Annotated in this window: 103 protein-coding genes (1 of these 103 running past the window's edge); 55 read left to right on the top strand and 48 right to left on the bottom strand. The window is 71.5% G+C overall.

What is annotated here, in order from left to right; genetic code table 11:
- Positions 1-15 precede the first annotated feature (15 nt).
- The 3 genes from EDD27_RS13640 to EDD27_RS13630 all read right to left on the bottom strand — a co-directional run bounded on the left by EDD27_RS13640 (position 16) and on the right by EDD27_RS13630 (position 2,121).
- Positions 16-687 carry a hypothetical protein gene (locus EDD27_RS13640; RefSeq protein WP_127932772.1) on the bottom strand — a complete coding sequence of 224 codons (672 nt, stop codon included), beginning with the start codon at positions 685-687 and terminating at the stop codon, positions 16-18.
- Between the two features lie 75 nt (positions 688-762).
- Positions 763-1,527, bottom strand: a complete 765-nt coding sequence (locus tag EDD27_RS13635) for an alpha/beta fold hydrolase (RefSeq protein ID WP_127932771.1) — start codon at positions 1,525-1,527, stop codon at positions 763-765.
- A 78-nt stretch (positions 1,528-1,605) separates the two neighbouring features.
- The gene (locus EDD27_RS13630) at positions 1,606-2,121 is read right to left on the bottom strand and encodes an XdhC family protein (RefSeq protein ID WP_127932770.1); all 516 of its coding nucleotides are present in this window, start codon (positions 2,119-2,121) and stop codon (positions 1,606-1,608) included.
- A gap of 282 nt (positions 2,122-2,403) precedes the next feature.
- On the opposite strand from EDD27_RS13630, the gene EDD27_RS13625 reads away from it, so the two are divergent.
- Positions 2,404-3,534, top strand: a complete 1,131-nt coding sequence (locus tag EDD27_RS13625) for a glycoside hydrolase family 53 protein (RefSeq protein WP_206641388.1) — start codon at positions 2,404-2,406, stop codon at positions 3,532-3,534.
- 186 nt (positions 3,535-3,720) lie between these two features.
- On the opposite strand, the gene EDD27_RS13620 is transcribed toward EDD27_RS13625, so the two are convergent.
- Genes EDD27_RS13620 through EDD27_RS13605 form a run of 4 tightly spaced genes read right to left on the bottom strand, consistent with a single transcriptional unit; the run spans position 3,721 to position 7,531 of the window.
- Entirely contained in the window at positions 3,721-4,731 is a 1,011-nt protein-coding gene (locus EDD27_RS13620; protein WP_206641387.1) for a LacI family DNA-binding transcriptional regulator, read from the bottom strand.
- A 31-nt stretch (positions 4,732-4,762) separates the two neighbouring features.
- Entirely contained in the window at positions 4,763-5,575 is an 813-nt protein-coding gene (locus EDD27_RS13615; protein ID WP_127932768.1) for an ATP-binding cassette domain-containing protein, read from the bottom strand.
- Complete coding sequence (locus EDD27_RS13610; RefSeq protein ID WP_206641386.1) at positions 5,572-6,534, bottom strand: ABC transporter permease; 963 nt, start codon at positions 6,532-6,534, stop codon at positions 5,572-5,574. The genes EDD27_RS13615 and EDD27_RS13610 overlap by 4 nt, the downstream gene beginning before the upstream one ends.
- A 10-nt stretch (positions 6,535-6,544) precedes the next feature.
- Positions 6,545-7,531 (bottom strand): sugar ABC transporter substrate-binding protein, encoded by a 987-nt coding sequence (locus EDD27_RS13605; RefSeq protein ID WP_127932766.1) that lies wholly within the window; start codon positions 7,529-7,531, stop codon positions 6,545-6,547.
- A 149-nt stretch (positions 7,532-7,680) separates the two neighbouring features.
- Here EDD27_RS13605 and EDD27_RS13600 point away from each other — a divergent pair, with 149 nt between their 5' ends.
- Positions 7,681-8,616 (top strand): carbohydrate kinase family protein, encoded by a 936-nt coding sequence (locus EDD27_RS13600; RefSeq protein WP_127932765.1) that lies wholly within the window; start codon positions 7,681-7,683, stop codon positions 8,614-8,616.
- A 308-nt stretch (positions 8,617-8,924) separates the two neighbouring features.
- Here the strand turns inward: EDD27_RS13600 and EDD27_RS13595 are convergent, their stop codons facing one another.
- Positions 8,925-9,611 (bottom strand): alpha/beta fold hydrolase, encoded by a 687-nt coding sequence (locus EDD27_RS13595; protein ID WP_127932764.1) that lies wholly within the window; start codon positions 9,609-9,611, stop codon positions 8,925-8,927.
- Positions 9,612-9,738: 127 nt separating this feature from the next.
- On the opposite strand from EDD27_RS13595, the gene EDD27_RS13590 reads away from it, so the two are divergent.
- The gene (locus tag EDD27_RS13590; RefSeq protein WP_127932763.1) at positions 9,739-10,731 is read left to right on the top strand and encodes a helix-turn-helix transcriptional regulator; all 993 of its coding nucleotides are present in this window, start codon (positions 9,739-9,741) and stop codon (positions 10,729-10,731) included.
- Between the two features lie 182 nt (positions 10,732-10,913).
- On the opposite strand, the gene EDD27_RS13585 is transcribed toward EDD27_RS13590, so the two are convergent.
- Genes EDD27_RS13585 through EDD27_RS13570 form a run of 4 tightly spaced genes read right to left on the bottom strand, consistent with a single transcriptional unit; the run spans position 10,914 to position 19,160 of the window.
- On the bottom strand, positions 10,914-12,098 hold the full coding sequence (locus EDD27_RS13585; RefSeq protein ID WP_127932762.1) for a TIGR02679 family protein: 1,185 nt from the start codon (positions 12,096-12,098) through the stop codon (positions 10,914-10,916).
- A complete protein-coding gene (locus tag EDD27_RS13580; protein ID WP_127932761.1) occupies positions 12,095-16,423 on the bottom strand; it encodes a TIGR02680 family protein in 4,329 nt (1,442 codons plus the stop codon). Before EDD27_RS13580 ends, EDD27_RS13585 begins: the two co-directional genes overlap by 4 nt.
- A complete protein-coding gene (locus tag EDD27_RS13575) occupies positions 16,420-17,619 on the bottom strand; it encodes a TIGR02678 family protein (RefSeq protein ID WP_127932760.1) in 1,200 nt (399 codons plus the stop codon). Before EDD27_RS13575 ends, EDD27_RS13580 begins: the two co-directional genes overlap by 4 nt.
- Entirely contained in the window at positions 17,616-19,160 is a 1,545-nt protein-coding gene (locus EDD27_RS13570; protein WP_206641385.1) for a TIGR02677 family protein, read from the bottom strand. The genes EDD27_RS13575 and EDD27_RS13570 overlap by 4 nt, the downstream gene beginning before the upstream one ends.
- A gap of 142 nt (positions 19,161-19,302) precedes the next feature.
- Between EDD27_RS13570 and EDD27_RS13565 the strand changes: the two genes are divergently transcribed.
- From EDD27_RS13565 to EDD27_RS13530, 8 genes are all read left to right on the top strand, one after another.
- Complete coding sequence (locus EDD27_RS13565) at positions 19,303-19,722, top strand: SRPBCC family protein (RefSeq protein ID WP_127932759.1); 420 nt, start codon at positions 19,303-19,305, stop codon at positions 19,720-19,722.
- A gap of 119 nt (positions 19,723-19,841) precedes the next feature.
- A complete protein-coding gene (locus EDD27_RS13560) occupies positions 19,842-20,900 on the top strand; it encodes an SRPBCC domain-containing protein (RefSeq protein WP_127932758.1) in 1,059 nt (352 codons plus the stop codon).
- 153 nt (positions 20,901-21,053) lie between these two features.
- Entirely contained in the window at positions 21,054-23,774 is a 2,721-nt protein-coding gene (locus EDD27_RS13555) for a Na+/H+ antiporter subunit A (protein WP_241564015.1), read from the top strand.
- The gene (locus EDD27_RS13550; RefSeq protein WP_127932757.1) at positions 23,771-24,583 is read left to right on the top strand and encodes a Na(+)/H(+) antiporter subunit C; all 813 of its coding nucleotides are present in this window, start codon (positions 23,771-23,773) and stop codon (positions 24,581-24,583) included. Before EDD27_RS13555 ends, EDD27_RS13550 begins: the two co-directional genes overlap by 4 nt.
- The gene (locus tag EDD27_RS13545; RefSeq protein WP_127932756.1) at positions 24,583-26,133 is read left to right on the top strand and encodes a Na+/H+ antiporter subunit D; all 1,551 of its coding nucleotides are present in this window, start codon (positions 24,583-24,585) and stop codon (positions 26,131-26,133) included. The genes EDD27_RS13550 and EDD27_RS13545 overlap by 1 nt, the downstream gene beginning before the upstream one ends.
- On the top strand, positions 26,130-26,633 hold the full coding sequence (locus EDD27_RS13540) for a Na+/H+ antiporter subunit E (RefSeq protein WP_127932755.1): 504 nt from the start codon (positions 26,130-26,132) through the stop codon (positions 26,631-26,633). Before EDD27_RS13545 ends, EDD27_RS13540 begins: the two co-directional genes overlap by 4 nt.
- Positions 26,630-26,890 (top strand): MrpF/PhaF family protein, encoded by a 261-nt coding sequence (locus EDD27_RS13535; protein ID WP_127932754.1) that lies wholly within the window; start codon positions 26,630-26,632, stop codon positions 26,888-26,890. The genes EDD27_RS13540 and EDD27_RS13535 overlap by 4 nt, the downstream gene beginning before the upstream one ends.
- Positions 26,887-27,240 carry a cation:proton antiporter gene (locus EDD27_RS13530; protein WP_127932753.1) on the top strand — a complete coding sequence of 118 codons (354 nt, stop codon included), beginning with the start codon at positions 26,887-26,889 and terminating at the stop codon, positions 27,238-27,240. The genes EDD27_RS13535 and EDD27_RS13530 overlap by 4 nt, the downstream gene beginning before the upstream one ends.
- On the opposite strand, the gene EDD27_RS13525 is transcribed toward EDD27_RS13530, so the two are convergent.
- Genes EDD27_RS13525 through EDD27_RS13510 form a run of 4 tightly spaced genes read right to left on the bottom strand, consistent with a single transcriptional unit; the run spans position 27,162 to position 31,224 of the window.
- On the bottom strand, positions 27,162-27,689 hold the full coding sequence (locus EDD27_RS13525) for a DUF6328 family protein (RefSeq protein WP_241564014.1): 528 nt from the start codon (positions 27,687-27,689) through the stop codon (positions 27,162-27,164). The genes EDD27_RS13530 and EDD27_RS13525 overlap by 79 nt on opposite strands.
- Positions 27,690-27,740: 51 nt before the next feature.
- Positions 27,741-29,771: a xanthine dehydrogenase family protein molybdopterin-binding subunit gene (locus EDD27_RS13520; protein WP_127932752.1), complete on the bottom strand. Its 2,031-nt coding sequence runs from the start codon at positions 29,769-29,771 to the stop codon at positions 27,741-27,743.
- Positions 29,768-30,739 carry an FAD binding domain-containing protein gene (locus EDD27_RS13515; RefSeq protein WP_127932751.1) on the bottom strand — a complete coding sequence of 324 codons (972 nt, stop codon included), beginning with the start codon at positions 30,737-30,739 and terminating at the stop codon, positions 29,768-29,770. The genes EDD27_RS13520 and EDD27_RS13515 overlap by 4 nt, the downstream gene beginning before the upstream one ends.
- Positions 30,736-31,224, bottom strand: a complete 489-nt coding sequence (locus tag EDD27_RS13510) for a (2Fe-2S)-binding protein (protein ID WP_127932750.1) — start codon at positions 31,222-31,224, stop codon at positions 30,736-30,738. Before EDD27_RS13510 ends, EDD27_RS13515 begins: the two co-directional genes overlap by 4 nt.
- Positions 31,225-31,345: 121 nt before the next feature.
- On the opposite strand from EDD27_RS13510, the gene EDD27_RS13505 reads away from it, so the two are divergent.
- From EDD27_RS13505 to EDD27_RS13485, 5 genes are all read left to right on the top strand, one after another.
- On the top strand, positions 31,346-32,491 hold the full coding sequence (locus EDD27_RS13505; RefSeq protein ID WP_127932749.1) for an acetate/propionate family kinase: 1,146 nt from the start codon (positions 31,346-31,348) through the stop codon (positions 32,489-32,491).
- The gene (locus tag EDD27_RS13500) at positions 32,488-33,744 is read left to right on the top strand and encodes an erythromycin esterase family protein (protein ID WP_127932748.1); all 1,257 of its coding nucleotides are present in this window, start codon (positions 32,488-32,490) and stop codon (positions 33,742-33,744) included. The genes EDD27_RS13505 and EDD27_RS13500 overlap by 4 nt, the downstream gene beginning before the upstream one ends.
- 36 nt (positions 33,745-33,780) lie before the next feature.
- Entirely contained in the window at positions 33,781-35,913 is a 2,133-nt protein-coding gene (gene recD2 / locus EDD27_RS13495) for an SF1B family DNA helicase RecD2 (RefSeq protein WP_127932747.1), read from the top strand.
- Between the two features lie 11 nt (positions 35,914-35,924).
- A complete protein-coding gene (locus EDD27_RS13490) occupies positions 35,925-36,839 on the top strand; it encodes an ADP-ribosylglycohydrolase family protein (protein WP_206641384.1) in 915 nt (304 codons plus the stop codon).
- 234 nt (positions 36,840-37,073) lie between these two features.
- A complete protein-coding gene (locus EDD27_RS13485; RefSeq protein WP_338324641.1) occupies positions 37,074-37,799 on the top strand; it encodes an RNA 2'-phosphotransferase in 726 nt (241 codons plus the stop codon).
- On the opposite strand, the gene EDD27_RS13480 is transcribed toward EDD27_RS13485, so the two are convergent.
- A complete protein-coding gene (locus EDD27_RS13480) occupies positions 37,778-38,347 on the bottom strand; it encodes an NADAR family protein (RefSeq protein WP_127932745.1) in 570 nt (189 codons plus the stop codon). The two genes, EDD27_RS13485 and EDD27_RS13480, sit on opposite strands and share 22 nt — an antisense overlap.
- 21 nt (positions 38,348-38,368) lie before the next feature.
- Positions 38,369-39,325: a helix-turn-helix transcriptional regulator gene (locus tag EDD27_RS13475; RefSeq protein WP_127932744.1), complete on the bottom strand. Its 957-nt coding sequence runs from the start codon at positions 39,323-39,325 to the stop codon at positions 38,369-38,371.
- A gap of 63 nt (positions 39,326-39,388) precedes the next feature.
- Here EDD27_RS13475 and EDD27_RS13470 point away from each other — a divergent pair, with 63 nt between their 5' ends.
- The 5 genes from EDD27_RS13470 (at position 39,389) to EDD27_RS13450 (ending at position 43,994) form a co-directional block, all read left to right on the top strand.
- Positions 39,389-40,543, top strand: coding sequence for an epoxide hydrolase family protein (locus EDD27_RS13470; protein ID WP_127932743.1), 1,155 nt, complete (start codon positions 39,389-39,391; stop codon positions 40,541-40,543).
- Positions 40,544-40,741: 198 nt separating this feature from the next.
- A complete protein-coding gene (locus EDD27_RS13465; protein WP_127932742.1) occupies positions 40,742-42,091 on the top strand; it encodes a TrkH family potassium uptake protein in 1,350 nt (449 codons plus the stop codon).
- The gene (locus EDD27_RS13460; RefSeq protein ID WP_206641383.1) at positions 42,084-42,746 is read left to right on the top strand and encodes a potassium channel family protein; all 663 of its coding nucleotides are present in this window, start codon (positions 42,084-42,086) and stop codon (positions 42,744-42,746) included. The genes EDD27_RS13465 and EDD27_RS13460 overlap by 8 nt, the downstream gene beginning before the upstream one ends.
- Before the next feature lie 40 nt (positions 42,747-42,786).
- Positions 42,787-43,230 (top strand): CBS domain-containing protein, encoded by a 444-nt coding sequence (locus EDD27_RS13455; RefSeq protein ID WP_127932741.1) that lies wholly within the window; start codon positions 42,787-42,789, stop codon positions 43,228-43,230.
- A gap of 149 nt (positions 43,231-43,379) precedes the next feature.
- Positions 43,380-43,994, top strand: a complete 615-nt coding sequence (locus tag EDD27_RS13450) for a TetR/AcrR family transcriptional regulator (RefSeq protein ID WP_127932740.1) — start codon at positions 43,380-43,382, stop codon at positions 43,992-43,994.
- A 16-nt stretch (positions 43,995-44,010) separates the two neighbouring features.
- On the opposite strand, the gene EDD27_RS13445 is transcribed toward EDD27_RS13450, so the two are convergent.
- A complete protein-coding gene (locus EDD27_RS13445; RefSeq protein WP_127932739.1) occupies positions 44,011-44,445 on the bottom strand; it encodes an SAM-dependent methyltransferase in 435 nt (144 codons plus the stop codon).
- Positions 44,446-44,556: 111 nt separating this feature from the next.
- Between EDD27_RS13445 and EDD27_RS13440 the strand changes: the two genes are divergently transcribed.
- Positions 44,557-45,987 carry an MFS transporter gene (locus tag EDD27_RS13440; protein WP_241564013.1) on the top strand — a complete coding sequence of 477 codons (1,431 nt, stop codon included), beginning with the start codon at positions 44,557-44,559 and terminating at the stop codon, positions 45,985-45,987.
- 87 nt (positions 45,988-46,074) lie between these two features.
- Positions 46,075-46,842, top strand: coding sequence for a hypothetical protein (locus EDD27_RS13435; RefSeq protein ID WP_127932738.1), 768 nt, complete (start codon positions 46,075-46,077; stop codon positions 46,840-46,842).
- Here the strand turns inward: EDD27_RS13435 and EDD27_RS13430 are convergent.
- From EDD27_RS13430 to EDD27_RS13400, 7 genes are all read right to left on the bottom strand, one after another.
- The gene (locus EDD27_RS13430) at positions 46,836-47,468 is read right to left on the bottom strand and encodes an ABC transporter ATP-binding protein (RefSeq protein ID WP_127932737.1); all 633 of its coding nucleotides are present in this window, start codon (positions 47,466-47,468) and stop codon (positions 46,836-46,838) included. The two genes, EDD27_RS13435 and EDD27_RS13430, sit on opposite strands and share 7 nt — an antisense overlap.
- Positions 47,461-48,378 carry an ABC transporter ATP-binding protein gene (locus EDD27_RS13425; protein ID WP_241564012.1) on the bottom strand — a complete coding sequence of 306 codons (918 nt, stop codon included), beginning with the start codon at positions 48,376-48,378 and terminating at the stop codon, positions 47,461-47,463. Before EDD27_RS13425 ends, EDD27_RS13430 begins: the two co-directional genes overlap by 8 nt.
- Positions 48,375-49,256 (bottom strand): ABC transporter permease, encoded by an 882-nt coding sequence (locus EDD27_RS13420; protein ID WP_127932736.1) that lies wholly within the window; start codon positions 49,254-49,256, stop codon positions 48,375-48,377. The genes EDD27_RS13425 and EDD27_RS13420 overlap by 4 nt, the downstream gene beginning before the upstream one ends.
- A 19-nt stretch (positions 49,257-49,275) precedes the next feature.
- Positions 49,276-50,244: an ABC transporter permease gene (locus EDD27_RS13415; protein WP_241564011.1), complete on the bottom strand. Its 969-nt coding sequence runs from the start codon at positions 50,242-50,244 to the stop codon at positions 49,276-49,278.
- Between the two features lie 5 nt (positions 50,245-50,249).
- Entirely contained in the window at positions 50,250-51,794 is a 1,545-nt protein-coding gene (locus tag EDD27_RS13410; RefSeq protein WP_127932735.1) for an ABC transporter substrate-binding protein, read from the bottom strand.
- Between the two features lie 135 nt (positions 51,795-51,929).
- On the bottom strand, positions 51,930-52,883 hold the full coding sequence (locus tag EDD27_RS13405) for an alpha/beta hydrolase (RefSeq protein ID WP_127932734.1): 954 nt from the start codon (positions 52,881-52,883) through the stop codon (positions 51,930-51,932).
- 7 nt (positions 52,884-52,890) lie between these two features.
- Positions 52,891-53,634 carry a phytanoyl-CoA dioxygenase family protein gene (locus tag EDD27_RS13400; protein WP_127932733.1) on the bottom strand — a complete coding sequence of 248 codons (744 nt, stop codon included), beginning with the start codon at positions 53,632-53,634 and terminating at the stop codon, positions 52,891-52,893.
- Positions 53,635-53,800: 166 nt separating this feature from the next.
- Between EDD27_RS13400 and EDD27_RS13395 the strand changes: the two genes are divergently transcribed.
- Positions 53,801-54,775, top strand: coding sequence for an aldo/keto reductase (locus tag EDD27_RS13395; RefSeq protein ID WP_127932732.1), 975 nt, complete (start codon positions 53,801-53,803; stop codon positions 54,773-54,775).
- A gap of 109 nt (positions 54,776-54,884) precedes the next feature.
- Here the strand turns inward: EDD27_RS13395 and EDD27_RS13390 are convergent, their stop codons facing one another.
- On the bottom strand, positions 54,885-55,598 hold the full coding sequence (locus EDD27_RS13390) for an IclR family transcriptional regulator (protein WP_127932731.1): 714 nt from the start codon (positions 55,596-55,598) through the stop codon (positions 54,885-54,887).
- 91 nt (positions 55,599-55,689) lie between these two features.
- Between EDD27_RS13390 and EDD27_RS13385 the strand changes: the two genes are divergently transcribed.
- From EDD27_RS13385 to EDD27_RS13355, 6 genes are all read left to right on the top strand, one after another.
- Positions 55,690-56,829, top strand: a complete 1,140-nt coding sequence (locus EDD27_RS13385) for a pyridoxal-phosphate-dependent aminotransferase family protein (protein ID WP_127932730.1) — start codon at positions 55,690-55,692, stop codon at positions 56,827-56,829.
- On the top strand, positions 56,826-59,591 hold the full coding sequence (locus EDD27_RS13380; RefSeq protein ID WP_127932729.1) for an FAD-binding and (Fe-S)-binding domain-containing protein: 2,766 nt from the start codon (positions 56,826-56,828) through the stop codon (positions 59,589-59,591). The genes EDD27_RS13385 and EDD27_RS13380 overlap by 4 nt, the downstream gene beginning before the upstream one ends.
- 26 nt (positions 59,592-59,617) lie before the next feature.
- Positions 59,618-61,231, top strand: coding sequence for an SLC13 family permease (locus EDD27_RS13375; protein ID WP_127932728.1), 1,614 nt, complete (start codon positions 59,618-59,620; stop codon positions 61,229-61,231).
- 116 nt (positions 61,232-61,347) lie between these two features.
- Positions 61,348-62,385, top strand: coding sequence for a LacI family DNA-binding transcriptional regulator (locus tag EDD27_RS13370; protein ID WP_127932727.1), 1,038 nt, complete (start codon positions 61,348-61,350; stop codon positions 62,383-62,385).
- A 722-nt stretch (positions 62,386-63,107) separates the two neighbouring features.
- Positions 63,108-63,566 carry a nuclear transport factor 2 family protein gene (locus EDD27_RS13360; protein WP_127932726.1) on the top strand — a complete coding sequence of 153 codons (459 nt, stop codon included), beginning with the start codon at positions 63,108-63,110 and terminating at the stop codon, positions 63,564-63,566.
- Between the two features lie 137 nt (positions 63,567-63,703).
- Positions 63,704-64,939 carry an epoxide hydrolase family protein gene (locus EDD27_RS13355; RefSeq protein ID WP_127932725.1) on the top strand — a complete coding sequence of 412 codons (1,236 nt, stop codon included), beginning with the start codon at positions 63,704-63,706 and terminating at the stop codon, positions 64,937-64,939.
- A gap of 169 nt (positions 64,940-65,108) precedes the next feature.
- On the opposite strand, the gene EDD27_RS13350 is transcribed toward EDD27_RS13355, so the two are convergent.
- Together EDD27_RS13350 and EDD27_RS13345 are read right to left on the bottom strand one after the other, a co-directional pair.
- Positions 65,109-65,672 (bottom strand): hypothetical protein, encoded by a 564-nt coding sequence (locus EDD27_RS13350; RefSeq protein ID WP_127932724.1) that lies wholly within the window; start codon positions 65,670-65,672, stop codon positions 65,109-65,111.
- A gap of 12 nt (positions 65,673-65,684) precedes the next feature.
- Positions 65,685-66,902, bottom strand: coding sequence for a cation:proton antiporter (locus tag EDD27_RS13345; protein WP_127932723.1), 1,218 nt, complete (start codon positions 66,900-66,902; stop codon positions 65,685-65,687).
- A gap of 103 nt (positions 66,903-67,005) precedes the next feature.
- Between EDD27_RS13345 and EDD27_RS57715 the strand changes: the two genes are divergently transcribed.
- Together EDD27_RS57715 and EDD27_RS13340 are read left to right on the top strand one after the other, a co-directional pair.
- Positions 67,006-67,137, top strand: coding sequence for a hypothetical protein (locus EDD27_RS57715; protein ID WP_277750711.1), 132 nt, complete (start codon positions 67,006-67,008; stop codon positions 67,135-67,137).
- Positions 67,134-68,417, top strand: coding sequence for an ArsB/NhaD family transporter (locus tag EDD27_RS13340; protein ID WP_127932722.1), 1,284 nt, complete (start codon positions 67,134-67,136; stop codon positions 68,415-68,417). The genes EDD27_RS57715 and EDD27_RS13340 overlap by 4 nt, the downstream gene beginning before the upstream one ends.
- Here EDD27_RS13340 and EDD27_RS13335 read toward each other — a convergent pair.
- The 6 genes from EDD27_RS13335 to EDD27_RS57710 form a co-directional block, all read right to left on the bottom strand.
- A complete protein-coding gene (locus EDD27_RS13335; protein WP_127932721.1) occupies positions 68,405-69,004 on the bottom strand; it encodes a dihydrofolate reductase family protein in 600 nt (199 codons plus the stop codon). The genes EDD27_RS13340 and EDD27_RS13335 overlap by 13 nt on opposite strands.
- Before the next feature lie 45 nt (positions 69,005-69,049).
- A complete protein-coding gene (locus EDD27_RS13330) occupies positions 69,050-70,111 on the bottom strand; it encodes an aldo/keto reductase (RefSeq protein WP_127932720.1) in 1,062 nt (353 codons plus the stop codon).
- Positions 70,112-70,195: 84 nt separating this feature from the next.
- The gene (locus EDD27_RS13325; protein ID WP_127932719.1) at positions 70,196-72,106 is read right to left on the bottom strand and encodes an APC family permease; all 1,911 of its coding nucleotides are present in this window, start codon (positions 72,104-72,106) and stop codon (positions 70,196-70,198) included.
- A gap of 148 nt (positions 72,107-72,254) precedes the next feature.
- Positions 72,255-73,265: a slipin family protein gene (locus EDD27_RS13320; RefSeq protein ID WP_127932718.1), complete on the bottom strand. Its 1,011-nt coding sequence runs from the start codon at positions 73,263-73,265 to the stop codon at positions 72,255-72,257.
- 36 nt (positions 73,266-73,301) lie between these two features.
- Positions 73,302-73,658: an STAS domain-containing protein gene (locus EDD27_RS13315; RefSeq protein ID WP_127932717.1), complete on the bottom strand. Its 357-nt coding sequence runs from the start codon at positions 73,656-73,658 to the stop codon at positions 73,302-73,304.
- Positions 73,659-73,781, bottom strand: coding sequence for a hypothetical protein (locus tag EDD27_RS57710; protein ID WP_277750710.1), 123 nt, complete (start codon positions 73,779-73,781; stop codon positions 73,659-73,661).
- 129 nt (positions 73,782-73,910) lie between these two features.
- On the opposite strand from EDD27_RS57710, the gene EDD27_RS13310 reads away from it, so the two are divergent.
- The 11 genes from EDD27_RS13310 (at position 73,911) to EDD27_RS13265 (ending at position 87,142) form a co-directional block, all read left to right on the top strand.
- On the top strand, positions 73,911-74,327 hold the full coding sequence (locus EDD27_RS13310) for an SRPBCC family protein (RefSeq protein WP_127932716.1): 417 nt from the start codon (positions 73,911-73,913) through the stop codon (positions 74,325-74,327).
- Between the two features lie 114 nt (positions 74,328-74,441).
- Positions 74,442-74,576 carry a hypothetical protein gene (locus tag EDD27_RS57705; RefSeq protein ID WP_277750709.1) on the top strand — a complete coding sequence of 45 codons (135 nt, stop codon included), beginning with the start codon at positions 74,442-74,444 and terminating at the stop codon, positions 74,574-74,576.
- Positions 74,573-75,229, top strand: a complete 657-nt coding sequence (locus tag EDD27_RS13305) for a DsbA family oxidoreductase (protein ID WP_338324639.1) — start codon at positions 74,573-74,575, stop codon at positions 75,227-75,229. The genes EDD27_RS57705 and EDD27_RS13305 overlap by 4 nt, the downstream gene beginning before the upstream one ends.
- Before the next feature lie 176 nt (positions 75,230-75,405).
- A complete protein-coding gene (locus EDD27_RS13300) occupies positions 75,406-76,635 on the top strand; it encodes an alanine racemase (RefSeq protein WP_127932715.1) in 1,230 nt (409 codons plus the stop codon).
- A 55-nt stretch (positions 76,636-76,690) separates the two neighbouring features.
- A complete protein-coding gene (locus tag EDD27_RS13295) occupies positions 76,691-78,076 on the top strand; it encodes a diaminobutyrate--2-oxoglutarate transaminase (RefSeq protein ID WP_127932714.1) in 1,386 nt (461 codons plus the stop codon).
- A complete protein-coding gene (locus tag EDD27_RS13290) occupies positions 78,073-79,611 on the top strand; it encodes a pyridoxal phosphate-dependent decarboxylase family protein (protein ID WP_127932713.1) in 1,539 nt (512 codons plus the stop codon). The genes EDD27_RS13295 and EDD27_RS13290 overlap by 4 nt, the downstream gene beginning before the upstream one ends.
- Positions 79,608-81,461, top strand: a complete 1,854-nt coding sequence (locus EDD27_RS13285; protein WP_127932712.1) for an IucA/IucC family protein — start codon at positions 79,608-79,610, stop codon at positions 81,459-81,461. Before EDD27_RS13290 ends, EDD27_RS13285 begins: the two co-directional genes overlap by 4 nt.
- Positions 81,458-82,825, top strand: coding sequence for a lysine N(6)-hydroxylase/L-ornithine N(5)-oxygenase family protein (locus EDD27_RS13280; RefSeq protein ID WP_241564010.1), 1,368 nt, complete (start codon positions 81,458-81,460; stop codon positions 82,823-82,825). The genes EDD27_RS13285 and EDD27_RS13280 overlap by 4 nt, the downstream gene beginning before the upstream one ends.
- A complete protein-coding gene (locus EDD27_RS13275; RefSeq protein WP_127932710.1) occupies positions 82,822-84,024 on the top strand; it encodes an MFS transporter in 1,203 nt (400 codons plus the stop codon). Before EDD27_RS13280 ends, EDD27_RS13275 begins: the two co-directional genes overlap by 4 nt.
- Positions 84,021-85,790 carry an IucA/IucC family protein gene (locus EDD27_RS13270; protein WP_127932709.1) on the top strand — a complete coding sequence of 590 codons (1,770 nt, stop codon included), beginning with the start codon at positions 84,021-84,023 and terminating at the stop codon, positions 85,788-85,790. Before EDD27_RS13275 ends, EDD27_RS13270 begins: the two co-directional genes overlap by 4 nt.
- Positions 85,787-87,142, top strand: coding sequence for a glutamine synthetase family protein (locus EDD27_RS13265; RefSeq protein WP_127932708.1), 1,356 nt, complete (start codon positions 85,787-85,789; stop codon positions 87,140-87,142). Before EDD27_RS13270 ends, EDD27_RS13265 begins: the two co-directional genes overlap by 4 nt.
- A gap of 76 nt (positions 87,143-87,218) precedes the next feature.
- Here the strand turns inward: EDD27_RS13265 and EDD27_RS57700 are convergent, their stop codons facing one another.
- Positions 87,219-90,284, bottom strand: coding sequence for a rhamnogalacturonan lyase family protein (locus EDD27_RS57700; RefSeq protein ID WP_127932707.1), 3,066 nt, complete (start codon positions 90,282-90,284; stop codon positions 87,219-87,221).
- 92 nt (positions 90,285-90,376) lie between these two features.
- On the bottom strand, positions 90,377-91,744 hold the full coding sequence (locus EDD27_RS13255) for an NAD(P)/FAD-dependent oxidoreductase (RefSeq protein ID WP_206642348.1): 1,368 nt from the start codon (positions 91,742-91,744) through the stop codon (positions 90,377-90,379).
- Positions 91,745-91,807: 63 nt separating this feature from the next.
- Between EDD27_RS13255 and EDD27_RS13250 the strand changes: the two genes are divergently transcribed.
- A complete protein-coding gene (locus EDD27_RS13250; RefSeq protein ID WP_241564009.1) occupies positions 91,808-92,107 on the top strand; it encodes a cytochrome P450 in 300 nt (99 codons plus the stop codon).
- 7 nt (positions 92,108-92,114) lie between these two features.
- On the opposite strand, the gene EDD27_RS13245 is transcribed toward EDD27_RS13250, so the two are convergent.
- From EDD27_RS13245 to EDD27_RS13235, 4 genes are all read right to left on the bottom strand, one after another.
- Positions 92,115-94,043, bottom strand: a complete 1,929-nt coding sequence (locus EDD27_RS13245) for an aconitate hydratase (protein WP_127932706.1) — start codon at positions 94,041-94,043, stop codon at positions 92,115-92,117.
- Between the two features lie 66 nt (positions 94,044-94,109).
- Positions 94,110-94,232 (bottom strand): hypothetical protein, encoded by a 123-nt coding sequence (locus tag EDD27_RS57695; RefSeq protein WP_277750708.1) that lies wholly within the window; start codon positions 94,230-94,232, stop codon positions 94,110-94,112.
- Positions 94,229-94,633: a hypothetical protein gene (locus tag EDD27_RS13240; RefSeq protein WP_127932705.1), complete on the bottom strand. Its 405-nt coding sequence runs from the start codon at positions 94,631-94,633 to the stop codon at positions 94,229-94,231. Before EDD27_RS13240 ends, EDD27_RS57695 begins: the two co-directional genes overlap by 4 nt.
- 96 nt (positions 94,634-94,729) lie before the next feature.
- Positions 94,730-95,920 carry a cytochrome P450 gene (locus EDD27_RS13235; RefSeq protein ID WP_127932704.1) on the bottom strand — a complete coding sequence of 397 codons (1,191 nt, stop codon included), beginning with the start codon at positions 95,918-95,920 and terminating at the stop codon, positions 94,730-94,732.
- Positions 95,921-96,006: 86 nt separating this feature from the next.
- Between EDD27_RS13235 and EDD27_RS13230 the strand changes: the two genes are divergently transcribed.
- From EDD27_RS13230 to EDD27_RS13220, 3 genes are all read left to right on the top strand, one after another.
- Positions 96,007-96,600: a TetR/AcrR family transcriptional regulator gene (locus tag EDD27_RS13230; RefSeq protein ID WP_127932703.1), complete on the top strand. Its 594-nt coding sequence runs from the start codon at positions 96,007-96,009 to the stop codon at positions 96,598-96,600.
- A gap of 455 nt (positions 96,601-97,055) precedes the next feature.
- Positions 97,056-98,453, top strand: coding sequence for a hypothetical protein (locus EDD27_RS13225; RefSeq protein WP_127932702.1), 1,398 nt, complete (start codon positions 97,056-97,058; stop codon positions 98,451-98,453).
- Between the two features lie 478 nt (positions 98,454-98,931).
- Complete coding sequence (locus EDD27_RS13220; protein ID WP_127932701.1) at positions 98,932-99,351, top strand: DoxX family protein; 420 nt, start codon at positions 98,932-98,934, stop codon at positions 99,349-99,351.
- 21 nt (positions 99,352-99,372) lie between these two features.
- Here the strand turns inward: EDD27_RS13220 and EDD27_RS13215 are convergent, their stop codons facing one another.
- The 3 genes from EDD27_RS13215 to EDD27_RS13205 all read right to left on the bottom strand — a co-directional run bounded on the left by EDD27_RS13215 (position 99,373) and on the right by EDD27_RS13205 (position 101,614).
- Positions 99,373-99,522, bottom strand: a complete 150-nt coding sequence (locus EDD27_RS13215) for a hypothetical protein (protein WP_206641380.1) — start codon at positions 99,520-99,522, stop codon at positions 99,373-99,375.
- Between the two features lie 114 nt (positions 99,523-99,636).
- Positions 99,637-100,854 carry an MFS transporter gene (locus tag EDD27_RS13210; protein WP_127932699.1) on the bottom strand — a complete coding sequence of 406 codons (1,218 nt, stop codon included), beginning with the start codon at positions 100,852-100,854 and terminating at the stop codon, positions 99,637-99,639.
- A gap of 295 nt (positions 100,855-101,149) precedes the next feature.
- Entirely contained in the window at positions 101,150-101,614 is a 465-nt protein-coding gene (locus EDD27_RS13205; protein ID WP_127932698.1) for a MarR family winged helix-turn-helix transcriptional regulator, read from the bottom strand.
- Positions 101,615-101,666: 52 nt separating this feature from the next.
- On the opposite strand from EDD27_RS13205, the gene EDD27_RS13200 reads away from it, so the two are divergent.
- Complete coding sequence (locus EDD27_RS13200) at positions 101,667-102,539, top strand: alpha/beta fold hydrolase (protein ID WP_127932697.1); 873 nt, start codon at positions 101,667-101,669, stop codon at positions 102,537-102,539.
- 203 nt (positions 102,540-102,742) lie between these two features.
- On the opposite strand, the gene EDD27_RS13195 is transcribed toward EDD27_RS13200, so the two are convergent.
- From EDD27_RS13195 to EDD27_RS54135, 4 genes are all read right to left on the bottom strand, one after another.
- A complete protein-coding gene (locus EDD27_RS13195) occupies positions 102,743-103,402 on the bottom strand; it encodes a response regulator (RefSeq protein WP_127932696.1) in 660 nt (219 codons plus the stop codon).
- A complete protein-coding gene (locus EDD27_RS54140; RefSeq protein ID WP_164903603.1) occupies positions 103,399-104,535 on the bottom strand; it encodes a sensor histidine kinase in 1,137 nt (378 codons plus the stop codon). Before EDD27_RS54140 ends, EDD27_RS13195 begins: the two co-directional genes overlap by 4 nt.
- Before the next feature lie 7 nt (positions 104,536-104,542).
- A complete protein-coding gene (locus EDD27_RS13185; RefSeq protein WP_164903602.1) occupies positions 104,543-105,994 on the bottom strand; it encodes an alpha/beta fold hydrolase in 1,452 nt (483 codons plus the stop codon).
- A 113-nt stretch (positions 105,995-106,107) separates the two neighbouring features.
- A complete protein-coding gene (locus EDD27_RS54135; protein ID WP_164903601.1) occupies positions 106,108-106,284 on the bottom strand; it encodes a hypothetical protein in 177 nt (58 codons plus the stop codon).
- Positions 106,285-106,820: 536 nt separating this feature from the next.
- Here EDD27_RS54135 and EDD27_RS13180 point away from each other — a divergent pair.
- The 7 genes from EDD27_RS13180 to EDD27_RS13150 form a co-directional block, all read left to right on the top strand.
- On the top strand, positions 106,821-107,789 hold the full coding sequence (locus tag EDD27_RS13180; RefSeq protein ID WP_206642128.1) for a cytochrome P450: 969 nt from the start codon (positions 106,821-106,823) through the stop codon (positions 107,787-107,789).
- Positions 107,790-107,882: 93 nt separating this feature from the next.
- The gene (locus EDD27_RS13175) at positions 107,883-108,482 is read left to right on the top strand and encodes a TetR/AcrR family transcriptional regulator (protein WP_127932694.1); all 600 of its coding nucleotides are present in this window, start codon (positions 107,883-107,885) and stop codon (positions 108,480-108,482) included.
- A gap of 120 nt (positions 108,483-108,602) precedes the next feature.
- Positions 108,603-110,573 (top strand): hypothetical protein, encoded by a 1,971-nt coding sequence (locus tag EDD27_RS13170; RefSeq protein WP_127932693.1) that lies wholly within the window; start codon positions 108,603-108,605, stop codon positions 110,571-110,573.
- Positions 110,574-110,774: 201 nt separating this feature from the next.
- Positions 110,775-111,305: a hypothetical protein gene (locus EDD27_RS13165; RefSeq protein ID WP_127932692.1), complete on the top strand. Its 531-nt coding sequence runs from the start codon at positions 110,775-110,777 to the stop codon at positions 111,303-111,305.
- Entirely contained in the window at positions 111,305-112,243 is a 939-nt protein-coding gene (locus EDD27_RS13160) for a DUF4097 family beta strand repeat-containing protein (RefSeq protein WP_241564008.1), read from the top strand. Before EDD27_RS13165 ends, EDD27_RS13160 begins: the two co-directional genes overlap by 1 nt.
- Positions 112,244-112,259: 16 nt before the next feature.
- Positions 112,260-113,225 (top strand): ATP-binding cassette domain-containing protein, encoded by a 966-nt coding sequence (locus EDD27_RS13155; RefSeq protein WP_127932691.1) that lies wholly within the window; start codon positions 112,260-112,262, stop codon positions 113,223-113,225.
- On the top strand, positions 113,222-113,973 hold the 5' portion of the coding sequence (locus tag EDD27_RS13150) for an ABC transporter permease (RefSeq protein ID WP_127932690.1). The gene runs 52 nt beyond the window's last position; only the first 752 of its 804 coding nucleotides appear in the window; it begins with the start codon at positions 113,222-113,224; its stop codon lies beyond the right edge, outside the window. The genes EDD27_RS13155 and EDD27_RS13150 overlap by 4 nt, the downstream gene beginning before the upstream one ends.

Genomic DNA, 113,973 nt, shown 5'->3' with positions numbered 1-113,973 from the left:
CACCAGGTGCGCCCGTCAGCCACCCCCGGCACGCCGGCGCCTGACGAGAGCGAAGCCGACGGCCAGGGCGAGCACGACGACGGCCGAGCCCGCGGCGATCCACCCCCAGCCGAGGCCTCGCGCGGCCGCAGAAGTCCCGGTCCGTGCACCGCTGGATGCGCTCTCGGCGACCCTCACCGGAGCACCCAGGGCGGTAACCATCTCGGCGTCGACCGGTCCCGCCAGGCTCTCGTGACCGGGCGTCCGCTCATCACCGGGCCGCAGCGGCCCCGTACCCTGATCGATCGGTACGTTCCCCGCGCACAACGAAGAGGCCAGCGTGACGCCTGGCACCTTCTCGATCAGCTCCGAGGTGTCGGAGCGGGCGAAGACGAGGTAGCGCGTGCCTTGCTGGAACGGATACCCGCACGAGGCGGTGTCGACGTTGCTGGAGACCGTGAAGCCGGCGGCGGGCGCGCCTTTGTAGACGTTGTCGGCCCGGAAGGTGTACACGGCGGGCGTGGGCGGGCCCAGCCCTTGGGTTCCGTCCCGCCGCACCTCCACGACGGTGCCGGTGAACACCACCTCCGCGTGCTCCTTCGCCGCGGCCGGCGTCAGGTCCGCACAATCACAGGCGTGCGCCGCGGTGGACGTGACCACGACCACGGCGGCGACCAACGCGAACAACCCGAGCAACCGAAGAATCATGCCCGTACCACGTGCGGCCTCCCCCGGATGGTTCACCGCGGCGCCGCTCGATGGGCAGGGGTGGGTCAGAACGGCTCAACGGGCGGTGTGTGCCTCATGCAGGAAGTCGATCAGCACCGGGTTCAACGCGTCGGGGCGCTCCAGACTAGGGAGGTGGCCTGCCCAGGCAAGTTCGAGATGACGGGCGTCGGCGAGCTGATCCGACAGCTGAGCGGCGATCCACCGGAAGTCCGCCAGGTCGTGGCGGCCCGAGATCAGCAGGCTGGGGGCTGTGATGGCAGCGAGATCGGCCTCTCCGTTGATCGGCTCGACCTCTTCGACAGCGGCCAGTTGAACGTCGAACGCATGGCGCTGCATCTGGCGTGTCTTCTCCCGGGTCGCCTCGTCCGCGTGCGGCCCCAGCCAGGTGTGCACATTGAGTTCGGTGGCTCCGGCGATGTCACCGGCTTCGATCAGCGCGTCTTCGCGTTCGCCGAACGCCCTCAAGTCGGCACTGGGCTCGTGCCCTGCCCACGCGGCGGCGAGCAGCACCAGCGCGGTCACCCGCTGTGGCCACCGGGCCGCGATCTCCAATGCGACCTGGCCACCACCGGATGCCGCGACCAGCGCAGCCTGCTGGACCCCCAGCAGATCCATCAGATCGGTGACGTCCTGGGCATTGTCATAGGGCCGGTCCGGCATGGGAGTCTCGCCGAAGCCGCGCAGGTCGCAGCGCACCACGCGATAGCCGGCGTCGACCAGAGCCGGCACCTGCGGGTCCCACATCCGCCGGTCACAGACGGTGGAGTGCAGCAGGATCACCGTCGTGCCGCTCCCGGCCACGTCATGAGCAAGTGTCATGACGCCCCACCATAGAGATCCAGCTCGCCGGGCACATCCGAATTTCGCCGCGGGCGGCGGCGCTCGTGGTCGGTACGACTAGAACGTGAAGCCGCCGGGGCGGCCGTTGCGGTCGGCGATCAGGCCGGCCAGGGTGGCGAGCGCGATCTCGGGAGGGGTACGCGAGCCGATGTTCAGCCCGATGGGCCGGTGCACCCGGGCGATCTCCTCCGGTGGCACGCCGAGGTCGGTCAGTGCCTGCACGTGCGGACCGGTGTGGCGGGGACTGCCCATGATGCCGATCCACCGGGCCGGCGACTTGAGCAGGTCGCGAAGAACGGGGCCGATCTCCTCACGGTGATGATCGGTGAGCACGACATCGGCCGTGGCGTCGACGTAGTCGCCGATCTCGGTCACCGCCGTGAACCCACCGAGACGCCGCCCAGGGTCGGGCTCGAGAAGGATCGTGCGGAAGCCGAGCTCGGCGCCGAACCGCAGCAGGTGTTCGGCCACCGGGGAGGCGAAGACGGCGACCAGGGTCCGCTCCGCCTGCTCCACGGGAGCCTCGCTGTGGGCCACCTCACACGCCGGGTCTTCGTCATGGGCGTGGGTCATACCCGCAGTCTGACATGGACCGGCGCGTCCCGGGTTCGCCTGCGCGCGGAAACCCGGCAGCCACCTCCGCGAAACAAGGTCGAAAACTCTCTCTTCCCCCATGCCGGTTTCTTCTTTATCCTCATGCCCAGACAGTCTGTGAACGTTCACAGTCCGATGAAAGGTCGACTTCGCCCTCAAAGGCGCATTCTTCAGGCATGTCTTCGTCACACCCGTCCGTGAGCGTTCACACAAAGAGCGGATCAAGATCACCCCCACCATTTCTTGATCAAGGAGATCGGGATGGCCGTCTACCCCCTGAACCGCTTACGGAGGATCAGGGTCACGCTTCTGCTGACCCTGGCGATGCTCATCGCGTTCGTACCGGTGAACCCCACGCCCGCCTCGGCCGCCACGCTGACCATGCGCGGCGCCGACATCTCTTCGGTCCAGCGCAGCCTGGACCTCGGCGCCAGGTACTACAACGCCGCCGGCACGGCCGCCGACCCGCTGGACATCCTCACCGGCGTCGGTGTCAACTACGTCCGCCTGCGCATCTGGAACAACCCGGCCAGCGGCTACAACAACAAGGCCAAGGTCCTGGCGTACGCCAGAGCGGTCAAGGCCAGGGGCCTCGGCCTGATGATCGACTTCCACTATTCGGACACCTGGGCCGACCCCGGCAAGCAGTACAAGCCCGCGGCCTGGGCGAGCCACGGCATCAGCCAGCTCCAGACGGACGTCTACAACTACACCTACGACATCTGCACCAGCCTGAAGGCGCAGGGCACCACCCCGGACAGCGTGCAGATCGGCAACGAGATCAACACCGGGATGCTCTGGAACGACGGCAGGGTCGTCAACAACGACTTCACGAACCTGAGCCTGCTGCTGAAGGCCGGCTACAACGCGACCAAGGCCTGCAACAGCGGCACCCAGGTGATCATCCACACCGCGAACGCCAACAGCCTGGCCAACGCGCGCTGGTTCTACGACGGGATCCGCGCCAAGGGCGTGCCCTGGGACATCACCGCTCTGTCGTACTACTGCATGTGGCACGGCTCGCTGTCCACCCTGTCCACCGTCCTCAACGACGTGAGGACCCGCTACGGCAAGCCGGTCATCGTGGCCGAGACCGCCTACCCGTTCACCGCGGCGAACGCCGACGGCGAGGCGAACGTGGTGAACGGCTCGGCACCGTGCTCGGGCTACCCGGCGACGTGGCAGGGGCAGGCGAGCAACTTCACCGCCGTCCAGAACACCGCCCGCAACGCCGGGGCGATCGGGGTCTTCTACTGGGAGCCGACCTGGTACGCCATCTCCGGCAACGGGTGGGACCCGGCCAACATGAACGGCACCGGCAACCAGTGGGACAACATGGCCACCTTCAACTGGACCGGCGGGATCAACCCCAACATCAGGTGGAACCCCTAGGCCCTACGCCTCTTCAGGGCGGCGAAGCGGCGGCGATTCCTGCCTCCGCTACGCCGCCCGACGCGCGGCCCGGACTCCGCACTCGGGGAGGGCGAAGATCATGAAGGATCGCGCCCAGCACTGCGGCCGCGCGGCATCAGGCAGCGCTGTCCACGGATCTTCCGCTGACCGGCAGCGAGGGGCGACTTACCGGGATGCCGGGACTTCGCCGGAGCCGCGGATGAGGAGGCGGGTGGGCACCAGCGCGCGGCGGGCCTTGGACTTGTCGCCGTCCAGCCTGGACAGCATCAGCTCCGCCGCCGCCACCCCCATCCCCACCGGGTCCTGGGCCACCACCGTCAGGGGCGGGTCCAGGCATTCGGCCAGGGGCAGGTCGTCGAAGCCGACCAGGGCCACGTCCTTCCGGCCCGATCGGGACAGTGCCAGCACCGCTCCCATCGACGCCAGGTTGTTGCCGGCGAACAGGGCGGTCGGCGGGACCGGGAGGGACAGCAGGCGCAGCGCGGCGGCCTGGGCAGCCTCCTGGTCGTGGCCGGTCTCCACTAAGGCGCGGTCGAAGGGCAGGCCCGCGTGGTCGAGGGCGTCCCGGTAGCCCTGGAAACGTTCGCGGCGGGTGTAGAGGGTGGCGGGCAGGTCGCCGATGAAGCCGATCCGGCGGTGGCCGTGGGCGATCAGGTGGGCGACCCCGGCCCTGGCGCCCTCCCGGTTGGCGCTGACCACACAGTCCGCGGTCAGGCCGACGGCGGGGCGGTCGAGGAAGACGATGGGCAGGCCGGCGACACGTTCGGTGCGGAGATGGCGGTGGTCGCTGGTGGCCGAGGGCACGACCATGAGAGCGCTCACACGGCGGGCCAGGAACGTCGCGATCAGCGACTGCTCCAGGTCGGCCGTCTCGCTGGAGGAGCCGACGATGAGGGTGAGGCCGCGGGCGCGTACGACGCTCTCGATGCCGCCCGCGACCATGCCGAAGAACGGGTTGCCCATCTCGGGGATGACCAGGCCGATCGCGGCGTCCCGTGCGCCGACGCGCATGTTGCGGGCCATCAGGTTGGGCTGGTAGCCCAGTTTCCTGACGGCCTCCATGACACGTTCGCGGGTCTCGATCGCGACCGGGCCGTCGTCGTTGAGCACCCGCGAGACCGTCTTCGCCGTGACCCCGACCTCGCGGGCCACATCTGTCATCGTCGGACGCCGCATTTGAGCCATGCTAATGGCCGCCGATCATCCGTCAGGACAGACCGATCGCCTCAGCCGCGCCCTTGTCCGCCACCACGGCCTTGCCCTCCGACACCTGGAGCGCCCCGGTCATGATGGCCACCACCTCGGCCATGCTGTGGTCGCCCGGCTTGATCTGGGCGACCCTGCGGCCGAGGCGTTGGACGTGGATGCGGTCGGCGATCTCGAACACGTGCGGCATGTTGTGGCTGATCAGCACGACCGGCGTGCCGCCGTCGCGGACGCGCCTGATCATGTCGAGGACCTGGCCCGACTCCTTGACGCCGAGCGCCGCGGTGGGCTCGTCCATGACGACGACGTGGGTGGCCCACGCCACGGCCCTGGCCACGGCCACGCCCTGCCGCTGCCCGCCGGACAGCGACTCGACCGGCTGCGTGAGCGAACGCAGCCCGATCTTGAGGCTGGCCATGTGCTTGGCCGACTCCTCGCGCATGTGCTTCTTGTCGAGCATGCGGAAGACGCTGCCGAGGATGCCGGGCTTGCGCACTTCGCGGCCGAGGAACATGTTCGTGGCGATGTCGAGCGAGGCCGCCACCGCGAGGTCCTGGTAGACGGTCTCGATCCCGTGCCGGCGGGCGTCGATCGGGGATCGGAAGCGCACCGGCTTGCCGTCGAGAATGATCTCGCCGGAGTCGGGCTCCAGCGCGCCGGTCAGGGCCTTGATCAGGCTGGTCTTGCCGGCGCCGTTGTCGCCGATGACCGCGAGCACCTCGCCGGGCATCAGGTCGAAGTCGGCGCCGTCGAGCGCGGTCACGTGGCCGTACCTCTTGACCAGGTTGCGGGCCTGGAGCACCGGGGTGGTCATCGGTTCCTCCTGCGGGAGAGCTGGTCGACGGCGACGGCGAGGATCACCAGGACGCCGGTGATGAGCGTCTGGTAAATCGACGGTACGCCCATCAACTGCAGGCCGTTGCGGAACACCCCCACGATGAGGGCGCCCACGAGCGTGCCGATCACCAGGCCGCGCCCGCCGAACAGGCTCGTCCCGCCGAGCACGACCGCGGTGATGCTGTCGAGGTTGTCGGTCTGGCCGGCCTGCGGATCGCCCACGCCGGTACGGGAGACGAGCAGCAGCGCCGCGATTCCGTACACGAGACCGGCGAGGGTGTAGACGCCCACGGTCAGCCGCCGCGTCCTGATGCCGGTCAGACGGGCCACCTCGGGGCTGTTGCCGAGCGCGTACACGTGCCGGCCCCACGCCGTGGATCCCAGCAGGTACGCGAACAGCAGGAACAGCAGGATCGTCAGCAGCGACCCGTACGTGACGTTCGTCTGCCCGATCTGGAACGTCTGCCCCAGGAACGTCAGCAGCGGCGGCAGATCCGTGATCGTCTGCTCGTTGGAGTAGATGTGGGTGAGCGCGAAGACCACGTTCAGCATGCCGAGCGTCACGATGAACGGCGGCAGCGAGATCTTCATCACCAGCAGCCCGTTGACCAGCCCGAACCCGGCGCACACGGCGAGCCCGGCGGCCACCGCGAGCAGCGGCGGCAGGCCGCTGTCGACGGCCAGCTTGGTCATCACGATCCCGCCGAACGCCATGATCGCGCCGCAGGCCAGGTCGATGCCCGCAGTGAGGATGATCAGGGTCTGCCCGATGGCGAGCGTGCCGACCACCATGACCTGCTGGATGATCAGCGAGAAGTTGGAGCCGGTGAGGAACTGGGGGCTGTTCAGCGCGAAGAACAGGCTGGCCAGCACGAGCGCGATCGTGGGGCCCGCGACCGGAGTCGTGATCAGGCGGCGCGGCAGCGTCGCTTCCATGACGGCCATGTCAGCCCCAGCAGTTGGCCAGGCCGAAAGCCGTGTCCTTGGCCTCGACGCCGGTGACGGACTTGTCGGTGATCAGGGTGACGCCGGTGTCGGTGTAGCCGGAGGCCTTCTTGCCGGTCTTGGCGAAGTCGGCCACCGCCTTGACGCCGTCCTCGGCCATCTTGAGCGGGTACTGCTGGCTGGTGGCGGCGATCTGGCCCGACTGCACGGCCTTGACGCCGGTGCAGCCGCCGTCCACAGAGACGATCAGCACGTCCTTCTCGCGACCCTTGGCCTTCAACGCGGTGTACGCGCCCATCGCGGCGGGCTCGTTGATGGTGTAGACGAGGTTGATGTCAGGAGCCTTCTGCAGGCAGTTCTCCATCGCGGTCTGGCCCTTGGACTGGTCGCCCTGAGTGTCCTGGGAGCAGACGACGGACGGGTCGCCCGCCGGGACGCCGAACCCCTTGAGGAAGCCGTCGTGCCTGAGCTGGCCGACCGTGACGCCGGGCGCCAGGTCCAGCGTGGCGATCTTGGCGGGCTTTCCGGCCATGGCCGCCTTGGCGTACTGGCCGATCAGCTCGCCGGCCTTGAAGTTGTCGGTGGCGAACAGCGCGTCCGTGGCGTCCTGCGGATCGGTGGGCGTGTCGAGGGCGATCACCAGGACGCCGGCGTCGCGGGCCTTCTTGATCGCCGGGACGATGGCCTTGGTGTCGCTCGGCGTGATGAGGATGCCCTTCACGCCGGCGGCGACCATGTTCTCGATCGCCGTGATCTGAGAGGCATTGTCACCGTCGAACTTGCCCGCGGCGCTCATCAGCTCCAGGCCGTTGGCCTGGGCGGACTTCTGCGCGCCCTCCTTCATCTTGACGAAGAACGGGTTGGTCTCGGTCTTGGTGATCAGGCCGACCTTGGGGGTGGTGGTGGCGGTCTGGGTGCCGCCTCCGCCTCCGCAACCGGTGACGAGGAGGGCTGTGATGAGCAGACCGGCCGAAAGTCGTGCGTTCATGAACGGTTTCCTATCTGGGGGGATTCAATGTCAACGATGACATATGTCAACGTTGACATCCGCCGTGCTGTGATGATGGACTCCGAGCCGAGAAACGTCAATGCCCCCATGCCGTAACAAATCGGCAACGTGCTGGAAAGGCAGGCCCGATGATCGCTGTCCTGGGCGAATGCGTCGCCGACAGCTTCACCGAACGGCGTCCCGGAGACGCGGCTCCGGGTGAGCTGGCGCTGCGGGTGCTGCCCGGCGGCGGGCCCGCGAACACCGCCGTGGCGCTGGCCCGCCTCGGCACCCCCACGCGGTTCCTCGGCCGGATCTCGGGCGACGTCTTCGGCAGGCTGTTCCGCGCGCACCTCGCCTCCTCGGGCGTCGACCTGTCGGCATCCGTGGACGCCGAGGAGCCCAGCACGCTCGCCGTCGCCGCGCTGGACACAGGAGGGCAGGCCGAATACACCTTCTACGCAGAGGGCACCGCCGACTGGCAGTGGACGCCGTACGAACTGGACCCCTCCATGCTCGGCGCGGCCACGTGCCTGCACACCGGCTCGCTCGCCCTGGCGAGGGAGCCCGGGCGGGCGGCGATCGAGGAATTCGCGCGGCTCACCGCCGAGCACGCCACGATCTCCCTCGATCCGAACGTCCGCCCTACCCTCGCCTCCCTGGACGACTACCAGGTGACCCGGTGGTGCGAGTGGGCCGACATCCTCAAGCTCAGCGACGACGACCTGGAGTTCCTGGTACCGGGCGTGCCTCTGGCACGCGCCTGCGACGACTGGCACGCGGCCGGCGCCCGGCTCATCGTCATCACCAAGGGCGCGGCCGGCGCAGTGGTGTCCCTGGACGGCGAGCGCGCGACCGTCCCGGCTCCCAAGGTCCAGGTCGCGGACACGGTCGGCGCAGGTGACTCCTTCACGGCCGGCCTGCTGCACAGCCTCGACTCCAAGGGGCTGCTCGGTGGCCGTCTCAACGATCTCACCCTGGGTGCAGCGGTCGAGGCGGCAGAGTTCGGGGTGCGGGTGTCGGCGCTGACGTGCTCGGTTCCAGGCGCCAACCCGCCGTGGGCTGAGCAGCTCTCCGCCCTCTGAGAAGGTGTTCGGGCACGTCATCCAGGAACCTGCGGCGCTCAACGTCTCCGGGCTGCCGCCCGAACCGGCCGCACCGCGCCCTGCTCGGGCATGTCACCCGCGGCCGGCCGGCGAACCCGTCGGCATCGGGGCGGGTGCGGCGGCGCCCGAAGCGGCTTCCCGATGGCGCGAAGGAGTGAGCCTGCACATGATCCGCACCGGGAATGTCTTGCCAGTCACCGCCGGGTGCTGGGGCATCGAGCCGGCCTCGACACCCCGGTTTTCACAACCGTGACTCCCGGCGCGTGGCCAGGTCTATGGCAGCTGTGTCAGGCCTCTAGGGCCGCCACGGCCAGGAGCCGGGCGAGCTCGGCCGGCTGGGTGATCATTGGCCAGTGGCCCGAGTCGATGTCCACGAGGTCAAGGTGCTTGGCCTTGGCCAGCTCGGGCACGTCCCCGGCGGCTATCCACTCCTGAGCCTGGGTGGAGGTGAACTCGGGGCACACGACGAGGACGGGGACGTCGAACCGTCGCTCGTCCGTCAGGCGCACGATGCCCTGTGTCACGCCCGCGGGGACAGGGATCGCCGCGGACGCGAAATCCCGCCTGGCCTCCTCGCTGAGGTCGGCGGAGTCCGGCCCTTCGAAGGGACCCCAGCCGGGGAAGGGCATGAGGCCGTCCTCCGGCTCGAAGAAGTCGGCGTAGGGCTGCCCGTCGGCGGCCGGGAAGCCGCCGATGAGCGCGACCTTGGCGATCCGCCCAGGGCGCACGTCGGCGGCCAGCCAGGCCAGGGTGCAGGCGGCGGAATGCCCCACCACCATGGGCTTTCCTGACGCCGAGTCCACGGCGGCGAGCACGGCTGCTACCTGGTCGTCGAGAGTGGCCGAGGCGGATCCCTGACCCTGCCCGGGCAGGGTGATCGGCACGGGACGGTGGCCGGCCGCCTCGAGTCCGAGCACGACGTGGTCCCACGCGGACCCGTCGAGCCACAGCCCGGCGATGAGCAGGATATCCATGATCAGTTCTCTTTCTTCGGTACGTTCCGGCGAGATCTGGCCCGCGGAACTCGGTCAGGACGTCAGGCTAGGACCAATTCCGGACGTTCTACTTCCTGTTCATTCCGTCACCTCCTAAGGTGCTCGTGTGCCGACCGATCTCAGCCCCACCGCACGGGCGCTGCGCGCCATGGAGATCCTCCAGGCCCGCCCCGGCGTGACCGCCGGCGAGCTCGCCGCCTGTCTGGGTGTCACGGAGCGGGCCGCGCGCCGGTACGTCGGGATCCTGCGCGAGGCGGGCATCCCCGTCGAGTCGGCCCGCGGCCCCTATGGCGGCTACCGGCTCGGGCGCGGGACGCGGCTGCCTCCGGTCGCCTTCACCGAGCCCGAGGCGCTTGGCCTCGTCATGGCGGTGCTGGACGGCCAGCCGACGGCCGCCGACGTCGGCGACCTCGTCGGCGCTGCCCTGGGCAAGGTCATCCGGGCCCTGCCCGAGAGCGTCGGCCGGCAGGCGGCGGCGCTGCGCGAGTATGCGTCGGCGGCGCCGGACCGGTTCTCGGCCCGTCCGGATCCCGCCACCACCAGCGCGCTGGTGGCCGCCATCGCGGACCGGCGGCGCGTGGTGGTCGCCTACCGCAGCGAGTCCGGCAACGAGTGGGAGGCCGAAGTGGACCCCTGGGCGGTCGTCGTCCGCCACGGGCGCTGGTACCTGCTGTGCTACTCCCACCGCGCGGACGCCGTCCGCACCTACCGGGTGGACCGCGTCCGCCAGGTTCAGCGGAGCACGCACGCGTTCGAGCCGCCCGACGGCCTCGACCCGGTGGCGGCGCTGGAGGAGAACCTGGGCACCGGATGGGAGTTCGCCACGCGCGTCGTATTCGACGCTCCCCTCACCGAGGTGGCGCCCTGGATCCGGCCGCCCATGGGACGGCTCGAACGGTCGGGGAACGGGTGCGTGCTCGTCGGCAGCACGAGCAATCCGGCGATGTACGCGCAGGAGTGGCTGCCGGCCGTGCCGTTCCCCTTCCGCGTCGAGGGCGGGCCGGAACTGCGCGCCGCAGTCGCGACGCTCGCCTCGCGTCTCGCCGCCGCCCTGGCCGGCCTGCCCACGGACGAGGTCACGCCCGGCCCGGGGGCCTGACCGGCCGTGACGCGTGCCAGGAAGCGTTCCAACGCGCGCGGATTCCGGATCACGTGTCCCGGGCGTGAGCCGCGATCACGGCGCTCGGTGGCGGCGCGCACACCCAGGATCGTCTCGGCGGCGTTCGTGGAGGCGTTCCACGAGCCCATCAGGGGGCCGGCTGGAAAGGTGCCGCGTTCCGGTCAGGTCAGGTCGTCGAGCAGCTCTTCCGCGACCCGTTCCTCCGGGACTGCCAGGCCATGTGATCGCATGGCTGGGGCAAGCTCAGGATCCCAGGGCGCGTCCGTCACCCGGCCAGGGGGAGGGACTCCGGACCGAAGATCGGTGAGTCCACGCAGGTAGTCGGCGGTGGACATGCGCCACGGCTCGGCGCCCGTCTTGGCCATGGTGTAGGCGGCGATGCGCACCCCCTCCCCGTCGAGGTCGCCGTGATAGTGCAGCTGGGTGCCCGGCAGCGAGCGCAGAAGGCGGATGACGGCGCTGTTCGGCCAGCCGGACGTGCACACCATGGGTGGGCAGGCGGTGCCGAAGCGGCGCTGGGCCAGCGCCAGCACGGAAGGGTTCTCCACCACCCACACGTCGCGTTCGCGCAGGTCCAAGGTGTCCTGGAGCTGGGCGAGGGTGATCACGCTGGGTTGTCCGTCCCAGATCCGCAGCACGCGGGCCAGTGCGGAGTCGCCGGCGGGCCGTAATCCGGCGACCAGGACCGTCGTGGACAGGGCGTCACAGGCCACGCCCGCGCGTTCCCACAGCGCCCGGCGCGCCTCGGCGCCTTCGGGCGCGGGGATGTCATAGAGCATCGACAGCGCTTTCAACACGAGCGACGACAGGCGCGTGCCCTCGTCGAGCGCGTGCGGGTCGCCGGTGACGTCGGCCGCCACCGCCGCGAGCGGCCGTCCCGAGCCGGGCAGCGCGGCGAGCACGGCGAGGGCCTGCTGGAGGAGGTCGCGGCCGGCGCGGACGGCGGACAGCGCCAGCAGCGCGGGCTCGGCGGTGACCACTGGGTGGGTGGTGAACCAGTCCAGCAGGGCCTCGCGCTCCTCCCGCCGCTCCGCCCGCCGGCGCCTGCGGTCGTCGAGCGGACCGATGAGCGCCTCGGCGACGGTGCGGACGTCGAGCCCGCCCAGTGCGGCCTCCAACCGGGCGACGTCGATGGTGGCCGACGGGCCCGGGTAACGGTCGAGGCCGAGCAGGTCGGCGACCGCGGCCTGCTGCTCGGCGTCCAGCCCGGTCACCTTCACGCGGCTGACCTGGTGGCCGGAGGAAAGCCGCTCGTGCAGCGCCGTCCAGACGGGCCGCAGCGCCGCGGCGCGCAACCGCTCCGGCACGGCAGGCACATCGCCGGGCAACCGTCCGGCGGCGGTCATTCGGTCGCCACCGTTCGGTAGCCGTTCCAGACGAAGCGGGCCGTCGTCACCGCGTCGTCGCCGTCCCCCGTGATGAGCTGGTGGATCGCGATCCCGTCCAGCTCACGGTATTCGCACCACTCGTGGTCGGACGTGAGCACGAGATCCAGCCCCAGGTCCACCAGCAGGTCGAACACCTGCCCCCGATTCGTCCTGTCCACCCCCACGAACACCTCATCCAGCAGGATGAACCGCGGGCACCCGGGATCGGTCTGATAGTGCGCGGCCACGGCGGCGAACAGCGGCAGGTGCAAAGCGATCGCCTTCTCCCCGCCCGACAGCGCCCCATGCAGCTTCCTGGTGAGATCCTGCCATCCCTGCCCGTCCCCGCGATCGAGCTTGACCACGAACCGGTGCCAGGCCGTGTAGTCCAGCACCTTCATCAGCTGGTCCTCCCAGCTCGCCGAGGAGTCGTCGGCCCGCGCCTCCTCCACCCGGTCCCTGAAGAAGACGTACAGGGCCTCCTTGTCGGCGTCGTTCAGCCCGGCGGGGTCGCGGAGCAGCAGGTCGCGGGCGGCCCGCGTGCCGGCGGACTGGGCCGGATCGACCTGCCACACCAGCCGCACCGCCACGCGGGAGGCGGTGCGGACGCGTTCGAGGCGCTGGTTCATGCCGTCGACCAGCGCGGTCGCCTGCCTGATCCGGTCGGCGAGATGCCGCCGTGTGTCACCGGCCAGCGTGCGGTCGAACAGGTCCCGCTCCGCCTCCGTGATGTCCGAACGCCGCTCGTCACGCTCCTTGCGCAGCGCCGTGCTCAGCGCCGCCGCCCCCGTGCGGACGCCGCCCACGGTGGCGGTCAGCACCTGGACGTCGTCGTCCGGCGCCAGCTCCAGGTCGGCCCGGTTGGCGAGGATCTCCCTGGCGTGGTGGAAGGCGTCCTGCAGCCGGGCCTCGGCCTCCCTGACGTTCTTGTTCTCGTACGGCACCGCCGCCAGCCGCTCGGCGACGGCCCTGGCAGCCTCGAGCACCGCCCGCACCCCGGCGTCCGGGGCGAGGTCGATGGACACCCGCGCGTCCGCGGGCAGGTGCCCGGCCGCCAGGCGGCGGAATCGCCCCGACACCGCGTCGCGTGCCCGGCCCGCTTCGGCGTGCTTCTCCTCCGCCGTGCCCAGCTCGCCCTTGAGCCGGCCGAGCCGGGCGTTGAGCCGGGACAGCTCGTCGTTGACGGATTTGATGAGGCGGCGGCAGGCCTGGTAGGCGGTCTGGGTCTGGTGGAGTTGCTCGAGCACGTGCAGGTGCTCGACGCCGACGGTGGACTCGATGGCGGCCAGCCGTTCGGCCAGCACGACGGCGGCTGCCGCGGCCTCCTCGGCGCGTTCGACGGCCTTGACCGCGAGGTCCTGGTATTCGCCGGCGGTCTCGGCGGCGGCCTCGGCACGTTCGCGGGCGGCGCGGGCGTCACCGCGGCGGTCGTGCCAGACGGCGCCGGCCGTCTCGGCGGTCCGCAGCGCCTCCTCCAGGTTGTCCAGCGCGGGCAGCGCGGTCGGCAGGGCGTGTCCCGCCGCCAGCTCGGTGAGGTGCCGCAGCGACCTGGCGGCTTCCTTCTCCCGCTCGCGCAGCCGCTCCTCCTGCGTCCGCAGCCGGTCCTCCAGCAGCGCCACCTTCTTCACGGCGCCGTCGAGGGCCTGCACCGCGTCGGCGTACGGCCTCCTGTCGGGTCGGCGGCGCAGCTCGGCGGCCAGCGTGTCGCGGTCGCCCGCGAGCACCGCCAGCAGGTGGTCGCAGTCGGCGATCAGGCCCGCGAGCTCGCTGAGCCGCTCGTCCAGCTCGGCGATGCGGCGCCGCCTGGCGCGTTCGCGGGCGGTGGCGCCGATGTAGGAGGGCTCGGGTTTGACCCAGCGGCCCGCCGCGGGGCCGAGCCGCCAGGTGCCGTCCGCGCCGATGACGGCGGGATGGTCGACGCCCATCGCGGTCGGCGCGAACGCGATGCCGGACAGCACGGCGTCGGCCGGGGCCGGGGAATCCGGCTCGGGAATCAGCACGTGGGCCAGGCTGTAGGCGGGCGCGGGCCGCGACAACGCGGCCACGGCGAAGGCGTCGTGCTCGCCCGCGTCGAACCCGCCGTCGGGCAGCAGCCACAGGTCGAGCAGGCCCGCCGCCTCGAGCGCGGCCTCCACCCCGGCCTGGGCGACGAGGTCGATGCCGGATCTGAAGGCCACCGCCCGCCACAGCGGCGCGCCCGGGCGCCCGTCCCTGGCGGAGGGCGTGCGGGTGTGCGAGGGGGGTGGCTCCAGCACACCCTGCCCGTCGAGGCTCTGGCGTTCCCCGGCCAGCCCGGAGCGCTCGGCCACGAGCCCCTTGCGGAACGTCGTCAGCTCCTGCTCCCGCGCCGCCAGCCCGACGGCGGCCGTGGTGCGGGCCGTGGCGACCAGCTCGTCGGCCTGCTCGGGCCGGTCCACCAGACCGGCCAGCTCGTCCGGGTCGAGCTGGAGCTGGGTGCAGCCGCCCGCCCATTCGGCCAGGGCGGCGGCCAGGTCGCGGGCGCGGTCGTCGCGCAGGCGTTCGGCCTGGTCGTGGGCCTGCTGGGCGGTCGCGAGGTCGTCCCTGGCCTGGTCGCGGTCGTGCTCGGCGGAGGTGCGGCGGTTGACCGCCTCCTCGTGAGTCAGGGCCGCGGACCTGACTTCCCTGATCTGGGCGGCGCGGCTGGTCACGGCGGCTCGCAGCAGCTCTCGCGCGCGGCGCACGGCTTCCTCGCCGTCGCGCCGCCTCTCAGGCGCGGCGCCACTCCGCTGCCCGCCAAAGGAGACGCTGTCCACCGCCTGGGGCCCGCCCTGCCGCTCGCCGTCGCCGTCGCGGCGTCCCTCGCGCAGGCCGGCTCCGGCGTCGGCGTGGCGGCTTGCGGGGACGGACATCGGTGCGGCGGCGTCATCGCGCCCGCCGGTCTCGTGAAGGGACGCAGGCCAACTGGCGCGCTCAGGCTCGTCTCGGGACCCGAACCGACCGGCACCCTCGGCCTCGTCGCGGGACCCGAACCGACCGGCACCCTCGGCCTCGTCGCGGGAGGCAAGCCGGTCGGCGCGCTCGCTTTTCTCATGAACCGCGAGCAGTCCCGCGCGTTCGGCTGCGTGGCGGGCTTCGGCGCGGGCGCGGTCGGCGAGCGCCGCGGACGTGCGGGCGGCCGCCTCGGCGTGGGCCGCCGCCTCCTGTCTGGCGGTGGCGGACCGGGCCGCCGTCCCCGCCTGGTCGCGGAGCCCGGCCGCCGTCTCGTGGGCGGTCTGCGCCTCCGTGCGGAGCCGGTGCAGCTCACTGCCCGCCTTGTACGCCTCGCTCTCCTTGAGCCCGTCGATCTGCGCGGCCAGGGCCAGCTCCTGGGCCTCCTCCTCCCCCAGCCGCGCCGTCGCGGCCACGAGCTCGTCCTCGGCCTCCTTCAACGCCTCCCGCTTGGCCTTGGCCTCGGCGGCGAGCGCCTCCATGGTGTAGCCGGCCGAGGTCACGGCGGCCGCCGCGGCTCGCAGGACCCGCTGGGCGTATCCGCGCTGCCGGGCGGCGAGCCTGTCGGCCTCCTCCATGTCACGATCGAGCAGGCGCAGCTCCTCGCGCTGCCGGTCGAGCCGCTCGAACCCCTCGGCGATCTCGTGGATCTCGCCCTCGCCGAGCGGCGGCAGGGCGCTGGACAGCAGGTCGGACAGCAGGCCAGGGTCGAGGCGTTCGGACAGTTTGGGGGTGCGGAGCTGGCGCAGTGCGGTGAGCAGCGAGTCGTAGCGCTGCTCGTTGAGTCCCCGGTAGAGCGTATGGCGGACGACGGTGCGGTAGGCGTCGGCGGACTCGTGGACCTTGCCGTACGGGCCGAGCTCCTCGACGAGCTGCGCCTTGGTCAAGGGCTGGCCGCCTTCGCCGCTGATCCGGATGCCGTCCGGGGTGTCGATGCGGGCTTCAGTCGTGAAATAGGTGGCGGTGACGTTTTTCGTGTGAATGGTGGCCTGGAGACGGGCGCCGCACGTGAACCAGCGCCCGTCGGAGTGGCGGAACTCCAGCCACACGTAGCCCACGCGGGTGGTGCCGGTGGCGCCGTCGCCCATGAGGTTCCAGTGCATGGTCCGCTCGGTGCCGCCGAACGTGGACAGCCTGCTCGGCTTGAGGCTGGCGTCGAGCACGTACGGCAGCAGCAGCTCCAGCACCTTCGACTTGCCGCTGCCGTTGGGCCCGCGCAGCAGCAGCCTGCCCCGGTGGAATTCGAACACCTCGTCGAAGTAGCGCCACACGTTGAGTATCCCGGCGCGCACGGGCGTCCAGCGGCCCTCTCCCCCGTGCCCGGCCCGGTCGGAGGTGAGCTCGGTGACGGTCATGCGTCCTCCATGAAGTCCGTGCCGCGATCGACCCGGTAACGTGCGGCGGCGGGCAGGGCGGTGACCTGGTCGCCCGTGTGGCGGGCCAGCCCGAACGACATGAGCACCTCCAGCGCGTCGGCGGCCAGCCGTGGCCCTCCGCCGTCGGACTGGTAGGCCTTCGCCCACTGGGGGAAGCGGCGCAGCAGCTCGGCGGCCTCGGCGTCGAGCCGGGCCACGGTCACGGGGCCGGAGGAGACCAGCAGGTCGAGCATGAGCAGGGCGGCGACCTTGGCGTGGCTGGAGTCGTCGGGGAACCTGGCGTCCGTGGCGGTGGCGTCGGAGTCGACGAGCAGGAAACCCTCCGCGCGTTCCTCCAGCACGAAACCGGCCTCCTCGGCGGCGCGGCGGATGATCTGGCGGCCGGTGAGCGAGGCCGCGTACGCGGACTGGGCGGGGGTCAGCTCGTCGCGGTAGAGGACGGGATCGTCCAGGAGGCGGCGGATGATCGAGTGCCTGGCCCACAGGTTGCGCTGGGTCTCGGTCGGCTCGTCGCCGCCGTAGCGGGTCTCCGCGGTGAGCGCGGCCAGGTCGGCGCCGCCTCCCGCCGCCTCGACCCGGGACGGGGGCACCGGCGCGGCGAGCAGCCTGATCACCCGCGTGGTGTCGACCCGGTAGAGCACCTTGGCATCCTCGTCGCCCAGGTAGGAGTCGGTCGTCCCGTCCATCGCGGTGACGGCGCCGTAGTGTTCGAGCAGCTTGAGCGCGTCCACGAACGCCGCGCGTTCCTCGGTCCTGACGGGGTCGAACGCCGGCACCTCCGGCTCGACCCCGGCAGCCTGGATCACCCGCTGGGCGAGCATCCCGATCGTGGTGACCGGCGAGGAGAGCAGCTCGGCCGCGCACAGGCACAGCAGCGTGTAGCGGCGGCGGTCGAACGGCGCCCGCGTCGTGCGCCGCCGCCGGGCGGGCCGGGTCGCATTCGCCTCGGACCTGACCTTGACCAGGCGGGCGTATCCCTGGCGCGGCTCCACGACCAGCCGCCACCCGCAGAAGTAGTCGAACCACTGGGTGAGCGGCTGCCGCCGCTTCCTGATCAGGTCGAACGCGACCGGATCGTCGTGCAGGGACACCAGCGGCCGGCCGAGAAGCGTCCTGATCGCCCGTGCGATCTCTTCCTTCTCGGCCCTGACGAGCTGGTTGGCGAGAGTGCTCACGCGCTCACCGCCCCATCCCGCGCGCCCACCCCGAGCGAGCGGATGTCGATGAGGAAGTCGGGTCCCCGGAACCATCCTTCCGAGGTGCGCAGCACCGCCACCGACCCGTCCTCGGGGGCCCGGAGCACGATCTCCACCCGCCCGTCCGAGGTCACGGCCCGCCGGAACCCGGTCGAGTCGGGCCGTTCGGCCAGGGCCCGCCCCAGCAGGTCGAGCAGCCGCCCGAAGGTTTCATGATCGAGCTCGCCCAGCTGCGACAGCCTCATCGCCCCTGTCGTGGCCAGCGCCGACCACGCGGCCTCCAGCTCGGCCCGCTCCTTCTCAGCCCTGGACCGGCGCTCGGCCCGCAACGCCACCACGTCGCGGACTCTCCCGGTGCGGCCCATCCGCTCGGTGCGCCCCCGCGACCGCAGCAACGCCGACACCTCCACCGGCTCCGCCTCCGCCCACGGCACCCCGGCCGGGATGAGCTCGGCGTCGGCGTGACCCAGATGCGCGTGCCTGGCCGGCCCGAGCCCGAACGCCGCGTCCCACAACCGGTGCGCGTCGTCCTCTCCGGCCGCGGTGGCGAACCAGCGGGCCAGGGTCCGGAAGTCGGCCGCGGCGCTGGACGAGCGCCGGCGCGAATCGGTGATCCGGTCGAGCACCTGCAGCAACGACACGATGGCCCGCCGCGCCACGTCGTGCAGGTGCCGCACCCGCGGCACTCCCCCGTCCTCGGGGGCGAACCACAGCCGCAGCCCTTCCCAGCGGGCCGCCCTGACCGCCAGCCACGGCGTGGCGTGATCGGTCCCCGGCATCTTCGGCAGGTCGGCCCCGTCGAGCGCCCGCGCGTGCACCACGCTCACGCCGTGCCGGGCGACCCCGCTCAGCGCGGCGGCGATGACGTCCGCGCGCTGCTCCAGATTGGTCACGAACTCCTGCAGGTAAGCCACCGTGGCGGCCTTGACCTCGTGAAACGTCGTGAGGTCCGTCCCCTCGACGCGCAGCAGCCGCTGCAGCTCCCCGTTGAACTGCTTGGTGTTGTTGCGCAACCCGTCCAGATGCGCCTCGAGCTCCTGCAGACTCGTGAAGATCCGCCGGTTGCGGCCAGGATCGGGGTCGCGCAGCAGCTGCTCCAGCTCTCCCAGCCGGTCGGCGATGGCGTCGAGCACCGCGGTCTGCAACGCCCCCGCCGAGGCCAGCATCGCCATGGAGTGCTGCACCCCGGCGAAGGCCGCCTCCCCGCGTTTGGTCAGGGAATATTGCAGGTTTTTCCGCTCGTATTCCTCGGCCGTGGCGAAGCTGCCCGCGTGATTGAAGATCACGTCCAGCAGCCGCCACCCGGCGAGCTGCTTGAGCGTGGCCGCGAGCTCCGGCTCGGCCACCGGCGCATACCACCCCACGCTCCGCAGCCGCTCCCGCACCTCGTCGATGGTGAGCGCCGTCTCCAGCCGCTCGTTGGCCTCCCCGAAGGCGTAGAGCACGGCGGTATGCAGATCCGCCCTTTCCGTCGTGGTGAACCGGAACATCTCCGGCGGCACCCGCGGCAGCTCCGCCATCGCCCCGCTCCCCTCCCGCATGCTTTCCCGGCACCGCAAACCGTAGCGGGGAACCCCGACAGGACGGCCGCGGTTTGCGAGCAGATCACTCGGGTACGGCGCCACCATTGGCCCGGGCCGGACGACGACAGGGGGGACGGAAGTGGCTGAGTTCGAGGCGACGCGCGGGATGCCCGCCGACAGCATGATCGTGTACGGCGTCGCGTCCGACGTCGCGGTCATGGACCGCTGGCTGCCGCGGGGGCTGCACGTCAGCGACGCCGGTCCCGGCACGGTCGAGGCGGACGGCGACCTGGTGCCGGGCGAGGGCAGGCACGAAGGGCTCTTCCGCGCGTCGCAGGAGCAGCTGCGGGTGGAGTGGGGCGGCCGCGATCATCCGGACTACGCCGGCTGGCTGCAGGTGGCGGACTCGGCGAGCGGCACCAGCGAGGTGACGGTGCACATCTCCCTGCTCGACGAACCCGACTCGGGACCCCGCGCGGACGAGGTCCGCGAGCTGCTCGACCGCTCGCTCGACCGCCTGGCCGACGAGGTGGCCCACCGCGTGCACGACGCCGGCTGACGCGGGCGACGGCCGGACGGTCGTCCGATGGCGCCGGCCCGCGCGGTGGGTGTCCGTCGAATCGAGCGGGATTCTGTAAGCGCGCAACGCCGCTCACCCTCATTCGATACCGTCGTCAAGTGCATACCGGATCCCAGGACACGACTCTCATCGTCATCCGCGGCAACTCCGGTTCGGGCAAGTCCACCGTGGCACGCGCCGTGCGGGAGGCGTACGGCCGCCGGGGCATGGCTCTGATCAGCCAAGACGTGGTCCGCCGCGACATGCTGCGCGAGCTGGACCAGCCGGGCGGCGTGAACATCGGCCTCCTGGACGTGATGTGCCGGCACGCCCTCGACGCCGGCTACCACGTGATCCTGGAAGGCATCCTCGCCGGGAGCCGCTACGGCGAGATGCTGCACGCGTTGTGCCGCGACCACCGCGGCAGGACCCTCTGCTATTACCTCGACGTCTCCTGGGAGGAGACGCTCCGCCGGCACGAGACCCGGCCGCAGCGCGTCCAGTTCGGCCCGGACGAGATGCGGCAGTGGTACGTCAGGAGGGACGTCCTCCCGGACGTGCACGAGACGATCATCGACGAGAGCAGCGAGGTCGACGAGATCGTCCAGCTCGTCCTGCGGGACGCCGGGCTGCCGGCCGGCGAGACGGTCCAGTCCGCCTCCACGCACCTGACGGGCACGACCACCGGGCCCCTGGAACGCCTGCCGGACCGGCCGGCCATCGGCAGGATGTCCCCCATGGGCGAGCAGCGACCGGAGCCGTTGGTGGACGAGTCGATCGCGATCGTCGCGCCGGCGCATGACGTGTGGCAGGCGATCGTCAACGCGGAGATCCGCGCCGGCTGGTGGGGTTACCTGGACCTCGACGCGACGGTCGGCGGGCGGTTCGAGGAGCGCTGGACCACCGAGGACGGGCGGGAGGCGCGCACGAGCGGAAAGGTGATCGAGTTGGTCCCCGATCACCTCCTCGTGTTGTCGTGGGCGGACGAGGACTGGCCGGCGGCGACCCGGGTCGAGATCCAGCTCACGGAGATCGGCGGGTCCACGATGGTCCGCCTGCTGCACACGGGCTGGAAGGCGCTGCCCGACGGCACGGCCCTGGCCGAGCAGCACCGGGCGGGCTGGCTGATGCACCTGGTGAATCTCCGCCGGTACGTCGAGGACAGCGCCGTGCTCTGATCGTCCGCATTCCCCTCTCGGATGTGACCTTCGCGTCCTGTCCTGGGAGTGGTGACGTTCGGGTCAACCCCCGCCGTGCCTGCGTCGCGGCGGGGGTTGAAGCAGGGAGATTGGCGGACGTAACCGGAAAAGTACGTCCCGGCTGAGGAGCTCATGGAGCCGCTGGAGTCGCTGCTCGTCCTGCACGCGGTGGCGGCCGCCTGTGCTCCCTGGCTGGCCCGCCGCATGGGCCGCCGCTCCTTGGCCGTGCTGGCGCTCGCTCCGGGGGCCGCCTTCGGCTACACCCTGTGGCTCGCCCCTGCGGCCGGCGGGCCGCAGGAGAGCCGGAGCACGAGCTGGGCGCTGGGCATGGAGCTCGCGTTCCGGTTCGACCCGCTGGCCGTGCTGATGATGGCGCTGGTCACCGGCATCGGGGTGCTGGTGCTGGTGTACAGCGTGCGCTACCTCGCCGAGGGCGACGACGGGCTGGGGCGTTACGGCGGCGCCGTGGTGGCCTTCGCCGGGTCGATGCTGGGGCTGGTGACGGCGGACAACCTGCTGCTCCTGTACGTGTTCTGGGAGCTGACGACCGTCTTCTCGTACCTGCTGATCGGGTACGACCCCGAGAGCCTGATGAGCCGCCAGGCGGCGATGAAGGCGCTGGCGATCACCACGTTCGGCGGCCTGGCCATGCTGGCCGGACTCGTGCTCACCGGCCAGGCGGCGGGCACGTACCGGATCTCCGCGCTCGCCCCGGGAGACCTCGGCGCGGTCGCCGCCGTGCTGATCCTGACGGGGGCGCTGGCGAAGTCGGCGCTCTTCCCGTTCAGCACGTGGTTGCCGGCCGCCATGGCCGCGCCCACCCCGGTGTCGGCCTACCTGCACGCGGCCGCGATGGTGAAAGCCGGCGTCTACCTGGTGGCCAGGCTCGGCCCGGCGGCCGGCGACGTGCCGGCGTGGCGGGCGGTGGCGGTGCCGCTCGGCGTGCTCACGATGCTGCTGGGCGGCTGGCGGGCGCTGCGCGAGACCGATCTCAAGCGGCTGCTGGCCTACGGCACGGTCAGCCAGCTGGGCTTCCTGGTGGTGCTCTTCGGCTCGGGGGCCGCGCTCGCGGGCGCGGCCATGCTGGCCGCACACGGGCTGTTCAAGGCGGCGTTGTTCCTGGTGGTCGGCATCGTCGACCATGCGGCGGGCACCCGGGAGACAGGCGAGCTCAGCGGGGTCGGGCGGGCGATGCCGTGGGTGTGCGCGGTGGCGCTGCCGGCGGGCGCGTCGATGGCGGGATTGCCGCCGCTGGCCGGCTTCGTGGGCAAGGAGACCGCACTGGAGGCGCTGCTGCACGAGCCGCTCGTGCTGGCGGGGGTGGTGGCGGGGTCGGCGTTGACGGCGGCGTACACGCTGCGGTTCCTGTGGGGCGCGTTCGCCGCCAAGCCGGGCGTGGACGAGCGGCCGGTGCAGCCGGTGCCCGCGGCCATGTTCGCGCCCACGGCGCTGCTGGCGGTGCTGGGCGTCGCGCTGGCGCCGCTGGCCCCAAGGTTCGGCTCCTGGTACGGCGGCGGCCACCTGGCGCTGTGGAGCGGGCACCTGCCGCCGCTGCTGCTGTCGGCGGCGGCGCTGGCGGTGGGCGTGACGTTGTTCCTGGCCAGGGAACCGGTGGCCAGGGCGGGTGTGGCGCTGCACGTGCTGGACTCCAGCCGGATCTTCTGGGCCGTCATCCGCCGCCTGGACCGCGTCGCCATCCAGCTCACCGGCCTCATCCAGCGCGGCTCGGTGCCCGACTACCTGATCCTGACGTTTCTCGCCACGGTCGGCGTCGGCCTGTTCTCCCTCCTGTACGGCGGCACGACCGGCGTGGACGTGCCGGTGACCGGCTGGCAACGGCCCGAGCAGCCGGTCGTCGCCGTCCTGACGATCGCCGCCGCCGTGCTGGCGTTGTTCGCCCGCGCCTACATCTTCCTGGCCGTCGTCGTCGGCTTCACCGGGTACGGCACGGCGCTGCTGTTCCTCGCGCACGGTTCGCCCGACCTGGCGCTCACCCAGTTCCTGGCCGAGACGGTGAGCCTGGTGGTGTTCGCGCTGGTGCTGCGGCGGCTGCCGGTCGAACCGGTCAGGGGCAGGCTGGCGATGCCGTTCCGGGCGGCGATCGGGCTGGCCGTGAGCGTGGTGGTCACGGGCGCGGCCGTGCTGGCGATGGCCGCGCGAAGCACGCAGCCGGTCGGCGCGTTGATGGAGGCGGCGGCGGAGCAGGCGGGCATACGCAACATCGTCAGCGCGCTCATCGTCGACATCCGCGCCTGGGACACCATGGGCGAGAGCACGGTGCTGGTCGTGCTGACCCTGGGCCTGACGAGCATGGTGTTCCTGCGGCGCAGGTCGTACCACATCGAGCCGGGAGAGCGCCCGCCGGCCGAGCGCACGCACTGGCTGGCGGCGACGCTGCCGCCCGGGCAGCGGGTGATCGCGTTCGAGGTGGCGGCCAGGCTGACGTTCCACACGGTGCTGGTGTTGTCGGTGTTCCTGCTGTTCGTCGGCCACAGCGGGGTAGGCGGCGGGTTCGCGGGCGGCATCGTGGCCGGGCTGGCGATCATGGTGCGGTATCTGGCGGGCGGCCGCAATGAGCTGGCCACGGCGGTGCCGGTGCACGCGGGCGTGCTCATGGGGGTGGGCCTGACGTTGTCGGCGGGGACGGCGCTGGCCGGGCTGCTGTTCGGGCGGGCGGCGCTGGACATGCTCGCCATGGACGTGACCGTGCCGGTGATCGGGCACGTGCACCTGTCCACGGGGTTGCTGTTCGACCTCGGCGTGTACGTGTCGGTGGTCGGCATGGTGCAGGACATCCTGCGCGGCCTGGGAGCCGAGCTGGACCGGCAGATCGACGCCGGGGAGGGCTCGTGACCGTGCCGGTGCTGCCGCTCGCGGCCTGCTGCGTGCTGATCGCGGCCGGGGTGACGCTGCTGCTCGAACGCAGCCTGGTACGGGTGCTCGCCGGCGTGATCATGCTGGGCAACGGGGTGAACCTGCTGATCGTGACCGCCGGCGGCGACGCGGGCGGCCCGCCCTTCACCGGGAACCCGGGGATGGCCGACCCGCTGCCGCAGGCCATGGTGCTCACGGCCATCGTGATCACCCTCGGTGTGACGGCGTTCCTGCTGGCCCTGGTGCACCGCTCGTGGCAGCTCACCGGCAGCGACGAGGTGCAGGACGACACCGAGGACCGGCGGGTGCGGCTGCGCGCCCGGCGCGGCGAGCTGAGCGACGCCGTGCGCCGCCGGCAGGACGCCTACCGGCGGCTGGTCGCGGAGCAGCGGGCCGAGCTCGCGCATCTGGAGGCCGAGCAGGCCGAGCGGGAGCGCCTGGAGGAGGCCGACCTGGAGCGGCGCACCTCCCGGGTGCACACCGAGCTGGAACGCTGGATGCGCGAGCACCGGGAGCGGGGCGTGTCGGACGAGGAGCTCCAGGACCGCCTGGAGGAGGCCGGGCGGCGCGAGCACGACGCCGTCACGGACAACGTGCTGCGGATCGAGGAGCTGCGCGAGGAGCACGGGCGCCGGCGGGAGGCGCAGGCGGCCAGGGAACGGGACCTGCGCAGGAGGCTCAAGGCCCGCCAGCGGGAGGCCCGCAAGCAGATGCGGGCGGCCATCAGGGAGGAGCGGGCGCGCCAGGCCCTCGCGCAGGACGCCGAGCTGGAGGGCGAGGACTCGTGATGGAGGGCCTCGTCTGCGTGCCCGTGCTGCTGCCGCTGCTGGCGGCCGGGGTGAAGCTGGCGATCGGCGGGCGGCTGCGGCACCTCCAGTCGGTCATCAGCCTGGTCACCCTGGGCGTCTCGGTCGTGGTGTCGGCGGTGTTGCTGGTGGCGGTGGACACGGGCGGCCCGCTGGTCACCGAGCTGGGCGGCTGGACGGCGCCGCTCGGGATCTGCCTGGTGGCCGACCGGCTGTCGGCGCTGGTGCTGCTGGTGTCGTCGGCCGTGACGTTCTGCGTGATGGTGTACTCGGTGGCCAACGCCTACGACGTGCAGGAGCACGACGCGCCCATGGCGATCTTCCATCCGGCGTTCCTGGTGATGGTGGCCGGGGTGGCGGACGCGTTCCTGACGGGCGACCTGTTCAACCTGTTCGTGGCATTCGAGCTGCTGCTGAGCGGCTCGTACGTGCTGCTCACGTTCGGCGGCACCGAGTCCAGGATCCGGGCGGGCGCGACGTACACGCTGATGGCGCTGACCTCGTCGATGTTGTTCCTCATGGCGCTGGCGATCACGTACGCGGCCACGGGGACGCTGTCGATGGCGCAGCTCGCCGTGCGCTTCGCCACGTTGCCCGAGCAGGTGAAGCTGCTGGTGGAGCTCATGCTGCTGCTGGTGTTCGCGATCAAGGCGGCGGTGTTCCCCATGTCGGCGTGGCTGCCGGACTCCTACCCGACGGCGCCCGCGCCGGCCACGGCCGTGTTCGCCGGGCTGCTCACCAAGGTCGGCGTGTATTCGCTCATCAGGCTGGAGGCGCTGCTGTTCCCCGGCGGGCCGGTCGCGACGCTGCTGATGTGGGTGGCGCTGGCCACGATGCTGACCGGCGTGCTCGGCGCGGTGGCGCAGACCGACATCAAACGCATGTTGTCCTTCACCCTGCTCAGCCACATCGGCTACATGGTGTTCGGGGTGGCGCTGGCCACGGTGGCCGGCATGGCCGGGGCGATCTTCTACGTGGTGCACCACATCACCGTGCAGACCGGGTTGTTCCTGGTGACCGGGCTGATCGAGCGGCGTACCGGCACGACCTCCGTGACCGGGCTCGGCGGCCTGATGAAGAGCGCGCCGCTGATCGCCGTGTTGTTCTTCGTCCCCGCCATGAACCTGTCCGGCATCCCGCCGATGTCGGGCTTCCTGGGGAAGCTGATGCTGGTGCAGGCCGGTCTGGCCGCCGGCGGGCCGCTGCCGGTCGTGCTGGTCGCCGCGGGGCTGGTGACGAGCCTGCTCACCCTGTACGCCGTCGCCAAGACGTGGGGCAAGGCGTTCTGGCGCGCCCCGCGCGAGACCAGGACGGGCACCGTGGTGGAGAGCGAGGAGGAGACCGGCCAGGAGCCGACGGTGACCACGACCACATTGCCCGTGACGCTGGCCGGGCCGGTGGCGGCGCTGGTGGCGCTCGGATTGTCGTACACGGTGCTGGCCGGGCCGCTGTCGGCGCTGGCGCAGCGGGCGGCGGGCGAGCTGATGGCGCGCGGGCCGTACATCGAGGCCGTGCTGGGGAGGGACCGGTGAGGCCGCGGCTGGCGCTGATCGCCTGGCTGGTGCTGGTCTGGGCGACTCTGTGGGGCGAGCTGTCGATCGGGAACGTGCTGGGCGGGCTGGCGGCCGCGCTCGCCGTGACGTGGCTGCTGCCGCTGCCCATGCTGGACCCGGGCATCAGGATCCGCCCGGTGGCGCTGGTGCGCTTCCTGCTGTGGTTCGGCTGGGACATGGTGGTCTCGACCGCGCGGGTGGTGATGTGGGTGTTCCGGCCGGGGCCGCCGCCGACGCACCTCGTGCGCGTGCAGCTGCGGACGTCGTCGGAGTCCATGATCGTGATGGTCATGACGGCGCTGGCGAACGTGCCCGGCAGCCTCGTCGTGGAGGCGTACGTCGAGGAGCGCTGCCTGATGTTGCACATTCTCGGGCTGCCCGGCGACGCCGCCGAGGACGTGCGGGCGAACGTGGCCGCGCTCGAGTCGCGCATCGTGGCGGCGTTCGGCACCCGGCGGGACCGCGAGGAGTTCGGATGAACGTGGTGTATCTGGTGACGATCGGCCTGCTGGGGTGCGCGGCGGCGCTCACGCTCTACCGGGCGGTACGCGGCCCGTCGATGCTGGACCGGGCGGTCGCGCTCGACACGATGACCGCGCTGGCGATGTGCGGGGTGGGCGCGTTCGCCGTGGCCAGGGACGACTATTCGGACCTGCCGATCCTGCTGGTGCTGTCGCTGCTGGGGTTCGTCGGGTCGGTGTCGCTGGCCAGGTTCTTCTCCGGCAGGTCGCGGTGAGCGCGCTCGACGTGGCGGCCTCCGCCTGCCTGCTGCTCGGCGCGGCACTGGCGCTGTCGGCCGGGGCCGGGCTCGTGCGGTTCCGCACCACGCTGGACCGCATGCACGCGGGCACGAAGCCGCAGGTGGCCGGGGTGCTGCTGGTGCTGCTCGCGATGTGGCTGCACCGGCCTGAGTGGGCGACCGCGGGGCCGCTGCTGCTGGTGGCGGCCGCTCAGGTGATCACTGTGGCGGTGGCGGCGTACATGGTGGCGCGGGGCGCCTACGCACGTCAGTCGTCCCGGGACGACGACACCGCTTCGCCGCCCGAGGACGGGGACGGCACGGCGGTGCCGCCGGAGGAATCCTGATCGTCGGAGCGGTTCAGCGCCGGCTGGCCGAACCACGTCCACAGGGCCAGCACGGCGATGACCGCCGCGGTCCCCCAGGCCAGCGTGGGGCCGAAGAGGTAGTCGATCACGAGCATGGTGGCCGTGGTCATCGACACCGCCAGCGCGAGCGCGCCCAGGATGCCGTAGAGGTTGGAGCGGCGTACCAGCGTCTCCTTGCGGCCCTGCCGGAACAGCACCCGGTGCTGCGCGGTCGGCGCGATGTAGCAGATCGACGCGACGGCGGCGCTGACCAGCGCCACGTAGAACAACCACCGGTCGGCCAGGCTCAGCTGGGCGAAGCCCGGCGAGAAGGGCACGGTCAGGAGGAAGGCGAACAGGACCTGCACGCCCGTCACCGCGACGCGCGCGCCCTGCAGCAGCTCCACGAAGTTGCGGTCCGCCCGCTCCTGCTGCGACTCCTGTTTCACGCGGCCTCCCGTCCGTTACACGAGAGACCTCTCCTTCCTCCCCAAGCCGGGTCAAAACCTCGGCATGAGGATCTTTGCCGGGGTGATCGGGAGGTCGCGGACCCGGTGGCCGGTGGCGTGGTGCACGGCGTTGCCGATGGCGGCCGCGGTGCCGACGATGCCGATCTCGCCGATGCCCTTGCTGCCCATGGGATTGAGCCGCTCGTCCTGCTCCTCCAGCCACATCGCCTCGATGTGCTGGACGTCGGCGCAGGCCGGGACGTGGTACTGCGCCAGGTCGCGCCGGAGGAAACCGCCGAACTCCTCGTCGGTGTGGGTCTCCTCCATCAGCGCCATGCCGAGGCCCATCGTCATGCCGCCGATGAACTGCGACCTCGCGAGCGTGGCGTCCACGATGTGCCCGGCGGCGAACACGCCGAGCAGGCGCGAGACGCGTACCTCGCCGGTCACCGCGCTGACGCGGACCTCGGCGAACTGGGCGCCGAAGGCGTGCCTGGCCAGCCGCGTGTCGGTCGCGATCTCCCCGGTGGTGTCGGCGCGGCCCTCCGTGCCGTTCTTCATCAGCTCCTCGCAGGCGCCGACGACGGCCGACCCCCACGAGGCCAGGCCCATCGAGCCGCCGGCGACCGGCGCGTCAGGCAGGTCGCTGTCGCCCAGCTCCACGTGCACCCGGTCCGGGGCGACGCCGAGCGTGTCGGCGGCGATCCTGGTCAGCGCGGTACGCGCGCCGGTGCCGATGTCGGTGGCGGCCACCTGGACGAGGAAGTCGCCATTCCGTACGCACGCCACGGCCTTCGACGGGACGCGCCTGGCCGGGTAGGTGGAGGCCGCCACCCCGGTGCCGACCAGCCACTCCCCCTCCCGCCGGACGCCCGGCGCAGGGTCGCGGCGGTCCCAGCCGAAGCGCCGGGCGCCCTCCCGCAGGCAGGCGACCAGGTTGCGGGAGCTGAACGGCAGGCCGCTCTCCGGCTCGGTCTGCGGCTCGTTGCGGATCCGCAGCTCGACGGGGTCGAGGCCGGCGGCATAGGCCAGCTCGTCCATGGCGGATTCGAGCGCGTACATGCCGGGGCACTCGCCCGGGGCGCGCATCCACGACGGGGTGGCCACGTCCAGCCGGACCAGCCGGTGCGCGGTGCGCAGGGCGGGCGCGGCGTACATGACCCGGGCGGGGGTCGCGGTCTGCTCAGCGAACTCCACGAGCGTGGAGCTCTGCTCGTACGCGACGTGCTCCAGCGCGGTCAGCCGCCCGTCGGCGTCCGCGCCGAGGCGCAGCCGCTGGATCGTGGGCGTGCGGTAGCCGGTGACGTCGAACATCTGCTGCCTGGTCAGCGCCACCTTGACCGGCCGGCCCACGGCCCTGGCGGCCAGCGCGGCGAGCACGGCGTGCGGCCGGGTGGTGCCCTTGCTGCCGAACCCGCCGCCGACGTGCCGGGAGACGACGCGGACGCGGTTCGGCGGCAGGCTGAGCGTCTTGGCGATGGTGTCCCGGTCGAGGGACGCGCCCTGCGCCGAGTCGTAGACCAGCAGCCTGCCGTCGCCGGCCCACACGGCGAGCGCGGCGTGCGGCTCCATCGGGTTGTTGTGCAGGACCGGGGTCGTGTAGGTCACGTCGACGGTGGTCGCGGCCTCGGCCAGACCCGCCTCGACGTCGCCCTGCTCGGTGTCCGCCGGGTAGTTCGGGTTGACGACCTCCGGCCGGTAGAGGCCGGGGTGGTCGGCGCGCAGGCTGACGTCGTGGTCGGCGGGCTCATAGGAGACGCGCACGGCGTCGGCGGCCGCGCGGGCGTTCTCGTAGGTGTCGGCGACGGCGGCCGCGATCAGCTGGCCGCGGTAGGCCACGTCGCGGCTCTGGAACAGGGCCAGCTCGGCGTCGGCGTCCTCGGCCAGCTCGGGCGGGTCCTCGATGGACAGCACGCCCAGCACGCCGGGCATGTCGAGGGCCCGGCTCGTGTCCACGCGGGTGACGCGGCCCTTCGCGATGTGCGACTGCACGGGGTAGGCGTAGGTGACGCCCTCGACGGGGTATTCGGCGGCGTACGTGGCCAGTCCGGTGACCTTGACGCGGCCTTCGACGCGGGTCACGGCGCGAGCTCCTGGAGCGTGCTGACGATCAGGTTGCGCGCCAGCGGGACCTTGAAGGCGTTGCGCGGCAGCGGGCGGGCCTGCTCCATCTCGGCCTCGGCGGCGGCCAGGAACGCCTCGCCGGTCGCCGGGCCGCCGATGATCGCCTGTTCGGCGCGCTCGGCCCGCCAGGGCGCGTGGGCGACGCCGCCGAGCGCGATGCGGCAGCCGGCGACGGCCCTGTCGGGGCCGACGTCGAGCACGGCGGCGATCGACACGAGGGCGAAGGCGAACGACGCGCGCTCGCGTACCTTGCGGTAGGCCGAGGCGCCGGGCGGCGGCGCGGGCAGCTCGACGGCGGTGATCAGGTCGCCGGGCTCCAGGACGGTGTCCCGCTCGGGCTCGTCACCGGGCAGGCGATGCAGGCCGGGCATCGGGATGATCCGGTCGCCGCCTGGGCCGGTGACGTGGACCTCGGCGTCCAGCGCGGCCAGCGCGACCGCCATGTCGGAGGGGTGGGTGGCCACGCAGGCGTCCGAGTGCCCGAGCACGGCCAGGTTCGCGTGGTCGCCCTCGATGGCGGGGCAGCCGGAGCCGGGCCGGCGTTTGTTGCACGGCCTGCTCACGTCCTGGAAGTACGCGCAGCGGGTGCGTTGCAGCAGGTTGCCGGCCACCGTCGCCATGTTGCGCACCTGGCCGGAGGCGCCGCTGAGGACCGAGCGGGCGAGCATCGGGTAACGGGCGCGGACGAGCGGGTCGGCGGCCAGGTCGCTGTTGCGTACCGCGGCGCCGATCCTCAGCCGGTCGCGGACCTGCTCGATGGTGCCGAGCGGCAGGCGGCTGACGTCGACGAGGCGGTCGGGCTCGGCCACGCCGAGGCGCATGAGGTCGACCAGGTTGGTGCCGCCGCCCAGGTACATGGCGCCCGGGCCGCACCGGCGCACCGCGTCCGACGGGCTGGCGGCGCGGTCGTAGTCGAAGGTCTTCACCGCGCCACCTCGGCTATCGCGCTGACGATGTTGACGTACGCGCCGCACCGGCACAGGTTGCCGCTCATCCGCTCCCTGATCTCCGACGGGGTCAGGTCGGGGTCGACGAGGACGTCCTCGGTGACGGCGCTCGGCCCGGGCTCCCCGAGCATGCCGGCCGCCGAGCAGAGCTGTCCCGGCGTGCAGTAGCCGCACTGGAACGCGTCGTGCTCGATGAACGCCTCCTGCAGCGGATGCAGCCGCTCCCCGTCGGCCAGACCCTCGACGGTGGTGATCTCGGAGCCGTCCACCGCGACCGCGAGGGCGAGGCAGGCGTTGGCCCGCCGCCCGTCGATCAGCACCGTGCAGGCGCCGCACTGGCCGTGGTCGCACCCTTTCTTGGCGCCGATCAGGCCCAGCCGTTCGCGCAGCAGGTCGAGCAGCGATATCCGGGGATCCACGTCCACCGCGCGCGGGACACCGTTGACCTGAAGGGTGATGTTCATGGCGCTTCGCCTACCCGGCCTCTCCGCGGGACAACCTCCGAGCGCGGTAAAGCCAGATCGACCCATTAATCCCTATATGTCACGTTCGTTTTGCCGGAGCGGTGACGGGTAGCCGAGCCGCATGAGCGGGCCCATCGATGAGCTGGCGGCCGAGTCGGCGGCGATACTGACCGTCAACGCCGGTTCATCGAGCCTCCGCCTCGATCTGGTGCAGGGCGAGAGCGTCCTGGACAGCGCGCACGCCGAGCACGCCGCCGATCCCGGCACGGCCAGGGACGAGGTGGCGACGTTCCTCGGCGGGCATTTCGACCGCGACATCAGGGCGGTGGCGCACCGGCTGGTGCACGGCGGCGACGTCGTCCGTACCCCGACGGTGGCCGACGACGAGACCGTGGCGGCGCTGGGCGAGGTGACGAGCCTGGCTCCGCTGCACCTGCCGCCGTCGCTGGCGCTGCTGGCGGCGGCCCGCGAGGAGCTGCCTGCCGTGCCGCACGTGCTGTGCCCCGACACCGCCTTCCACGCCGGCCTGCCGGCGGCGGCTGCGACGTACCCCCTGCCGCGGGAGTGGCGCGAGCGGCACGGCCTGCGTCGTTACGGTTTCCACGGCCTGTCCTACGCGTGGGCCGCCGACCGGGTGGCCGAGTTGCTCGGCCGGCCGATGGCGGAGCTGGAGCTGGTGCTGGCGCACCTGGGCGGCGGCTGCTCGGTGTGCGCGGTCTCCGGCGGGCGCAGCCTGGACACGTCGATGGGATTCACGCCACTGGAGGGCGTGCCGATGAGCAAACGCTCGGGCAGCGTGGACCCCGGCATGCTGCTGTGGTTGCTGTCCGAGGGCCACCTGTCGGTGGACGAGCTCAGCGAGGGGCTGGAGCGGCGTTCCGGGCTGCTGGGGCTGTCGGACGGGCGGTCGGGGGACACCCGGGAGCTGGTCGCCGCCGAACGGGACGGCGACGAGGCGGCCGCACTGGCGCTGAGCGTGTTCGCCCATCGGGTGAGCAGGGAGATCGCCGCCGTGGCCACATCGCTGACGCGGATCGACGCGCTGGTGTTCACCGGGGAGATCGGCTGGGACCAGCCCGAGGTGCGCGAGGCCGTGTGCGACCGGCTCGGGCTGCTCGGTGTGCGGCCTCCCGTCAGCGGCAACCGCCACGAGGACGGCCCGGTCAGCGCATACGACGCCGCCGTCCCGATCATGGTGGTCCAGGTACGGGAGGAGCTCCAGCTCGCCCGTGAATGCCTCCAAGTGCTCGCGGAGGAGGAGGAATGACGACCATTGACGAGGTGCGGCGCTCCGCTCTGCCGCTGATCACGGCCGACGACCTCGACCCGCTGCTCGAACGCGTCGGCGACGCCCGGTTCGTACTCATCGGCGAGGCCAGCCACGGCACGCACGACTTCTACGTCTGGCGGTCCGACCTGACCCGCCGGCTGATCGAGGAGAAGGGGTTCACCTTCGTCGGAGTCGAAGGCGACTGGCCCGACTGCGAACGGGTCAACCAGGCCGTCACCGGCGACACCGATCCGTTCCAGGCCCTGTACTCCTTCGAGCGCTGGCCGACGTTCATGTGGGCCAACGAGGAGGTCGTGGACTTCTGCCGCTGGCTGCGGCTCTGGAACGCCAAGCTGCCGCCCGCCGAGCGCTGCGGCTTCTACGGGCTGGACGTCTACAGCCTGTGGGACTCGCTGCGCGCCGTGCGCCGCTACGCCGCCGCCCACCTGCCCGAGCAGATGGAGGCGGTCACGGACGCCCTGCACTGCTTCGAGTCCTATGGGCACGACCCGCAGCAGTACGGCCTGGCCACCCGCCTGGTGCCGGACACCTGCGAGGACGAGGTCGTGAACCTGCTCGCCGCGGTGCGCAGGACGGCGCCCGAAGACCTCGGCGTGCGGCAGAACGCCGAGATCGTGGCCGGCGCCGAGCGGTACTACCGCGCCATGGTGCGCGGCGGGCCCGACTCCTGGAACGTCAGGGACGTGCACATGGCCGACACCCTGGACAGGCTGGCGAGCATGCGCGGGCCCAAGGGGATCGTGTGGGCGCACAACACGCACGTCGGCGACGCCCGCGCCACCGACATGGCGGCGGCCGGGATGACCAACCTCGGACAGCTCGCCCGCGAGCGGCACGGCGACGCCGCCGTGCTCGTCGGCTTCGGCAGCCATCGGGGTTCGGTGGTGGCCGCGAAGCGGTGGGCCACGCAGCACCACGTCATGCCGGTGCCTCCCGCCCGGCCGGCGTCCCTGGAGGCGCTGCTGCACGAGGCGGACCTGCCCGGCGGGCGGGCGCTGTTCGTCGTGCCGCCCGGCGACCGGCCCATGTGGTACGACGAGCCCATGGGGCACCGGGCGATCGGCGTCGTCTACCACCCGGAGCGGGAGCGCTGGGGCAACTATGTGCCGACGGTCGTGGGCCGCCGCTACGACGCGTTCATCTGGCTGGAGCACACCAAGGCGCTGCATCCGCTGCACGGCGAGCCGTGGGGCGACGTCGAGCCGGAGACGTACCCGTCGGCGGTGTGAAGCCGATTGTCAGTGGCGAGTGGTTTGATCTCTGGTGTGGAGGCCTCGGTCGAGCAGCTCGTCTACGTCCGGGAGGACGAATACACCGTCGCGCGCATGAGCGCCGACGGCGTGCCCGACTTCGTGGCCACGGGGCGGGCGCTGGCCGGGGTGCAGCCGGGCGAGACGCTGCGGATCTTCGGCGACTGGAGCACGCATCCGCGCCACGGCCGGCGGTTCGCGGTCACCGGGTGCGAGCGGGTGACGCCGTCGTCGGTGCGGGCCATCCGCATCTACCTGGGGTCGGGGCTGGTCAGGGGGATCGGGCCGCGGCTGGCGTACGCGATCGTCGACCACTTCGGCGAGGCCACGCTCAAGGTCATCGACACCGAGCCGGAGCGGCTCACCGAGGTCGTCAACATCGGGCCGCTGCGGCAGGCGCAGATCGTCGAGGCGTGGCGGGAGCAGAAGGCGATCGCCGCGCTGATGGTGACGTTGCAGGGGCTCGGGGTCAGCCCGCTGCTCGCGGCCAAGATCTACCAGGCGTTCGGGCAGGACGCCGACGAGGTGCTCGCCACGGACCCGTACCGGCTGATCGGGCGGGTCAGAGGCATCGCCTTCCGCATCGCCGACCGGATCGCGCTGCAGTCGGGGGTGCCCGAGCGCAGCCCGCAGCGGGTCAAGGCGGCGCTGCTCGACCGGCTGGAGGCGGCCGGCAGCCGCGACGGCCACTGCTATCTTCCCGTCCCGGCCCTGGTCAGGGAGACCGCGGAGCTGATCGAGCAGGACCAGGACCTGGTGCGGCCGATGCTGGACGCGCTCGTCGCCGACCGCCGGCTGGTCGTCGAGACCTCGCCGGACCAGCCGGGGCAGATGGTGGCCTACGCCAAGCACGTGCACGCCCGGGAAAACGCGCTCGCGGCCCAGCTGACCAGGATCGCGCAGGCCCGCTCGACGCTGCCGCTGCGGTCGTTCCGCGAGGACCCCGGGCTGCATGACGATCAGCGCGCGGCCGTCACCATGGCCCTGACCAGCACCCTCTCGATCATCACCGGCGGCCCCGGGTGCGGCAAGAGCCACACCGTGAAGGCCATCGCGACCACCGTCAGGGCCGCGGGCGGCACGGTCACGCTCACCGCCCCCACCGGCAAGGCGGCCAAACGCCTGTCCGAGCTGACCGGGTTGCCGGCGATGACCGTGCACCGCATGCTCGCCCAGCAACCGGAGCCCGAGCCGGAGACGCTGTTCGACGAGCGGCCGTCGCAGGCCGACCTGATCGTGGTCGACGAGGCGTCCATGCTCGACCTGCACCTGGCCACCCGGCTCACCGCCGCGGTCCCGAGCGGCAGCCACCTGCTGCTCATCGGCGACAGCGACCAGCTGCCCAGCATCGGGCCCGGCGACGTGCTGGCCGATCTGCTGCGGGTGCCGGATATCCCGCGGGTCCAGCTCACTCACGTGTTCCGCCAGTCGGGCGGCAGCGGCATCATCGACGCCGCCTACCGCATCCGCGCCGGTCGCATGCCGGAAACGCCGGGCCGGGGCGGGTTCTGGTTCGAGGAGCTGGACGATCCCGAGCAGGTCGCCCGGCGGGTCGCCCACCTGGCCATGGTCGCCATCCCGCGCAAGCAGGGCGTCGAGCCCGCCCAGGTGCAGGTGCTGTGCCCGATGCGCAAGGGCGAGACGGGCGCCACCGCGCTCGGGCGGCTGATCCAGGACCAGCTCAACCCGGCCGCCGACGACAAACCGGAGCACTGGTCGGGGGCGACCGTGTTCCGGGTGGGCGACCGGGTCATGCCGATCCGTAACAACTACGACAAGGGCGTCTTCAACGGGGAGACCGGGACGGTCACGGACGTGGTGCCGGCGGAGCGCACGATCACCATCAGGACGGACGACGGGGAGAGCGTCCAGTACGGGTTCGACGAGCTCGACGACCTGACCCACGCGTACGCGATCAGCGTGCACCGGTCGCAGGGCAGCGAATACCCGTTCGTGGTCGCGCCGATCGTCGCCGAGTCCGGCGGGATCATGCTGCGCCGCAAGCTCCTCTACACGCTGGTGACCCGGGCCAAGGCGTGGGTGGTGCTGGTGGGGCAGCGGGAGGCGCTGGAGCTGGCGGTCCACCGGATCGGCCACCGCCGCAACACGGGCCTGGCGCGGCGCCTGTCCTTGACCTTGGACAGCTGACGCGTGCGACAATGCGAGCAATGTCAGCCGATCCCTTGATAAGAGCGACATCCTCCCTGTACGGCCTGCTCGTCGGGGACGCGCTCGGCTCGCAGTTCTTCGTTCCCGCCAACCGCCCGGCCCTCGACGGCCGCACCCTGCCGCCCCGCCCGTGGCAGTGGACCGACGACACCGAGATGGCCTGCTCGATCTACCGCGTCCTGGCCGACCACGGCCGCGTCGACCAGGATCCGCTGGCCGGGAGCTTCGCCACCCACCACGACTTCGACCGCGGCTACGGCCCCGCCACCAACCGGCTGCTCCGGCTCGTACGGGAAGGCGGCGACTGGCGCGAGCTGGCCGCCGGGCTGTTCGACGGAAAGGGCTCCTGGGGCAACGGCGCGGCCATGCGGGTCGCGCCGCTCGGCGCGTGGTTCGCCGGCGATCTGCCGCGGGCGGCGGCCCAGGCGAGGCTGTCGGCACAGGTCACGCACACGCATCCGGAGGCGGCGGCCGGCGCGATAGCGGTGGCGGTGGCCGCCGCCGTCGCCGCGGCCGAGCCGGGGGTGAGCCCTGGGCGGTTCGTCGACCAGGTGCTCGAACACACGCCGTCCGGCCTGGTGCGCGACGGCATCGCCGCCGCCCGGCGGCTGCTGACCGTGCGCGACCCGTCGCTCGCCGCCTACGAGCTGGGCAACGGCCGCGACGTCTCAGCCCATGACACCGTCCCGTTCACGATCTGGGCAGCTGCCCGGCACCTCGGGGATTTCGAGTCGGCCTTCTGGACCACGGCCGCGGCGGGCGGCGACGTCGACACCACCTGCGCGATCGTGGGCGGCATCACCGGAGCGGGCGTGGGCCCGCCACCGGACTGGGTCCGCCGGTGCGAACCGCCCCCGAGCTGGGCGAAGGTGCCGGACTACCGGCGGGGGAACGTCCGGGCGTAGTCGAGGTCGAATGTCCTGCCCACCCACCCGGGGCCGCCGCGCTCGCCGTCCGGGTCCGGGAGCTCGCCCTGGAGGAGGGCGCGGCGGATCTCGGCGATCTCACCCGAGCGGTCGCGCTGGTCGATGAGCCGTCCTGCGTCCAGGACAACGGCGCCGCCGTGTATTCGCCTTGCCCGTCCGCGGCGAGGTCCGCCCTGCGTCGGCCGGGCCGGTTCGCCTTCGACAGCAGCCGGTGTGCAGCGGGCCGGGGACGATCGCGTGGGCGGCGGGGTCGAAGAGAGGGCCGCCGACGATGGCGACGATCTCGTGCTCCGTGCCGTCGACGGCGATGGTGTCCGGGATCTGCGCGGTCACCCCGGCAGGGTGGCGGTGAAATCAGGTGACGGGAAGAAGGTGGGCGCGGGAGCATGGCGGGTGATGGACGAGCGGCGTTTGGTGCGCATTTCGAAATATCTGGCCAGGCATCTGCGGCATGACCCGCAGCGGATCGGCATCACGCTGGACGCCCATGGGTGGGTGCCGGTCGACGAGCTGCTGCGGGCCGCCGCCGAGCACGGGTTCCCGATCACGGCGGCCGAGTTGTGGCAGGTCGTCGAGGGCAACGACAAGCGGCGCTACGCGATCGAGGGCGGCAGGATCCGGGCCAGCCAGGGGCATTCCGTGCCGGTGGATCTCGACCTGCCCGCGGTGGAGCCGCCCGAGGTGCTCTACCACGGGACCGTGACGCGGTTCGTGGAGGCGATCAAGAAGGAGGGGCTGCGGCCGATGAGCCGCCATCACGTGCATCTGTCGCCCGACCGGGAGACGGCGACGCGGGTGGGGGCGCGGCGGGGCGTTCCCGTGGTGCTGGTGGTGGCGGCCGGGAAGATGCACGCGGACGGGCACGTGTTCCGGCGCAGCGCGAACGGGGTGTGGCTGGCCGACATCGTGCCGCCCGGTTACCTGCTGATCCCGTCCTGAAGGGCGTCGCGGGCGGCCATCAGGGCGAAGCCGAGGAGGTTCAGGCCCTGCCACGTCCTGGGTGAGGCGGCGCGCTCGTCGCCGGCTGTCAGCCCGATGCCCCACACCCGGTCGCGCGGGCTGGCCTCCACCAGGACCCGGTTCGACGTGCCGAGCAGGAACGTGCGGAGGTCGGCGTGCTGGCCGAACTTGGCGACGTTCCCGCGCACGACGATGTCGAAGCGGCGCGCCTGCCACACCGCCTCGTCGAAGCCGCTCACGGTCCGGCCGAGCTTCTTGGCCTCGCCGGGGTGGCCGGCCGCGAGGATCTTGGTCGCGGTCTCGTCGTCACCGAACAGCCACGCCTTGTGGGCCATCATGTAATGCTCGGCCGAGGCGAAGGTGTGCTGCTCCTCGGTGAATGTCACCGGCCACCACTGGCTGAGGCACCCAGGCCCGGCACCGCCGTCGCGGGCGGGCTGGTGGCCCCAGAAGTAGAGGTATTTGAGCTGCCGGCCGGACTGCTCGGCGGCGACGGCCTCGTCAACGCTCCTGGGGAGATCGGTCATGTCCCCACCGTGCCACAGGTGTCATCCGGCGGCGCGGCGGAGCCGGTCGGCGACCTCGCGGAGGACCGGGACCAGCTCCGGCGGATCGAGGACCTCGAAGTCGAAGCCCTTGACCGCGATGTAGATCGCCAGCTCGTCGAGGGAGTTGGACCCCGTGACGTACAGGCACGTGCCGGCGTCCACCGCCTCCAGCCGCCCGGCGCCCGCCGAGGTCTGAGGCGCGACCGCCTCCAGGGGCGCGTGGAAGAGGATGCGCGCCTGGTAGCGGTAGGGCGCGGAGGTGATGGCCCGGGACACGTAGGCGGCCGCGTCCTCCTGCGGCGGCGTACGCGGCGTGAACCGGGCCCCCGGCATCCCCAGCGGCGCCTGGATGCGGTCCACCCGGAACGTCCGCCAGTCCTCCTTGCCCACATCCCAGGCCAGCAGATACCAGCGGCGCGGCGTGTGGACCAGGCGGTGCGGCTCCACCTCGCGCGACGAGACGCCCTCGCGCCCGTCGTACCGCAGCCGGATCCGGCGCTGGTCGCGGCAGGCGGCGGCGAGGGCGGCCAGCAGGTCGGCGCTCACGGCCGGGGCCGCCGCGCCGGCCAGCGGCACGGTGGCGGCCTGGAACGCGCTCACCCGGTGCCGCAGCCGCGACGGCAGCACCTGCTGCAGCTTGGCCAGCGCCCGCACGGAGCCCTCCTCGAGCCCGGCGACGCTGCCGGTGGCGGCGGTACGCAGGCTGATCGCCACGGCCACGGCCTCCTCGTCGTCGAGGAGCAGCGGCGGCAGGGCGGCGCCCACGCCGAGCCGGTAACCGCCGGCCACGCCGGGGGTGGCGTCCACCGGGTAGCCGAGGTCGCGCAGCCGGTCGATGTCGCGCCGCACGGTACGCAGTCCGACCTCGAGTCGTGCGGCCAGCTCGGCGCCCGTCCAGTCGGCGCGGGACTGGAGGAGCGAGAGCAGGCGGAGCAGCCGGGCCGAGGTCTCCAACATGGATCCATTCTGCCGCCGCATTGGTGCCAGAGCCTGTCACCAATCCTCTCTACTGTCGGAGACATGACGAACAGCGACATCACTCCCTATCGCGTCGAAGTCCCCCAGACCGCCGTCGACGACCTCCGCGACCGGCTCCGGCGTACGCGGTGGGCGCCCGACCTGCCGGGCGCCGGCTGGGAGCGCGGCGTGCCCACGAGCTACCTGCGCACCCTGGCCGAGTACTGGGCGGACGGCTTCGACTGGCGCGCCCAGGAGGCGGCGCTGAACGCGTACCCGCAGTTCATCACCACGATCGACGGCGCGGACGTGCATTTCCTGCACGTCCGCTCGCCCGAGCCGGAGGCGACCCCGCTCATGCTGCTGCACGGCTGGCCGGGCTCGGTCGTCGAGTTCCTCGACCTCATCGGCCCGCTCACCGACCCGGTCGCGCACGGCGGCGCCGCCGCCGACGCCTTCCACCTGGTGATCCCGTCGCTGCCCGGCTACGGCTTCTCCGGCCCGCTGCGCGAGACCGGCTGGACGGACGGCCGCACCGCCGCCGCGCTGGCCGAGCTGATGGCCAGGCTCGGCTACGAGCGGTACGGCGTCCAGGGCGGCGACGTCGGCGCCTTCATCGCGCCGCTGATGGGCCGGCTGGCCCCGGACAACGTCATCGGCGTGCACGTCAACGGCCTGCTCACGTTCCCGACCGGCGATCCGGCGGTCATGGGGTCGCTGACGGAGGCCGAGCGGGGGCGGCTGGCCGGGATGCGGGAGTGGCAGCAGAACCTGGGGGCGTACATGCAGCTGCACGGCACCCGCCCGCAGACCATCGCGGCCGCCCTGCACGACTCCCCCGCCGGGCAGCTGGCCTGGATCGTGGAGAAGTTCAAGGACTGGACCGACCCGGCGGCCAAGCTGCCCGAGGACGCCGTGGACCGGGACCGGATCCTCACCGACGTGAGCATCTACTGGTTCACCGAGACGGCGGGGTCGTCGGCGCACACGTACTTCGAACGGTTCAACGATGCCAGCGCGTGGGGGCCGGTGGAGCGCGGGACCGTGCCGACGGCGGCGGCCGTGTTCCCGACGGACTACTCGGTGCGGCCGCTGGCCGAGCAGGTGCACAACGTGGTGAGGTGGTCGGAGTTCGGCCACGGCGGCCACTTCGCCGCCCTGGAGACGCCCGGCGTGCTGATCGGCGACCTGCGGGAGTTCTTCCGGTCGCTCGCCTGACCACCGCTCCACACGAGGAACCGGCCAAGGCATAAGACCTTTTCGCGGCGTCACGGGGCGTATGTACGGGGGCGCTCCCAGGGGCTGTTACGGTAGTGCGCGGCGTGCCGGGAAGTCTGGTCGGCTGGACTGTCGGCTGAGCTCTCCCGGGGGGCCTTTCCACACAATGCGTGACATTGACCGCGGCGGCGATCGGTGATGGTGGCGACAGCGCCGTTCTTAGCGAGATTCCGGCATCCGGCCCAGGTGGTCGCCGCCGGTTTCAGCTTTGCCATCGGGATCGGCACGGCCCTGCTGTCCCTGCCGATCGCCACCGCCGGCGGCGAGTCGGCGGGCTGGGTGACGGCCTTGTTCACGGCGGCCTCGGCCGTGTGCGTGACCGGGCTGGTGGTGGTCGACACCGATACGCACTGGTCGGTGTTCGGCGAAGTGGTCATCGCCGGGCTGGCCCAGGTCGGCGGCCTGGGCATCATGACGATGGCGACGGTCTTCATGCTGCTCGTCTCGGGCCGTCTGGGGCTGCGGGCCAGGATCGCCACCCAGGCGGAGACCAAGACGCTGAGCATGGGTGACGTGCGCCGGCTCGTGCTCAAGCTGGTCGTGTTCAGCCTGGTGTGCGAGGTGATCACCGCAGCCGTGCTCGCGGGGCGTTTCCTCATCGGGTACGGCGAGTCGTTCGGACGAGCCCTCTACCTGGGCGGCTTCCACGCGGTCATGGCGTTCAACAGCGCCGGGTTCACGCTCTGGCCCGACAGCCTCATACGCTTCGTCGCCGACCCCTGGATCTGCCTCACCATCGCGACCGCGGCCATCGTCGGCGGTCTCGGCTTCCCGGTGGTGTTCGAGCTGGCCCGCCACTGGCGGCACCCTCGCAAGTGGTCGGTGCTGACCAGGGTCACCGTGATGGTGACCGTGATCCTGCTGGTGGTGGGCACGCTCGTCTTCCTGGTCACCGAGTGGCAGAATCCCAAGACGCTCGGGGCGCTCGACGACTCCGACAAGCTGCTGGCCGCGTTCTTCACCGCCGTCATGCCGCGCTCGGCCGGGTTCAACACCCTGGACATCTCCCAGATGTACCCGTCGAGCTGGCTGGTCACCGACCTGCTGATGTTCATCGGCGGCGGCAGCGCGGGCACCGCCGGCGGCATCAAGGTGACCACGTTCGGGATGCTCGCCTTCATCATCTGGGCCGAGCTGCGCGGCGAGAGCCGGGTCAACATCGGCCACCGGCGCCTGCCGGAGGCGACGCAGCGGCAGGTCATCACGATCACCGTGATGGGACTCATGCTCGTGGCCTTCTCCACCTACGTGCTGCTCGCGATGACCCCGCACGGGCTGGACCAGGTGCTGTTCGAGGTCGTCTCGGCGTTCGGCACGGCCGGATTGTCGACCGGCATCACCGCTAGCCTGGGACCCGCCGGGCACGTGCTGCTGACTGTCCTGATGTTCATCGGCCGAATCGGCCCACTCACGCTCGGGTCCGCGCTGGCGCTCAACCGGCGGGCCCGCCATTACGAACTTCCGGAGGAGCGTGTCATCGTTGGCTGAGCAAACGAGCAACCCGGTGGTGGTCATCGGGCTGGGCCGGTTCGGCACTTCGCTGGCGCTGGAGCTGACCCGGCGCGGCACCGAGGTCCTCGCGATCGACAACCGGCCCAAGATCACCCAGGCGCTGGCGGGGCAGATCACCCAGATCGCGACCGCGGACGCCACCGACATGGAGGCGCTGCGGCAGCTGGGCGTGCCGGATTTCTACCGGGCCGTGGTGGCCATCGGCGGCGACATCGAGGCCAGCATCCTGGCCACGTCGTTGCTGGCCGAGCTGGAGATCAACGACATCTGGGCCAAGGCGATCAGCATCCAGCACGGCCGCATCCTGAGCCGCATCGGTGCCCACCACGTCGTCTTCCCCGAGCACGACATGGGCGAGCGGGTGGCGCACCTGGTCAGTGGGCGCATGCTCGACTACATGCAGGTGGACGAGAACTTCGCGCTGGCCAAGACCAAACCGCCCAAAGACTACGTCGGCGTGCCGCTCGGGGAATCGAATCTGCGCCGCAAGTACGGCGTCACGATCGTCGCGGTCAAGGCGCCGGGTGAGGAGTTCACGTACGCCGACGCCGAGACCGAGTTGTCCTACGGCGACGTCATCCTGGTCTCCGGGCGTACCGAGCAGGTCGAGCGCTTCGCGGAGCTCCCCTGAGCGACCGCGGACTTGGCTAGGCTTTGGGAGGAGGCCATTGATGCGCGCACGCGATCTCGCCGTCGAGTTCCCGACGGTCACCATGGACACCCCGGCCCTCGAAGCCGCCAAGTTGCTGGCCGAGCAGGACCTGCCCGGTCTCATCATCGTCGACGACGGGCGGCCGCTCAGCATCCTGCCCGGCACGCAGGTGCTGCGGCTGGCGGTCCCGGCGTACTGCCGGGACGACCCCGCGCTGGCGCGGGTGGTGGACGAGGCCCATGCCGACCTGTTCCTGCGCAAGCTCGGCGGCAAGACCGTCCGCGAGTGCCTGCCCGAGCAGCCCCGGGAGTTGCCGGTGGCCGACCCGAAGGCGACCGTGCTGGAGCTGGCGGCGCTCATGGCCCGCACTCGCAGCCCGCTGACCGCCGTGGTCGACGGCGACGGGCGGCTCATAGGAGCGGTCACGCTGCAGTCGCTGCTGGACCACGCGCTGGAGCTCTGATCACTGGGGGCAGCCGACGGCGAAGGCGCGCCTGAGGTAGCCGATCTTCCAGCGTCGTGCGTTCACATCGCCGACACCAGGCGCTGACCCGGCGTCCGGTGCAAGCGTGTCGCCGCGCCTTCCTGGCCGATCATCGTAGGGTTGGCCGTATGGGGAAGACCGCGGCACGACAGCCCGTACCCGCCCGGCGGGCCGACGCCGAGCGTAACATCGCCGCGATCCTCGAGGCCGGGACCCGCCTGCTCAGCGCCGACCCGGCCGCCAGCGTGGCCGAGATCGCCAAGGCCGCCGGGGTGGGCAGGGTCACGCTCTATGGGCACTTCCCCTCGCGGGACGCGCTGGTGGACGCCGTGCTCGATCACACGGTCGGCGTGGCGGACGCCGTGCTGGAGGACCCGTCGATCGACACGGCTCCGGCGCCCGGGGCCATGGCGAAGCTGCTGCGGTCGTCCTGGGAGGTCCTCGATCGCCATCGCCGGTTGTTCGTGGCCGCGGACCGGGTCATGGCGACCGAGCGGATCAGAGAGCATCACGACCGCCCGCTGCGGCGGGTGGAGCGGTTGATCGCGCGCGGGCAGCGGGACGGGGACTTCCGCACCGACCTGCCGCTGTCGTGGCTGGTGACGACCTTCTTCTCGATCATTCACAGCGCCGCCCAGGAGCGGGAGGCGGGACGGCTGGCGCCCGAGGACGTGGAACGCGTGCTGGTCACGACGATGTTGTCGCTGCTCACGTCCGGCGAACGGACATCAGAGACCCCGTAAAGGGTCCCGCGTTCGCTCACGATCGCGGGATGGGGAGTTCACGAAGCGGATCGCCGCCGTCGATGAACAGCCGGGCGTCTGCCGTGGTCGCCATGGCGATGCGCTGAAGCATCCGCTGACCGGCCTCGGGATGCCGGCCGTCGAGGGCGCCGACGCGAACGGCGAACACGAGGTCGTACGGCTCTTCGTGCGGCTGCAGCACGAACTCTTCGCCCGCGACCTGGCGGACGCTCATGCGACCGGACGCGATTTCCGCCACCGCGGTGGCTTCCGCCTGGGCGATGGCGCCGGCGGATCTGTCGATGGCCAGGATGTGGCCGGTGGTGAGGCGTGCCGCGACCGCTCGCGCGGCCGCCCCGGGCCCGCACCCGATCTCGAGGACGCGGGAGTGCGGCTGGAGGGGAAGCGCGTTCACGATCGCGGCGAGGCGGGGCGACAGACGTGCTGGCATGAACCGAAGGATAGACCCGGGACGCGAACGCGCGTCGTCCGAACACCCTACCCATGTATGGTTTGCCGTGCTAACTTGAACATCAGTGTTCGAGTTAAGGAGTTGTTCTGGATGATGAGCGTCGACACGTCTCCCGTCAAGGCGCGGGCGGGCGGGTGGTCCGTGCTGGTGCTGCTCTGCCTCGCGCAGTTCATGCTGATCGTCGACATCACGGTGGTGCAGGTGGCGCTGCCGGCGATCGGGGCGGACCTCACCCTCGGCCGCGAGTCGCTGACCTGGGTGGTGACCACGTACACGCTGTGCTTCGGCGGCCTGATGGTGCTCGGCGGGCGGCTGGCCGACGCGTTCGGCGCCCGCCGGACGCTGCTGGCCGGGCTCGCCCTGTTCACGGCGGCGTCACTCATGTGCGGGCTGGCCGGGAGCGGCGCCGTGCTGATCGCGGGCCGGGGGCTGCAGGGGGTCGGCGCGGCGCTGCTCTCCCCCGCGGCGCTGGCCGTCATCACCACCACCTTCCACAGCGAGCGGCGCGGGCGGGCGCTCGGCGTCTGGGCCGCCATCGGCGGCAGCGGCGCGGCGGTCGGCGTGCTGCTCGGCGGCGTCCTGACCGCGGGCCCGGGCTGGGCCTGGGTGTTCTTCGTCAACGTGCCGATCGGGCTCCTGGTCATGGCCGCCGTGCCCGCCGTCGTACCGGCGACGCCCGGACGGCGGGAGCGGGTCGACGTGCCCGGGGCTCTGGTCGTCACCACGGCGACGGCTCTGCTCATCTACGGGCTGGTGACCGCCGGCGACGCCGGATGGGGATCGGCGGGCACGCTGCTGCCGCTGGCCGGGGCGGCGCTGCTCTACGTGCTGTTCGTGGTGGTCGAGCGGTCGGTACGATCGCCGCTCATGCGCGCCGCGACGCTCGCCAGGCGGCCGGTGATCTCGGGCACCTTCGTCATGCTGGTGGCCACGGGACTGATGCTCGGGCTGTTCTTCCTCAGCTCGCTGTACCTGCAGCACGCGATGGGGTTCAGCGCGCTGGAGACCGGGCTGCTCTTCCTGCCCGTGGCGATCGCGATCACGCTGGGCGCGCAGCTCGGCGGGCACCTCATCGGCAGGCTCGGCGGACGGCCGGTGGCGGTGGCCTCGTTCGTGGTGACGGCGGTGGGGGCGGTGCTGATGACGCGTATCTCGCCCGACGCCAACGCGTACGCCACGCTGCTGCCCGGATTCGCGCTGGCGGCTCTGGGGATCGGGCCGGCATTCGTGACGGCCACCACGACGACCATGGCGAATGTGCCTCCGGGCGAGAACGGCGTCGCATCCGGAGTCATCAGCACCTTCCACGAGCTGGGCGGATCCATCGGCGTGGCGGTCGTCTCCACGGTCGCCGCGTCAAGCCTGGCGCCCGGTTCGGCGGCGGACATCGGCGGGTTCGTCGCAGGGCTCACGCTCTGCGCGGTCACGGCCGGGGTGGCGGCGATCGTGTCGCTCGTGCTGGTCCCGCCGGGCAAGCCTGCGGGCGCGTTCGTCGGCCACGGCCACGGGCACGGCCACTGACCTCTGGCCGCCACCGGACAAAGTGATCGACTCTCGCGTTGTGTGCGCCTACCATGACGTGGTCGTCGCGGCTGCGAGGGAGGACCCGTGAGTTCTGGTGTTCCGGTCATGCGCATCATCTTCACCACGCTCGTGGCGGTGGCCGTCGGCCTCTTGCCGGCGACCGCCGCTCACGCGCAGCCGGGAGCGCCCGGCCTGACGATCAAAGAGAGCCGGTTCCACGTCAAGGCGATCGGCCCCGGCTTCGTTCTGAGGTTGTCGCCGGGCGGGCTCCACGTGGGCATCGACGAGGAGAGGTTCGGCGATCCCGCGACCGGCAACCCGATCGAGCGGCAGACGATCGATCTCACCGGGCGCACGCTACGGCCCTTCGAGTGCAGGAACGGCACATACACGATCAGGACGGGGACCTTCAAGCGCACCTATCGGGTCTCGCAGTTCGCCAAGCGGCCGCTGCCGTACACCGACGGGTTCGCCGCCGGCGCGCCGGGCATCTTCACCCCGTTCGTCGGCGAGCTCGAAGGGACCGTGACCGACGCCGAGGGCCGGACGCTGCGTTTCCTGATCTCCGATCTGGTGCAGGAAGTGCTGACCGCGGACGGCTTCTCCGCCACGGCGCCGATTCATGGCCTGTTCATCGACGAGCAGGGGCGGGTGCGCGATCGTATCTCGCTCGTCGGCCGCTTCAACTCCGGACCGGGCGGTCAGGGCGCCACGTACGGGATCGAGGACCGTGGCACGTGCCGGCAGATCGCCGATCTTCCCTACGGTCCAGGCAGCGAGCGCGCGGTGGTGACGGGACCGCTCTTCGTGCTTCCGTTCAGCGCGCCCGTGACGGTGCCCGACGATCACTGAGCCCAGTCACGTACGTTGCCCGCCGACCAGCGGTCAAGGAGCTCGGCGTCGTGACTGATGGCGAGCACCCCGGCGCCGGTGCGCTTCCGGTAGGTCTCGATCCTGCCGACGAGGTGGGCCTGGGTCGAGGCGTCGAGCATCGTGGTCATCTCGTCGCAGATCAGGTAGCGCGGTTCGAGCGCCAGTGCCCGGGCGACGCAGGCCCGTTGCAGTTGCCCGTCGGACACCTCGTGGGGTCGGCGTCCGTGCAGATCGGGGGTCAGGCCCAGCTCCTCAGCCAGCTCGTACGCCCGATCCAGGGGGCGCCGCGCGGCCCGGAGCGGCTCCGTGATCACCTCCAGGAGGGTGAAGCGGGGGTCGACGGCGAGGCGGGGCTGCTGGAAGATCAGGCCGATCGAGGTACGTTCCGGGGCCCGGTGCCGCCAGCCGCGTACCGGCCGGCCGTCGATGGCGACCGTGCCCGCGGACGGGCGCAGCAGCAGGGCGAGCACGCGGGCCAGCGTGGACTTGCCGCAGCCGCTGGGGCCGGCGAGACCGAGGACCTCGCCGGGGAGCACGGACAGCGACACCCCGTCGAGCACCCGGTGGTGGCCGAAGGAGACGGTGATGCCGGTGGCCTCAAGCATGGTGGCAGGCCACTCCGTTCATGATGGGCTGGTCGTCGCACTCGGGGGTGGCGAGCGGGCACCGGGGCTGGAAGGCACAGCCGGCCGGCAGGCGGGTGAGCTCGGGCGGCCGGCCGGGGATCGGGACGAAACGGCGCGTGGGCAGGGCGTCGAGCAGCCCCTTCGCGTACGGGTGCCGGGGCCGGGAGAAGAACGGCGCCGCCTCGGCCAGCTCGACGATGCGGCTGGCGTACATGACGGCGATGTCGTCGGCCACCCGCTCGGCGGCGCGCAGGTCGTGCGTGATGACGAGGACCGCGCGGCCCTCGTCGCACAGGCGGCGCAGCTCGGCCATCGTGGCGTCGACGAGCGGCCGGTCGAGTCCGGTGGTCGGCTCGTCGGCGAGGATCAGCGGCGGGTCGCCGGCCAGGGCGAGGGCGTTGGCCACGCGCTGGGCCATGCCGCCGGACAGCTGATGGGGGTAGCGGTCCAGGTCGCGCGGGCGAAGGCCGGCCCGTCCGGCGAGCGCGTCCGGCGTGTCGGCGCGGCCCAGCTCGCGCAGCGTCTCGGCGAGCTGGGCTCGGGCGGTGCGGACGGGGGTGAGGTGTGCCGCCGGGCTCTGCGGGATGAGACCGATCAGGCGGCCGCGCACCCGCTGGGCGAGGACCTTCTCCGGCTCCGCCACCAGGTCGATCACATCGTTTCCTGCCGCGCTGGACGGCAGGTCGAGCCAGGCGTGGCCGGTGACCGTGGCGTTGGCCGGCAGGAGGCCGAGCAGGGCGTGGGCCATGACGGACTTACCGCAGCCGGACTCGCCGACCAGCGCCAGGCAGCGCCCCGGGCGCAGCTCGAAGCGGGCGTCGGTGACCGCGTGCACGACCGCGCCGGGCAGGCGGAACCGTACCGACAGCCCGTCCACGCGCAGTTTCACAGCACCAGCTCCGATCTCCAGCGCGGGTTCGCGCGGTCGCGTACGTACTGGGCCAGCGCGGACACCGCCAGCGTGGGCACGAGGATCAGCAGCCCGGGGAAGAGGCTGGACCACCAGTCCCCCGCGAGCAGCGACCGCTGCCCGTCGTTGATCATGTTGCCGAGCGAGGCCAGGTGGGCAGGCAGCCCCAGGCCGAGGAAGCTCAGCGCGGTCTCGTGCCAGATCGCGTGCGGGATCATCAGCACGGTGGCCAGCAGCAGCTGCGGCGCCAGGTTCGGCAGGAAGTGCCGGGCCACGATGCGCAGCCTCCCGGACCCGCCGGAGATGGCAGCGTCCACGAACGGCCGGCCGCGCAGGGACAACACCTCGGACCTGACGATCCTGGCGGCGGTCGTCCAGTGGGTGACGGCGACCGACACGATCACGGCGGTCGGGCTGGGGGCGAACAGGGCCACGATGAAGACGCCGAACAGCAGGTGCGGCAGGGAGTTGAAGCCGTCCACGACCCGCATCAGCACCCGGTCGGCCAGGCCGCCCACCGCGCCCGCGACGAGCCCGGCGAGCGCGCCGATCGTTGCGCCGGCGATCGCCGCGACCAGCCCGACCACGAGCGAGACCCGCAGCCCGTAGATGGAGCGGATCAGCACGTCCCGGCCCACCTCGTCGGTGCCGAACGGGTGCGCGACGGACGGCGGCAGGCCGGCCGCGCGCAGGTCCACGAGCTGCTGGTCGAGCCGGACGATCAGCGGCACCAGCAGCACGGCGAGGACCAGCACGGCCAGCGTGCCGATCGCGAGGCGGTGGCGGCGGGCGGGCCCCCTCGCCTGCCGGGCAGACCGGCCCGGCCGCGCCCGCCGCCACGACTGTGTGATCGTCATATGGTCTCTTCCTCCACGATCAGCTCACCCCGAGCACGCGGACACGCGGGTCGGCCACCGTGTAGGCGAGGTCGGCCAGCAGGTTCCCGGCCACGACCGCGAGTGTGGCCAGCAGGGTGAGCGCCGCCAGCAGCGGGAAGTCCACGGCCAGCGCCGCCTTGATCGTGGTCCCGGCCACCCCGGGCCAGGAGAACACAGCCTCCACCAGGATCGCCCCCGTCACCAGCTCGGGCACCCGGGCCCCCATGATCGTGATGAACGGCAGCAGTGCCGACCGCAGCGCGTGCCGCACCAGCACGGTGCGTCCGCGCAGTCCTCGGGCCCGCGCCCCGGTGATGTAGTCCTCGCGCAGGACGCCGATGACCGACTCCCGTACGAACAGCAGCAGCCACGACGACTGCGAGAACGCCAGCACCGCGACCGGCAGCACCAGGTGCCGCAGCAGGTCGGGCAGGGTCACCGTGGCGGAGGCGGCGTCGGTGAGCCCGCCGGCGGGCAGCCAGCCGAGCGTCACGGAGAACACCCAGACGGCCAGCAGCCCGATCCAGAAGACCGGCGCCGCCTCGTTGGTGAACGCCGTTCCAGTGATCAGCCGGTCCAGCCAGGAGTCGCGCCGCCAGGCGGCCAGCGTGCCCACGGCGAGCCCGGCGGCCAGCATCACGACGAGCGCGCAGCCGACGACCAGCAACGTCCAGCCGAGCCGCTCACCGATCACCTGGGCGACCGGCAGCCGCAGGGACCGGGACTCACCGAGGTCGCCGGCGAGCAGGTTGCCGAGCCAGGCGGTGTACTGCTCGAGGAGCGGCCGGTCGAGGCCCCAGTTCGCCCTGATCTCGGCCATGATCTCGGGGCTGGTCACCATGGCCCGCTCCCCCAGGTACTGCCGTACGGGGTCGAACGGGGACGCCTTGGCCAGCGCGAACATCCCGAACGTCACCGCCAGCAGCAGCGGCACGGCGAACGCCAGCCGCCACGCCACGATCCGCACCCAGGTCACGATGCGCGCTTCCAGGTCGCGACGGTGCCGAGCAGCCCGCCGGTGGCGTGCTCGTGCGGCTCGACGCCGGCGGTGACGCCGGTCCACGCGCCACGCACCACGTACGTGTGCTCCAGGTAGACCAGGTACAGCCAGACGGCGTCGTCGCTGAGGTGCCGCTGCACCGCGTCGTAGGCCTTCTTGCGGGCGTCCGCGTCGGCCGTGCGCCGCCCCTCCTCCAGCAGCCGGTCCACTTCGGGGTTCTTGTAGTGCCCCGGGTTGAAGTAGCCCTGGCCGGCGTAGGAGGAGTGGAACAGCTCGTAGTTGGTGTAGTCGGGGTCGAACGGCGTCCCCCAGCCCATGATCAGCGCGTCCTTGGACAGGCGCTGGTCGATGGCGTCCCAGTCGAGCCCGGCCAGCCGCACGTCGATGCCGACCTGCTTGGCGTCCGAGACCACGGCCAGGGCGAGCTCCTTGCGCAGCGAGTCGCCGGCCGGGTACATGAGCGTGAACCTGGCAGCCGTGCCGTCCTTGGACCGGATGCCCTCGCTGCCCGCCTTCCAGCCGGCCTCCTCCAGGATCGAGACGGCCTTGGCCCGCTCCGGCGTGGCCGAGCCGGTCACGGCCGGGTTGTGCCACGGGGTCCCGGGCGCGATCGGCCCGAAGGCGGGGCTGCCGGTTCCGGCGAGGATGGCCGACACCATCGCGGCGCGGTCCACGGCGAGGTTCAGGGCCTTACGGATGGCCGGGTCGCCGGTGACGGGTTGGTCCAGGGGGAACATGACGCCCCGGTAGTCGGCGGTGGGCGCCTCGTGCACGGTCATGCCCGGCTGGTTCCTGAAGCGGGCGACCGCCTTGGGCGGCAGTTCGGTGGCGGTGAACTCGCCGGCCGCCATTCTGGTGGCCCGCGCGTTGTCGTCGGAGGTGTACGCGAGCACCAGGTTCTTGATCGCGGGCGCCTCGCCCCAGTAACGCTCATGGGCCTTGAGAGTGATCTTGTCGCCCTTGGTCCAGGACACGTACGCGTACGGGCCGGTTCCCACGGGCGTGCCACCGGACAGGTCCGATCCGGCGGGCACGATCCCGAGCGTGGCACGCTGCAGGATGGGCGCGTACGGGTGCTTGAGCCGGAAGACGACGGTGCGCGCGTCGGGCGCGTCCACCTGGTCGATGGCGGCGTAGTCGCCCCTGATCGGCGAGTTGTTGGCGGGGTCGAGCACCTGCTCGTACGTGTAGGCGACGTCGGCGCTGGTCAGCTGCCTGCCGTCGTGGAAGGTGACACCCCGCCTGAGCGTGAACCGCACCTCCTTGCCGTCCACCTCGGGCAGAGTCTCGGCCAGCGCGGGCTGCAGCCGCAGGTCGGGGGTGCGCCGGACCAGCCCGTCGTAGATCAGCGATCCGCCGTCCGGCGCGTACCCGAGCACCGGGTTGAGCGTGTCGGGCTCCGAGCTCAGCCCCAGCACGACCGTGTCGCGCGCCGGCGCGGCCGTGGGCTGCGAAGGTGCCGAACACCCCGCCAATGCCAGGACGAACACCCCGACCAGTGCGAATCGTCGCCTCATGCAGGCGACCTTAAAGCGAATATATCGTTATTGCAAGAAGCTCGCAATTAGGTGGGTCAGCGGGCCACCGGCTCGGCCGGCGGGCGCGAGATGGCGGACCGCCTTGAGCACGACCACCCGGTCAGGGCGGGCGATTCAGGCGCCGATGGCCGCGCGCAACATCGGGAGCGAGCGTTCCAGTGCGCGTTCCCAGTAGGGGAAGGTGTGGGTGCCCGCCCCGTAGAAGTCGGTGGTGACGCGGGCGCCGGCCTGCTTGGCCCGCTCGGTGAAGGTCTGCGCCTGTCCCAGCAGCGCGCCCTCGTAGTCGGCCGACGCGCCGGGCGGATCCAGCGGGCCGGGCCGGCCGTCGCCGCAGGACACATAGAGCTGGACGTCCTTGAGCCGTGCCGCGAGCGCGGTGGGATTGTGGGCCTCCCACAGGTCCTTCCTCGTCTCCGGGTCGCCCCACAGGGCGTCGGGGTCCTCGCCGCTGCGGCGCACGAGGGCGCGCGTCTCGCTGCGGTCGCCGGTCGTGTCCAGGACACCGGAGAACGACGCCGCCGCGCGGAACATGCCGGGATTCCTGGCCGCATACGCCATGGCGCCGAGCCCGCCCATCGACAACCCGGCGATCGCGCGTTGCGGTCCCGCGCCGAACTCGGCCTCGATCAGCGGGATGAGCTCCTTGATGTGGTAGGTCTCCCATTTCGGGCCGCGCAGCCAGTCGGAGTAGAACCCGACCTGGCCGCCGTCCGGAACGACCACGATCGCCCGTAAGCCGCTCGTGAGCCGCTGCGCGCCGCCCTCGTCGACCCACACGAGATGGTTGGGGCTGCAGCAGCCGTGCAGCAGGTAGAGCACCGGCCACGGGCCGGAGCCCGGCGTCCAGCCCTGCGGCAGCAGCACGCGTACCGGGGTGGTCGTGCCGAGCGCCGGTGATCGCACGGTGAGATCCTGCGCGCGCTCGCCGGCCTGCTCCCGCGCCACCACCTGCGCGCCGCCCGCCTGCTCGGACGTGGCTGCACGGCCGCGCAGCACCACGACGGCGACGACCACGACAGCCACGGCCACGACCGCGGCGACGGCCGCCCACACCCACCGCTTCCGCATGGGACCTTCACCCTCCGCGCATCGTCGGATCGACCCCGCGCAACATCATCCCCTGACCGCGCGAGCGGTGCACGTCGCCGGCCGGGACATCCTCGGGGTCGCGGAACTGGATGAGCAGCGTCGTACGGGCCTCGGCGGCCCGGTTGACCCCGGAACCGTGCACGGTGAGGTAGGTGAAGAACAACACGTCCCCCGCCTCGGCCTCGACGGGGACGGCGGCCTCCAGCGGCCACTCCGACAACGGCAGATGCCAGCCGCCCTCCTCGATGTGCGGCAGCAGCCCGTCCCGGTGGCTGCCCGGCACCACGCGCACGCACCCCTTCTCCTCCGGGGCGTCGTCGAAGTGGAAGATGGCCGCGCCGACCGTGTGCCTGGTGTGCGGGAAATGCGCGGCGTCCTGGTGCATGGGGAACGGCGAGCCCTTCTCCGCCGGCTTGACGAAGATCTTGGTGTGGTGGAGCTGCACGTTCTCCGAGCCCATCAGCGCCGCCGCCACGTCGGTGAAGCGCGGATCGACCATGAGCCGCGCGAACGCCGCCGAGTAGAACTGCGCGTCGTGGCAGTGGCGCAACTCGGTGGGGCGGCCGGCCAGCTCGCGGGCGCTGCCCCAGGTGGGGTCGGTGCGCCGCAGGCGCGCCAGCACCGCATGACACTCCTCGCGGTAGGCCCGCGCCTCCTCCCGGCTCAACAGCCCTTTGACCAGCACGTAGCCGTTGTCCCGGTAGGACCGCACCATCGATGCGTCGTTCATTCCGCACTCCCGTCCGCCTGTGTGACGTTTCTTGCCCCGCGGCGCGACGCTTCAGCATCAGCGCAGCGCAAAACCGGCGTGCGCACACCCGGGTGGAGAAGGTGCTCTCGGCTCGGTAACGTGGCCCTCCTAAAACGTTTCATTACGTCTTCGGGGAAGGTCATCCTTGGACTACGACCGTCAGCCGTACCGCAGGTGCGGCCGCAGCGGACTGCTCCTGCCCGCCGTGTCGCTCGGCCTGTGGCACAACTTCGGTGAGGGCAAGCCGGTCGAGACCCAGCGCGCGATCCTGCACAAGGCGCTCGACCTGGGCATCACCCACTTCGACATCGCCGACCGCTACGGCCCGCCGTTCGGCGCCGCCGAGTCCGCGTTCGGGCGGATCTTCCCGAAGTCGTTGCGGGACGAGGTGGTGGTGACCACCAAGGGCTTCAACCCCATGTGGGACGGCCCCTACGGGTACGGCGGCTCGCGCAAGCACCTGCTGGCCACCCTCGACCGGTCGCGGGCCCGGCTCGGCCTCGACTTCGTCGACATCTTCTACCTGCACCGAGATGACGAGGAGACGCCGCTGGAGGAGACGGCGGCCACGCTGGACCACATGGTCCGCACCGGCCGCACCTTGTACGTCGGCGTCTCCAACTTCTCCCCCGAGCGCACCGCCGCGATCGCCCGCCTGCTGCGCGGCCTCGGCACGCCGCTGCTGGTGCACCAGCCCTCCTACTCGCTGCTCAACCGCGGCATCGAGGATGCCCTGCTCGATGTCCTGGAGCAGGAGGGCGTCGGCTGCGTGGTCTACTCGCCGCTGGCCCAGGGCCTGCTGACCGACCGCTACCTGGACGGCATCCCGGCCGACTCCCGCGCCGCCGAAGGACGATTCCTCACCCCCGACCGGGTCACCCCGCAGGTGCTGGCGTTCGTCCGCGCGCTGTCGGCGATCGCCACCGCCCGCGGCCAGAGCGTCGCCCAGCTCGCTCTGGCCTGGGCCCTGCGCGACCCCCGCATCACCTCCGTCCTGGTCGGCGCCTCCAGCCCCGAGCAACTCGAGGCCAACGTCGCCTGCGTGGACCGCCTCGACTTCACCGACGACGAGCTCACCGCCATCGAGCAGGCCGCCAAGGAGGCCGGGATCAGCGCGTAATCGCCATCACCTGGTCACGGGCCGCCGGGGAGTCGAGCCCCTCCAGGACCCGGCGGCGGCCCGTGCGCCGTTCCAGGTCGTCGGGGAGAAGACCAGGTCGCGATGCTGGTCATGAGGGCAGCGACTCCGTCAGTGTCCGCGCCGCCTGTGTGACGAGCTTGCCGTACTCCGGTCTGAGATCGTCCGGCATGCGGCTGGCCGGGGTCGAGATGCTGAGGCTGGCGACCGGCCCGTCCGGGCCGAGGACGGCGGCGGCGACCGCGGCGATGTCGGAGCGCCACTCGCCGCGGTTGTCGGCGTAGCCGCGGGCGCGCACCTCGGCCAGCTCGGCGCGCAGCAGCTCCGGGTCGGTGATCGTGGTGCCGGTGTACGCGGGCAGCTCGTCGATCGGCCGGTCCAGGTGCGCGAGCACGGCCTTGCCGTTGGCCGAGGCGTGCAGCGGCAGCCTGATGCCGAGCGGCAGCACGATGCGCAGCGGCTTGTCGGTCTCCAGCCGCTCGATGAGAACGACCGCGTCCCCCTCGGGGACCATGAGGTGGATGGTCTCGCCGGTGCGCTGGCGCAGCTCCTCCATGACGGGCAGCGCCACGTCCCGCAACCCCAGCTCGGCCCGCCGCCCCACCTGCAGCGCCTTGCTGGTCACCTGCCAGCGCGTGACGGCGCCCCCGGCGGGCCTGATCCACCCGGCCTCGTGCAGCGTCCGCAGCGAGCGCTGCACGGTGCTCTTGGGCAGGCCCAGCCCGCGAGCCAGCTCGCCGACGCCGGCCGGCTGGCGTACGGCGACCTCTTCGAGCACCCGGAGGGCGTTGATCACGTTCTGCATCCATTGACTCCTCTGCGGGCTGAAATCTAATGTTAATGAACCGCAACACGGCACGGTGTGCCGCGACACGGCACAGAGGAGCGCTACCGACGTGGGCCGCCACTTCCTGCAGATCCCAGGACCGACCAACGTCCCCGACCGGGTGTTGCGTGCCATCGCCCGGCCCACCATCGACCATCGCGGACCCGCCTTCGCCGAGCTGGCGCGCGAGCTGCTCGACCGGCTCAAGCCCGTCTTCGGCACCCGCCACGACGTCGTCGTCTACCCGTCCTCGGGCACCGGGGCGTGGGAGGCGGCGCTGGTCAACACGCTGTCGCCGGGCGAGCGGGTGCTGGCGTTCGAGACCGGGCACTTCTCGACATTGTGGTGCGAGATGGCCGCCCGCCTGGGGCTGGTCGTCGACCTGGTGCCGGGCGACTGGCGGCACGGCGCCGACCCCGCCGCGATCACCGATCTTCTGAGCGCCGACCACGCCGCCGTCATGGTGGTGCACAACGAGACCTCGACCGGGGTGCGCAGCCGCATCCCCGAGATCCGCGACGCCATGGACGCGACCGGGCATCCGGCCTTGCTGCTGGTGGACACGATCTCGTCGCTGGCGTCGATGGAGTACCGGCACGACGAGTGGGGCGTGGACGTGACCGTCGGCTGCTCGCAGAAGGGCCTCATGCTCCCGCCCGGGATCGGGTTCAACGCCGTCGGCCCGAAGGCGCTGGCACACCGGGGGCGGCTGCCGCGCTCGTACTGGGACTGGGATCCCATCATCGCCGCCAACCGGCAGGGCTTCTTCCCGTACACGCCGCCCACCAACCTGCTGTACGGGCTGCGCGAGGCGCTGATCATGCTGGAGGAGGAGGGCCTGCCGCAGGTGTTCGCCCGGCACGAACGGCACGCCGAGGCGACGCGCCGGGCGGTGCGGGCGTGGGGGCTCGAGGTGCTCTGCGCCGACGAGCGGGAGCACTCCAGCAGCCTCACGGCCCTGCTGATGCCCGACGGGCACGACGCCGACGCGGCCAGGAGCCTCATCCTGGAGCGGTACGACATGTCGCTCGGCACCGGGCTCGGCCGGCTCGCGGGACGCGTGTTCCGGATCGGCCACCTCGGGCACTTCAACGACCTGATGCTGGCGGGCACGCTCGGCGGGGTCGAGATGGGGCTGCTGGCGGCCGGCGTGCCGATCAAGGAGGGCGGGGTGCGGGCGGCGCTGGCGTACCTGGAGGAGACCGGATGAGCCTGGCCCGGAAGTTGTCGCCGCTGATCGGCGGCGACGTCAGGGACGATCCCTACACCCGGCACCTCTACTCCTCCGACGCCAGCATGTACGCCATCGAGCCGCTCGCCGTCGCCTTTCCCAAGGACGCCGGCGACGTGCAGGCGCTGGTGGCGGCGTGCGGCGAGCTGGAGGTGCCGGTGCTGCCGCGCGGTGCGGGCACCAGCCTGGCCGGGCAGACGGTGGGCGCGGCGGTGATCGTCGACTTCTCCCGGCACATGAACAAGATCCTGCAGATCGACGGCAGGACCGCCCGGGTGCAACCGGGGGTCGTGCAGGACCAGCTCAACCGTGCGGCCCGCAGGCACGGGCTGATGTTCGGGCCGGACACCTCGACCAGCAACCGGGCCACGATCGGCGGAATGATCGGCAACAACTCGGCCGGCAGCCACTCCGTCCGGTACGGCTCCACGATCGACCACGTCGCGTCGGTGAGCGTGGTGCTCGCCGACGCCACCATGCCCGACCTGGCGGCCGACGCCCGGCTCAAGGCGGCGGTGGCCGAGGTCGTGCAGGGGCTGGATCTGACCGGGTTCCCGCGTTTCTGGCGGCACTCGGGCGGCTACCGGCTGGACCTGGCCGTGGACGGGGATCTCACCAAGCTGATCGTCGGGTCGGAGGGCACGCTGGCCGTGGTCACCGAGGCCACGGTGGCGCTGGTGGACCGGCCGCGGGCCAAGGCCATCGCCGTCGGCCACTTCACCTCCACGCCGGCCGCGATCGCCGCCACCGCCGACGCCCTGGCCTTCGACGCCGCCTCCGTCGAGCTCATCGACAAGGCCATCCTCGACCTGTCCAGGCAGCGCGTGGACTACGCGGGGCTCGGCGGCATCCTCGAGGGAGACCCGGAGGCGCTGCTGTTCGTCGAGTTCTTCGGCGACACCCCGGCCGAGGTGGCCGACCGGGTGGACAAGCTGGCCGCGACGTGGAAGGCGAACGGCCACGGCTATCACACGCTCAGGGCCACGGCCGAACGCGATCAGGCGGCCGTGCTCAAGGTGCGCAAGGCGGGGCTCGGCCTGCTGATGGCCTCCAGCGTGGGCAGCCGCAGGCCGCTGGCGTTCGTCGAGGACACGGCCGTCCCGCCGGAGCGGCTGCTGCCCTACGTCGAGGAGTTCGCCCGCATCCTCGACGGCCACGGCCTGCAGGCCGGGTTCTACGGCCACTGCTCGGTCGGCTGCCTGCACATCCGCCCGTTCGTGGACCTGCGCGCGCCCGGCGAGATCGGCAGGATGCGCGCGGTCGCCGAGGAGATCGCCGAGCTCGCCGCCCGGCACGGCGGCGTGAACTCCAGCGAGCACGGCGACGGGCTGGCCCGCTCGGAGTTCAACCGGCGGTTGTTCGGCGACGAGATCTACGAGGCCATGCGGCGGATCAAGCAGGTCTTCGACCCGCGTGGACTGCTGAACCCCGGCAAGATCGTGGACGCGCCGCCGATGACCGACCACCTGCGCGACCCGGCCATGCCGGAGCCACGCCCGCTGCCCACCACGTTGTCGTTCGCCGGCGGCATGCACGCCGCCGCCGACCGGTGCATGAACGTCGGTGTGTGCCGCAAGGACGACACGGGCGTGATGTGCCCGTCGTACATGGCCACCCGCGAGGAGGAGCACTCCACCCGCGGCCGGGCCAACGCCCTGGTCAAGGCCCTGTCGTCGGACGATCCCCGGCAGGCGATGGGAGACGACCGGCTGCACGGGATCCTCGACCTGTGCCTGGAGTGCAAGGCCTGCCAGTCGGAATGCCCGCTGGGCGTGGACATGGCGGCGCTGAAGAGCGAGTTCCTGCACCAGCACCAGCAGCAGCACGGTGTGCCCCTGCGGGCCCGGCTGTTCGGGGCGATCAGGACGCTCAACCGCCTGGGCTCGGCCACCGCCCCGCTGTCGAACTGGCTGGCACGTCCCCTGCGCGGCCCGCTCGGGCTGAGCCGGCGGCGACCGCTCCCCCGCTTCCGGCGCGACACCCTTGTCCGCTGGCACGCGCGCCGGCCGTCCCCTTCCGGGACGAAGGAGGTGATCCTGCTCGCGGACTCCTTCACCACCTACACCGAGCCCGGCATCGGGCAGGCCGCCGTCGCGCTGCTGGAGCGCGCCGGCTATCGGGTACGCCTGGCGGCCGACGGCTGCTGCGGCCGCTCCAGCATCTCCAAGGGCCTGCTCGACCGGGCCAGGTCGATGGCCGAGGCGATGGTCGACGGGCTGTCCGGCTCGGACGCGCCCATCGTCGGCCTGGAGCCGTCCTGCCTGCTGACGCTGAAGGACGAGTACCGCGCGCTGCTGCCCGGCGACCCGCGGGTGGCGGCGGTCGCGGCCCGCGCCAGGCTCGTCCCCGACCTGCTCGTCGAGGCGATCGACGACGGCTCGCTGGTGCTCGGCGACGGGCTGCGCGGGCGGAAGATCCTCCTGCACGGCCACTGCCACGAGAAAGCCGTCGTCGGCACCGACGCCACACGAGCACTGCTGTCCAGAATCCCCGGAGCGGAGGTGGAAGAGATCGACGCCGGCTGCTGTGGCATGGCCGGCTCGTTCGGCTTCGAGAGCGAGCACTACGACCTGTCCATGAGGATCGGCGGCCTCCGGCTCTTCCCGGCGATCGCCGCGTCCTCACCCGACACACTGCTCGCGGCCACGGGGCTGTCGTGCCGCCAGCAGATCGCCCACGGCGCGGGCCGCGCTGCGCGCCACCCGATCGAACTCCTCCACCAGGTGATCGACCAGTCATAACGTACGGGGGAGAACGGAGTACGCAGTTGTCCGCAGAGCTCCTGTCCATTCTCGCCCTGATCGTCATGTTCGTCGTGGCCACCCTCTTCCCGGTGAACCTGGGTGCGCTGGCCCTCGTCGGCGCGTTCCTCGTCGGGACGCTGGCCGCCGGCATGGAGACCGACGCCATCCTGGACGCGTTCCCCGGCAGCCTGTTCGTGATCCTCGTCGGGGTGACGCTGCTGTTCGCGATCGCCACCAACAACGGGACGGTCGATTGGCTCGTCCGCGCCGCCGTGCATCTGGTGCGGGGGCGGATCGCGGCCATCCCGCTGGTGGTGTTCGTCATCTCGGCACTGCTCACGGCCGTGGGCGCGCCGGCTCCCGCGGTGGCGGCGATCCTGGCGCCCATCGCGTTCGGATTCGCCGCCGACTACAAGATCCATCCACTGCTCATCGGGCTCATGGTCGCGCACGGCACGCAGGCCGGGGCGTTCTCGCCGATCAGCGTGCTGGGCGGGATCGTCAACGGCGTGACCAGCGACGCGAACCTGCCCAGTGACAACGTCGTGCTGTTCGTGTCGAGTTTCGCGTTCAACGCCGCCGCCGCGCTGGTCGTCTTCTTCATCTTCGGCGGCCCTCATCTCGTACGGCGAGGCGCCGTAGCGGTGCCGGGCTCGCCCGCTTCGGACACCCCGCTCGCTTCTGACAACGCGGCCGGGTCCGGCAACGCACCCGATGCCGGCGGCGCCGCCCCGGCTTCCGCAGCGGCCTCGGCCACCGGGGCGGCGCACGCCTCCGGGACGGCCCGCGTTCCCGGAGGCGCAGGCTCTCCCGCAGGCGGCCCCGCTTCCGAGACCGGGGACACCGGCGCGACGGCCACGTCAGGAGGCATGCTCACCACCGCACCCGGGCCCGGCACCCGCACGGCCGCCAAGCCTGAGCCCGAGCCTGAGCCTGAGCCTGAGCCTGAGCCTGGCATCGGCGTCGGCGTCGGCGTCGGCGTCGGCGTCGGCGTCGGCGTCGGCGTCGGGGCCGGGGCCGGCGGTGGCGGGCTGCGGCTCACGCCTCACCAGGCACTGACACTGGCCGGCATCGTCGGGCTCTGCCTGGCCGTGCTGGTGTTCAAGCTCGACGTCGGCCTCACCGCCGTCACCGTCGCCGTCATCCTCTCCCTGGCCTCCCCCAAGTCGAACAAGGGCGCCGTGGAGAAGGTCGCCTGGCCGACCGTGCTGCTGATCTGCGGCGTCGTCACGTACGTCGGCGTGCTGCAGGAGATCGGCACCATCGACTACGTCGGCACGTCCGTGGCCGCGATCGGCATCCCGCTGGTGGTGGCGCTGCTGATCTGCTACGTCGGCGGGGTCGTGTCGGCCTTCGCCTCCACCGTGGGAATCCTGGGCGCGCTGGTGCCGCTGGCCGTGCCCCTGCTCGGAACGGGCGCCCTGGGACCGGTCGCCATGATCGCGGCGCTGTCGGTGTCGTCGGCCATCGTCGACGTCAGCCCGTTCTCCACGACGGGCGCGTTGCTCGTGGCCAATGTCAGGGGCATGCACCGGGACGTGTTCTACCGCCGCCTGCTGGCCTACGGCGCCGTGATCGTCGTGGTGGGCCCGCTCGCGGCCTGGGCCGTCCTGGTCGCCCCCGGCTGGCTGGGCTGACGCTGCTGCTGCTCATATCGCGTAAAATCGTTTCACAGCATGGGGGATCCCATGCGCTATGATCATGCTGGTCCCGGGTGCACGTCTCTCGTGCTCCGCGCACCAGACGAGGAACGATGTCGAGCATCAAAGAGGTCGCCCGGCTCGCCGGCGTCTCCGTCGGCACCGTGAGCAACGTGCTCAACCGGCCCGACATGGTGGCGCCTGAGACCCGCCAGCGTGTGCAGGCCGCGATCGCGCAGCTCGGCTACGTACGCAACGCCTCCGCCCGCCAGCTGCGGGCGGGGCGCAGCCGCACCATCGCCGTGGTGGCGCTCGACCTGGCCAACCCCTTCTTCATCGACGTGCTCAGCGGCGTGGAGTCCGCCGCGCAACGCGTCGGCCTCACCGTGATGGTGTTCAACAGCAGCAAGGACGCCGACCGTGAGGCCAGGCTGCTGGAGATGCTGGAGGAGCAGCGTCCCCTGGGCGTGCTCATCACCCCGGTGAACGACCGCGGCCAGCGGGAACGGCTGGACCGGCTGCTCTCCCGCGGCATCCCGGTGGTGTTGTTCGACAACTCCTCCCGCGTCAACCACGGGTGCGCGGTCGCGGTGGACGACATGCTCGGCGGCCGCCTGGCCGGGTGGCACCTGCGCGAGCGGGGGCACCGCCACATCGCCTTCGCCGGGGGGCCGTTCACCGTCCGGCAGGTGGAGGATCGCCGCGACGGGCTGGCGAGCGTGCTCACCCCGGCCGATCGGCTGACCGTGATCCCCTTGCCCGACCTCAACGTCGCCACCGGGCGCACGGCGGCCCAGGAGATCGCCGCCCTGCCCAGGGCCGCGCGGCCCACCGCGGTCTTCTGCGGCAACGACCTGGTCGCGCTGGGCGTGCTGCAGGAGCTCACCCAACGCGGGCTGCGGGTTCCCGACGACGTGGCGATCCTCGGCTACGACGACATCGGCTTCGCCGCGGCGGCCGCGGTGCCGCTGTCGTCGATCCGGCAGCCGCGCGAGCAGCTCGGCCACACGGCCGCGATGATGGTGCTCGAAGAGGCCGACCACCCGTCCGGGCACCAGCACCGCCACGTCATCTTCCAGCCTGAGCTGGTGGAGCGCTCCTCCACCGCCCAGCTGCGGCCTTCGCACAAGGCGGCCGAAGCGGCCCACTGATCGTGCGGTTGACGGAGGTCTTTGGCGGTCTGGGAGTCGAACACGCAGGCCGTCGGTTCAGCTTCGCGGCCTTCGGCCGTCCGGATGGCTCGGCGCAGGTCGTGTTCGGGTGGCCGGCCGATGGCCGCCGCCCGTTCGCGGCGTGCGTACCGCCGGCTGGCTGGGTGTGTGGGGCCGCAGGGGATGCGGTGTTGACGCTGTTCGCGGGGTCGGATGACGGCACTGGAGTCTGCCGGAGGCCTTGCGCGGCCCTGCCCCTGCTCGAGTAGGACGAGCCACGGAATCCGGCGGCAGTAGGCCTGGCATCATCATCACCGGGTGCCACACCAGGTACTCGACCAGTGACTCACCCTGGTCCTTCCCGTGCCCGGTCCGGCGAGGGTGGCCGATGTCGGCTTGAGTTACCGGTGCACAGCTTTTTGGACTTGCGAGTCCATTTTCGGTGCCGCATGATGAATGGACCGTGAAGTCCAGAACGGAAGTTCGCAAACCTTCTGTGATGCCCACATCACGAGCAGGTTGATCGCCAGTCCTCACCGGGGCGCGTGTTGAACTTTGGAGACGGACTGGCGATGCAGGAGATCTGCGAAGGCCCGTTGCCGTGTGGCGGGAGCGCGTATGTCGCCTGTGAGACACAAAGTAGCCCGCTTGAGGGCCCGGCCGGCCGAAGCGCAGCACCGGCGGGATGTCCGTCCACATCACCGGTAGAGGGATGATCGATTATGGATGCCATTGAGCGTCTGAGCATTACCGAGGATCTTCGTCGTCTGATGGCTCGCTACGTCCGTTACGCGGATCATCAGCGGTGGCAGGACCTGGCGAATCTGTTCACGCCGGACGGCACGTTCACCCCGCACAAGCCGGACGGATCGGTTTGGTTGCACATGGAGGGCCGGGAAGGGATCGCCGCCACGGTCGGCGCCGGCGGCGGCCCCGGTGTCACCCTGGTCCACCACCTGTTCTCCGACGAGATCGACGTCGACTCGGCGACCGCCGCCCATGGCGTATGGGCGATGGAGGACATCATCACCCGGCCCGAGGACGCCGCCGTGTCCGAGGACATCCCTTTCAGGGGCATGCACGGCTTCGGCCACTACCACGCGCGATTCGTCAAGACGAACGGTTCCTGGTACATCGCCGAGCTCAAGCAGACCCGGGTCCGCCTGGACTTCACCAACTGACGCTACCTGCGGCCCCTCGCACCTCCCCCGGCCGCCGGTCACACCCGACCACGGCGGGATCAGAACACCGGCACGCGGCGGCACCCGCCTGCCGGGCAGCAACTTCTCTTTCACCACTACGCGAAAGCAGCCTTGCCGTGAGCAACAACAACAAGCCCAGCGCGCTGGAACCGTACAAGATCGATGTCCCCCAGGAGGCCCTGGACGACCTCAAGGACCGTCTGAAGAAGACCCGCTTCTTCGACGACCTGGACAACGAGGAGGAGTACTACGGGATCAGCACCGCCTATCTCAAGCCGCTCGTGGAGTACTGGGCGGACGGCTTCGACTGGCGTGCGCAGGAGAAGCGGCTGAACACCTACGACCAGTACAGGGTCGAGATCGACGGCACGCCCGTGCACTTCTACTACGTGCGCGGTAAGGGCCCGAACCCGGTCCCGCTCGCCATTCATTCCGGCTGGCCGTGGTCCAGCGGGTTCAGCCTCCCGCTCATCGGCCCGCTGACCGACCCCGCCGCCCACGGCGGCGACCCGGCCGACTCCTTCGACGTCATCATCCCCGACCTGCCGGGATTCGCCTGGTCCACCCCCGTCGGCAGGGGCGACCTGAACTACTGGAAGATCGCCGACATCATTCACAAGCTCATGACCGAAGTGCTGGGCTACGAGAAGTACGCCGCGGCCGGCTCCGACTACGGCGCCCTCGTCACCAGCGCGCTCGGCCACAAGTACGCCGACAGCATCATCGGCCTGCACTACGGTCACGATATGCCTCCGGGCCAGTTCGCGAACGAGCGGTTCTGGGACCTGACCGACGGCGCCAAGATTCCCGAGGACGCCACACCGGAGCTGCGGGCGGGCCTGGAGAACCTCATCAGCACCTACGTCTCCCACGTCGCGGTCCACATGCTCGACGCATCGACCCTCACCCACGGCCTGAACGACTCCCCCATCGGCATGCTCGCCTGGCTCCTGCGGAGGTGGAAGAAGTGGAGCGACAAGAGGGGTGACTTCGACGAGAACTTCCCCCGCGACTTCATCCTCACCGAGGCCACCGCCTTCTGGGTGAACCAGGCCATCGGCTCCTCCATCCGCATGTACCGCAACGCGGTGCGCTACCCGTGGGTGCCCTCCCACAACCGCCGGCCCGTCGTCGAGCCGCCGGCCGGCTTCACCTTCCTCCTCGGCGACGCCTACCCGCCCGGCGTCAACACCGTCGAAGAGCGTATCGCCGCCTTCGAGAACGGCCCCACGCGCAGCTCCTTCAACGTGATCAACGTCAACGCCCACATGAAGGGCGGCCACTTCGTCCACTACGAGAACCCCCAAGCCTTCACCAACGACGTCCGGGAGACCTTCCGAAAGCTGCGCTGACCTTGTAGCCGATGGTCCATCCACCGGCGGCTCGCCTCCCGACGCTGCTCACACCCCACACGCGATGCCGTCACGGCAGATTTGTGCTGAGTGGCGCGTGGGCGGCGTGGAGCAGCGTTTTCACGGGATCAGGAATCAAGCCGTGCGTTCGCCGTCACCGGCACCCTCGTCAACTGCGGGCCGGGGACTCGTCGTCCCCGCGGTCGAGGCGCTGGTAGAGGCCGTAGACGAAGCGGGCGTGGTAGCGCGTGCCCTCGTGGGTGAAGCCGACCGTCCAGTGGTGCGGGGCCGAGCCCTCGAGGTGGGACGCGCCGGGGAACGCGTCGCCGACGTCGGCGACGACGCAACTCCAGGGGACCAGGTCGGCGAACGACAACGCCTTGGCGTGGCCCGGGCGTACGAACCACTGGTTCCACACCTCGCCTCCCGGGCCGAGCAGCACCTCGAACCGCAGGTCAGGCCAGGAGGGCAACCGCCAGCGGGCGACGTCGCACGTCAGGCTGCCGGCCTGGTGCACACCCTCGTCCGCCGGCGGTCCGAGCGCCATCCGGAACAGCGCCCGGCCTTTCGGCGCCCTGGCCGAGTGGCCCATCGCCGTCCATTGCGTGTGCGCGGCACGCAGCTCGGCCCGGGTGGCGCCCATGCGCTGGAGCGCGTCCTCGACCCGCGCGGCGTCCAGGTCACGCATCCGATGCATCAGGGCCAGCTCGAACTGGCGAACCCCGAATCTCATCGCGTCATGATGTCACGGCTTTCCGCGCTCCCGCAGCCGCCGGGCGACGCCGTACCAGACGGGGATCTCGCGTTCGTCGTCGAAGCCGCGGGCCACCACGATGTCGGTGGAGGAGTGCAGCAGGATCGACAGCACGATGGTCACCGCGACGATCTGGAACACCTGCTCTGCCGTCGCGATCCCGGAAGCGAGCACCAGCAGCCCGTACACCACCGAGGCGAAGCCCTTGGGCCCGAACCACGCCACCGCCGCCTGCTCGCGCACGGACAGCCCCGAGCGCAGGAAGGACAGCCAGATGGCGATCGGGCGGGCCAGCACCAGGGCGAGCACCGCGAACAGCCAGCCCTGCCAGCCGACCGAGCCGAGCAACGCCGGGGTGATGAGCGCGCCGAACACCAGCAGCGCGGCCAGCTTGAACACCTCGGCGATGAGCTCGCCGAAGTGCTCGAACGACTCGCGCTGCCGCGGTCCGAAGGTGGCCACGGTGATCCCCGCCGAGAACGCGGCCAGGAACAGGTTGCCGTGCGTGGCCTTGCCGACCGCGAGCACGAGCAGGCCGATGGCCAGGGCGTTGAGCGGCTCGTACGGGGTGGAGGCGGAGAACCAGCGGGTCTGCTCCAGCTTGATCGCCGCCCACGGGATGGCGACCCCGATGAGGATGCCGAGGCCGAGCTCCAGCCCCAGGTCGCCGAGGTGCAGGTCGTCCGACCCGGAGGCGATGGCCAGGAAGAGGATCACGAACGGCAGCGCGAGCCCGTCGTTGACGCCCGACTCGACGTTGAGCAGCTGCCGCAGCCGGGGCGGCACCTTCTCGTTGCCGACCAGGGCGGCGGCGAAGACCGGGTCGGTGGGCGCCAGGATCGCGCCGATCAGCAGCGACTCGATCCAGCCCAGGCCGAGCAGGTAGTGCGCGCCGACGGCGGTGATGCCCAGGGTGAGCGGCAGCCCCCAGCCCAGCGCCCTCCCCGGCAGCCGCCAGGCGCTGCGCAGCTCGGCCCAGCCCACCCGCATGCCGTCGGTGAACAGCACGGTGAACAGCGCCAGCTCGGCCAGCGTCGACACCAGCGCGTCGCCAGGCCGCAGCGACACCACGCCCAGCACGCCGTCGCCCAGCACGAAGCCGGCCACCAGGAACAGCGCGGCCGTGGACAGGATGGTGCGGTGGGCCAGGCTCGACAGCAGCACGGCCAGCAGCAGCACGCCGGCGAACGCCGTCAGTAACGTGCCCATGTACGCCTCCAGTCGGGAAATCGCGCGGACCTTGCCGACCAGACTTCCCGGCGCACCGCGCCCACCCTAACAGCAGCCGCGCCGCCGGCGTATTGACGCTTCATTGACGGACCTTGATACGTTGGTGACAGGTGTGCCGGGAAGTCTGGTCGGCGATTCTTTGTCCCGTTTGACCGGAAAGGACATTTTTGTGCACATCCTGATCGACGGCTTCCCGATGATGATCACGCTGTGAGCGCCCTGTCCTGGGTGAGCGTGGCGGTGTTCCTGGCCGCGTACACGCTGATCGCCACCGAGAAGATCCACCGGGTCGCGGCCGCCCTGGGCGGTGCGGGGATCATGCTGCTGATCCACGCCACCGGCGCGGAGGCGGCGTTCTTCTCCGAGCATTCCGGCGTCGACTGGAACGTCATCTTCCTGCTGCTCGGCATGATGGTCATCGTCGGGGTGCTCAAGGAGACCGGCGTCTTCGAGTACCTGGCGATCTGGGCCGCCAAGCGCGCCAGAGGGCGGCCTTTCCGGCTGATGGTGCTGCTGGTGCTCATCACCGCCGGGGCGTCGGCGCTGCTGGACAACGTGACGACCGTGCTGCTGATCGCGCCGGTGACGTTCCTGGTGTGCGAGCGGCTGGCCATCAACCCGGTGCCGTTCCTGATCGCCGAGGCGATGGCGTCCAACATCGGCGGCGCGGCCACCCTGGTCGGCGACCCGCCGAACATCATCATCGCCAGCCGCGCCGGGCTGACCTTCAACGACTTCCTCATCCACATGGCGCCGCTGGTCGTCGTGCTGATGGCGGTGTTCGTCGGCTTGTGCTGGCTGATGTTCGGCCGCCACTTCCGCTACGATCCCGAGCGGGCTGATGAGATCATGGCGCTGGACGAGAAGGAGGCCCTCGCCGACCGGCGCCTGCTGTGGCAGTCGCTCGCCGTGCTGGCGCTGGTGATGGCGGCGTTCGTGCTGCACCCGGTGCTGCACTACGAGCCGTCGGTGGTGGCGCTGCTCGGGGCGGGCCTGCTGGTGGCGGTGACGAAGGTACGCACCGAGCGGGCCATCGCCGAGGTGGAGTGGCCGACGCTGGTGTTCTTCGCCGGGCTGTTCGTCATGGTCGGCGCCCTGGTCGAGACCGGCGTCATAGGGGCGCTGTCCGAGGCCGCGGTCGCGGCGACCGCCGGGCGGCTGGAGCTGGCCACGATGGGGCTGCTCGGCGCCTCCGCCGTGTTGTCGGCCATCGTGGACAACATCCCGTACGTCGCCACGATGAGCCCCATCGTCGAAGGGCTCGTCGAGGCGAACGGCGGCCACGACGTGTTGTGGTGGGCGCTGGCCTTCGGCGCCGACCTGGGCGGCAACGCCACCGCGGTCGGCGCCGCGGCCAACGTCGTGGTGCTCGGCATCGCCGCCCGCAACGGCACCCCGATCAGCTTCTGGCAGTTCACCAAGTACGGCCTGATCGTCACGGCGGTCACCGTCACCCTGGTCGCGCCCTACCTGTGGTTCCGCTACCTCATGTGACCCTCCGCCGGCCGGTAGGCGGCGATGAGCACGCCGATGCGCGTCGTCGCGGAGTCCACCAGCTCGTACGCGGCCAGGCCCGTCCCGGAGTCCGGGAAGAGCCGGCGCCCGGAACCCAGCGTCAGCGGGTGGATCAGCAGTAGGAGCTCGTCGACCAGGCCGGCCGCCAGCAGCGACCTGACCAGCACCCCGCTGCCGAACACCACCAGGTTCTCCGCCACCTCCTCTTTGAGCACCGCCACGGCGTCGGCGGCGTCGCCCTTGAGGAGCGTGGAGTTCTGCCAGGGCAGGGGCTCGGCCAGCGTCGTGGACGCGACGTACTTGCGGACCCGGTCGAGCGCCTCGGTGAACGGGTTCGGCGCCTGCCGGGGCCAGTAGTCGGCGAAACGCTCGTACGTCGTGCGGCCCGCCAGCAGTGACCACGCGCTCGACATGCGCGCGCCCATCGCCTCCTGCATGGCCGGGTCCTGGGCCCTGGCCGCCCAGCCACCGTGTGTGAAGCCGTCGCGCGGGTCCTCGTCGGGGTGCCCGGGCGCCTGCATCACGCCGTCCACAGTCAGGTGCTCGATGACGATGACCTTGCCCATGGTCGTACCTCTTTCCTGGTCGTCTTCTCACCCCCTACACGAACGTCAGGGGGCGGAATCGACAGGGATCCGCGATTCGATGGGCGGGTTCAGACGGGCGAAGCCCTCTTGGCTCCGGTACGGGTAGTAGGGGTAGGCGGCCGTGGTAGCGCCGGCGGCGTCCAGCCTGGCGACCTGGTCACGGGTGAGGCTCCACCCGGCTGCGCCCAGGTTCTCGCGCAGTTGCTCCTCGTTGCGCGCGCCGATGATGACCGAGGCGACGGTCGGCCGCTGGAGCAGCCAGTTCAGCGCGATCTGCGCAACGGTCCTGCCGGTCTCGCCGGAGATCTCGTCGAGGACGTCGACCACCGCGTACAGGCGCTCGTCGTCCACCGGCGGCCCGTAGGCGGCGGTCCGGTGCAGCCGGCTGCCCTCGGGGAGCGGGCGGCCGCGCCGGATCCTGCCGGTGAGCCGGCCCCATCCGAGCGGGCTCCACACGAGGGCGCCGACGCCCTGGTCGAGGGCGAGCGGCATCAGCTCCCACTCGTAGTCGCGGCCGACCAGGGAGTAATAGACCTGGTGGGCCACGTAACGCGGATAGCCGTGCCGCTCGGCGATGGCGAGCGACTTCATCAGCTGCCAGCCGGAGAAGTTGGACACGCCGACGTAGCGGAGCTTGCCGGCCCGGACGAGGTCACCGAGCGTGGACAGCACCTCCTCCATCGGTGTGGCGGCGTCGAACGCGTGCAGCTGGAACACGTCGATGTGGTCGGCGCCCAGGCGGCGCAGCGCGCCGTCCACCGCCTGGATCAGCCGGGGCCGGGACGTGCCGGCGTCGTGCGGGCCGTCGCCCGTGGGCAGCCCGGCCTTGGTGGAGATGAGCACCCGGTCCCGCCGGCCCTTGATCGCCTGGCCGAGCACCTCCTCGGAGGCGCCGTCGGAGTAGACGTCGGCGGTGTCGAACATCGTCACCCCCGCGTCGAGGGCGATGTCCACCAGCCGCCTGGCCTCCGCCACGTCCGTGGTGCCCCACGCGCCGAACAACTCACCCCTGCCGCCGAAGGTCCCGGCGCCGAAGCTCAACGCGGGGACCTTGAGCCCGGACGCGCCCAGCTGCCGATATTCCATGATGAGATCCACTCCTCTTAACGGCTCAATGCTCCCATTAAGAAAGTAGCGCACTAACGGGACACTTGCACCATTAATGACTCCTCAGCCGACGTGGACGTGCGGGCGGCGTTCCAGATCGGGCTCGGCCTGGCGGAGCACCTCCCGGGTCAGCGGCGGTACGTCGCCGCCTCCGAAGACCAGGTACCGCAGCATGGCCACGACCGGATTGCCCTCGGTCCAATGGAAGTAGATGTGCGGCACCGAGCCGGTGCGGTCACGCAGGTAGAGCAGGAGCGCGGCGAGCGTGTTGGGCACGGCCGAGCTCTCGATGGTGAGGATCTTGTGGCCGTAGCGTTCCTCACCCTTGACGTGCAGCTCGGTCTCGAACTCCGAGGCGTCCGGCACCGACACCTCCACGAACAACACCGGCTCGGAGCTGCGCAGCCGGTGGTTGAGCCAGGTCTCGCGCAGCTTGTCGGTGTATTCCACCTGGTCGCGCACGTGCGGCTCGTTGGCGATGACGTGCACCTCGCCGCACGCGTCGTTGACGAACTCCTCGGCCAGCGCGTCCAGGTGCACCTCGGTCACCCGCAGCTCGGTCGAACGGGTGGCGCGGGAGATCAGCGAGGTGACGATGACGGCCGCGATGAAGAACGAGGCGATCTTCACGCCGTCCGGCCGCTCGATCACGTTGTCCACCAGCGTGTACGCCAGCACCGCGGAGATCATCATGTAGGCGGCGGCCGCCTTGTGCTGGCGTTTCCTGCGGGCCGACAGCGTGACGGCCACCGCGGCCGAGAGCATGAGCACCAGCACGCCGGTGGCGTACGCGCCGGCCTGGGCGTCCACGTCGGCGTCGAACATGATCGTGATGGCGAACGCGATCGCCGAGAACACCAGCACCAGCGGCCGCACCGCGCCGGTCCACTCCGGCGCCATGCCGTAGCGCGGCAGGTACCGCGGCACCAGGTTGATCAGCCCGGCCATCGCCGACGCGCCGGCGAACCACAGGATCGCGATCGTGGAGACGTCGTAGACGGTGCCGAACCAGTCGCCCAGGTAGCTGTGCGCCAGGTAGGCCAGCGCCCGCCCGTTGGCCTTGCCGCCCTCCTCGAACTCCTGGTGCGGAATGAGCACGGTGGTGACGAAGCTGGAGAAGATCAGGAAAACGCTCATGATCAGCGCCGCGGTGGTGAGCAGCCGCCGGGTGCCCTTGATCCGCTCCGCGATGTCGCCCTTGACCACCGGCATCACCGCCACTCCGGTCTCGAACCCGGACATGCCCAGCGCCAGCTTCGGCATCACCAGCAACGACAGCCCGATCATGGCCAGCGGGCTGCTGAAGTCCAGGCTCAGCGCCCGCTGCCAGTCCACCACGACCTGCGGGGATTGCAGCACGTGGACGATCGCGGTCGCCACCACGACCGCGTTCAGCCCCAGGTAGGCGAACACCAGCAGCACGGCGATGCCGATGGCCTCGGTGAAGCCCATCAGGAACACCCCGCCGAGCGCCGCCAGGAGCACCAGCGTCACCAGCACCCGCTGCCCGGCCAGGAAGTCCGGCACGAACGGGTTCTCCAGGATGTGCGCGGTCGCGTCCGCCGCCGACAACGTCATGGTGATCACGAAGTCGGTGGCCGCGAACCCGAGCAGGGCCAGCACGAACAACTTGCCCCACCACTGCGGGGCCAGCTTCTCCAGCATCGCGATCGAGCCCTGCCCGTACGGGCTCTCGGCCGCGACCCGGCGGTAGACCGGGAGTGCGCCCAGCAGCGTCAACGCCACCAGGAATAACGTGGCCAGCGGCGAGAGCAGCCCGGCGGCCAGCGCGGCGATCCCCGGCTGGTAGCCCAGCGTGGAGAAATAGTCCACACCGGTCAGGCACATCACCCGCCACCATGGGTGCTTGACGTGGGGACCGTGCTCGATCTGCTTACGGTCGGTCTGCAATCCCTGGAGCAGCCAGGAACGCAGCGTTCCCTCCGTGGCAGCTGGCTGTTTTGCCAGCACCATAACGGTCACCCTTCATCAAAATGGCGCAGGACGCATCGCACCCTATCCAGGGCGGAAGGCCGTTTCACCAGGTCAGGGCGTCAAAAAAACGTATATATCCGTCGGCGTGGTGGCCCCACGGCCATCCCGCCGGACACTGGCGCGTGGTCTACTCGGCGCGCTTCGCCGAGCCGGAGCGGTGAGGCTTCCGGGGATCCGGCACTCCTACGTCGGTCAGCGGGGCGGGCCTCGCCGCCTCGTCCTGGGCCGCGCCGAGCCCTGTGACGGCGGGCTGCTCCTCCTCGGCGAGACGGTGCTCCGTGAGGGCAGGCTGCTCGCCCTGCGGCTGGACCTGCTGCTCGCCGTCGGGCTGGATCCGTTCGGCGCCGGCCGTGGCGGGCTCCGCGGTCTGCTCCCGCGTGCCGGCCTGCGCCGCCCGGTCGAAGAACCGCAGCAACTCGACCGGCAGCGGCATGATCAAGGTGGAGTTCTTCTCCGCGGCCACCTCCACCACGGTCTGCAGCAGCCGCAGCTGCAGCGCGCCGGGCGTCTGCGACATGATGCCCGAGGCGTCGGCCAGCTTGTGCGCGGCCCGCAGCTCGCCGTCCGCGACGATCACCCTGGACCGTCGCTCCCGTTCGGCTTCGGCCTGCCGGGCGATGGAGCGTTTCATGGCCTCGGGCAGCTGGACGTCCTTGATCTCCACCCGATCGATGTGAATGCCCCAGCCGAGCGCGGGGCTGTCGATCATCAGCGCGAGGCCCTTGTTCAGTTCCTCCCGGTTAGTCAGCAGATCGTCCAATTCGCTCTTGCCGATGATGGACCGCAACGAGGTCTGCGCCACCTGCTCGACGGCGAACAGGTAGTTCTGCACCTCGATGGCGGCTCGCATGGGGTCTTGGACCCTGAAGTAGGCCACCGCGTCGACCCGTACGGAGACGTTGTCCCTCGTGATGCCCTCCTGCGTCGGAATGGGCATCGTGACGATCTGGACGTTGACCTTCTTCATGTGTTCCACGCCGGGGATGAGGAATCTCAGGCCCGGCTGCCGGATATGCGGCTGTGCCCTGCCGAAGCGGAACACGATGCCGCGCTCGACTTGGTTGACCACCCTCACTCCGGAGACCGCGAGCAGGAAGAGCAAGAAGCCGATGACTACGAGCACGATGTTGATGTCCATGGCCGTGTCCCTTCACCTTCGAGCCTAGTCCCGAATTCAGCTGGTACGGGTGGCCAGGACGGCTGCGATGGCGTGCTCCACCGTGACGTACGTGGGCAGGCGGCCGTCCACTCCGGTGATGTGCAGCAGGCGAGCGGGCGCGCCCCGTGCGGCGCACAGGTGCGCGTTGGAGCCGTCGCCGGTGCAGGTGCGGGCGCACGCCAGCAGGACGTGCAGGCCGGAGCTGTCCAGGAACGACAGCTCGGACAGGTCGAAGATCACATGGTCGCCGGGGCGGCGGACACGGTCGACGTAGTCCGCGAGCTGGGCGCTGTTGGTCTTGTCGACCTCACCGGCGATGGCGATCACGCTCATGTCGGGAAGATGCTGATGAGTCACGGCTAACGGGGCCATTCAGCGGGCCGGCTGCCTTTCCCGGCCTGCACGCCCCAGGTGCCGGCCGCCGACGCGTACCAGGTCGCGGATGAAGGCCAGGCCGGCGCTGACGGGGCAGCGCGGCTCTGACTGCACGCTCATGAGTCGTCTCGCCCACCGGGTTGTCGGGGATAGGAAGGCCTTGTTCCTCTTTCCCAGGGACAGACCGCCAAACAAGATGTCCTGGACGGGTCCAACCGGTTCACAAGCCGACCTGCCCATACTGCCCTCATGCACTTCGAGACCACGATCGACATCGACGCACCCCTGGAGCGGATCTGGCGCGTCATGACGGACATCGCCCGCTGGCCCGCGTTCATGCCCACGGTGACCAGCGTCGAGCGTCTCGGCGACGGCCCGCCGGCGCTCGGCGGCCGGATCCGGATCAAGCAGCCGGGGTTGCCCGCGCTGCTCTGGCGAGTGACCGAGTTCGACGAGGGCAGCTCGTTCGGCTGGCGGTCGGCCGGCGCGGGCCTGACCACGGTCGCCGGGCACACGCTCACGCCGCGGACGGCAGGCGCGTCGCTCCGGCTCACGATCGACCAGTCCGGGCCGGCGGCGCCGCTGATCGGCCTGCTCACCAAGGGGCGCACCACCAGGTACGTACGCACGGAGGCGGAGAGCATCAAACGGCGCTGCGAAGGCTGACCGCCTCAGCTCGATCAGCGGTAGCCGGCGGTGCCGGCCGGCCCCGCGCGGCCGACCTGGGATGGGAATGCGGCCGCTCCGGGTTATGCGGAGGAACACGTGATTGGAGTGATCATGCCTGCTCTTCCCGACTCCGTGGAGCCCGCTCCCGACGAGCGCCCCGATACGGAACCGGTCAACCCTTCCCCCTTGGTCACGCTGGGCTCGGACGCCGCGCCCGTGTGCACGGACGGGGTGTGCGTCCTGTGAGCACGGTGCGCATCGACATCTGGTCCGACGTCGTCTGCCCGTGGTGCTACATCGGCAAGCGGCGCCTGGAGTCGGCCCTCGCCCGCTTCGAGCACGCCGACGAGGTGGAGCTGCACTGGCACAGTTTCCAGCTCGACCCCTCCCACCCCAAGGGACACCGCGAACCGTCCTTCGACCACCTGGCCAGGAAGTACGGCGCCGCACCGGCCCAGGTACGGCAGATGACCCAGCAGGTCACCGACCTCGCCGCCGCCGAAGGCCTCACGTACGCACTCGACAAGGCCATCTCGGTCAACACGATCGACGCCCACCGGGTGAGCCATCTGGCGGCCCAGCACGGTCTGGGCGCGCAGATGCACGAGCGGCTGCTCAGCGCCCACCTGGTCGAAGGCGAAATCGTCGACGACCCCGACACCCTGGTCCGCCTCGCCGCCGAGCTCGGCATTCCCGAGGACGAGACCCGGAAGGTCCTCGGCAGCGACGCCTACGCCGACGCCGTGGAGGCCGACATCAGTGAGGCACGCGGCCTCGGCATCACCGGCGTGCCGTTCTTCGTGCTCAACCGCGCCTACGGCGTGTCGGGCGCGCAGGCCGCCGACACCTTCCTGTCTGCCCTGCGCACCGTCCGCTCGGAGGCCGTCGCGGCACGCTGAATCGACTGCAGGGAGTGGGCCGCGACCGATACGGTCGCGGCCCACAGTCATGTCGTGCTCTGGATCACACGATGACGTCTTGCGTATGACGGAGATTAATTTTAGGTTAGCCTTACCTAAATAGAACTCTCTGGGGGCATGCCCCTTCTCATCTGTTCCCTCACAGGAAAGAAGCCATGTCCATCCAGCTGCCGCCGTCTGCCGCGCCACGCTCCGCCTACCCGGTGGACCTGCTCCCCCGCACCGTCCGCGATCGGCTCCTCGACCTGGCGCAGGCCGCCACCCCGGTCTCCGCCTACCTGTACGACGGCGCGGTGGCCGCCGAGCGGGCCCGCGAGTTACGCACGGCGCTCCCCGGGTGGGCGGCCGTCTACTACGCGGTCAAGGCCAACTCCTTCCCCGGCGTCGTCGCGGCCCTGGCGCCCCACGTGGACGGGTTCGAGGTCGCGTCCAGGTCCGAGCTGGACCTGGCCCGGGGACTCACCGGCACGGCACGCGTCGTGGCCGCGGGACCCGCCAAGTCGGTCCCGCTCCTGACGGCGCTGGTCAGGGCCGGAGTGGAGGCGATCAACGCCGAGAGCCTGCTCGAACTCCACCGCATCAGCCGGATCGCGGTCGGCGAGGGCACCACGGCCCGGGTGGCGCTGCGGGTGAACCCGGCCGCCATCCCCGTCACGGGGTCCCTGCACATGGGAGGCGTGCCGTCCCAGTTCGGCGTGGCCGAGCCGGACGTGCCCGAGGTGCTGCGGGCCGCCGCCCGGCTGCCCGGCCTGGACCTGGTCGGCTTCCACGTCCACGCCGCCTCGGGCAACCTGGACGCCGAATCCCACGCCGCGTACCTGCGCTGGTGCCTGGACTGGAGCGTACGCACCGCCTGGGACAACGGCGTCGAGCTGCGTCATGTGGACATCGGCGGCGGCATCGGCGTCGCGTTCGAGGACGAGAAACCCTTCGACGTCGCCCGCTTCGGCGAGCTCGCCGGACAGGCCGAGCCGCCGCCGGGCGTGCGGGTGCTGCTGGAGCCCGGCCGGTTCCTGGTCGCCGACTGCGGCTGGTACGCCGCCGAGGTGACCGACGTCAAGACCTCGTACGGCAAACGGTTCGTCGTCCTGCGCGGCGGCATCAACCACTTCCAGCTCCCCACGTCGTGGGACATCGTGCACAACATCGCGGTGCTGCCGATCGAGCGCTGGCCCGAGGGCTGCCCCCGGCCCGCCGCCGAGGACGCCGAGGTCACGGTCGTCGGCGAGCTGTGCACGCCGGAGGACACCCTGCTGCGCGACGTCCGCGTCGACCGCGTGCGCGCCGGCGACCTGGTCGTCTTTCCCAACGCGGGTTCCTACGGCTGGGAATTCGCCATGCACGCCTTCCTCGGTCACCCCGTGGCCGAGCGCCACCTGCTCTGAGCCCCATCGGCCCGCCGGGCCGTACCGTCGTCCACCTCTGCCATCCGGAGCCTGAATGACTCTGCATCCGACCGACCTCGACCCCGCACTCCGCATCGACGCCGTGCTGCGGCGGCAACGCGACCGGGAGTCCTCGGCGCGGACCTATGCCCGTTCGTTCCCGGTCGTCCCGGTACGCGCGCACGGCATGACGATCGAGGGCGCCGACGGCCGCCACTACCTCGACTGCCTGTCCGGCGCGGGCACCCTCGCGCTCGGCCACAACCACCCGGTGGTGATCGAGGCCATCAGGCGCACCGTGGACAGCGGAGCCCCGCTGCACGTGCTCGACCTGGCCACGCCGGAGAAGGACGCGTTCACCGAGGCGCTGTTCGCCACCCTTCCCCCCGCCTTCGCCGACCGGGCCCGCGTGCACTTCTGCGGGCCCGCCGGAACCGACGCCGTGGAGGCGGCGCTCAAGCTCATGCAGACCGCCACCGGCCGGCGCGGGCTGCTCGCCTTCACCGGCGCCTACCACGGCATGACCACGGGTGCCTTGGCCGTCACCGGAAACGTCGCGGTCAAGGAGCCGGTGGCCGGGATCGCCGCGGACGTGACCCGCCTGCCGTACCCGTACTCCTACCGCTGCCCGTTCGGCGTCGGCGGCGAGTGGGGCGCGGAGTTGTCGGCGGCCTACACCGAGCGGCTGCTCGACGACCCCTCCGGCGGCGTGGTGCCGCCGGCCGCGATGATCCTTGAGGCGGTGCAGGGCGAGGGCGGCGCCGTGCCCGCCCCGGACTCCTGGCTGCGCCAGATGCGCCGGATCACCGCCGAGCGCGGCATCCCGCTGATCGTGGACGAGGTGCAGACCGGGGTGGGTCGCACCGGCGCGTTCTGGGCGGTGGAGCACAGCGGGGTCATTCCCGACGCCATGGTGATGTCCAAGGCCATCGGCGGGAGCCTGCCCCTGGCCGTGGTGGTCTATCACGAGGACTACGACGGCTGGCGGCCCGGCGCGCACACCGGCACGTTCCGCGGCAACACCCTGGCCATGGCGGCCGGGACCGCGACCCTGCGGCACGTCGCCCGCGAAGGGCTGGCCGAGCGGGCCGCGACGGTCGGGGCCCGGATGACGGCCCGGCTGGACGGGCTGCGCGGCGAGTTGCCGGCGATCGGCGACGTCCGCGGGCGCGGTCTGATGATCGGCGTCGAGCTCGTCGATCCCGAAGGCGAACCCGACTCCTGTGGCGCCCGTCCGCCGGCCCCGCGGACGGCGGCCGGGGTCCGCGCCGCATGCCTGGACCGCGGCCTCATCGTGGAGCTGGGCGGCCGCCACGACTCCACCGTCCGCCTGCTGCCGCCGCTGGTCATCACGGACGAGCAGGCGGAGGCCGTCCTGGACCGGCTGGCCGACGCGATCGCCGAGGTCACCGCTCCGCGGCTCACGGGGCGGCGGGCATGACCGCTGTGGTCGCGCCCGCGCTGTCCGGCGGCGTCTCCGGGGCCGCCGCCCTGGGGCCGATGGTGCGTACCGTGCTGGAGGCCCTGGCCGAAGGCGCGGCACGGCGCGGCGGGCCGATCCCCGCCGGCACGCCCCAGGAGCTCTTCGCGCGGGTCGCCCGGGCGCTCACCGAGCCGGGCGGTGACCGGGCCTTCGGCCGGCCCGGTGACGAGCTCGCCCATGCATTCGCCGGACCGGGCGGTGACGACGACGCCCTGCGGCGGCTGACCACGCTCGTGGCCGCCGGCAGCGCCGACCCGGCAGACCCGGCCTGCGCCGCGCACCTGCACTGCCCGCCGCTCGCCGTGGCCGTGGCCGCCGACCTGGCGGTCTCCGCGCTCAACCCGTCGCAGGACTCCTGGGACCAGGCGCCTGCGACCACCGCCCTGGAGACCCTGGTGCTGGGTGAGCTGGCCGAGCTGGTGGGATACCCGTCCACGGCCGCGGGGGTGCTCACCTCCGGCGGCACCGAGTCCAACCTCATGGGCCTGATGCTGGCCAGGGACCGGGTGCTCGGGCGCGCTAGCGGGTGCAGGATCGAGCGCAGCGGCCTGCCGGCGGGCGCGCCGCGGGCACGGATCTTCGCCTCCGCCGCCGCCCACTTCTCGGTACGGCGCGCCGCCGCCCTGCTGGGCCTGGGCGAGGACGCGGTCGTCACCATCCCCGTGGACCGCGACCTGCGGATGAACCAGGACGAGCTGGCGGCCGCGCTGCGGGAGTGCGTCCGGCGGGGCGAGCTGCCCATGGCCGTGGTCGCCACCGCCGGCACCACCGACACCGGGGCGATCGACCCCCTGAACGCCTGCGCTGACCTGGCCGCCGAGCACGGCGCCTGGATGCACGTGGACGCCGCGTACGGTGGCGGCGCGCTGCTCTCCGACCGGCTGGCCCCGCTGCTGGCCGGCCTGGAGAGGGCCGACTCGGTGTCGCTGGACTGGCACAAGCTGGGCTGGCAACCCGTCGCCGCGGGCGTCTTCCTGGTGCGGCGGGCCGAGACGTACGCGTCCCTGGCCCGGCGCGCCGCCTACCTCAACCCGGCCGACGACGAGGACGCCGGCTACTCCAGCCTGCTGGGGCTCTCCCTGCGCACCACGCGCCGCCCCGACGCCTTCAAGATCGCCGTCACGCTCGCCACCCTGGGCAGGGACGGCCTGGGCCGTCTCGTCGACACCTGCCACGACCTGGCCCACGCCGGGGCCGCGGCCGTACGCACCCATCCCCGGCTGGAGCTGCACGCGGACCCGGTGCTGACGGCCTTCCTCTTCCGGTACCTGCCCGCCGATCCCGCCCTGGCCGACCGGGTGAACGCCGGGCTGCGGCGGCGCCTGCTCCGCGAGGGGCGTGCCGTCGTCGGCCGTACCGAGCTCCCGGGAGAGGGGCCGGGCCGCGTCCGGCTCAAGCTCACGCTGCTCAACCCGCATGTGACGGCCACCGAGGTGGAGCGGCTCGTCCACCTGGTCGCCGCGGCGGGCGAGGCCGAGGAGGAGACGCTGTGACCGGGCCCGGGCCGGACCTGTCCGGTGAGCCCACGCCCCTCGGCGCGGACCTGCACGACGTGCTCCCGTCCGGTGAGCCCACGCCCCTCGGGGCGGATCCTCTTGACCATCCCGACCCCTTCCGTGCGGGGGAGGCCGCGGCGATGGAGACGCTGCTCCGAGCCTATGTGCGCGAGACCGCGACCCCGGTCCCGGTCGCGGGTGAGGAGCTGCTGCTCGACTTTCCCGCCAGCGGCGTCCGGCTGAGTGTCCCGGTGCGATACCGGTCGGCCACCGGCTGGCACCGCTTCGGCGAACCGCACGTCGTCCCCGAGGGCGGCGCGCGCGGCGCCACCGATCCGGTCCCCGCCGATGCCGCGCTCGTGGCCGCCGTCGCCATCCGTGAGGCGGTCGTGCGGCGGCGGTTGCCGCATCACCTCGGGTCCGATGCCGTGGCCCGGGTGCTGGACTCGGGCCGCCGTACCGGGACGTTTCTCGCGCGGCGGCGAGGCGAGGGCGGGGCGGAGGCGACGCCGTTCCTCGAGGCCGAGCAGGCACTGTTACTGGGGCATCCGTTCCATCCCGCGCCCAAGAGCAGGCAGGAGGCGTCCGACGGGGAGCTCGACGCCTATTCTCCGGAGCTGCGGGGCTCGTTCCAGCTGCACTGGTTCGCCGCCGATCCCGCCATCGTCGTCGGTGACAGCGCCGACGGGCGGAGCCCGGCCGAGCTGCTGCGCGGCCTCGCCGCTGGGCTGCGGCTTCCCGAGGGCATGGTGCCCATCCCCGCCCATCCGTGGCAGGCGCGTGAGGTGCTGCGCCGTCCCGAGGTGGCGTCGCTGGTCGAAGCGGGACTGCTGCGCCCGCTCGGGGCGGCGGGGCCGGCGTGGCATCCGACCTCGTCGGTACGCACCGTGCACCGGCCGGACGCCGGCGCGATGCTCAAACTCTCCCTCGGCATGCGGATCACCAACTCGCGCAGGAACAATCTGCGCAGCGAAATGCGGCTCGGCGTCCGGGCCGCCCGCTTGCTGGCCGCCGGCCCGGGCGACTGGCTGCGCGCCGAGCATCCGGAGTTCGGGATCCTGCGCGACTTCGCGTGGGTGTCAGCGGGCGCCGACGGGCCGGAGACCGGGCTGGAGACCGCCATCCGCGACAACCCCTTCCGCGGCGGCCCGGGTGACGGGCAGTGCGTGGCGGGGCTGCTGGCCGAGCGCACGGGGCCGGGTGACGGCACGCCGCCCCGGCACCGCGCGCTGCTGTCCGCCGCCACGGCACGCCTCGCCCGGGCGCACGGCCTCTCCCTCGCCGAGGCGTCGGCCCGCTGGCTGGCCCGCTATCTCGACGTGCTGGTCGTGCCGCTGATCAGGCTGCACGCGCGATACGGCATCGCGCTGGAGCCGCACCACCAGAACACCCTGGTGGCGCTGGACGGCGACGGACTGCCCCGCGCGGGCTGGTACCGGGACAGCCAGGGCTACTACGTGGCCGCCTCCATGGCGGGCGCGTTGGAGCGGCTGCTGCCCGGCCTGGCCGACGGCGTGGAGATGGTCTTCGAGGACGATTTCGTGGACGAGCGGGTCGCCTACTACCTGGGGATCAACAACCTGCTCGGACTGGTGGGCGCGTTCGGGGCGCTCGGGCTCGCCGACGAGGGCGGCCTGCTGCGCGTGCTGCGTGCCGCGCTGGAGCGGCTGCGGGCGGTGGAGCCGGGCGCGAAGGGCCTGCTCGACCTGCTGCTCGACGCGCCGGCGCTGCGTTGCAAGGGCAACTTCCTGACCTGCGTGGACGGCCGCGACGAACTCGTCGGCGACGTGCACACGCAGTCCGTTTACATCGACCTTCCCAACCCTCTCACGGAGGTGCAGTGGTGACCACGTACGACCTGGTGGGAGTGGGCATCGGCCCGTTCAACCTGTCCCTGGCCGCGCTCTGCGACGGCGTGCCGGAAGTGCGCGCGCTCTTCCTGGACGGCAAGCGGGCCTTCTCCTGGCACCCCGGCCTGCTGATGGAGGGGACCGTCCTGCAGGTGCCGTTCCTCGCCGACCTGGTGACCATGGCGGATCCGACCAGCCCCTGGTCGTACCTGAACTACCTGCGCCGCCACGACCGGATGTTCCCCTTCTTCTTCTCCGAGCGCTTCCACATCCCGCGCCGCGAGTACGACCACTACTGCCGCTGGGTCGCCGAGCGGCTGCCCTCCTGCCGGTTCGACGCCCAGGTGACCGCGCTGGAGTGGGACGAGGAGGCCGCGGCGTTCGCGGTGACGTACCGGTCCGCGGCCGGGGCGGTCACCCGTGTGCTGGCCAGGAAGGTCGTGCTGGGCGTCGGCACCGAGCCGGTCGTCCCTGAGCCGCTGCGCCCGCTGCTGGCGGAGGCGCACGCCGGCCGGGTGCTGCACAGCGCCGGCTACCGCGCCCACCGCGACCGGCTCGCCGCCGCGCCCGACGTCACGGTGATCGGCGCCGGCCAGTCGGGGGCGGAGGTGGTGCTGGATCTGCTGCGCTCCGGCGGGCCGTTCGTCCGCTGGCTGGCCCGCACCCCGGCGTTCGCGCCCATGGAGTACTCCAAGATCGGCCTTGAGCACTTCACCCCCGACTACATCCGGTACTTCCGCGGTCTCCCCGAGGCCGAGCGGGAGCGGCTCGTCCGCGAGCAGTGGCAGCTGTACAAGGGGGTGAGCTCGGAGACGCTGGCCGACATCCACGACGAGCTGTACGAGCGGACCATCGGCGGCGCCGAGCCGCCCGCCGCGTTGCACCCCGGAGTGGAGGTCGTGGCGGCCGCCGTCACCACCACTGGCGACGCCGGCGGCTACACGCTGACCTGCCGTCACAGCCCGCAGGACGCGGTCTTCGAGATCCGCACCTCGGCCGTGGTCGCGGCGACCGGGTACGCGGCCGCCCGCCCCGCGTTCCTGGAGCCGCTGTCCGACCTGGTCGACTGGGACGGCAAGGGCCGCTACCAGGTCGACGGCGGCTACCGGGTCGCGCTGGACCCGCGGGTGTCCGGGGAGCTCTACGTCCAGAACGCGGAGATGCACACCCACGGCGTCGGCGCCCCCGATCTCACGCTCGGCGCGTGGCGGGCCGCGACCATACTCAACGCGGTCGCCGGGCGCACGGTGCTGCCCGTCCCCGAGCGGGTGGCCTGGACGACCTTCGGCTCGCCGAGCGCTCCCGAGGCCTCCGGCCTGCCGGAGCCCGCGGCGCCACGCTCGGTGGGCTCGCTGCGGTGAACCGCGCCAAGGTCGTGCTCATCTCGGTGATCGGGCTGCACCTCGTCGCCGAGACCTCGCTCACCCCCTTCCTGCCGCAACTGTTCGACCGGCTGTACGGCATCGACGAGCCCGGCGCCACCGGGCTCTACCTGTGGATCTGCCGCATCGTCGGTCTTGCCGCCCTGCCGCTGTGGGGGCTGGCGGCCCGGCGGTGGCCGCTGCACCGGCTGGTCCTGGCCGGGTTGTGCGGCTCGGCCGTGCTGGATCTGCTCCTGGGGCTCGCGCCCAGTTACGCCGCGTACACCGTGTTGTCGGCGGCCGTCGTGACCACCAACAGCGCGCTGCTGCTGGCCTACCCCGCGTTCATCGCCGAGCACGACGCCGACCCGGCGGGCGGGGAGCGGGCCCGGCTGGCCGGGATCTGCTCGATCGTGGTGGTGTTCCACCTGTCGACCGTGGTGGCGACGATGGTGGGGGCCGGGGTGCTCGCGTTGCCCGAGCCGCGGATCGGCATCTCCGCCTTCGCGGTTCTGGACGTGCTGCTCGCCGTGCTCACCTACCGGGTGCTGGGCAAACGTGCCCCGGCCGGTGCGGCGGACGCCGAGGCCGGCGAGGCCGGTACGGCGGGCGCGCGGTGGCGGCTCACGGGGCTGGTGCTGGTGCAGGCGGCGCTGATCGGCGTGGCGTTCGACTTCTCGGTCAACGTGGCGCGGCCCTTCTTCACCGAGTTCGCCGACGACCTGGGCAGCGGCTCCACCGGGTCGGCGGTGCTGTTCTTCCTGCCCAGCGTGGCCGCGCTGGCCGTGCTGCCCGTCGTGCGCCGCTGCCACGACCTGCTCGGCGACCGGCTGCTGCCGCTGGCCCTGGCCGTGGCCGCCGCCGGGCTCGCCTGGCAGGCGCTGTCGCCGTCATGGCCGGCGCTGGCCGGGGGACGGTTGTTGTTCGGCGTCGGCCTCGGCGTCGGGCAGGTCGCCGTGGAGTTGTGGGTGTTCCGCGCCACCGGCACGGCCGGGCCGGCGTTCACCGCCGTGGAGACCGCCCGGTCGACGGGCCTGCTCGCCGCGCCGGTGGCCGCCGCGGCCGCGGTCTCGTACGACCTCGCGCTGCCCATCGCCGTCGCGGCGGCCGTCCACCTGCTCGCCACCGGCCTGTCCCTGCGCCGCGCCCCGCTCCCCCGGCCGGCACCCGCTCTCACGTACTCCGAGGAGATCCGATGAACCGCCCCACCCGCGACACCTGGCAGCAGGCCGGCCGCCGCCTGCTCACCAAGGCCGTCGAGGAGTTCGCCTACGAGGAGCTGCTGCGCCCGGAGCCCGACCCGGCGTCCGGCCCCGACGCCTACCGGCTGGAGCTGGGTGACGGCGTGCGCTGGACGTTCCGCGCGACCCGCGGCACGTTCGGGAACTGGCGGCTTGTGGACGGCACGGTGCGCCGTCACCCCGACGACGGGGAGAACGGGCCCGAGCGGCTGCTGCTCGACGCGCGGACGGTCCTCGGCTGGGACGGCCCCACCACCGCCGAGGTGCTGCGCGAACTCACCTCGACCCGGCGGGCGGAGGCGGAGCTGCTCGCCCGCGCCCGCACCGCCGCCGAGCTCGCCGATCTGGACCACCTGGAGCTGGAGGCGTACCAGGACGGGCATCCCTGCATGCTGCTCAACAAGGGCAGGCTCGGCTTCGCCGCCTCCGACGCCGCGGCTTACGCCCCCGAGTCGGCCGGCGCCGTCCGGCTGTTGTGGGCGGCCGTGCACACCTCGCTGGCCGAATACTCCGGCGTGCCCGGGCTGGACGCCGAGACGCTCCTGGCGGAAGAGCTGGACGAGGAGACCCGCAAACGCTTCGCGGACCTGGTGCCCGACCCGGCGGTGTACGTCTGGCTGCCCGTTCACCCCTTCCACTGGGACGAGGCCGTCGAGACTCTCTTCGCCCCCTACCTCGCCGACGGCCGCATCGTCCTCCTCGGCGAGGGCCCCGACCGCTACCGGCCGCTGCAGTCCATCCGCACCCTGGCCAACCTGGACGATCCCGCTCGCCGGAACGTCAAGGTGCCGCTCGCCATCCGCAACACGCTGGTGTGGCGGGGGCTGTCCACCGAGCCGACCCGGGCCGCGCCCGACGTGACGGCCTGGCTGCACGCGCTCCGTGACGGGGACGCGTACCTGCGGGACGAGCTGCGCTTCCACCCGCTCGGCGAGGTGGCCTCCGTCGCCGTCCGCCACCCGCTGTACGAGGCGGTGCGCGACGCCCCCTACCGCTACCACGAGCTGCTCGGCGCGGTGTGGCGCGAGCCCGTCGCGGCGCTGCTGCGCGACGGCGAGCGGGCGAGGACCATGGCGGCCCTGCTGAAGATCGGCTCGGACGGGCGGGCGCTGGCGGCCGAGCTCGTCGCGCGGTCGGGGCTCGACGCCCGGGCCTGGCTGTCCAGATTCTTCGCCGCCCTGCTGCCCGGTCTGCTGCACTACCTCTACCGGTACGGGGTGGCGTACTGCCCGCACGGCGAGAACACCGTGATCCTCTACGACGCCGCCGACATCCCCGTGGGCGTCGCGGTCAAGGACTTCGCCGAGGACGTCAACCTGCTGCCCGGGCACCGCCCCGAGTACGCGGGCCTGTCCCCGCGCGCCGACGCGGTGCTGCTGCGCTGGCCGGCGGGCGAGCTGGCGCACTCGCTGCTCAGTGCGGTGTTCGCGGGGCACTTCCGGTTCTTCGCCCCGCTGGCCGAGCGGCATCTCGGCGTGCCGGAGCCGGAGTTCTGGGCGCTCGTCCGCGCCGAGATCGAGCGGTACCACGCCCGCTTCCCCGAGCTTGCGGACAGGTTCGAGGCGTTCGGCCTGTTCGCGCCGGAGTTCGACCGGGTGGCGCTCAACCGGGAGCAGCTGCTCGGCGGCGGTTTCCACGACCGCGCCGAACGCGACGAAGGCTTCGACGTCGTCCACGGCACCGTCCCGAACCCGCTCGCCCCCATCCTTCAGGAGCAGAGATGACCTACGAATGGCTGCGTGCCGAGGCCGAGGCGGGGCGGATCGAGGAGGTGATCGTCAGCGTTCCGGACCTGCAGGGCCGCCTGCAGGGAAGCCGCCTGTCCGTGCCGTACTTCCTGGACGAGGCGGCCCGGCAGGGGTTCGGCGCCTGCGTGTACCTGCTCGCCACCGACGTCGAGATGGACACCGGCCCCGGCTACGCCATCGACGCGTGGAACACCGGCTTCGGCGACTTCGTCCTGCGCCCCGACCCCGCGACGGTGCGGCCGCTCCCCTGGGATCCCGGCACCGCGCTCGTCATCGCCGACGCCCTATGGCCGGGCGCGAGCTCCGGTGAGCCCGTCGAGGTGGCCCCGCGGCGGGTGCTGCGCACGCAGCTCGACCGGCTGGCCGAGCGCGGGCTGGCCGCGTACGCCGGAACCGAGCTGGAGTTCCTGATCTTCCGCGACAGCTACGAGGACGCCTGGGAACGCCGCTACCACGGCTTGCGCACCGGCACCCGCTACAACGTCGACTACTCCCTGCAGGGGCTCGCCGGCATCGAGCCGGTCGTGCGCCGCGTCCGCCGGGAGATGGTCCGCGCGGGGCTCACCATGGAGACCGCCCGGGCCGAGTGCCATGCCGGCCAGTACGAGATCGTCTTCCGCTACGACGAGGCCATGGCGACCTGCGACAAGCACGTGTTCTTCAAGAACGGCGCCAAGGAGATCGCCGCCCAGGAGGGCGTCGCGCTCACCTTCATGCCCAAGTTCGACGAAGGGGAGGGCAACTCCTGCCACATCCACCTGTCGCTGCGTGGCATAGACGGCTCTCTCGCCTTCGCCGGTGATGACGACGACGGCATGTCGGAGCTGATGCGCCACTTCGTGGCCGGGCAACTCGCCTGCCTGCCCGATCTCGCGCTGCTCATGGCCCCGAACGTCAACTCGTACAAACGGCTGCAGCCGGGCGCGTTCGCGCCCACCGGCATCACCTGGGGCAGGGACAACCGCACCTGCCCGATCCGCGTGGTCGGCGCGGGCGCGTCGCTGCGCATCGAGCACCGCGTTCCCGGCGGGGACGCCAACCCCTACCTGGCCGTGGCCGCCGTGCTGGCCGCGGGCCTGCACGGCATCGAGAACCGCCTGCCGCTGCCGGCGCCGCACGCCGCCAACGCGCTGGCCGACCCCGCGGTGCCGCGCCTGCCCACGACCCTGGCCGAGGCGCTGCACCGCTGGGAGACCAGCGAGATCGCGGCCAAGGCCTTCGGCGACGCGGTGCTCGGCCACTACGCCCAGGCGGCGCGGGCCGAGCTGGCGGCTTTCGAGACGGCGGTGACGGACTGGGAGCGGGTACGCGGCTTCGAACGGATGTAGCTTCGCCGCCATGACCCCCGCCTCAAGCTGAACGTCAGCAGGTGACGGGCGGCGCCCGTCACCTGCCGCATACGTCTTACAGGCGTACCTTGACCGTCCCGGAGAACGTGCGCCCGTCGACCAGGTGGCCGGTGATCGTCACCGACACCGTGCCGGAGTAGCCGGCGAGGGCCTCGGGGATCGCCTGGCCGTCGACGGCCAGTTCTCCGGTCGTCAGGGGCCGGGCCGCCAGGTCCACCAGCTTGCCGTCCGCGACGGCGCGGATCGTGCCGGGCAGCACGTCACCGCCCACGTGGACGGCGAGCCGGTCGCCGTGCAGCGTGAGCCGGGCGGCGACCGGCGCTCCGGTGGTGAGGTACGCAGCCGGCGGAGCGGCCATCCCCGTGCCGAGGAAGTAGCCGGTGTGCGGCGGCTGGTTGTAGCCGACGTTCTGCCAGGCGATGCCGACCCGGTAGACCGGGTCGTGCATGAGCGCGGGAAGGCGGTGTTCCGTCGGGTACGGCGTGGCGTACATCCGCAGGGCCGTGGAGTCCTCGGTCCGCACCAGCAGCTCCTCCCGCCAGTCGCCCAGCAGGTCGGCCTGGAGCGAGGGGTTGCCCTTGGTGGTGTTGTTGGAGTAGGTGCCGGTCGCGGTGAGCAGGTTGACCGTGGTCAGGGCCGCCGGGTCCCACTTGCCGATGGTGGGCACGCCCGCGGCCAGGTCGGCCGAGTAGGTGTGGTCGAGGATCTCGCGTGAGAGGTCGCCGTCCCACCAGATGGTGTTGCTGATCGCCGGGGTCTTGGACGAGAGCGTCCGGCCGGTGGCGGTGTGCAGGCCGGCGCCGTTGGAGGCCCACACCTCCTCGCCAGGGTGGGCCGGGTCGATGTCGCCGGTCAGGCCGCGGCCGGTGTCCTGCCCGGTCCGCACGCCCCACAGGATCTCGCCGGTGTCGGCGTCGTGCATCTCCAGGCCGTACGGCATGTTGGTGTGCTCGTGCACGCCGACGATCTCCAGACCGGGGTGGGCGGGGTCCAGGTCGCCCAGGTGCATGGCGTCGCCGTGCTCGAGGCGGGTGGTGTACAGGCCGGTGCCGTCGTCGTCCAGGGTCATCGCCCCGTAGGCGATCTCGTCGCGTCCGTCGCCGTCCACGTCGGCGACGGACAGGTTGTGGTTGCCCTGGCCGCCGTAGCCGGCGTTGTCGGTGCTGTCGAAGATCCATCGCTTGGTCAGCTTGCCGTCCCGCCAGTCATAGGCGGCCAGCATGGACTTGGCGTAGTAGCCGCGGGTCATGACGATGCTGGGCAGCTCGCCGTCCAGGTAGGCCACCGCCGCCAGGAAGCGGTCGGAGCGGTTGGCGCTGCTGTCGCCCCAGTCGGCGATGTTGCCGCGGGCGGGCTGGAAGTCCTCGGTGTGCAGCGCCTTGCCGGTCAGGCCGTCGAAGACGGTGAGGTACTCAGGCCCGGACACGATGCGCCCGCTGGAGGTCCGGTGGTCGGCGTTCGCGTCGCCGATGACCGTGCCCGCCGCGTCCACCGTGCCGTCGCCGGTGCGCACCACGAACTCGGCGCGGCCGTCCCCGTCGAAGTCGGCCACCAGGAAGGGGCTGTAGTGCGCGCCCGCCCGGACGTTGCGGCCGAGGTCGATCCGCCACAGGCGGGTGCCGTCGAGCTCGTACGCGTCGAAGATCGCTGCCCCGGTGTAGCCGCCCTGGGAGTTGTCCTTGGAGTTGGACGGATCCCACTTCACCACGATTTCCAGGGCGCCGTCGCCGTCCAGATCGGCGGCCGAGGCGTCGTTGGCCCGGTAGTCGTACGTCCCGCCGCTCGGTGTGACCCCGCCGTCCGGCTTGTCCAGGGGGATGTCCAGGTACGGCTGCGCCCACGGCCGGGCGGCGGCCGACTTCGGCCCCTCCCGCCCGTCGACGATCGCCGCGACGGTGTAGGCGCCCTTACCCGCGTCCACGTGGTTGGTCTTGTCCGTCTCGGCGATCAGCTCGCCGTCGCGATAGAGGCGGAATCTCACCTGAGCCGGGTCGGTGCCCAGCAGCCGCCAGCTCACCAGGGTGCCCTCGCTCGTGGGCACCGCCACCAGCCCGCGATCCAGCCGCTCCATGCGGCGCAGCGGGAAGCGGGTGATCGGCGAGGTGAGCGTGGCGGAGGAGGCCGACAATCCGCCCGCCCCGGCGGCGACCACCCGGTAGGCGTGCCGGTCGGCGGGCGGCCGCTCGTCCTCGTAGCCGGGCTCGCGGGTCACGCCCACGCGGGCGCCGTCCCGGTAGACGTGGTAGAGCAGCGCCCCCTCGGCGTCCTTCCAGCGGAGGATCACCTTCTCGGTGGTCGCCGCGACCATGGCGAGCCCTTGGGGCGCGGCAGGCGCGGCCGCCGACGGGTCCTTGACCTCGACCACCAGCGGCGCGCCCAGCGTCCCGCCCGGCACGCTGACCGCGTAGGTGTAGGTCAGGCCCAGTTCGGCGGTGGTGTCGGTGTAGGTGGTCGCGGCGCCCGCGCTGGAGCCGAGCCGGCGCCACGGCCCGGCGGCGGTCTCGGCGCGGTAGACCTCGTAACTCGCCGCTCCCGCCGCCGCGTTCCAGGCCAGTGTGACCGCGGGCGTGGCGCTCGCCGTGATGCCCGCCACCCGGAGCCCGGTGGGCGCGGTGGCCGGGCCGATCCGGACCGCGTTGACCCGGCCGTCCCGGCCGAAGGCCAGGTCGAGCCGGCCGTCGGTGACCGCTGCCGTGCCGGTGTAGGTGCCGTACGCACCGGTGGCCGCGGTGATCGCGCCACGGCCGGCCCCCTCGACGGAGAGCGTGGTGACGTTGGGCGCGATGGCATCACCGGAGACGACCGAGACCTCGTACTCGCCGTCGGGCACGTCCACGGCGAAGCCGTACTGGCCTGAGACGGTGAAGTCGCGGGTCAGCGGGTCGGCGGTGCCCCGGTCCCGGTAGCCGACGGCGCGGTCGAGGCCGAAGCCGGTCGCGGCGCTGTAGAGGGTGGTGTGCGCGACGCGGGTGTAACCGTCGGCGAGGGGGCTGGTGGTCGAGCCGAAGTCGAACCTCAGGCCGTTCGCCGGGTCGAGCGGCGCCGCTGCGGCCGGCGTGGCCGACAGCGGCTGCGCCATGACGGTTAAGGCCGTCATGGCGGCGGTCAAGATGAGCCTCACGGGCGTGCTCCTAGCCAAGTGATCGTATCGAAACGTTTTACACGGCTGGGAAAGCGCTTGCCAAGACTCTTCTTCTGTTTGTTGGCGTCCGCTCAGCGCTGCTTCGGCGCCTGACCGGCTTCCGCCTTCTCCCGTGGCGAGCGGATCCCCCGGTCGACCAGTCCCCGCTGCGCGTCCGCGGTCAGCGGCACCGCCGAGCCGCGCACCAGCCCCAGCTGGACCATCTGGCGCGGCAGCACGGCATCGAGCAGCCACTCCGCGACGATGCGGGTCCGGCCTCCGGGGATGGCGAGCACGTGGTAGCCGCGGGTCACGGCCTTGGCCAGCATCCCGGACAGCGGCACCCCGAACGGGTTGGCCGCGGCCTTGGCGCCGCCGAGGTCGACGACGAACCCGAGATCATGATGCCGGTACGGCCTGCGCTCGCCGTGGCCGTAGGACGCGGCGATGTTGTGCGCCACGAGCTTGCCCTGCCGCTGGGCGTGCTGGGCCGTCATGGCGGTGATCTCCCCCGGCCGGGTCAGGTCGGGCACGGCGGCGGCGTCACCGCACGCGAACAGTTCCGGATGGCCCGGCACGCCGAGGTATTCGTCGACATTGAGCCGCCCCTTCGTGGTGGGGAGGCCGAGGCCGTCGATGAGCGGGTCGGGACGGACACCGACGCACCAGATCAGCGACTGGGTGGGGACGAACTCGCCGTCGGACAGCTGCACCCCCTCCGGCGTGGCCGCCTCCACGGTGGTCTCGGTACGGACCTCCACACCTCTCCGGGCGAATACCCGCCCCGCGCGGTCCGACAGGCGCGGATCCAGTTCGGGCAGGACACGCGGCGCCATGTCGACCAGCAGCCAGCGGATGCGCTGGTCGCGCAGGCCAGGCCGGAGCCGGGCGGCTTGGCGGGTGTACAACTGGCCGTGGGCGGCCACCTCGGTTCCGGTGTATCCCGCGCCCACGACCACGAACGTGCAGCGCGCATCCCGCTCGCGGGCATCGCCGGTCGCGTCGGCCAGCTCGATCTGGCGCAGCAGGTGATCGCGCAGATAGAGGGCCTCGGCCACACTGCGGAAGCCGTGCGCGTGCTCGGCGACCCCGGGGATGGGCAGGAGTTTGTTGACGCTGCCGACCGTGACCACCAGCCGGTCGTAGGTCATGCTGTGCCGGGAGTTCTCCGGATCGAGGTATGCCAAGGTCCGGCGGCCGAGGTCGATCTCGTGCACCTCGCCCAGCACATGCCGGACACCGGGACAACGTTGCGCCAGCGGCACGGTGACCCGCCGCGCATCGAGGATCCCCGAGGCCACCTCGGGAAGAAGCGGCAGGTACAGGAAGTAGTCGGCCTGACTGACCAGGGTGATGTCGACGGCGCCTCTGGCCAGGCGCGCCAGAGTGCGGGCGGCATGAAAACCGGCGAACCCCGCTCCCACGATGACCACGTGCTGGCGGCGTGCGGTTCCGGACACGGCGATCTCCTCTCCAGGTGCTCCCTGCTCCCCTGCCCCATATGGCGCCGGCAAGCCCACCCCGTGTCCGGCGTCGGCACCACCGTGCACGGCCTCATGTTCCTCGGCGCCGCCAGCCGCGACCCGCGCCGCTGGGCCGACCCGGACTCCTTCGACCTGTCCCGCGACCCGTACGGGCACGTCGGCTTCGGCATGGGCCTGCACCATTGCGTCGGCCGGCACGTCGCCCGGCTGGAAGCCGAAGCGGTGCCGGCCGCGCTCGCCCGCCGGGTCACGCGGTTCGAACTGGCCGGGACGCCCCCACGCCACCACAACAACATCCTGCGGGCGTGGAAATCGCTGCCCATCCGCGTCCACCTCTGAGCGGCCGTCACGAGAACGGTGAACGGGCGGGAGACCGTCGGAACAGCGGGATCCAGCCGCCGGCCAGGACCATGGCCCGCTGGCGGGGGGAGAGACGATGTCTGACGGCCATGCCGTTCACGGTCAGCTCTGTGCCGTTTTCGATCGCCTGGCGCAGGCCTTCCAGACGCAGTTCGCCACCGATCGTGTCGTAGCCGGATTCGTCGGTGAACTCCAGGGGCAACACGCCGAAGTTGGCCAGGTTCTGCCAGTGGATGCGGGCGAAGGACTTGGCGATGACGACGCGGAGCCCCAGGTAGCGGGGCACGATCGCGGCGTGCTCGCGGGAGGAGCCCTGGCCGTAGTTGCGGCCGGCGACGATGGCGTGCGGGCCCGCGTCGCGGGCCCGTCGCGGGTAGTCCTCGTCGATCTGGGTGAAGGCGAAGTCGGCCAGCGCCGCGATGTTGCTGCGGTACGGCAGCGCCCGGGCGCCCGCCGGCATGATCTCGTCGGTGGAGATGTCGTCGCCGACCTTGAGCACGACCGGGAGGGTGAGGGAGTCCGGCAGCGGGTCCAGCTCGGGCAGCGAGCCGATGCTCGGGGCCTTGCTGAGCTCCACCTCGCGCGCTTGATCGACGGGCAGGGGCGGTTCGAGGAGGGCCGTGCCCGCGCTGGCCGTCGCGGGCAGGTGCACCCGCGGATGGTCGAGGCCGAGGTCGCGTGGGTCGGTGATGGCGCCGGTGAGCGCCGCGGCGGCGGCGGTCTCGGGTGAGCAGAGCCAGACCGAGTCGTCCCGGGTGCCCGAGCGGCCGGGGAAGTTGCGGGGGAAGGTCCGCAGGCTGTTGCGGCCGACGGCGGGGGCCTGGCCCATGCCGATGCAGCCCAGGCAGCCGGTCTGGTGGATGCGGGCCCCGACCTCGATGAGCGCCGTGATCGCGCCCATCTTGGTGAGGTCGGTGAGGATCTGCCGGGAGGTGGGGTTCACGTCCAGGGACACCTGGGGGTGCACCTGGCGGCCGCGCAGGGTCTCGGCCACGACCGCGAAGTCGCGCAGGCCGGGGTTGGCCGAGGAACCCACGACGACCTGGTGGACCGGCTCGCCCGCGGCCTGCCGTACCGGGATGACGTCTCCTGGCGAGCCGGGACGGGCGATCAGCGGCTCGAGCGTGGACAGGTCGATCTCGTCGTGCAGGTCGTACGTGGCGCCGGGGTCGGGCAGGAGTTCGGTGAAGTCGCCGGCCCGTCCCTGCGACCGCAGGAACTCCAGCACGCGCTCGTCGGAGGGGAAGACCGTGGTGGTGGCGCCCAGTTCCGCGCCCATGTTGGCGATCACGTGGCGGTCCATCGCGGTGAGCGTGGCGAGCGCGGGACCGTGGTATTCGATGATCCGGTGCACGCCGCCTCGTACGCCGTGGCGGCGCAACATCTCCAGGATCACGTCCTTGGCGCTCACCCAGGGCGGCAGCGCACCGGTGAGCCGTACGCCCCAGACTTCGGGCATCGTGACGAACAGCGGCTCCCCCGCCATGGCCATGGCCACCTCCAGGCCGCCGACGCCGATGGCGAGCATGCCGAGCGAGCCGGCCGCGCAGGTGTGCGAGTCGGACCCGGCCAGCGTCTTGCCCGGCACGCCGAAATGCTGCATGTGGGTGGGATGGGACACCCCGTTGCCCGCGCGCGAGTGCCAGATGCCGAACCGGCGGCAGGCCGAGCGGAGGAACACGTGATCGGCCATGTTGCGCTCGTCGGTCTGCAGCAGGTTGTGATCGACGTACTGGACGGCCACCTCGGTGCGTACCCGGTCGAGGGCGAGGGCCTCGAGTTCGAGCATCACCATCGTGCCGGTGGCGTCCTGGATCAGAGCCTGGTCGATCCGCAGCCCGATCTCCTCACCCGGCCGCATCTCGCCACTGGCCAGATGGGCGGCGATCAGCTTCTCCGTCACATTCCTGCTCACGAGGGACTCCGCTACCCCGACGGGTTGTCACGAATCGGCGGGCGGGTTCTGACCGGGGGCAGTGTGTCAGGGAGTGAGATTGAGGGGCGTCGTGGCCATCTCGGCGAAGTGGAAGCGGGTGTCGCGACAGGTGTGGTCGGCGCACGTGAGCAGCCGGGCCGGCTCGTACCCGTCGACCGGCGCGATCATCTCCGTTCCGGGGCCCGCGTACAGGGCGCGTAGATCACTCCTCCCGAGCCGGGGCCCGTACACGAGGCCGGGCAGGAGCAGCGCTCACGCGTGATCACGCTCGCCTGGAACGGCGTGCCGGCCAACGTCAGCCCGCCCACCGCCACCCCCGAGACGACCACCAGCGCCGGGCCGTGTAGCCCGCCCACCACCGCATCCAGCGCCTGCCAGACGGCGCCGGAGATCTCCAGCTCGTCATTGCGCACCACGGCCGAGCCGCTCAGCACCGGCAGGAGCGCCGCGGTGGCGAGCGGCAGGAACACCACCAGAGTGGGCGGCACCAGGTGCCTGGCGGCGTCGCGATAGGCGCGTACGGGAACGAGGGGCCGCTCCAGCCGCGCTCGGGCGTCTACGATGTCCACGAGTTCGCACGGTCCCAGCCCCGGTGATCGTTCGCCCTTACTTGGACGGAACCGGTCTGGAGGGGTCCAAGGGGTGCGGCGCCGGCGTCACGGCGCTCACCAGCTCACCGGAAGCGCGGTCAGCCCACCGGTGAGCACCTGCGGGTTGAACGTGAGCTCCGCCACGCCTACGGCCAGCCTCAGCATGGGGAAGCGGGCGACGAGCTGGGAGAACACGACGTTCAGCTCCAGCCGGGCCAGCGGGGCGCCGATGCAGTAACGGGCGCCGCGGCCGAAGGTGAGATGCCCGGTTTCCCGGCGGGCGATGTCCAACCGGTAGGGATCGGTGAAGGCCGCGGTGTCGTGGTTGGCCGCGCCGGTGTCCAGAAGCACCAGATCTCCCTCTTGTACGGGCACACCCGCGATCTCCATGCCCGTGCGGGCGTAGCGGGGAATGCCCCCTCCGCCCAGCCCCGGGGCCCGCAGAATCTCCTCCACGGCCACGTCGATCCTGGACGGATCGGCGACGAGGGCCTGCCACTGGTCAGGGTGGGCGAGGAGCCACAGCACGCCCATGCCGATCGCGACCACGGTGGTCTCATGGCCGGCGAAGAGGAGGAACATGCCCATCATGGCCGCCTCGTCGTCGCTGACCCCTTCGGTCATGGCGAGGCGGCTGATCACATCCGTTTCGCCATCGTTGATACGGCCTTCGCGCCGTTTGCGAGCCACCAGCCGCTGGCCGTAACCGAACAGCTCGGCCAGCCCTTGCTCGGAGCGTGCCTGATCGGTGACGTCGGCCGCGGCCTGCGTCCACGTGCGGAACTGCGCCCGGTCGTCGTACGGGACCCCGAGCAACTCGCAGATCACCGCGATCGGCAGCGGCACCGCCAGCGCCGCGTGCAGGTCGGCGGGCGGTTCCTGGGCTGCCAGCTCGTCCAGGAGCGCACTGGTCAGGGCCTCCACCCGGGGGCGCAGTGCCCGCATCCGCCCGGCGGAGAAGTGCGGCTGCAGCAACGCGCGCATCCGCCGGTGATCGGCCTGTTCGGTGTCGAAGTCGCCCTGCGGCCCGCCGAAGAGAGCCGACTTCCCCGTACGGGACGCCGTTTCGGGCGTGCGGTGGGCGCGGCCGAGACGGTTGTCGTCCAGCAATGCCTGCACCTGGTCATATCCGGTCACCAGCCAGGCCGGATCACCGACGGCGGTGCGAATGGGGTGGATCGGCCCTTGCTCCTGCAGCCGGCGCAGGAGCGGCGCCGGCTCCAACGGTCCCGGCCTTTCGAACGGCAGTTGGAAAGCGGTCGTCATACCGCCCTCCTTGGTAGACGCAGCTTTGTAGACTTCCATGTATATAAAGCTACTTATAGACTGTGGATTCCACAAGAGAGGACGCCATGACGACGACCAGCGGGCAGGCACCGGTGCGCCGGCTGCGCAGGACGGAGCGGCGGGAGCAGATTCTCGATGCGGCCACGCACGCCTTCGCCCGCTCCGGTTATGCCGCCACGAGCCTCGACGACGTCGCCAGGGAGGCGAGCCTGACACGGGCGCTGCTCTATCGGCACTTCGACTCCAAGGCCGACCTCTACCGCGCCGTGCTGGATCGCGCGTGTCAGCGGCTGGTCGAGACCGTGGGCGAGGACGACTTCGACGAGACCTCCATCCCGTCGCTGCTCCGTGCCGCGGCAGCCGATCCGGACGCCTTCCGGCTGTTGTTCCATCACACGGCGCGGGAGCCGGAGTTCCGCGAGCTGATCGACTCCATCACGACGGCCTCGGCCGAGATCGCCCGGCGCAACCTGGCCAAGCGCGTTCCCGCGGGCCCCTGGCTGGAGTGGGCCTCCCAGCTGATCCCCACGTTGACGATCGAGGCCGTGATCGCCTGGCTCGACTCCGGTCAGCCGGATCCGGACCAGGCCGCCGCGCGCGTCGACCAGGTCGTGAAAGGCGTCATCGCGGCCGCCCAGCCCGCGTCCGGCAGCGGGTGAGCCGTCACCAGGTGTCGGGGATCTCGACGAGACCGACCGGCGTCGCCTCCGACCACATGGGCGCAAGCACCTGATCACAGCCGGGATGCTGCTCCAGGGGCGTGCGCCGGCGATGGTCGCGCTCACCGATGACCTACTCGGCTGGCCACGGCAGTGATCATGCTCGGCGAAGGCGGCCTGGCCGCGGCCCCGCGGGCCGGCCACGCGGCTCTCGCCGGGCGTGCTGACGATCCGAATCCGGCGCGGGACCGGCCATAGGCCCTGCGACCAGCCGCTTGGACGGTAACCGTCGCGCAGGATGTTCGTGCGATCGCACTCCGGGTAGGCACGATCACACCCTTGAACGCGATGGAGAGAGGCAGAGCGGTGCCCATACGATCCGCGCGCACCTACCGTCCTGGACACGACCATGGCGGGGCCCGCGTGGTCGCCCGATTCCTGACGGAGGTCGGCTCGTGAAGCCCGCCAGGGCAGTGGCCTCGTTCGACTCGGCGACCGGCATGCTGCGCGCGCTCTCCCGCTTCCTGCACGGCCGCGACGTGCCGCTCATCGGCCAGGCTCCCGCAGCCCTGGAGCCCGCGCTGGGCACCGTGCTCGGCGCGGTCAACCGGTTGCCGCGAACGCTCCAGGAGAAGGCGTACGCGCTGGGCGGCTGGGCCGAAGCCGTGCCCGCGCACCGCATCGGCGACATCCGCTCCGAGGCGCTGGCGCATTGGGTGACCGGGCACTACCCGCAGCGCCGCTACCCGGTGGCCTTCATCGGGTCGTCCAACGGCGCCCTCATCCACCTGGCCGCCGCACTGAACGCGCCCTGGCTGCCCCAGACGCTGCTGCTGCCGGTACGTCGCCACGGTGCGCATCCGGATGATCCGCGGGAAGACCTGCGCCGTACCCAGACCGCGGGGGAGGCACTCGTCAAGGCCAACCCCGACCTGGTGCTGCATCACATGCATGATGCCAACCAGGATCGCCTGATGATCGCGGGGATGACGTACTTTCGCGTCAAATGGCGACGCCTGGCCGAGGCCTATCGACGCTTCCTGGAAGCGTCCCTCGCTCCCGGCGCGACACTGGTCGTCGTCGACTGCGCGCTGCGCTGGCCCACCACCTCGGTGTCCGACCGCTACGTCTTCCAGCACGGCGCGCTGGGCGGCGCCGGCCAGGAGGAGTACGAGCAGGGCGGTCCCCGGGTCGCCGACTATCTCGGCCGCTACGGCTCCCCCCGTCGAACCTGGGACTACCCGCCGACGGACGGGGACAGCCCAGAGGCGGAATGGGGATTCGAGCCCGAGTTGCTCACCGACCTGACCGAACTGGCCGAGCGGAACCAGTGGCGGCTGGTCCGCATGCGCTTCCCCGAACCCGAGGCGCTGAGCCCCGTGGTCGCCGACCTGTACCGGTCCTGGTATCAGCGTCGCGGACTGCCGGGCGATCGGCTGCTCACTGAATGTTTTCTGCTGCTGGAGCCATGGTGGACGCTTCGCAGCGGATCGGTGCCCTATTGGATGGTCTTCAACGCCGAGCCCTCACGCGCGGGGCTCCAGACCTATCTCGACCGCGTCGATCCGTTCGACGAGATCAGGCTCCTGCTGTTCTCCCATGGAGTGGAGTCCATCGGTCTGGTGCCGATCGAGGAGTGGCAGGAGGTGCTGGCTCGCGCCCGCAAGATCGGCGTTTTCACCGGGGTCGATGCGCGTGCCTATCCGCGTGACTTCGCCAGCCTGGCTCGCGCGCACCGGGACCTGGCCAGGATCCAGACCACGTTCCCGATGCCGCTGCCGTTGGGCTGGCCGCCGGCCGAGCAGTTCCTCGCCGAGCGCGGCGAACTCGAGTGGCACAGCATTGACATCTGAGCCATTCCCAGGACTGCGCCGCCCATAGCGCTGTGGAGTCTCACACCAATGCGGTGATGAAAGTTTCAACCAACGACACGCGCAGGATTGAGGCGTCCGGCCACCTGACGCGCATATCGGCGTGCTGCGCAGTGACTATCCGGACTGTCCGGCGTTGACAGGTGATGCCCGGGTCGAGAATCTCGTTGGGAGCGCTCCCAACAATCCTCATTCCGTCTTCTGGAGATTTGATCCAGCATGACACCGCCACGCCTGCACTTTCTGCCAGGTCACACCCACCCGGCGCTGTAGCCCGCGGCCACGCTGCGACGACCCGACGAAAGGAGACTCTCCCCGCGCTCGGCTCACGCGGAGGCGGGGGGAGCCGACCCGACACAAGCCGGCGCCGCGTTGCAATCACTGTCCGTGCTCGCATCGCAGCATAACGTGGTGTTCCACCGCGTCCCGGCACGACGTCCCCCTCAGAAAGGACACTTCTGTGGAGTCATTGGCCAAGAATCAAGGCCTGTTCCTGGCCCTGTACCGGATCGTGGTGGGGCTGCTGTTCGCCTGCCACGGCGTGGCGACGCTCTTCGACGTACTGGGCGGGCCGCACGGTGAAGTCCCCAGCGTCGGGCAATGGCCCGGATGGTGGGCCGCGGTCATCGAGCTGGTCGGCGGCGCGCTCGTCCTGCTCGGACTGGCCGCCCGCGCCGCCGCCGTCATCTGCTCGGGCACCATGGCCTACGCCTACTTCGTCGTCCACCAGCCTCAGGCGCTGTTCCCGATCGAGAACGGCGGGGAGCTGGCCGCGCTCTTCTGCTGGTCCTTCCTCCTCATCGCCATCCTCGGGCCCGGCCGCTGGGCATTGTCCGGGTTGCTGACGCCCTCGCGAGTCCTCGAACACGACAGAAGGTGACACTCGCGGCATGTGGGCGGATCACACCAGCGGCGTTCCCGCGCGGAACCTGACCACCGTTCCGCTGACCGGCTGCGGATTGCGGATGAGGTTGAGTATCGGGCACACCCGCTCGACCTCGGCGTGCAGGTTCGCCAGGTCCTCGTCGGAGGCCGGCGAGTCGATCAGCACGTCGTAGCGGATGGATCTTCACATAGGCCGGCAGTGGCGGGAAGCCGGCGAACAGGAGCACGTGGTCGCGGGGTCATGGAAGCTGTGGCCCTCCCTCAATGGGCCTCCCGGTTGTCATGCGCTGGCCGGCCGCATCGACCGGGTGGCCAAAACGACGGGCAACGCCAGCAGGCAGACCGCGGCCCCGGCAAGTGCGGTGTAGTGCACCCCGACATGGGCGACGACCTGGCCGCCGATCAACGCGCCGGTCGCGATCCCGGCGTTCGCCGCCGAGGCGCCAAGGCTGGCGGCCAGGTCCTTGCCCTGGCCCGCCAGGCTGATGACGCGAACCTGGATGGCGATCGAGACGAGCCCGAACCCGACAAGTCCCCAGACGACGAGAACAACCGCTACCAAAGCAGGGCTAGGACCGATCAGGTAAAGCCCGCCGAGCACGCCGACCAGGGCGGCATTGGTCACGATGAGCGTCGCGGTGGCGCTGCGGTCGACGAGGCGACCGCCGGCGAATGTCCCCGCCGCGGTGGCGGCGCCGTACGCGAGCAGGAAGGCGCTGATCGCGCCGCCGGAGACCCCGGTGACCTGGTTGAGGAACGGCTCGATGTAGGTCAGGGCGCTGAACTGACCGCCGATGATCAGGAAGCCGATGCCCAGGGTGGCCAGGACCGGCGGCGCCATCGCCTGACGGGCCCCGCCGGTCAGGCGGCCGCCGCCCTTGCGCGCGACGGCCGGCACCAGAGCGATGGTCAGGACGAGCGCGAGGGCGGCGAGTACCACCACGCCGCCGAACGTCGCCCGCCAGCCGAACGTCTGCCCGATCAGCGTGCCCAGGGGAACGCCCACGACCGTGGACAGGGCAACGCCGCCGAACACGATCGAGATCGCTCGGCCCTCGCGGCCCGGCTCGACGAGTCCCGCCGCGATCACCGACGCCACCCCGATGAAGGCTCCGTGGACCGAACCCGCGACCATCCGCGAGACGAAAAGCAGGCCAAAGCTCGCCACGACAGCGATGAGCAGGTTCGCGGCCACGTACACCAACAGCGTGCACCACAGCATGAGACGGCGGTCGACGCGGCCGGTCAGAGCGGTGAGAACAGGCCCGCCGAGGGCGATGCCGAGCGCGTACGCCGTGACGAGCGTCCCTGCGGTCTCGATGGAGACCCCGGTATCAGTCGCTATCGGGTCAAGGATCCCGACCAGGACGAGTTCGGACGTGCCCACGACGAAAGCGCCGAGCCCAAGTGCGCCGAGCGCCAGCCCGCTACGACGTCGCGACAGTGGCTCATTCCTCGTCGCCGCCGGTGGCAGCCCCGCCCGCCCGGTGCCCGACATCTCGCCTCCTCACTCCGGCCGCCCCAGCGGGCGCATGCCGGTGCCGTCTTGGCCAGTCCATGCCGCGGACGTGTCGCGCACCACCAGCACGGATTGTCAGGCCGAGGATCCTCCCGCGCCCGAAAGCCAATCAACGGAAAGTTCGACATGCATCGATGCGCCCAGCGCATCGATGACGCTTCCGGCTCATTCCGGTGTTCTGCGGAGGTGGAGTGATCCGCACGCCTTGAGCTTGTCGTTGAAGTTGCGCTCTTCGCATCTGCCGCAAAGGCGACTGTGGTCGCGGTCGCGCGGCTCAGCTCTCGGGGCTGCTGGCCGACGCAGTGATGCGTGAATCGTAGAGCGTGCGCAGCAGGCGGTTGAGGTGGTCACGCTGACGACAGGTCAGAGCATGGAGGAAGTGATCCTGCTCGGTGGCCGCGGCCGCGGCGATGGTGTCCAGGAGGGCCGCTCCGGCGTCGGTGAGAGTGATGATGCGGCGACGGCGGTCGCTGTCATGGGTTCGGCGCTGGATGAGTCCCCGGGGGGACAGGGAGTCGAGGACCATCACGATGTTGCGGGCGTCCATGGCGATGAGTTCGGCCAGACGGCGTTGGCCGATCGGCCCTTGTTCCTTGACGGTTACCAAGACCAGGTATTGGGCTTGGGTGAGGTCATGCTTTGTCAGGAACGCGGTCCACGACCGCGCGGCCAACGAGCCGAGTCGTGCCAGCAGAAAGCCTGTCCCGCGCTCAAAGGCTGGACTGTCCTCGTCGTTCATGGACTCAGGCTAGTAGATAGACATGTTTCATGTCATTTGATAGACATGAAACATGTCTATTGAGCTGCGTCACAGCCATCTGCCGATCGCCGAGCGTTCGGTGCATGTCGTTGAGGCGGGTGACGCGCAGGGCAGGTCGTTCCTGTTCCTGCACGGTTGGCCGGAATCATGGCGGACCTGGGAAGCCGTGATGGGCGTGGCAGGCGACGACGCTCGCCTGATCGCCGTGGACCTGCCCGGCATCGGCGAATCCGCGGGGGCTGTCACCGGTGGATCCAAGAGTCGCTTGGCGGAGGTGGTTCACGAACTGGTGCAGCGCCTGAACCTCACCGATGTCACGCTGGTCGGGCATGATGTCGGCGGGATGGCCGCCTACGCCTACCTGCGTCAATACGACGACGTCGCCGGTGTCGTCATCATGAACACGGTGATCCCGGGCGTCGCCCCCTGGAATGAGATGCTAGCCAATCCCTACATCTGGCACTTTGGTTTCCACGCCGTTCCGGCGCTGCCGGAGACCCTGGTTCAGGGGCACCAGGTGGAGTACTTCTCCTACTTCTACGATGCGCTGTCGGTCGACGCCGGAAGAATCACCCCGCACTTGCGGACCGCCCACGCCGCGGCCTATGCCAGCGATACCGCCCTCACCGCCGGGTTCGACTTCTACCGCGCCTTTGCCCAGGACGCGCGGGACAACACGGCGTTCGCAAAGAACGGGCCGATCGGCACGCCACTGCTCTATCTGCGCGGCGAGGGCGAAGGTGGCGACATCGCCACCTACGCGCGAGGCTTCCGCGACGCGGGGATCGACAACCTGGTCACCGCCCTGGTGCCCGACGCCGGACACTTCACTCAGGAAGAGGCGCCCGCCCACGTCTGGAAGCTCATCTCCGACTTCGCCACGTCCCTTCCAGCGCGCCGCTGAGCTCCCCATCTTCGCGTTTGCCGCGTTCGGCGCCGACAGTGATGCTTCGCCACACAGCGGATTGTGGCTGTTTCGATGCGGCGTGTCGCCGTGACGTGAGAACGGTCACCGTCTCATCTTCGAGCTCATGCAAAGCAACCGCGGCGAGGCGGGCCTCACCGGTCGGCGCTCCGCAGACAATCAAACGGACGCCCTCCGCAGGGTCAGGGCAGATCCGTCCACGTGACGAGGCCGTGCCGGTGGGCGTAGACGGCCGCCTGCACGCGGGTACGCAGCCCGAGCTTGGCCAGGATCCGCTCGATGTGGATCTTCACCGTGCCAGGCGAGATGACCAGTTCGCCGGCGATCTCGGCGTTGCTGCTGCCGGCGGCCAGGTGCCGCAGCACGTCCGCCTCGCGCGGCGTCAGCGTGGCCAGCTCGCTGGTCGGCGGGCGGGGCGACGTGGCCGCGAACCGATGCAGCAGGCGGGGGGTGACCTGCGGGTCCACCAGGCCCTGCCCTTCGTGGGCGACCCGCACAGCCTCGATGATCAAGCCGGGGTCGCTCTCCTTCAGCAGGAACCCGACCGCGCCCGCCTGAAGGGCGCCGAACAGGTATTCGTCCAGGTCGAACGTGGTCAGCGCCACCACGGCCGGGGCGGGGTCGAGGGCCACGAGGTCTCTGATCGCGGCCAGCCCGTCCATGCGCGGCATGCGGATGTCGGTGAGAACGACGTCGGGCCGGTGCCGCCGGGCCATCGCGACGACCTCGTGCCCGTCCGACGCCGTCGCCACCATCTCGATGTCCGGTTCGGACGACAGCAGCAGGCGCAGGCCCTCCCTGGTGGGCGCCTGGTCGTCGGCGACGATCACGCGAATGGTCACTGGTCGGCTCCTTCCTTTTCGCCGAGTTCGCCGAGCGGGAACCGGGCGGTCACGCGCCAGCCGTGGGGCTCTCGCGGCCCGGCCGTGAGCGTGCCGCCGAGCAGCGCCGCCCGCTCACGCATGCCCCTCAGCCCGACGCCCTCGGACACGCCAGGTCCACCGGGTGCGCCAGGTCCACCGGGTGCGCCCGGTCCGCCGGGTCCTTCTGGGACTGCCTGCCCGTCGTCCTCCACCGTCGCCTCCACGGCCCCGGACCTGCGGCTGATGCGGACGACCGCATGCGAGACCCCCGAGTGGCGCATGACGTTCGTCAGCGACTCCTGAACGATCCGGTACACCGCGTACTGGATCCGGGGCGGCATCTCACCGCGGAGCGGGTCGCCGTCCAGGCGGACGCGGAGCCCTTGACGGGACAGGCGAGCGAGCAGCGGGCCGAGATCGGTGTCGGCGTGTTCCTCTTCGCGGAGCAGGCCGAGCAGCCGCCGGGTCTCGCCGAGCGCGGTGCCGGAGATCTCGGCGATCACGTCCAGTGCCCGGCCGGCGTCCTCGGGCGTGCCCCGCCGCGCCCCCACGGCCTGCAGCCGGATCGCGCTGAGGTGGTGGCCCACCACGTCGTGCACCTCGCGGGCGATCCGGGCACGTTCTTGCGACCGCCGGACGAGCTCGGCCTGCCGGGCCTGGTCATGGCGCAGCCGCAGGATGTGCCCGAGCGCCACCGGAGCAAGCCCGGCGGCCACCGACCTCGCCAGCCCGGACGGATCCTCCATGGTCCCGCCGTACGCGAGGTCGAGCGCGACCAGCCAGCAGGTCGCGGCCACCGCGGGCAGCCACCGGTCATGGTCGCGATGGTAGGCGGCCGAGGCGAACGCCGCCACCGTCACCCATGCGCCTACCTCCGGCTGATGGAGCAGCCGCGCGAGCACGACGACCGCGCCCGTGACCAGCGCGGCCGTCAGCGGCAGGCGGCGGCGTGCGGCCAGCGGCGCGCACACCGCGCAGACCAGCATCACCCACAGGAACGTGTGCCCGCCGGGAGCGCCCAGCAGCGGATACCCCGCGGTCACCAGTGTCGTGAGCAGGGCCAGCGCGGCGTCCTGCGCGAGCGCGGGCAGCTTCCGCCAGGCTCCGATCACACTCGGTTCACCCCCGGGGAATCCTAGCCATCAGGTCACCGGGGCAGCGCGCCCCGGACCGGGGCAGGGCGCCGGCGGTCAGGTAGTCGTGCACGTATCGGCGCAGGCAGGTCGCCCCGAGCCCGGACGCGCTCTGCATGAGGTACGCGGCGTGCCCGTCGCCGTGCCTGACCACCCGCGCTCCGGGGATCTGCGCAGCCAGGTGCTCGGCGCCGGAGTGCGGCGTGTTGGCGTCCGTGTCGCCGATCGCGATCAGCACCGGCGGCACGCCCTCGGCCCGCAGCGGGTGCGGCGGGTAGGCGGGGCTCTTGCCCATGCCCACGCAGCGGGCAACCTGGTACCGGCCATGGATCCAGCCGATGCGGGGTGCGACCGCGCGCAGCCGCGACTCGATGGCCTGGAACTCCCGGTATCCGGGCAGGCCGGGCATGAAGTCATGGCAGAGCATCGCGCCGGCCGGGTACCCGGGAGACTCCGGCGGGAGCGGCCGCAGCTTCGCCAGGTCCGACGCGTCGCCGTCGGCGGCCTTGCGCAGCGCTGCGGCCAGGCGCGGCCACACGGGCGGGGCGAGCCCTTCCTTCACCGCGAGAAGGAACTCCTCCTTGCTCACCGTCCCCTTGCCCGCGGGGAGCGGGACGCGGGTGAGCAGCCTGTCGAACACCTCGATCGCGTCGTCGCCGCCCAGCGCGCAGCCCGCCCTGCACCAGTCGTGGAAGCGCCCCAGCTGCTGTTCCTCGGTGCGGGCGTATTCCGTCAGCCAGCGTTCCAGCGAGGGCCGCGTGTGGTCGGGGACGCCGTCGAGTACCATCCGGCCGACCTTGGCGGGGAACAGCTCCAGGTACGCCTGGCCGTACACGGTGCCGTACGAGTTGCCGAAATAGCGCAGCTCGGGTTCGCCAAGGGCGGCTCGCAGCGCCTCCAGGTCGTGGGCCACCTGCCAGGAGGTCAAGCCCGCGTAGGCGGCGCCCATGGCCTTGCGGCAGGAGGCGTCGTAGGCGGCGTTCGCCCTGGCCTGGGCGCGCCATCCGGCTTCGCCCGGCGCCAGGATCAGCCCCGCGATGCTCGGCTGCGGTGTGTCGCACTCGACGGCCGCGGAGCTGCCCTTGTCGCCCATGCCCCTGGGGTCGATCAGGACCACGTCGAACCAGGCGGTCAGCTCCGAGACGACCGTGGGCGTGGCGCGTACGGGTTGGATGGTCGCGCCGCCGCCGGTGTTGACGACGAGCGAGCCGAGCTTGCGCGCGGGGTCGCGAGCGGGCATCCGCGCGAGGTCGACCCGGGTCTTCCGGCCGTGCGGGTGTCTCCAGTCGATCGGTACGGTCAGCTTGGCGCATTGCATGCCGTCGCCGCACCCGGCCCACGTCAGGGCCGGAGGCGCGGCGGCCACCGGAGCCTGGAGGGTGCCCGCCAGCGCCGTCCCGAGGACGAGGCCGGCCAGCGCTGTGGTCGAGATTCTCATGACACCAACCTCGCCCGGAGCGCCCCGCGCCGGCATCTGCCGTCCGGCATATCCCGCGCGGCGGTCTCTCAACCTCCAGTTGTTCCGCGGCGCCAGGCGATGAACCGGCCGACCTACTCCCGGCAGGCCGGGACGATCGCGAGCGGCTCCTGGCCGAGCAGCAGCGTGGCGCAGAACGGCGCCCACCAGAACTGGCCGGTGAGCGGAACCAGCGCGGACCGGAAGCCGGCGGGCGAAGCGGCGGCCGACTCCTCGGCGGGAGCCCCCGCCAGGCGAGAACGGCTGACCACCGGTCCTTGACGGTGGCCTTCACGGCCTCGACCTTGCGGACCTCGATCTTCAGATCCTCCTCTGACACGAAACGTGCGAAGCGCTGAGCTGAGCGTCGTTCCTGAGGAAATAGTCCCAGCACCCCGGTGCGGCGGGTGCCGGAGAAGTGCGTGATGGCCAACGGGGCGGCGCCGTTGCCGTTGACATATTGACCTGAGGTCACTATTAATGACCCAAGGTCAATAGTGTGCGTCCCAAGGAGTGCGATGCTCATGGCAACCGACAGCCAGACACCCGGTTCCCGCCTGGTCGGCAGGCTTCTCGACCCCGCGTCGAGGGCCGACCCGTACCCGATCTACGCAGAGTTCCGCGCCCTGGGCCCGGTATGGATCGAGGAGATGTCCTCGTTAGTGGTGGCGAGCTACCGCGACTGCGAGACGCTGCTGCGCGACCCGCGACTCAGCGCCGAGCGCGACCGGTCTTTCAGGCCGGTCAGGCAGCCGACCCGTATCCCGCGCACGCGCCGTCCTCCGTCCGGCAGCCATGGTTCCTCTCCCTGGATCCTCCGGACCACACCCGGCTGCGCCGCCTGGTCAGCAGCGCGTTCACCGCCCGTGCCGTCGCCCGGATGGAGGCCTCCATCGCCCAACTGGTCGGCGAGTACCTCGACGGCGCGGCCGAGCGGGAGACGTTCGACGTGCTGTCCGGCCTCGCCTACCCCCTGCCGGTGGCGGTCATCTGCCGCATGCTCGGCGTCCCGCCGGCCGACGAGCGGCTGTTCCACGGGTGGTCCGCCCAGCTCACCCGGCTGTTCGACGGGTTCGACAACCACTACGACGGCAACGGCGAGACCCCGGAGTGGATGCAGGGGGAGGTCGAGTTGCACCGGTACGTCAACGAGCTCGTCGCCGACCGGCGCAAGCGGCCGCGCCGGGACGACCTGATCTCCGAGCTGCTCGCCGCAGAGGACGGCGGCGACGTGCTCAGCCATGACGAGCTGGTCTCCACGATCGTGCTGCTGCTGGTGGCCGGGCACGAGACGACGGTCAACCTGATCGCCAACGGCGTGCTCGCCCTGCTGCGGCACCCCGGCCACCTCGCCGCCCTGCGCGCCGACCCCGGCACGGCGCCCGCGGTCGTCGAGGAGATCCTGCGCTACGACCCGCCCGTCCAGCTCACCGTCCGGGGCGCCGACCAGGGCCTGCGCGTCGGGGACGCGAAGGTGCCCGCAGGCGGCCTGGTCTTCCTCCTGCTGGCCTCGGCTCACCGGGACCCGGAGGCCAACCCGGACCCGGACCGGTTCGACCCGAACCGCGAGCAGGTGCGGCATCTGGGCTTCGGCTTCGGCCCGCACTTCTGCCTCGGCGCGCCACTGGCCAGGCTCGAAGGCAGGCTGGCGCTGGCCGCCTTCGCCCGGCGCGTCCGGCAGCCCGAACTCGTCGCCGACCCGCCGCCGTACCGGGAGCACGTCAACCTCCGCGGCGTCAGCGAGCTGCTCATCTCCCATGCGGGGGTGACGAGGTGAGGAGCGTGCCGGATGGGAGCGGGAGGCACGCCGGCCCTGGCGAGCGCTTCAGATGATCAAGCTGAAGCGCTGACGTTCAGCTAACCTGGTGCGGTGGTCACCTCCAGGAGCCGGCGCCGCCTCTCCCCCGAGGCCAGGCGCAGTGAACTCATCGATGCCGCCATCCGGCTCCTGGACTCCGGGCAGAAGGTGACCAACTGGGTTCAAGCCGTCACCGCCGAAGCCGACGCCGCCAAGGGGACTTTCTACGTCTACTTCTCCTCCTGGGAGGAGATGCTCGCCGCGGTACGGGACCGCGTGCTGCGGGACTACGTGGACCGGTTCCACCGGCTGGCCGAATCCACCGAGCCGATCGACTGGTGGCTCACCCTCGACGCCGAATGCGCGGCGGCCATCGAGGCCATCGCCCGCCCCGGCGGGCTCCATACCGCCGTCTTCCACTCCGACTCCGCGCTCGCACCCGCGGGCGAAGGGCGGCTGGACACCATCGCCGCCATCGCCAAGGCGCTGCGCCGCGGCATGGACGAGGGCGCGTTCCGCCCGGTCGACCCGCATATCGCCGCCACGATCCTGTTCACCGTCCTCCACGGCGCCGCAGACGCGATCGCCGCCGGAGAGCAACCGCAACGCTGGCTGGCGGGCGTCCGCGACCTGACCCGCCGCTGGCTCGCACCATCACCAAGCGAGGAGTGACACAGGCCCTACACGGCCGCGTGGATCCTTGGGGGTGGCGTAATCGCGTCTGCCGATGCCGGTCCTGTTCACGTTCACGCGACGCCGTTGCGTCAGCGGCTTCACCACTGCGGGGTTGAAATGACTGTGCTCTCATTCGGTGACGGCCGGGTGGTTCTCGGTGCGGAGGCGGCGCCGGTGGCGTTCGAGCATGCCGCGGACCCGGACCGGTTGTATCTGCTCGACGAATCCATCGAGTCCTGGCACGGGCCGGATCACTCCTGGGGTGCGGGTTTCGTGATCACGTCGTGCGGCGCCGGCCGCTGGCAGGCGCCGTACGCGGTCGAATGGCGCTCCGATGGCGTGATCGCGCGGCATCGGCCGGTCGCCGGGCTGGAGCTGGAGATCGATCGCCGGGTGGCGGGTGAGCGGTACGTCGAGACCTACCGGTGGACGAACACCGGGAGCAAGCCGCTGGAGATCACCGGGATCGGGGTGAATGTGCCGATCCGGGATGTGTACGACGGTGCGGCGGCCTCGCTGGCGCGGAGTTGTCATGCGCATGTGTTCACCGGCGGAGCGTGGGCGTGGGTGCTGGCCGAGCCGATGTCGGGTACGCCGCCGCTGCTCGGTGCGATCGTCCGCGAGGGTGCGTTGTGGGCGTACTCGGTCGAGTCCCGCAACAGCGCCACCGGATCCGACGTCCGCGGTCATCTTGTCGTGCATCCGACTGATCATGCGCGGAACCCCGCCGCGTTCGGCGGTCAGCCGGTGATCGAGCTGCTCCCCGGCGAGAGTTACACCCTCCGCTGGGAGCTCGGCTGGTACGCGAATCGCGAGGCGTTCCTCGCCGCGACCGACGCACCGGCCCGGCTGCCGTCGCTGACCGCACCGGTCGGAGCCGTCCTCGGCATCGACCTCGCCGAGGGTACGACGCTGTTCGCTGGGCCGGACCTGACGTCGTACGAGCATGGCGTGAAGCATGTCGACCTGGAGCGTGACGGTCGCCGGAGCCGGGCGGCGGTCGCCTTCCTCGCGCCGGTGCGGGAGTTGGCGGAGGCTCGTGCCGCGCGGATCCTGGGTGAGCATCGGCCGGTTGAGCGGCCGGAACCGGAGCGGTCCGCGTTCGTGCCGGTGGATACGCGCACCGGCCTCCGCCAGGCCGAGAACGGCTGGCAGGACTGGACCGACGGCGCCGAACGCGTGGGCATGGCCGTGCTGCTGCAGCAGGCCCGCATGCGGGGCTGGGGTGACACGGCCGCGATCGACGAGGCCCTGCGGGGGTTCGCTCGTTTCGCCCGCGAGTGCCTGGTCCTGCCGGACGGCTCGGTCCGCCGGGGCAGCCGGCCGGCGACCCATGGGCTGCGGCTCTACAACACTCCTTGGCTGTCGCACTTCTTCCACGACCAGTTCGCCTTGTACGGCGACGCGGCGGATCTCGACCTCGCGGCCCGGTTGCTGGAGGCGTCGTACGCGCTCGGTGTCCGGGACCATTTGCTGATCGGACATGCCGAGGCCGTGGTGGCGGTGACGACCTCGCTGGAGGAGCACGGAGATCCGGCGCGGGCGAAGGTGCTGCGGGATGCGCTGACGGAGCACGCGCTCGGGTTCGCCGGCCGCGGCACCGAGTTGCCCGCGCACGAGGTGAGCTACGAGCAGTCGATGGTGGCGCCGCTGGTCAGCCTGCTCGCGACCGCGTACGACCTCACACCCGACGACCGGCTGTTGTCGGCGCTGCGTACGGCGACCCGGTGGCTGCGGGCGTTCGGTGGGCCGCAGCCGCACGTCCGGCTGCGTGACATCGGCATCCGGCACTGGGACGGGTTCTGGTTCGGGATCGATCGTCAGTGGGGTGACACGTTCCCGCACTACTGGAGTGTGCTCACGGCGGTTGCCCTGCGGCAGCTGCCCGACGTGCTCCGGACCGAGGACTGCGAGCGGGTCGCCGACGCCATCTTCACGGCCAACCTGGTCGACTTCGGCCCGGACGGCCAGGCCACCTGCGCTTTCATGATGCCCAGCTGCGTGGACGGCCGACCCGCGCACCAGCCGGACCCGCTCGCCAATGACCAGGACTGGGCCCTCGCCCTGCTGCTGAGATCGCAGAAGTGACGCAGAGCAGTCCCGCACCGACTGACACGCAGGAAGAATCCGTGCCTCGTCCGGACTCCGCTGACAACGCCTGGCCGGTCTCACGCAAAGGCTCCATGCGCAGCACCCCAGACGCCTGCGAAGCTCGTGGCGTCTCCATGACGTCATAGTGGCCAGGAAACAGCAGTTGTCATGACGCCATAGTGATGCCACTATGACGTCATGGACCTTGCGCCGTATGTCGATCACCTCCGCCGCGAACTCGCGATCGCTGCCGGGGCGGGCGGCGAGGAAACTCGTGCGCTGGCGGAACGTCTCGCCGCGACGCTCGAGTCGGCCACCCGGCTCGCCCTGCTGGAGGCTCTGTCAGCCGCCGCGGACGAGATCACCCAGGACCTCGCACCGGGCTCGGTCGAGGTGCGCCTGCGCGGGCGCGACCCCGCCTTCGTCGTGACACCACCGCCGAGCGCCCGCTCGTTCGAGGAGGAAGGCGAGATAGGGCAGGCCGGGAGGCCGCCTGCCCCGCCGCCGCCCCCCGACGCCGACGAGGGCGGCACGTCCCGGATCTCGCTCCGGGTCCCCGAGCACCTCAAGCCCCGCATCGAGGAGGCGGCCACCCGGGACGGGCTGTCGGTCAACGCCTGGCTGGTCCGCGCCGTCTCCGCCGCACTCGATCCCGGTGACGCCGGCCGCCGCTCCGGCCGGCGCCCGGCCCAGCAGACCGGCAACCGCTACAGCGGCTGGGTGCGCTGATGACCATGCCAACCCACGACAAGGGGACCGCAGTGCCGACCTTCGACACCCCCGAACCCATCGTCGCCATCATCGACATGGCGACCGCCACCATCCGGATCAACGCGAGCGACCGCACCGACACCGTCGTCGAAGTCCGCCCGAGCGACGGGCTCAACGACGCCGACGTGCAGGCCGCCGAGCACACCGAGGTCGAGTACGCCGACGGCAGGCTCCTGGTACGGACCGACCAGGAGCATGCCGGCCTGACCTCCGGCTGGGGCCTTTCGTTCGACAAACTCGTCGAGTCGCCCGCGAGCTGGGCACGTTCGCTGCTCCACGGCCCGGGCTCGGTCGACGTGACGATCGACCTGCCGGCCGGCTCCCGCCTCGACGCCAAGTCGGCGGCGACCGTCCTGTGCCGGGGACCGCTCGGCGAGGTGACGATCACCACCTCCCACGGCGACATCCGGGTCGAGCAAGCCGGCCGGCTACGGCTGAAGAGCACCTACGGCGACATCTCGGTCACCCGCGCGATCGGACACGCCGAGGTCACCACGACCCACGGCGGCATCCACATCGGCGAGATCAACGGCACCGCCGCGGTCAAGACCTCCCACGGCGACGTCCGCCTCCGCGAGGTGACCGGCGAGCTGCGGCTGAACAGCGCCCACGGCGACATCACCGTGGGCCGCGCCCTGGCCGGCGTCGCCGCCAAGACCGCGTACGCCAGCGTGGAGATCGGCGAGGTGGTGTCCGGCTCGATCGTCATGGAGACCACCGGTGGCGGCCTGGATCTCGGGATCCGGGACGGCACCGCCGCCTGGCTGGACGTGAGCTCCAAGTACGGCACCGTGGACGTCTCCCTCGACCCCAGCGACGTCCCCGCCCACACAGACCAGGTCGTCGAGGTGCGGGCCCACACCACTCACGGCGACATCGTCATCCACCGTTCCTGACAACCGAGGAGTTCTCATGCCTGACGCGATCGTGGCCGAGGGTTTGGTCAAGAAGTACGGCGCCGTGACCGCCCTCGACGGTATGGACCTGACCGTTCCCGAGGGGACGGTGTTCGGGCTGCTCGGCCCGAACGGAGCCGGCAAGACCACCACCGTGCGGATCCTGACCACGCTGCTGAAGCCGGACGCCGGGCACGCCACGGTGACCGGATTAGATGTCGTACGCGACGCGCCACGGCTGCGCGCCCACATCGGCGCGTCCGGCCAGTACGCGGCCGTGGACGACCATCTCACCGGCGCCGAGAACCTGGAGATGGTCGGCCGCCTCTACCACCTGGGCGTCAAGCGCAGCCGGCAGCGCGCCCGCGAGCTGCTGGAGCGCTTCGACCTGACGGACGCGGCCGACCGCCCCGTGCAGGGGTACTCCGGCGGCATGCGACGCCGCCTCGACCTGGCCGGCGCGCTGGTCGCCAGCCCACCGGTGCTGTTCCTCGACGAGCCCACGACGGGTCTCGACCCGCGGGCCCGGGCGGGCCTGTGGGACGTCATCGCCGGGCTCGTCGCGGCGGGCACGACGGTGCTGCTCACCACCCAGTACATGGAGGAGGCCGACCAGCTCGCCGACCGCATCGCGGTGGTCGACCACGGGCGCGTGATCGCGCTAGGCACCGCCGACGAGCTGAAGGACCAGGTCGGCGGCGATCGGATCGAGCTGTCGGTGACGAACGCGGCGAACCTGGAGAGCGCCGCCAGAACGCTGGCGCCGCTGGCCCTCGGGGACATGCAGATCGACGCCGCCGCCCTGCGGGTGACGATCCCGGTGGCCGGCGGTGCGGCCGCACTGACCCAGGCGCTCGGCCACCTGGCCGCCGAGCGGATCACCGTACGCGATGCCGGCCTGCGCCGGCCGACCCTGGACGACGTGTTCCTGAGCCTCACGGGACACCAGGCCGACGAGAAGACCAAGGAGAGCGTCCGATGAACACCCTGCAGCTGGCCGTCGCCGACGGCATGACGATCGCCAAGCGCAACGCCCTGAAGATCCGCAGAGCTCCCGACCTGCTGGGCGGCGTGGTCATCCTCCCGATCGTGTTCGTGCTGCTGTTCACCTACGTCTTCGGCAGCATGATCAACGTGCCCGGCATGTCGTACGCGGAATACCTGCTCCCCGGGATCTTCGTCATGACGATCACCTCGAGCGGGCAGATCACCGGCTACACGCTGACGCAGGACCTGCAGAAGGGCATCTTCGACCGGTTCCGGACGTTGCCGATGTCCCCTTCCGCGGTGCTCACCGGCCAGACCGTCAGCGACGTGATCATGAATCTGACCAGCATCGTCACGATGGCGCTCGTCGGGCTGCTCGTCGGGTGGCGCATCCACAGCTCGCCGTTCGAGGCCGCCCTCGGGTTCCTGATGCTGCTGCTGTTCGCGTACGCCTTCTCCTGGGTGACGGCCACGGTCGCGCTGGCCCTGCGCACGCCCGAGGTGTTCAACAACGTCGCGACCATCATGTCGTTCCCGCTGGTCTTCCTGTCCAACGCCTTCGTCGACAGCGCGCGGCTGCCTGGACCGCTCAAGCCGATCGCCGAATGGAACCCCGTCTCCACACTCATCCAGGCCGCACGCGAACTGTTCGGCAACACCAGCCCGGCCATCCCCGCACCCAGCGCCTGGCCGCTGCAACATGCGGTGCCGGTGTCGTTCCTGTGGTCGGTCGTGCTCCTGGC

It is taken from the genome of Nonomuraea polychroma, from assembly GCF_004011505.1.
GTDB lineage: Bacteria > Actinomycetota > Actinomycetes > Streptosporangiales > Streptosporangiaceae > Nonomuraea > Nonomuraea polychroma.
The sequence above is the reverse complement of the archived record's forward strand: the minus strand, read 5'-3'. Positions and strand labels throughout refer to the sequence as shown.

Excerpts from the sequence above, each read along its gene's own strand:
- EDD27_RS13640 (WP_127932772.1), bottom strand. The coding sequence starts at position 687 with ATGATTCTTCGGTTGCTCGGGTTGTTCGCGTTGGTCGCCGCCGTGGTC.
- EDD27_RS13635 (WP_127932771.1), bottom strand. The coding sequence starts at position 1,527 with ATGACACTTGCTCATGACGTGGCCGGGAGCGGCACGACGGTGATCCTG.
- EDD27_RS13630 (WP_127932770.1), bottom strand. The coding sequence starts at position 2,121 with ATGACCCACGCCCATGACGAAGACCCGGCGTGTGAGGTGGCCCACAGC.
- EDD27_RS13625 (WP_206641388.1), top strand. The coding sequence starts at position 2,404 with ATGGCCGTCTACCCCCTGAACCGCTTACGGAGGATCAGGGTCACGCTT.
- EDD27_RS13620 (WP_206641387.1), bottom strand. The coding sequence starts at position 4,731 with ATGCGGCGTCCGACGATGACAGATGTGGCCCGCGAGGTCGGGGTCACG.
- EDD27_RS13615 (WP_127932768.1), bottom strand. The coding sequence starts at position 5,575 with ATGACCACCCCGGTGCTCCAGGCCCGCAACCTGGTCAAGAGGTACGGC.
- EDD27_RS13610 (WP_206641386.1), bottom strand. The coding sequence starts at position 6,534 with ATGGAAGCGACGCTGCCGCGCCGCCTGATCACGACTCCGGTCGCGGGC.
- EDD27_RS13605 (WP_127932766.1), bottom strand. The coding sequence starts at position 7,531 with ATGAACGCACGACTTTCGGCCGGTCTGCTCATCACAGCCCTCCTCGTC.
- EDD27_RS13600 (WP_127932765.1), top strand. The coding sequence starts at position 7,681 with ATGATCGCTGTCCTGGGCGAATGCGTCGCCGACAGCTTCACCGAACGG.
- EDD27_RS13595 (WP_127932764.1), bottom strand. The coding sequence starts at position 9,611 with ATGGATATCCTGCTCATCGCCGGGCTGTGGCTCGACGGGTCCGCGTGG.
- EDD27_RS13585 (WP_127932762.1), bottom strand. The coding sequence starts at position 12,098 with ATGACCGCCGCCGGACGGTTGCCCGGCGATGTGCCTGCCGTGCCGGAG.
- EDD27_RS13580 (WP_127932761.1), bottom strand. The coding sequence starts at position 16,423 with ATGACCGTCACCGAGCTCACCTCCGACCGGGCCGGGCACGGGGGAGAG.
- EDD27_RS13570 (WP_206641385.1), bottom strand. The coding sequence starts at position 19,160 with ATGGCGGAGCTGCCGCGGGTGCCGCCGGAGATGTTCCGGTTCACCACG.
- EDD27_RS13555 (WP_241564015.1), top strand. The coding sequence starts at position 21,054 with ATGGAGCCGCTGGAGTCGCTGCTCGTCCTGCACGCGGTGGCGGCCGCC.
- EDD27_RS13545 (WP_127932756.1), top strand. The coding sequence starts at position 24,583 with ATGGAGGGCCTCGTCTGCGTGCCCGTGCTGCTGCCGCTGCTGGCGGCC.
- EDD27_RS13535 (WP_127932754.1), top strand. The coding sequence starts at position 26,630 with ATGAACGTGGTGTATCTGGTGACGATCGGCCTGCTGGGGTGCGCGGCG.
- EDD27_RS13510 (WP_127932750.1), bottom strand. The coding sequence starts at position 31,224 with ATGAACATCACCCTTCAGGTCAACGGTGTCCCGCGCGCGGTGGACGTG.
- EDD27_RS13505 (WP_127932749.1), top strand. The coding sequence starts at position 31,346 with ATGAGCGGGCCCATCGATGAGCTGGCGGCCGAGTCGGCGGCGATACTG.
- EDD27_RS13500 (WP_127932748.1), top strand. The coding sequence starts at position 32,488 with ATGACGACCATTGACGAGGTGCGGCGCTCCGCTCTGCCGCTGATCACG.
- EDD27_RS13490 (WP_206641384.1), top strand. The coding sequence starts at position 35,925 with ATGCGAGCAATGTCAGCCGATCCCTTGATAAGAGCGACATCCTCCCTG.
- EDD27_RS13480 (WP_127932745.1), bottom strand. The coding sequence starts at position 38,347 with ATGACCGATCTCCCCAGGAGCGTTGACGAGGCCGTCGCCGCCGAGCAG.
- EDD27_RS13475 (WP_127932744.1), bottom strand. The coding sequence starts at position 39,325 with ATGTTGGAGACCTCGGCCCGGCTGCTCCGCCTGCTCTCGCTCCTCCAG.
- EDD27_RS13470 (WP_127932743.1), top strand. The coding sequence starts at position 39,389 with ATGACGAACAGCGACATCACTCCCTATCGCGTCGAAGTCCCCCAGACC.
- EDD27_RS13465 (WP_127932742.1), top strand. The coding sequence starts at position 40,742 with ATGGTGGCGACAGCGCCGTTCTTAGCGAGATTCCGGCATCCGGCCCAG.
- EDD27_RS13455 (WP_127932741.1), top strand. The coding sequence starts at position 42,787 with ATGCGCGCACGCGATCTCGCCGTCGAGTTCCCGACGGTCACCATGGAC.
- EDD27_RS13450 (WP_127932740.1), top strand. The coding sequence starts at position 43,380 with ATGGGGAAGACCGCGGCACGACAGCCCGTACCCGCCCGGCGGGCCGAC.
- EDD27_RS13445 (WP_127932739.1), bottom strand. The coding sequence starts at position 44,445 with ATGCCAGCACGTCTGTCGCCCCGCCTCGCCGCGATCGTGAACGCGCTT.
- EDD27_RS13440 (WP_241564013.1), top strand. The coding sequence starts at position 44,557 with ATGATGAGCGTCGACACGTCTCCCGTCAAGGCGCGGGCGGGCGGGTGG.
- EDD27_RS13430 (WP_127932737.1), bottom strand. The coding sequence starts at position 47,468 with ATGCTTGAGGCCACCGGCATCACCGTCTCCTTCGGCCACCACCGGGTG.
- EDD27_RS13420 (WP_127932736.1), bottom strand. The coding sequence starts at position 49,256 with ATGACGATCACACAGTCGTGGCGGCGGGCGCGGCCGGGCCGGTCTGCC.
- EDD27_RS13410 (WP_127932735.1), bottom strand. The coding sequence starts at position 51,794 with ATGAGGCGACGATTCGCACTGGTCGGGGTGTTCGTCCTGGCATTGGCG.
- EDD27_RS13405 (WP_127932734.1), bottom strand. The coding sequence starts at position 52,883 with ATGCGGAAGCGGTGGGTGTGGGCGGCCGTCGCCGCGGTCGTGGCCGTG.
- EDD27_RS13400 (WP_127932733.1), bottom strand. The coding sequence starts at position 53,634 with ATGAACGACGCATCGATGGTGCGGTCCTACCGGGACAACGGCTACGTG.
- EDD27_RS13390 (WP_127932731.1), bottom strand. The coding sequence starts at position 55,598 with ATGCAGAACGTGATCAACGCCCTCCGGGTGCTCGAAGAGGTCGCCGTA.
- EDD27_RS13380 (WP_127932729.1), top strand. The coding sequence starts at position 56,826 with ATGAGCCTGGCCCGGAAGTTGTCGCCGCTGATCGGCGGCGACGTCAGG.
- EDD27_RS13370 (WP_127932727.1), top strand. The coding sequence starts at position 61,348 with ATGTCGAGCATCAAAGAGGTCGCCCGGCTCGCCGGCGTCTCCGTCGGC.
- EDD27_RS13360 (WP_127932726.1), top strand. The coding sequence starts at position 63,108 with ATGGATGCCATTGAGCGTCTGAGCATTACCGAGGATCTTCGTCGTCTG.
- EDD27_RS13350 (WP_127932724.1), bottom strand. The coding sequence starts at position 65,672 with ATGAGATTCGGGGTTCGCCAGTTCGAGCTGGCCCTGATGCATCGGATG.
- EDD27_RS13345 (WP_127932723.1), bottom strand. The coding sequence starts at position 66,902 with ATGGGCACGTTACTGACGGCGTTCGCCGGCGTGCTGCTGCTGGCCGTG.
- EDD27_RS13335 (WP_127932721.1), bottom strand. The coding sequence starts at position 69,004 with ATGGGCAAGGTCATCGTCATCGAGCACCTGACTGTGGACGGCGTGATG.
- EDD27_RS13330 (WP_127932720.1), bottom strand. The coding sequence starts at position 70,111 with ATGGAATATCGGCAGCTGGGCGCGTCCGGGCTCAAGGTCCCCGCGTTG.
- EDD27_RS13325 (WP_127932719.1), bottom strand. The coding sequence starts at position 72,106 with ATGGTGCTGGCAAAACAGCCAGCTGCCACGGAGGGAACGCTGCGTTCC.
- EDD27_RS13320 (WP_127932718.1), bottom strand. The coding sequence starts at position 73,265 with ATGGACATCAACATCGTGCTCGTAGTCATCGGCTTCTTGCTCTTCCTG.
- EDD27_RS13315 (WP_127932717.1), bottom strand. The coding sequence starts at position 73,658 with ATGGCCCCGTTAGCCGTGACTCATCAGCATCTTCCCGACATGAGCGTG.
- EDD27_RS57710 (WP_277750710.1), bottom strand. The coding sequence starts at position 73,781 with ATGAGCGTGCAGTCAGAGCCGCGCTGCCCCGTCAGCGCCGGCCTGGCC.
- EDD27_RS13310 (WP_127932716.1), top strand. The coding sequence starts at position 73,911 with ATGCACTTCGAGACCACGATCGACATCGACGCACCCCTGGAGCGGATC.
- EDD27_RS57705 (WP_277750709.1), top strand. The coding sequence starts at position 74,442 with ATGCCTGCTCTTCCCGACTCCGTGGAGCCCGCTCCCGACGAGCGCCCC.
- EDD27_RS13300 (WP_127932715.1), top strand. The coding sequence starts at position 75,406 with ATGTCCATCCAGCTGCCGCCGTCTGCCGCGCCACGCTCCGCCTACCCG.
- EDD27_RS13295 (WP_127932714.1), top strand. The coding sequence starts at position 76,691 with ATGACTCTGCATCCGACCGACCTCGACCCCGCACTCCGCATCGACGCC.
- EDD27_RS13290 (WP_127932713.1), top strand. The coding sequence starts at position 78,073 with ATGACCGCTGTGGTCGCGCCCGCGCTGTCCGGCGGCGTCTCCGGGGCC.
- EDD27_RS13270 (WP_127932709.1), top strand. The coding sequence starts at position 84,021 with ATGAACCGCCCCACCCGCGACACCTGGCAGCAGGCCGGCCGCCGCCTG.
- EDD27_RS13265 (WP_127932708.1), top strand. The coding sequence starts at position 85,787 with ATGACCTACGAATGGCTGCGTGCCGAGGCCGAGGCGGGGCGGATCGAG.
- EDD27_RS57695 (WP_277750708.1), bottom strand. The coding sequence starts at position 94,232 with ATGATCGCGCCGGTCGACGGGTACGAGCCGGCCCGGCTGCTCACGTGC.
- EDD27_RS13235 (WP_127932704.1), bottom strand. The coding sequence starts at position 95,920 with ATGACGACCGCTTTCCAACTGCCGTTCGAAAGGCCGGGACCGTTGGAG.
- EDD27_RS13230 (WP_127932703.1), top strand. The coding sequence starts at position 96,007 with ATGACGACGACCAGCGGGCAGGCACCGGTGCGCCGGCTGCGCAGGACG.
- EDD27_RS13210 (WP_127932699.1), bottom strand. The coding sequence starts at position 100,854 with ATGTCGGGCACCGGGCGGGCGGGGCTGCCACCGGCGGCGACGAGGAAT.
- EDD27_RS13205 (WP_127932698.1), bottom strand. The coding sequence starts at position 101,614 with ATGAACGACGAGGACAGTCCAGCCTTTGAGCGCGGGACAGGCTTTCTG.
- EDD27_RS13200 (WP_127932697.1), top strand. The coding sequence starts at position 101,667 with ATGTCTATTGAGCTGCGTCACAGCCATCTGCCGATCGCCGAGCGTTCG.
- EDD27_RS13185 (WP_164903602.1), bottom strand. The coding sequence starts at position 105,994 with ATGAGAATCTCGACCACAGCGCTGGCCGGCCTCGTCCTCGGGACGGCG.
- EDD27_RS13170 (WP_127932693.1), top strand. The coding sequence starts at position 108,603 with ATGACTGTGCTCTCATTCGGTGACGGCCGGGTGGTTCTCGGTGCGGAG.
- EDD27_RS13165 (WP_127932692.1), top strand. The coding sequence starts at position 110,775 with ATGGACCTTGCGCCGTATGTCGATCACCTCCGCCGCGAACTCGCGATC.
- EDD27_RS13160 (WP_241564008.1), top strand. The coding sequence starts at position 111,305 with ATGACCATGCCAACCCACGACAAGGGGACCGCAGTGCCGACCTTCGAC.
- EDD27_RS13155 (WP_127932691.1), top strand. The coding sequence starts at position 112,260 with ATGCCTGACGCGATCGTGGCCGAGGGTTTGGTCAAGAAGTACGGCGCC.